The organism is Gammaproteobacteria bacterium (assembly GCA_016195665.1).
Classification (GTDB): domain Bacteria; phylum Pseudomonadota; class Gammaproteobacteria; order SURF-13; family SURF-13; genus JACPZD01.
Window position 1 is genome coordinate 1 of the sequence record JACPZD010000040.1, and the last position, 90665, is coordinate 90665.

Consider the following 90665-nt stretch of genomic DNA (forward strand, 5'->3'; position numbering starts at 1 on the left):
GACAAAATAGGAGGCAACCGGCACGGCGTAGAGTCACTGTGGGCGCCATGTCGCGCAACGAAGTGTAGCGACGTGGCGGACGCAGGACGAACGCGGGCCGCCGGAGGCAATACACGCCGCCCATTTTTCGCTCCCGAAATCGGATGGATCCATTTCGGGTTTCGCGAAAAATGGCGACGCAATCGAAATAAAAACCCGCCTGTTGGCGGGTTTTTTATCCGTGCCGAGTGATGTCAGGCCGGTTGCAAGGAATAACCGCGTAGCCGTTGAGCAAAGTCCTGCAAGGCTTGGATGCCGGTCGCCTCGGCCTGTTTGCACCACTCCTGCAGGGCTTGCAGCAGATGCTCCTGCGTCGCGGTGGAGCGCTGCCAGATTTCCTGCAGACGCTGCTTGTATTGATACACGATCTCCAACCGCTGGCTGACGCTCAACACGCTCTGCAACCGGTGTTTGGCCTCTTCACTCATGAGCGATTCCTCGCGCACCAGTAGGGCCTTGGCGCGTTTTAACATCGCGCGATACGTTCCATTGGCGAGGCGTACTTCTTCCTTGTGGACACGCCCCAGCACGTCTTCAGCGTAGTGCGCCATTACCCGGAAGCGGTGGGTGATGACTGCCCTCACGGTGTCCATGTCTATCATGGGTTTGGCGGTCACTATGACCGGTTCGGGTGCGACCTTCTTCACGCGCGCCAGGCCCAGTATTTCCAGGATGCGGATGTACAGCCAGCCGATGTCGAACTCCCACCACTTGGAGGAGAGCTTGGCGGAACTGCCGAAGGAGTGATGGTTGTTGTGCAGTTCTTCGCCGCCGATGAGGATGCCCCACGGCACGATGTTCCTCGAGGCGTCCGCGCACTCATAGTTGCGGTAGCCCCACCAGTGGCCGATGCCGTTGATCACGCCTGCGGCGGTGACCGGTATCCAGGCCATTTGCACCGCCCAGATGGTGATGCCGGCCGCGCCAAACAGCACCACGTCGATCACAAACATAATGGCTATACCCAAGGCGGAGTGCTTGGTGTAGACATTGCGTTCCAGCCAGTCATCAGGCGTATTGTGGCCGTAATTGTCCAGGGTTTCCTGGTTTTTGGATTCAGCGCGGTACAGCTCGGCGCCCTGCCAGAACACCTTACGGATGCCATAGATCTGCGGGCTGTGAGGATCGTCTTTGGTTTCCACCTTGGCGTGGTGCTTGCGGTGTATCGCCACCCATTCCTTGGTTACCATGCCGGTGCTCAGCCACAGCCAGAAGCGGAAGAAGTGGCTGGGGATAGGGTGCAGGTCCAGTCCGCGATGCGTCTGATGGCGGTGCAGGTAGATAGTGACGCCCGCGATGGTGATGTGGGTCATGATCAGCGCCGCCGCGACATAGCCCCAAAGGGAAAGGTTTAATACACCGTCTATCATGTAGTGCTCCAATAGCCTATAAAGTTGAACATACTATAGTGCAATGCGCCGGGTGCGTCTAGCCGAATTACGTCCCGTATTGTTTTCGATAGGCATGAATCTTGCCTAAGGCCTCTTGGCAATCCGGTTGATGAGTTAGATAGTCGATGATAACATCAAGATTGACGATATTCACTACTTTTAGCCGATAAAGAGCCTCTGTCTCTTGTATTGCCGACAGTTCGCCCTTGCCGCGCTCCTGACGATCCAGGGCAATCGCGAGCCCCACAGTCTTTGCCCCGGTTGCTGCGATGATCTCCACGGACTCCCGCACCGAGGTGCCTGCGGTAATCACGTCATCCACAATCAGCACCCGGCCGGCGAGCGGTGCGCCGACGGTGATGCCCCCCTCGCCGTGAGTTTTGGCCTCCTTGCGGTTAAAGGCATAGGGCACATCGCGCCCGTGCTGCTCCGCCAAGGCGATGCTGACCGCCGCAACCAAAGGGATGCCCTTGTAGGCGGGGCCGAACAGCATGTCGTAGGCGATCCCTTCGTTCGTGATGGCGGCTGCATAGTACCGGCCGAGGCGGGCCAGGCTCGCGCCGGTGTTGAACAGGCCGCTGTTGAAAAAGTACGGGCTCACGCGTCCGGACTTGAGGGTGAATTCGCCAAAGCGCAGTGCGCCGATCTCCAGGGCGAAGTCGAGAAATTCACGTTGATAGTCTTGCATGCGTTGAATGAGGCTCCGTTTATACTGATAGTAGAGAATGCACTAGGCCGAGTGTGCCGCAGGCGATAATCACCGGGACTACGCCGGCGCGATAATGAACGAGCGCAATAAAGGCCAGCGCGCTCAATAACGCAGAAAACCACGCAAAACTCGCGCCAAACCCCTGCGGCCAGAACACATGATACGCAAAAAACAGCGCGAGATTGAGTATCACCCCCACCACGGCGGCAGTGATGGCGGTGAGCGGCGCGGTAAATTTAAATGACTTTTTTAGCAGCGCCCGGATGTCCGCTCCGCCACGACCCGTTTTTAAACCCAACTAATTTTTAGTTCATGTTCGACTTGCTTAAATTCCTTGTCACCCGTCACCAGTTCTGCTTTGTGCTCCTTGGACAGCGCCGCCGCGAAGCAATCCGCAAAGGACATGCGGTGCTTGGCTTTGAATGTTCCGGCAATACGCGCCAGCTTCCAGTCAGCATCCGCAAATTCGATTCCAAGCAGCCTTAGCCCATCTATTGCCTTGTCCGCCTCGGTTTCGGATATTTCCCTCGCGAGGATGTACCAGACCTCTCCGGCGTTCACGACCGGCATGAGCAGCGGTATTCCATGCTCATGGGCGTCGCTGATCAGCTCCGCCACCTTCTGACCCGAGCTTTCGTCCTCCAGGTAGGCCAGCACCGCCCACGAATCGAGGACGAGCGCCTTGGGTTTACGTGACATTTAGAGTTCCTTTTCGCGCTTCTTTTCAGCCGCCAGCGCCTTGAGCAGCCCCTTGCCCTTGTATTTCCCCCGCATGCTCTGGATATACTCATGGGTAATCGGGGTGAGGACAATCTTGTGCGTCTGTTCGTCCACGTCAATCTGGATTCTTGTCCCCTCCTTCATCCCAAGCCTCCTCCGCACCTTTGACGGGATCACGATCTGTCCTTTAACGGTCAGGTAAGTTTCTATGGCGATACCCTCTATTTCTGATGTTGTTTGAATTTATACCATTATTGAAAATGTAAGTCAAATAGTAAATTTCACACATTCTGTATAAGGTGGACCAAGCTGAATGCTCGCGCGGGCAACCGACACAGCTCGCATCTGCGCCCAAAGGGGTGCGCCACAGTGCAATTTCAGGTAGGCTTCGAGCATGCGCATCATCACCCTCAACGTCAACGGCGTCCGCTCGGCTTGCATCAAGGGGTTTTTCCCTTGGATGCTGAAACAAAAACCCGACGTCGTTTGCTTGCAAGAGACCAAGGCGCAGGAGCATCAGCTACCGGAAGAGGCCCTGCACCCGCATGGCTGCCACTCCTATTTTCACGACGCCGTAAAAAAAGGCTACAGCGGCGTCGCGCTGTACTGCAAACGCAAACCGGACAAGGTCATCATGGGCCTGGGCTGGCCGGATTTCGACGCCGAAGGACGTTATATCGAGGCGCGTTTCGGAAACCTGAGTGTGGTGTCGTTGTATCTGCCATCCGGCTCGTCCGGACCGGAGCGGCAAGCGGTGAAATTTGATTGCCTGAAGCGCTTTGTCCCGGTGCTCAAAAAAATGCGCAAAAGCAAACGCGAATACATCATCTGCGGCGACTGGAACATCGCGCACAAAAACATTGACCTCAAAAACTGGCGCGGAAATCAAAAAAACTCCGGCTTCCTGCCCGAAGAGCGCGCCTGGATGGATCAGTTGTTCGGCAAGCTCGGCTTTGTGGATGCGTTTCGCGTGGTGAATCAGGAACCGGAACAGTATACGTGGTGGTCCAACCGTGGCCAGGCGTGGGCTAAAAATGTGGGTTGGCGCATTGATTATCACGTTATCACGCCGGGACTCGTGGATAAGATCAAAGCCGCTGCGATTTATAAAGCACAACGCTTCTCCGATCATGCGCCGCTGACGATAGATTATGATTATACTTTGTGATGGCAAGTTGCTTGAGAAGGTGATGGGTTGCGCTTATGCTCCACCCATCCTAAGAGCAAAATAAATTTGAGTAGGAGGAACATATGAAACTGAAGCAAATCGAAGACGAGGCTCTGCATCTATCAGAGAATGAGAGAGCCGAATTGGCACAGAAATTATTGCTTAGTCTTGATGCGCCGTCTGAAAACGAAATCGCCGAAGATTGGTTGGTGGAAGCCAAACGGCGGGCACGCGAATTAGACGAAGGAACTGTACAACCTGTTCCTGCAGAGGAGGTTAGACGTAAGGCGCAGGCGTTATTGCGGTGAGTTATGTGTTTCATCCAGCCGCAGAGGCTGAGCACCTTGAGTCCGTTGCCTACTTCGAGTTGAAGAGACCGGGGCTTGGTGCTTCCTACCTTTCGGAGTTCGAAGAAATTATGGCGCAAGTATGTGAGGCGCCGCACCGGTATCCAATCGAAATGGCGTCTGATATCAGGCGTATCGGAATGAAACGTTTTCCCTACACAGTACATTTTCGTGAGGTTTCTGGCTCCGTTCAAGTATTGGCAGTTGCGCATCATCGCCGCCAGCCTGGTTATTGGCTGGGCAGGCTCTAATTAAACCCATTTTAAGTGATACTTAAAGACTACCTCTCCATCTTTACTAACCGCCGCGTGGGCGTGGTGCTGCTGCTTGGATTTTCCTCCGGCCTGCCGCTGGCGCTTTCCGGCGGCACGTTGCAGGCGTGGATGACGACGGCGGGGGTGGATTTGAAAACCATCGGCATCTTTACGCTGGTGGGGTTGCCTTACACGCTCAAGTTTCTCTGGGCGCCGTTCATGGATCGCTTTGTGCCGCCATGGCTGGGGCGGCGGCGTGGCTGGATGGTCGCCACGCAGCTTGCGCTCATGCTGGGTATTGCGGCGATGGGAGTGGGTTCGCCGCAACATGCGTTGTGGGCCTTGGCGGCGCTCGCCCTGTTTGTCGCCTTCACCTCCGCTTCGCAGGACATTGCATTCGACGCCTACCGTGCCGACGTGTTGCGCCCGGTTGAGCGCGGTGCGGGCGCGGCGGTCTCGGTGTTCGGTTACCGCATCGCCATGCTGGTGTCGGGTGCGGGCGCGTTGATTATGGCCGATTTTCTTGACTGGCGGACGACCTATCTCATTTTGGCGGCGCTGATGACGGTGGGTGTCCTGGCTACGCTGTGGGGTCCGGAACCCGAGCAACAAGTCGTCCCGCCACGCACGCTGCAAGAGGCGGTATGGGGGCCTCTGCAAGAATTCTTCACCCGTGACAGCGTCTCCGCAGGGCTGGGGATTTTGATGCTGATCGTCCTGTACAAATTGGGGGATGCCTTCGCCGGCGCCTTGAGCACCGCCTTTTTGTTGCGCGGCGTGGGTTTTTCATTGAGTGAGGTGGGTGCGGTCAACAAGGCGCTGGGGCTGGCTGCGTTGTTGCTGGGCGCGTTGTTCGGTGGCGTACTGATGCCCAAGCTGGGACTGTACCGCTCCTTGATGATCTTTGGCATATTGCAGGCGGTCTCGAATCTCAGCTTCATGGTGCTCGCCTGGGTGGGCAAGAGCTATGTGATGCTGGTGACGGCCGTGGTGTTTGAGCAGGTCACCGGCGGTATGGGCACGGCGGCCTTTGTCGCGCTGCTCATGGCGTTATGCAATCACCGCTACACCGCCACGCAATTCGCGCTGTTTTCCGCGCTGGCCGCGTTCGGCAGACAGTATCTCGGTCCGCCGGCGGGTCTGCTTGCGGATTCCCTGGGCTGGGTGACTTTCTTCTTTATTACCACGCTCGCCGCGCTCCCCGGCCTGTGGCTGTTGCGGAAGATGCGGATTCGTATCAACAGCCTTGATAACAACACGAAGCACGAACAGGTTTCTCCTCCCTAACAGACTGTTGAAAAAGCCCATCCATGGACTTTTTCAACACGGCCGCTCCTGCGCATCCCTGCGCTCGCGGCATTGGGGCGTCCTGCCCGGCACAAAGCAAAAAGTGCGATTTTTGCTTTGCTCCATTGTTCAAGCACCTACACCGTGCTTGAACAATGGCGGTTCATCCCTGCACCGCACGCAGGCTGTTTTTCAACAGCCTGCTAAACGCTGTCCCCCGCAGTAATTATTACCCCAACCTAATCGTAAAGTCCGCTGCGCATTACATCGGCGGCAACATTGATTTACATCAATGCCCTGCGACCGCGGGCTTCTTAGCATAAAGTGACCTTCCTGGCGCACCGGCATGCCGTTGGTTCGCCAGGTTCAAGGCAAACCCTTCATCCAATAAACCTTCAGGAGGATCATCTCATGTCTCAACAATTCATCTATTGGCTGCAAAAATGGCGTTTTCCAGGGGCGTTGGTCCTGTTACTCCAGGTTGGCGTTATGCTGTTTCCGCAATCAGCGCAGGCTATACCGGCGTTCGCGCGACAATATAATCTTACCTGCGTCACGTGTCATGCCGCCTTTCCCCGGCTCAACAGCTTTGGCAAGGACTTCATCTCCCAAAATTACCGGCTGCCGAACTGGAAGGAGACTACCGCGGACATCGGTGACGACATGCTCGCGCTGCCTAAGTTTCCGCCGTTCGCCATACGCGCGCAGGCCTACGTGACGGGGCGGCAGGGCAAGGAGATAGACCCGGTGACCGGCCCGACGGGCAACAGCGCCAACTTCGATTTCCAGTCGCCGTATCTTATCAAGCTGATCTCCAGCGCACCATTGTCGGATCACATCACCTATTATTTTTACGGCATCTTCGCGGAGAAGGGGAACAATGGCAGTACGGTGATTGAAGACGCCTGGTTCCGGCATGACGATTTAGGCGGCACCGGCGTCGGCGGGATGCTCGGCCAGTTTCAGCTCTCCGACCTGATGTACCAGCGTGAGACGCGCTTGACCGTGCAGGACTTCATGGTCTACCGCATGGCGGGCATCACCTATGATCGCGGCGTGCTGTTCGACCGTGGACTGGGGCCGCTGACACTGGCGTTGGGGGTGGTCAACGGCAGCGGGATAGATCAAAACTTCAACGTGAACAGTCCGGGGTTCAACCGCCCTGACAGGATGTTCGACAACGACCGCGGCAAGAGCGTGTTCGGGCGCCTCGGCGGCAAGCTCGGCCCTGTTTCGGTCGGGTTGTTCGGACTCACCGGTAAGCAGAAGAGTATCGCCATAGGCAACGCCGGCACGCAGACCGGCGGCCGCAAGACCGATAAGCGCGTGTTCGGCCTGGACATCTCCGGCGATAACGGCCAGTGGTACTGGTTCGGTCAGGCGTTGTGGAACAAGTGGGACAAGTTCCTGGATCAAGACCCCGACAAAAACTACAGTTGGTTCGGCGGTTTTGCCGGCGTGGACTATGTGTACAACGACCGTTGGACGTTTTCGCTGCTCTATAACTACGCGAACAACGACGGTTTCAAGAATACCGGCACTGTGTTTGAGGGGATCAAGATGAACGCCCTGACCGCTACCGCCTCGTATTACTTCATGCGCAACGTCAAAGGCGTGATGGAGGCGACGGTGGATTTTCAGAAGAAGGATAATGATCCCGACTTCGTGGGCCATGAGACGAAGGAGGGTTACGTTCTATTCGGTATTGACGCGGCCTTCTGAGCCGGCTTGAAATATTGTTCAGCCTACCCGGCAGCGCAGGCTGCCGGGTTTTTTATTCCAGTTTCATGGGAATAATAAACATCTGCATACCGCGCAGATGCAACCGCCGCTGCAATGCAAGTGCAGTCTGGTTGTGCAGCAGGCGCGTCAACCAGTTATCGTGCACGAACACCAGCTTGCTCGCGAAAAACATGCTGTTGGGAAATTCCTTGCCCACCTGTTCCGCGAGTTGCGTCAGCTGCTCGACTGGATCGGTGCCGTAGCTTTCGTAGGATACAGCCGCCCAGCCGCGACTGTGGCAGTAGTTGACGTGATGATTCAGCGCCGCCCGCACGACGTACTGAAGTGTTTCGAGTGTGTTCTGCCCCCTGTAGCTTTGCGAATCGACCTCACCCGCGCCGAGAAAAATAAAATTTTTGAAATGTCCCGGAAACAGGCGCTGCACCCACAGCAGTGTGTGCATCGCGGCGCCGCGGCTATGACCTGACAGAAACACGGCCGTCGGTTGCTGCGGATCGAGCGGCGGAGGTTTTTCCACCGGCTCGATGGGCGCCGTCGCAAACAGTTTATCGATCGCACGTAACTGTGTCCGCGTCTCTTCATAATGGCGCTTGATCACGAGGCAGATTCCAATCACCATGCTGGTGATCAACACCGTCGCCCAGCCGCCTTCGGTGAATTTTTCCACCACCATAACAAGCAACATGCCGCCCGTGACGGTAAGACCGAGCAGAGACAACGGCAGACGCCAGCGCCATTTTCTTTCATCGAAGCGGTGCTGCCACCAATAAACGCTCAGGCCCAGCAGCGACAAGGAAAAGGTCAGGAACACATTGATGCTGTAAAGCACTACCAGTGTCCCGACGCTGCCCCCGCTCCATATCAATACCGCCAGCGCCGTGAGCCCCATGAGCAACACGCCGTTTTGCGTGACCAGACGGCCGGAGAGATGGAGGAATTGCCGCGGCACCCAGGAGTCCGCCGCCATATTGGCAAGCACCGCGGGGCCGCCGAGGAAGCCGGTGTTGGCGGCGACAAACAGCAGACCCGCCTCCAACGCCATCACAATCAAAAGCAGCGCGTGGCTCACGTCCCAACCCTGCCATTGCAGGCCACTCAGGATGGAACCGAACGTCACGGCGTTGAGTGTCTGGCCGGCGACGGGTTTCGCGTCCCACAACAAATACAGCAGAATGATTCCTCCCGCGGTAAAGGCAAGTGATGTTGCCAGATAAAACATCGTCCAGCGCCCGGTGCGTACGCGCGGCTCGGCCAGCGTGTTGACGTTGTTTGACACTGCCTCGAGGCCGGTGTACGTACCGCCGCCCAGCGAGTAGGCGCGCAAAAACAATGCGACAACGAATATCCAACCCGCCTGCTGGTTCAAATTCATTGTTTCCTGAATCGTGTCGGGGATGAGGCTGGGCAGGCGCTCGGCGTGAGCTAAAATCCCGTACACGATGAGCGCGGCATGCGTGAGCACAAAACCCAGAAAGATGGGCATCAACACCTTGATGGACTCCTTCATACCGCGGAGGTTAAGCACGATCAACAGCAGCGTAAGCGCGATGGCGGTTTCCAGTTTCCATGCCTGTGCCGAGAGCGGCAACAGACTGAACAGGGCGTCCACGCCGCTCGCAATCGAGATTGCAATGGTGAGTACATAGTCCACGATGAGCGCGGCGCCGGAGACCAGGCCGGTGTGTGGGCTGATGAGTTGCGTTGCCACCTTGTAACCGCCGCCGCCCGACGGAAACAGCTCGATCACCTGGTTGTAGGCGAGCGATATGATGAACACCGTGAGTGCGGTAACGACGGCGAGATAAAGTCCGAGATGCGTATGCTCACCGAGGGCGAGGAAGCCGAGTTCCGGCCCGTAGGCGGAGGAGGAAAGTCCATCCGCGCCAAGCCCGACCCAGGCCAGGAAAGCCACCAGCAATATGTGCCGGCGCGTTCCGGGCTCGAGCGGATTACGCGGCGCCCCTACAAGCAGTTGGCGTATGCGGGAGAAACTCAACATGATTTGGTGAGAAATATCTTACGCCGGCATGACTGGCCAGCGCTCAAGCGTTCCCGCTCGACTCGGGCGGCCGGCGTTGAAAGCGGTACAGCGCAATCTCGCCCAGCAGATTGGGCAACAGCCGCATCCACCAATTGGTCCGGTGCGCCTGATCCACCACGGTGCGCTGCAATATGATGATGCCCTTTTTTGCGCACAGGCGCTCGAAATCCTTCAGTGTGCAGAGGTGGATATTCGGCGTGCTGTACCAGTCGTTGGGAAGATTGCGCGACACGGGCATGTGGCCGCCGAACAGGATCTGCAGGCGGTTCGGCCAGTAGCCGAAGTTGGGAAAGCTCACGATGCCCTCGCGACCGACGCGCAGCATTTCGTCCAGCAAGCGCTCAGGGTAGAACACCGCCTGCAAGGTCTGCGACAGCACCACATAGTCGAACGAATCGGCGTCGAAATCGGACAGCCCGGCGTCGAGGTCGGTCTGGATCACGTTGACCCCGGACTCGATGCACTTCAGGATTTTGTCCTCGTCTATCTCCAGGCCGTAGCCGTTTACCCTGCGGCTGGCATGCAAATAGGCGAGCAGTGAGCCGTCGCCGCAGCCCAGGTCGAGCACGCGGCTGTCAGGCGCGATCCACTCGCTGATGATCTCGAGATCGGGACGTAAGACCATCAGGCGCCGACCTCTTTGGCGATCCGGCCGAGATAGGCGTGCAGGATCGCCAGATAGCGCGGGTTAGGGATGAGAAAGGCATCGTGTCCCTCTTGCGAGGCGATCTCGGCATAGCTCACGTCGAGATCATTATCCTGCAAGGCGTGCACGATCTCGTGCGAGCGCGCGGGCGGGAAGCGCCAGTCGCTGGTGAACGCAAGCACCAGAAAACGCGCCGTCGCCCGCTTAAGCGCCGCCGAGAGGCTATGATCGAATTCCGCGGCGGGATCGAAGTAATCGAGCGCCTTGGTCATCAGCAGATAGGTGTTGGCGTCGAAGCGCTCGACAAACGACTGCCCCTGGTAGCGCAGATAGCTCTCGACCTGGAACTCCACGTCGAAGCCGAAACTGAGTTTGCCCTCGCGCAGCTCGCGTCCGAATTTGGCGCGCATCGCATCATCGGAGAGATAGGTGATATGACCCAACATGCGGGCGAGCATCAGTCCGCGGCGCGGCACTACACCCTGTTCATAGTAATGCCCCGCGTGAAAGTCTGGATCGGACATGATGGCTTGGCGCGCGATCTCGTTGAAGGCGATATTTTGGGCGGACAATTTGGGCGCCGCGGCAATCACAATCGCATGGCGCAGGCCGTCGGGATAATCCATCGCCCACTGCAGGGCCTGCATCCCGCCGAGGCTGCCGCCGATGATCGCCGCCCACTGTTTGATTCCCAATGCTGCGCCGAGGCGCGCCTGACTGTTCACCCAGTCGCGCACCGTGATGATGGGGAAGTCCGGGCCGTAAGGCTTGCCGGTGGCCGGATTAACGGTGGTCGGGCCGGTGGAGCCCTTGCAGCCACCGAGATTATTGGGAGAGACCACAAAGAAGCGGCGCGTGTCGAAGGGTTTCCCCGGGCCGATGCAACTGTCCCACCAGCCCGGTTTTTTGTCCGCCATGCTGTGGAAGCCTGCCGCATGGTGATCGCCGGAGAGCGCGTGGCAGATGAGAATCGCGTTGCTGCGTGAGGCGTTCAGCTCGCCGTAGGTCTCATAGATCAGTTCGTAGTTGTCGAGCGTGCGCCCGCAGTCGAGCGCCAGCGGTTCATCAAAGCGCAGCGTTTTCGGCGTGACCAGTCCGGCCGAATCGGCCGGAATCGTAATGGGCATCTCAGCGTAACGGTCTATTGTCCAAGTGGCCGCTCAGTCTAATGACTACTGCATAACAGCGCAACAGGCGTGGAAATACGCCTTGACCTGATGCGCGTAACATAAGACATTACGCCTGAGCATTGCTATGAATCAAACTGAAAACATTTATGATGTAGCCATCGCCGGCGGCGGCATCGTCGGGGCGACGCTGGCCTGCGCGCTGAGTGGCGGCGGCATGCGTGTGGCGGTGATCGAGGCCAAACAGCCCGAGGCCTCTACTGAACGGATAGACCCTCGCGTCAGCGCCATCAGCCGCGGCTCGGTGCGGATTCTTGAGTCGCTGGGCGTGTGGCGGGCCATGACCGCGCAGCGCGTGAGCCCGTTTCGCGAGATGCAGGTGTGGGATGCCAGCGGCTCTGGCAACATCCACTTCGACAGCGCCGATACCGGCATGGATACGCTGGGTTATATCGTCGGAAACAGTGTGATTCTGGTGGCGCTATGGGAGAAGCTGCACAATTCCACGGCAATAGATATGTACTGTCCCGCGCGGATCGCCACCGCAACCTGGCGGGGGGAGCGCGTCACGCTGACGCTCGATGACGGGCGGCTACTTGACGCCAGGCTGCTCATCGGCGCCGACGGGACGGATTCGACGGGACGGCGTCTTGCGGACATCACGACGCGCGGCTGGGATTACCATCAAACCGCCCTGGTGGCGACGGTGCGCACGTCGCACCCCCATCACGAGACCGCCTGGCAGCGCTTTTTGCCGGGCGGCCCGCTGGCCTTTCTGCCGCTTGCCGATGGCTCATCGTCCATTGTCTGGACGCTTCCCACCGAGCAGGCCGCACGCTTGCTCACTCTGAGCGACGACGCCTTTGTAAACGAATTGCAGAAGGCTCTGGGTGTTCCGCCCGTGCACGGTTATCAGGGCTTGGGGCTGGGCAAGATACTCGAGGCCGGGCCTCGGCTCAGTTTTCCGCTCCGGCTCATCCATGCCGACCAGTATGTCAAGGAGCGCCTCGCGCTCATCGGCGACGCCGCCCACACCATTCATCCGCTCGCGGGCCAAGGCGTCAATCTGGGTATCAGCGACGCGGCGGCGCTGGCCGAGGTGTTGGGCGAGGCCCGCTCTCAAGGCAAAGACATCGGCGCGCTCAGGGTGTTGCGCCGCTATGAGCGCTGGCGTAAGGGTGATAATCTCATCATGATCGCGGCGCTGGAGGGGATTAAACGACTGTTTGCGGCCAACCTGCCCCCGCTGCGCTGGGCGCGCAGCCAGGGGCTTGCCCTCACGGACCGCGCCTGGCCTGTGAAGAATATGATCATGCGCCTCGCCATGGGCATGGCGGGGGATTTACCCAAGCGGGCGCGGAGCGGTCTGAATGAGACGATGTGCTAATGGCCTGCTTTGTGCAGACTAAGAGCTTATCCACAAATAATTTACCGCAGAGGACGCAGAGGAATACCTTCAAGAAGGGTTTGTTTCTCCTCCGCGCCCTCCGTGGTGAAGCCTTTTCATCGCAAGGGAGACACAGGGGAGCTATTTATGGATATGCTCTAAGGCTATCGCGGTATACTAGAACAATGCGAAAGTGGCGAAATCGGTAGACGCGCTGGTTTTAGGTGCCAGTGGGGCAACCCGTGAGAGTTCGAGTCTCTCCTTTCGCACACTGACACCTTAAAAAAACCTGTCCGCCACCCAATATTGATGACAATGAGGTAGTAAGCGATGCACGTTTCAGTTGAAGCCACAAAAGGTCTTGAGCGTTCTATCACGGTCGAGGTGCCCGAAGAACATATTGCGCAAGAGGTCCAGAAGCGCCTCAAGTCGCTGGCCGGCCGGGTCAAGCTGGACGGTTTTCGCCCCGGCAAGGTGCCGCTGCAGGTGGTGGAGCAGCGTTTCAAGGGTCAGGTGCGCGAGGAGGTGGTGCGGGATACCCTCCGCAGCAGCTTCGAGGAGGCCGTTGCCAAGGAAAACCTGCGTCCGGCGGGCGGTACCGACATCAAGAGCGTTGAAGGGCAACCCGGCCGGGGTCTGAGCTATAAGGCCACCTTCGAGGTCTACCCTGAGATCAATCTCGCCTCCTTCGAAGGGTTCAAGGTCACCAAGCCCGAGGCGGCGATTACCGAGCAGGACGTGGACAAGATGCTCGAGACCCTGCGCAAGCAGCGCCAGGGCTGGCAACCCGCCGATCGGGAGGCGCGTGACGGAGACCAGCTACAGGTCAGCTTCACGCTGCTGAACGAGGAGGGCGAGCAGGTCGGCCCCGACAGCCAGACCAGCGTGGTGCTCGGCGCCAGCATACTGGGCAAGGACATCGAAGCAAAGCTGCTGGGCCTGAAAGCAGGGTCTGATGTGGTTATCGAGAAAACCGCTCCCGCTAATCATCCCGACCCGGCGCGCGCCAGCAAAACGGAGCGCTATCGCATCAAGCTGATCTCGCTGTTTGAGCCGATCCTGCCGGAATTAGATGAGGCCTTTATCCGCGACTTCGGCATAGAGTCCGGTTCGCTCGACGAATTGCGTGTCGAGGTGCGAGCCAACATGCAGCGCGAACTGATTCAGGCCGTCAAAGATAAAATAAAACAGCAGGTGATAGACTGGCTCTATGAGGCCCACCCGATTGAGATCCCCAGGGCCCTGATTGAGAACGAGGCGGCCACTCTGCTCAATAGCGAACGCAATAAACGCGGTCTGCCGCCCGCTGCGGCAGAAGATATTGCCGCACAACGTGCGGCCTACGAATCCCAGGCCAGGCACAGGGTGGCCCTGGGTCTGCTGCTCGCCGAGATCATCAGGAACAACGGTATCAAGGTGGACCCCGCCCAGGTGCGCGCCAGTATCGAGGCCGTCGCGGCGACCTACGAGGATCCCCAGGAGGTCATACAATGGTATTATGGTACACCTCAGCGCTTGAATCAGATCGAGTCGCTGGTGCTGGAGGATCAGGTTGTGGAATGGCTGCTCAAGCACGCCGAGGTGGCCACGGTCGCCTCCAGCTTTGATGCGATAATTCACCCTGAACTGCCGGGCACAAGCAGGCTCTAACGCTAAAGGACGTAAAACGATGACCGATACCAGGAATATGGGAGGCGCCGTCAACACCACCAGTCTCAATCTGGTGCCCATGGTGGTGGAGCAATCCGCCCGTGGCGAACGCGCCTACGACATCTACTCCCGCCTGCTCAAGGAGCGGGTGATCTTCATCGTGGGCCAGGTTGAAGACCACATGGCCAATCTGATCGTCGCCCAGCTCCTGTTTCTCGAGTCGGAGAACCCGGACAAGGACATTCACCTTTATATCAATTCACCGGGAGGCTCGGTGAGCGCCGGCATGGCGATCTACGACACCATGCAATTCATCAAGCCCGATGTCAGCACCATGTGCATCGGGCAGGCCGCCAGCATGGGTGCGCTGCTGCTTACGGGCGGCACGGCGGGCAAGCGCTATTGCCTGCCGCACTCCCGGATCATGATTCATCAACCGCTGGGAGGCTTTCAGGGCCAGGCCACGGATATTGACATCCATGCCCGTGAGATATTATTAGTAAGAGAACGCCTCAACAGGATTCTGGCGAAGCACACCGGTCAGACGATAGAACGGATACGCGTAGACACCGACCGCGATAATTTCATGACCGCAGAGGGCGCCAAGGAGTATGGCCTGATTGATGCCGTATTGACTGAACGGCAGGTCAAAAGCGCATAGCAGGATTGTGCGCCAAGTAGCAATTTTATAGTTACTAAGCAGTTCATTTAAGGCGATACTCTCCTATACGTTCCCTCCCCCTGTTCAGGGGGAGGGACAGGGTGGGGGTAAGTAAAACAGGGTTATAGGCGAAGACGAAACAGCTATGATAGACGACAAGCACAGCGGCGGTGAAGGCAGCGATAAGCTGCTGTATTGCTCATTCTGCGGCAAGAGCCAGCATGAAGTCCGTAAGCTCATCGCCGGTCCGTCGGTGTTTGTCTGCGACGAGTGCGTCGAGCTTTGCAACGACATCATCCGTGAAGAGGTGCAGGAAAAGTTTGCCGCCAATCGCGGCAACAAGCTGCCCACGCCTCATGAGATCAAACAGATACTGGATGAGTACGTCATCGGCCAGACCCGAGCCAAGAAGATCCTCGCGGTGGCGGTGTACAACCACTACAAACGCCTGGAATCCGCGCAAAAGAAAGACGACATCGAGATTTCCAAGAGCAATATCCTGCTGATCGGTCCCACCGGTTCGGGCAAGACCCTGCTCGCCGAGACCCTCGCGCGCCTGCTCAACGTGCCCTTCACCATCGCCGACGCCACCACGTTGACCGAGGCGGGCTATGTCGGCGAAGACGTGGAGAACATCATCCAGAAGCTGTTGCAGAAGGCCGAATACGACGTCGAGAAGGCGCAGACCGGCATTGTCTACATAGACGAGATAGACAAGATCTCGCGCAAATCGGACAACCCCTCGATTACCCGCGACGTATCGGGCGAAGGCGTGCAGCAGGCCCTGCTCAAGCTGATCGAGGGCACCATCGCCTCGGTGCCTCCGCAGGGCGGCCGCAAGCATCCCCAGCAGGAGTTCCTGCAGGTCAACACGCGCAACATCCTGTTCATCTGCGGCGGCGCGTTTTCCGGTCTCGATAAGGTGATCCGCGACCGTTCGGAGAAGGGCGGCATCGGCTTTTCCGCCGAACTCAAGACCAAAAGCGATAAGCGCGGCGCCAACAAGATCCTGCACAGCGTGGAGCCGGAAGATCTCATCAAATACGGCCTCATCCCCGAATTCGTCGGCCGCCTGCCGGTGGTGGCGGTGCTCGATGAACTCGATGAGGATGCGCTGATGCGCATCCTCATCGAGCCACGCAACGCCATCACCAAGCAGTTCCGCAAACTGTTTGAAATGGAAGGCACCGACATCGAGTTCCGCGATGACGCCTTGCGCGCCGTGGCTACCAAGGCCATGGAGCGTAAAACCGGTGCCCGCGGGCTGCGATCCATCCTGGAGAAGGTGCTGCTCGACACCATGTTCGATCTGCCTTCGCTCGGCAAGGTCAGCAAGGTGGTGGTGGACGCGGGCGTCATCAACGGCCAGTCCGAGCCCTTGATGATTATTGATGGCGCGGGCGGCGATCAGCAGCGGACGGCGACACATCAAAACAAACCCGCTTGATTTAGGCATCAATAGGCCCCATCTCGGTCTAAAGAGTTGTTGTTAACTGCCGTTAATGGCTAGAGAGCTTCCGAATTTGGAAGCCTCTGCGAGCAGTCCGACCTAACCCAAAGGGCCCCTACATGGAAAAAGACATACCCGCTACTGTAACCGATGACCAGATCATCGTGGTGCCGGTATTGCCGCTGCGCGACGTGGTGGTCTACCCGCACATGGTTATTCCCCTCTTTGTAGGCCGGGAAAAGTCCATCAAGGCCCTGGAAGCGGCCATGGAGGGCAACAAGCAGATCTTGCTGGTGGCCCAGAAGAACGCCGCGGTGGACGACCCGCAGATAGACGAGCTCTACAAGGTCGGCACGCTGTCCAGCGTATTGCAGCTCCTGAAACTGCCTGACGGCACCATCAAGGTACTGGTCGAGGGCGCCGAACGGGCCAGTATCGTCAACGTGGTGCGCGCCCACGATTATCTGAGCGCCCAGGTCGGCAAGATGGTCTCGCTCGCCATGGACGAGCGTGAGGTCGAGGTGATGTCGCGTTCCGTGCTCACCCAATTCGACCAGTACGTCAAGCTCAACAAAAAGATCCCGCCGGAGATCCTCTCCGCGCTCGCCAGCATAGACGACCCCGGCCGGCTGGCCGATACCGTGGCCGCCCACATGACCCTCAAGCTCGAAGAGAAGCAGGCCATCCTGGAGATGGATAACGTGCGCGCGCGCTTCGAGCACCTGATGGGCATCATGGAGTCGGAGATTGATCTGCTGCAGGTCGAGAAGCGCATCCGCGGCCGCGTCAAGCGCCAGATGGAGAAGAACCAGCGCGAGTACTATCTCAACGAACAAATGAAGGCCATCCAGAAGGAACTGGGTGAGATGGATGAGGCGCCCAACGAGCTCGAAGAGCTTGCCCAGAAGATCGAAAAGGCGGGCATGAGCAAGGAGGCCAAGACCAAGGCGACCACCGAGCTCAACAAGCTCAAGATGATGTCGCCGATGTCGGCCGAGGCGACCGTGGTGCGTAACTACGTGGACTGGCTGGTCAACGTCCCGTGGAAGAAGCGCAGCAAGATCTCGCGCGACCTGGCCAAGGCCGAGGCGATCCTGGAGGCTGATCACTACGGGCTCGACAAGGTCAAGGAACGCATCCTCGAATATCTCGCGGTGCAGTTGCGCGTTGACGAGCCGAAGGGCCCGGTGCTGTGCCTGGTGGGCCCGCCCGGCGTAGGCAAGACCTCGCTGGGGCAGTCCATCGCGCGCGCCACCAACCGCAAATTCATACGCATGTCGCTGGGCGGCGTGCGCGACGAGGCCGAGATCCGCGGTCATCGCCGCACCTATATCGGCTCCATGCCGGGCAAGCTTATCCAGAACATGGCCAAGGTGGGTACGCGCAATCCGCTGTTCCTGCTGGATGAAGTGGACAAGATGGCGATGGATTTCCGCGGCGATCCCTCCTCCGCGTTGCTGGAGGTGCTTGATCCCGAACAGAACCATACCTTCAGCGATCACTATCTGGAGGTGGATTACGACCTCTCCGGCGTCATGTTCGTGTGCACGGCGAACACCCTGAACATACCGGGCCCGCTGCTCGATCGTATGGAGGTCATCCGCATCCCCGGCTATACCGAGGATGAGAAGATCGCCATCGCCATGCGCTATTTATTGACCAAGCAGATCAAGAACAACGGTCTCAAGGCCACCGAAATCGCCATCCAGGAAGCGGCGATCCGCGATGTGATCCGTTTTTACACCCGCGAGGCCGGCGTGCGTAACCTCGAGCGCGAGATCTCCAAGATCTGCCGCAAGGTGGTGAAAGAGATCCTGCTCAAGCCAAATGATAAAAAGATCACGATCACACCCCGTAATCTGGAAAAATATCTCGGCGTGCAGCGCTTCCGTTACGGGCGCGCCGAGGAACGCGACCAGGTCGGCCAGGTCACCGGTCTCGCCTGGACCGAGGTCGGCGGCGAGTTGCTGACCATCGAAGCGGCGGTCATGCCCGGCAAAGGCACCCTCACCAATACGGGGCAGCTCGGCGATGTGATGAAGGAATCCATCCAGGCGGCCATGAGTGTGGTGCGCGCGCGCACGGCGGCGCTGGGCATCAACCCCGATTTTTACCAGAAGAACGATATCCACATCCACGTGCCGGAGGGCGCTACGCCGAAAGACGGTCCGAGCGCGGGCGTAGGGATGTGCACGGCCCTGGTGTCCGCCCTCACCGGCATTACGGTGCGCGCCGATGTGGCGATGACCGGCGAGATCACCCTGCGCGGAGAAGTCCTACCGATCGGCGGGCTCAAGGAAAAATTGCTGGCCGCCCACCGTGGCGGGATCGGTGTGGTCATCATCCCCGAGGAAAATCGCCGCGACCTTGCCGAGATTCCGAAGAATATCAAACAAAGTCTCGATATACGCACTGCAAAATGGATAGACGAGGTCCTGCAGATTGCCCTGCAGCGCGTGCCGGGCGCCGTTGGCGAGGATAAGACAGCAGAAGTCCCCGCAGTCGTTGAACACGAAGCGGCGGTGGAGCCTGCCCCTGTTAATGCGCTTACTACGCATTAAGATCTAACACACTCATCTGCAAAGGAAATTCTTTTTTTGTCCAACGCTGCGCGAGGCGTCTCGCGCAGCGTTGGCGTAACATTACCGTTGCGAATATTCTCAGCCAAGCTTATCGAAGTTCATAACATCTTCTCTCATTGGCTTGACACGGCTTTCGCGCAGTTGGTATAAAGTCCATTAGTAATGCGCAGTACACTACCCAACGTTTATCCTGACCTACTAAAGAGGGGAGTTATAAAAGTGAATAAAGCCGAACTCATAGATGCAGTAGCCGCCTCAGCCGATATCTCCAAAGCAGACTCCAGCCGCGCCTTGGACGCCGTCATTGCAGCGATCGGTAAGGCCCTCAAGAAGGGCGACCAAGTCACGCTGGTGGGCTTTGGGACCTTCCTGGTGCGCAAGCGCGCAGCGCGTACCGGACGCAATCCCCGCACCGGGGACGCAATCAAGATCAAGGCCTCCAAAGTACCCGCCTTCAAGGCTGGTAAAGCACTCAAGGATACCGTAAACTGATCGGCTTCCTTGGGTGCTTAGCTCAGCTGGTAGAGCGTCGCCTTTACACGGCGAATGTCGGGGGTTCGATCCCCTCAGCACCCACCAGCATGAGGAGTGGTAGTTCAGCTGGTTAGAATACCTGCCTGTCACGCAGGGGGTCGCGGGTTCGAGTCCCGTCCACTCCGCCACTATGGTTGTCATGAGGGCGCTCCGTCAGGTGCGCCCTTTTTATTAAGGGCTTAGAGCATATCCATAAATAGTTCCCCTGCGTCCCCCGAGATAAAAAGGCTTCACCGCGGAGGGCGCGGAGAAGAAACAAACCTTTCTTGAGGGCATTCCTCTGCGTCCTCCGCGGTAAATTATTTATGGATACGTTCTTGGTCAAAATACTCTGCTGCACAGGGAAGAGCGCAGCGAAGGGTTCTGCGAATGTCGCGGACGCATGGATGCGTATGAGCGACCCGAAGCTTGGAGACTAGCTGATGTTACAAAGCATTCGAGACCGTGCCCAGGGTTGGCTGGCATGGATAATCGTTGGGCTCATTATCATCCCCTTTGCGCTGTGGGGCGTTCAAGAATATGAGGGCGCCGGCGCCGGCGTGAATGTCGCCACGGTCAACGGCGTAGACATCACCCAGCAACGCTTTCAGCGTGTTTATGACCAGCAGCGCCAGCGGTTGCGTGCGCAGCTCGGCGGCGATTTCAACTCCCAGGATGAGACCAGGATCAAGCAGACCGTGCTCGATAATCTTATCCGCGACGAGGTGATACGCCAAACCGCTGAGGCCCTGAAGCTGCGCGTCAGCAACGCCCAGCTTGCCCAGGAGGTCGGCGCTATTCCTCAATTCCAGGAGAACGGCCAGTTTTCTCCGCAGCTTTTCCAGCAGGCGTTGCGCGCCCAAGGGCTGTCCCCGGAGGGCCTGGAATCGCAACTGCGCCAGGGTTTGATCATGGAGCAATTAAATACCGGTGTGACCGTCACCTCGATCATCACGCCAGCCGAGCTGGATCAGGCGATACGCATCAAGAATCAGCAGCGTGACATCGGCTACCTGGTGTTGCCCTGGGCCAGTTTCAAGGAGGGCGTAAATCCCGATGAGGGGGCCGTCCAAAAATATTATGAACAAAACCGGGAGCAACTGGCGAGCCCCGAGCAGGTCAGCATTGAATATATAGAGTTGTCCGCGCAGGCGCTGGCCTCACAGATCATCCTTGACGAACAGGAGCTGCATAAACTCTACGAAGAGCATGCGGCCACTTACGCCACCCCCGAGCAACGCCGCGCCAGCCATATCCTGATTACCGTGGACAAGGCGGCCGATGAGGCCGCTGTGACTGCCGCCAAAGCCAAGGCGGAGGAAATCCGTCAGCGGCTGATAAAGGGGGAGGACTTCGCCAAGGTCGCCAAAGAGGTTTCACAGGATCCCGGCTCGGCCCCGCGGGGCGGCGACCTGGGCTTTTTCGGCAAGGGCGCGATGGACAAGGCCTTCGAGGATCGCGTGTTCAGCCTCAAGGCCGGCGAATTGAGCGAACCGGTCAGGAGTACGTTCGGTTTTCACATTATAAAGCTCGCAGAGATCAAACCGGCGGTGACCAAGGGATTTGCCGAGGTGCGCCCTGATCTGGTCAAGGAACTGCAACAGCGCAAGACGCAACAAATGTTCTTTGAAAAAACCGAACCGCTCACCAACCTCAGCTTTGAAAACCCGGATACCCTGGCCGTCGCCTCCAAAGAACTGGGACTGCCCATACAGAGCAGCGACTTATTTGACCGCAAGGGCGGGGAAGGAATTACCTCCAACCCCAAGGTTGTGACGGCGGCGTTCAGCGAGGACATCCTGAAGCGTGGTTTTAATAGCGAGCCCATCGAGACAGGCGATAACCGGCTGGTAGTGCTGCGTGTCAAGGAGCACAAACCGGCCGCGCAACGCTCCCTGGAAGAGGTGCGCCAGACCATCGTCGAGCAGTTGCGCACCGAGATGGCGCAGGCCAAGGCGCGCGCAGCCGGAGAGGTCTTCATGGAGCGGCTCAAGAAAGGTGAAGACCCTGCCGCTATAGCTAAGGAGTACCGGGTTGAATGGGTCAAATCCGGCCTGATCGGGCGCGATGAGACCAAAATCAACCCGCAGATCGTGCGTGCCGCCTTCAGATTGAACAAGCCGGCCAAGGATGCCCTCCCCGCTGTGGGTGGGGAGTCTCTGGAAAGCGGCGATTACGCGGTGCCGGCGGTATACGCGGTGCGTGAGGGTGACCCTGCCGGCATGGAGTCCGCCGCCCGTACCGCGCTCAAGCGCGAATTGCAGCGCAATCTGGCGCAAAGCGAATATGATCTGCTCGTCGCGGAGGCTAAAAACGAGGCAAAGATCGTCATTCACCCCGATAAGCTTTGAGTGAAAAAGGGAAAAGCCTCGACCTGAACCAAGTTATTTATACTATGTCTAATTTTCTGTAAAATGCGCTACCCAGAGGTAGATCATGGAAGCACTGAAGTTGAAGGAAGGTATGCTGAAGCAAGAATGTAAGTTAGTAATTGAAAGTGTCAATGAGGACGGTAAAAAGTTCAGACCCAGCGATTGGATAGAACGGATCTCGACCTCTTTAGCTACCTTCGGGCCGGATCATCGTTTGCATTATTCCAAGACGGCTCAACCCAAGGTTGTCAACGGCGAGAAGTGTCTGGTGGTGGATACGGCGCTGCACGAAAAAGATCCGGCCGCCTTCGAGTACATTCTTAATTTCGCCAAGTCGAACCGGCTGCGTGTCCATGAGGAATGCGTGGATCTGGAAACTAAAAACTAGGGAAATTCTGATCAATCCATATTGAACCGCCAAGACGCCAAGTACGCCAAGATTTTTTCTCTATAATTCAAGAGTTTTTTCCTTGGTGACCTTGGCGGTTGACGATATATTTTTCAGCCTGTCGGATAGCATCAAGCCATCTGTTTTTCGCGGATCTCGTCCAAAATCTTGCAGTCTATGCATTGCGTCGCAGTAGGACGCGCCTCCAGGCGCCGGATGCCGATCTCAACACCGCAGGCATCGCAAAAGCCGTAATCGTTCATGTCGAGTTTGACCAGCGACTCGTCAATCTTTTTGATGAGCTTGCGTTCGCGGTCACGCGCGCGCAGTTCCATCGTGATCTCCGATTCCTGGCTGGCCCGGTCATTCGGGTCCGGGTAGTTGATGGCCTCATCCTGCATGTGATGAACGGTGCGGTCCACCTCTTCCATGAGCTCCCGTTTCCAGGCCAGGAGTATCTCCCGGAAATGCTGTACCTGTTTCTCATTCATGTACTCCTCACCCTTCTTTTCCTTGTAGGGTGCGAAGCCTAGCGCGGCGCTCTTGGAGCCGCTCATCCTGGTTACCGCCATCTACTTGTCTCCTGATACCGCCTCTGATGCTAACGGGCGAAACTCCCGCCTGAAGAACGCTTATTATAGCGTATATATCGTCAATCCGAAACCAAGCTAAAGCCCTTGGGAAGCCGGCCCGGTAGTTTGTTAGAATACTCCCTTTTTGAATTTAGTCATGGCTATGCTCGAGGCACTCATTTTTGATGTAGACGGCACCCTCGCGGATACCGAGCGCGATGGTCATCGGGTCTCCTTCAACGCCGCCTTTGCCGAGGCGGGGCTGGATTGGGAATGGTCCGTCCCGCTGTACGGGGAGCTGCTCGCCATTACCGGGGGCAAGGAGCGTATTCGCCACTATCTGGATCACTACAATACGGCCTTCGAGCGACCGACCGGCCTGGACAGTTTGATCGCCGGTCTGCACGCCTCCAAGACCCGCCACTATACCGGGATGTTGGCGGCCGGCAGTATTCCGCTGCGGCCCGGTGTGCGGCGCCTGCTGGGGGAGGCGCGCGCCGAGGGGGTGCGCCTGGCGATTGCGACCACCACTACGCCGGCCAATGTAATGGCCCTGCTGGAGCATGCGAGCCCGGAGATTCCCGCTTCCTGGTTTGAGACGATTGCCGCCGGGGATGTGGTCGCGGCCAAAAAGCCCGCCCCGGACATTTTTAACTATGCTCTGGAGCAGATGGGTTTAGACCCCTCCCGGTGTATCGCGCTGGAAGACTCTGAAAACGGCCTCAGGGCGGCGCGCGGGGCGGGGTTGAGGACAGTGATTACAACCAATGACTACACCCGCGACCAGGATTTTACGGACGCGGAGTTGGTGCTGAATCATCTCGGTGAGCCCGGCCGGCCCTTTACCGTGTTAAAAGGCGCTGTGAACGGCAAGTCCTATCTGGATTTGGATACTTTGCGGCAGCTCACGCAGGACGCGCGAGACGCTCCAGATACAGTGCGGTAGCACCGGCGACCGCCACCGGCATCACGATCAGATTGACGCCGGGAATAAGCGTCGCGAGCAGCACTGCGCCTCCGAAGCCCAGGCTCACACGCCACTGCCGGGCAAGCGTGCGCCGCTGCTCACGAAAGGACAGGCGATGATTGCCCATCACATAATCGGTGTATTGCAGGCACAGCATCCAGGCGCCGAAGACCATCCACAGCAGCGGCGCGGCCAGATTCAGCGGAGGGATGAACGAGACCAGCAACAACGGCAAGGCCCACAGCAGAAAATACCCGATCTTGCGTAGCTCGCCTAACAGGGCGGGGACAATGTCCAGCAACAGCCTGCCCCATGATTGATCCGACGCAGCGTGTCCCGTGAGATGCGTTTCGACCGCCTCGGCAAGCAGGCCGTTAAAAGGCGCGCCGATCAGATTTAACAACAGGCTGAAACCAAAATAGATTACCACCAGGGCAACTAATACCAATAGCGGCCATAACAACCATTGCAGCCAATCGAGCCAGCCGGGCAGAACAGACGTCAGTTGGGCCGTCAAGGTCTGGAGCCAGTGAGCGGCGTAGGCGGTCAATACGGCAAAGATCAGGGTGTTCAACAGGAGCGGTATCGCCACGTAGCGGCGCACGCCCGGCTGCCGAATCAACCGGAAGCCGCGGAGTAAGTAGCTTGCGCCGGTGATGATGCCGTTGCTCATGGAGTGCGTGGTCGCTCCCGGCATCCTGCCTCCCGCGACATTAGTACATCCCTGCACGTCACTTGTTGTACGCCGCGCAGGGCCAACAGCGCCGCGCCATAGGCCGCTTCGCTCTGTGCAGGTATGGTCATAGCCGTATTTAATAACCGTTTACGGATTTCTGTCCATGCCTCGTTGACCGCGCCGCCGCCGACGCTGAGTATGGAGGTGGGGTAGGGCGCGCCGAGACTGGCAAGCAATTGATAACCGCGCTGTTCAATGCGCGCGATGCCTTCCAGCAGGCCCTGAAAAAACAGTATGTCATCGGCGGGCCGCGGTGTAACACGGGGGGGCAGGGTCGCGTCGTTTATGGGGAACCGTTCGCCGGGCGCGGGCAGCGGATAGTAATCCAAACCGGTGGGTTGATCGGGTTTTAACAAGGGCGTCATGGCGGCCATCTGCTCAGGTGTGAAATAGTGTAGCAGCACGGCGCCGCCGCTGTTCGAGCCCCCTCCCGCCAGCCAGAGATCGCCCAGGCGGTGGCTGTAGACGCCGTATTCGGGGGCGAAGACGGGTTTTTCAGAGAGCACCTTGACGACCAGCGTGGAGCCGAGCGAGGTGACGGCCTCGCCGGGGGCGCAGGCCCCTGTGGCGATAAAGGCGGCGGTGGCGTCGGTCGTGCCGGCGACGAGCAGGGTGTCCGCGGCAAGATTGAATTCACGGGCGGCGGCGGCGCTGACCGCGCCGAGCGGCGTGCCGGCGGGGACGGCTTCAGGGAGCCAATCCCGGCGCACGCCGAGGCGATCAAGCCATGCAGGCCAGCGGCGTTCGAGCACGTCATAGCCCAGCTTTAGACAATTGTGCTCGTCGCTTACGCCATACTGGCCGCGCAGTTTCCCGGTGATCCAGTCGGCCGGGCTCAGCGCATGGCGGGTAGCGGCGGGAGCTAGTGTTTGCAGCGTGAGGAGCTTGGCCAGGCCGCTGCTGGCCCCATGCGCGGCGGTGGTGGGCGGCGCTACCTCGGCGATAGTGGCCGCTGCGCATTGACTGCGGGCGTCGTTATACATGAGCGCCGGGCCGAGCGGTTCGCCTCGATCATCGGTGAGCAGCAGGGTGCTGGAGGTGCCGTCCACGGCGATGGCGCGAATATGCTTGGAGGGAACCTTGACCAACACGGCGCGCAAGGCGCTCTCCACCGCTCGCCACCAGAGCTGAGGGTCTTGCTCGACTTCCGCTCCGCGGCGGAGCGGGGCTGGGAGCGGGATGGCCGCCTGGGCTTGCAGCGTACCCGCGGCATCTATAACCATCGCCCGGCAACCGCTGGTGCCGAGGTCTATGCCTAGATAAAGTGGCAAGTGACAAGTAGCAAGCGGCAAGTATTCACGGGAGATTCACCGCTACGGGCGGAGTCCAACCGGATACGCGATGTTCGGCAATCACCGTCGTATAGATGCCACCCCTTACGTAGAACTCGGCCGTGAGCCGCATGAATCTCGGCTGGCAGGCCTTGGCGAGGTCATCGAGGATGAGGTTGGTGACCGCCTCGTGGAAGGCGCCTTCGTTGCGGTAAGACCACATGTAGAGCTTTAGGGATTTAAGCTCAATACAAAGCTTATCAGGCACATACTCGATGTGCAGGGTCGCAAAGTCGGGCTGGCCCGTCTTGGGGCATAGACAGGTAAACTCCGGGACCTCCATGCGGATGGTATAATCGCGCTCGGGTGTCGGGTTGGAAAACGTCTCGAGTTGTTTAGTGGGTTGGGTAGGCATGTCGTTCACTCTATGTTAGCTTTGCACATCACATCATAACTTAACCTCTTCCAGATTTATAACCATGCGCCTCAGCAAGATCAAACTCGCCGGTTTCAAGTCCTTTGTGGACCCCACCACCATCCACCTGCCCAGCAATCTGGTGGGCATCGTGGGGCCGAACGGCTGCGGCAAGTCCAACGTCATTGACGCGGTGCGCTGGGTGATGGGCGAAAGCTCCGCCAAGAGCCTGCGCGGCGACTCCATGGCGGATGTGATCTTCAACGGCTCGACCTCGCGCAAACCGGTCAGCCAGGCCTCCATCGAGCTTATCTTCGACAACAGCGATGGCGCGCTGGGCGGGGCCTATGCGGAATACGGCGAGATTTCCATCAAGCGACAGGTCGGGCGCGACGGTCATTCCGATTATTTCCTGAACGGCGTGCGCTGCCGGCGGCGCGATATCACTGACCTGTTTTTGGGCACCGGCCTCGGCCCGCACAGCTATGCCATCATCGAGCAGAACATGATCTCGCGCCTGATCGAGGCCAAGCCCGATGATCTCAGAATCATGCTGGAAGAGGCGGCGGGGATTTCCAGATACAAGGAGCGGCGCCGCGAAACAGAGACGCGCATGCGCCACACGCGCGAGAACATTGACCGGCTCAATGACGTGCGCGAGGAACTGGGCAAGCAGCTCGAACGCTTGCAACGCCAGGCGAACAGTGCGGAAAAATACAAGCTCCTGAAGGAACAGGAACGTCAGGTCAAGGCGCAACTGCTGGCCTTGCGCTGGCGGGCGCTACACGACGAAGTCGAGGCGCAGGGCCGCATGGTCAGTGAACAGGAGACGGAGCTGGAGGCGCATATCGCGCAACAGCGCGCGGCCGAGACGGCGATTGAGAAGCAGCGCGAACAACAGGGCGAGGCCGCCGAGGTGTTTAATGCGGTGCAGGGCAGATTTTACGGGGCGGGCGCCGAGATCGCCCGTCTGGAGCAATCCTTGTTGCACGCCAGGGAAAGGCGGCGTCAGCTCCAGCAGGATCTTGAACAGTTAGAGCAGGCCTGGCGCGACATCGAACAGCATCTCGAAGCGGACCGGCAACAGCTCGCCGGCCTGACCCGCGAACTCGAGCAGGCCGAACCCGGTTGGCGCGAGGCGCAAACGGGCGCGGAGGCGGCCCGCCAGGCGCTCGCCGAGGCGGAGCAGGCCGTGCATGCAGGTCAAATAGAATGGGACAGCTTCAATCAGCGCGCGGCGCAGAGTATGCAGACTGTCCAGGTGGAAGGCGCCCGCGTGCAACATCTCGAACAGCAACTGCAGCAGCTTCAACAGCGGCGCTCGCGCCTCGAAGAGGAGCGGCGCACGCTCGCCGACGCGAACCTGCAACAGCAGAACACGCAACTGCTGGAACAGCGCGACGGCTGTGAGCGAGAGGCCGCGCAACGGCAGCAGAGTCTGCAAGAGACACTTAACAGGATCACGGTGCTGCGCGAACAGAGCCACCAGCACAGTACTCAACTTGATTCCGTACGCAGCCGCCTGGAAGAACGGCGCGGACGCCTGGCCTCGCTGGAGGCCTTGCAGCAAGCGGCGCTCGGCAAGGCCTCGACGCAACTCAGCGCCTGGCTCAAGGATCATGGGCTGGGTGATGCGCCGCGTCTCGCTCAAGGCCTGACGGTGGAGGAGGGCTGGGAGCATGCGGTGGAGTGCGTGCTGGGCGCGCATTTGGAGGCGGTCTGCGTTGCAGATCTGGCGGACGTGATGAAGCTGCTCGATGCGCCTCCGGAAGGAGCCTTGAGCCTGTTTGACACCTCGTCAGCCGCGGCGGCCGCCGCGAACAAACATCGCGCGCCGCCGTTGCAGGACAAGGTGCGCGCCCCGTGGCCTCTCGGCGGTGTGCTCGCGGATGTCTATGCGGCGGATTCCCTGGCGCAGGCCGGGACCCTTTATCCCCAATTGCAAGCACATGAGTCCGTCATCACCCGTGGCGGCGTTTGGCTGGGCAAGGGATGGCTGCGGGTTGCGAATCAGAAGGACATCCATGCCGGCGTCCTGCACCGCGAGCAGGAGATCAAGTCGCTGCATGAAACGGTGACGCAGGATCAGGCTGCGCTCGAACATCTGCAAGAAGAATTAGCGGCGCAGCGCGCCCAGTTGCAGGAGTTGGAACAGCAGCGCGAAACCTCCCAAGCTGCGCTCAGTCAGGCCCAACATCAGCTTGCGGAGGTGCACGGGCAACTCAGCGGCCACCGGATACGCCTGGAGCAAACGACGGCGCGCGCCGCTCAAGTGCAGGCCGAGTTGCAGGAGATAGAAAAACAGGTTGCGGCGTTGAGCGGTGAATTGGATACCGCCCGTGCCCGTTTGCAGGAGGCCACCGCGCACAGCGAGACCCTGACTCAGGAAAGGACGGTTTTACAACAGCGGCGTGAAGCGCAGCGCATTACGCTCGATGAACTGCGTCTCAAGGCCCGCGCCGACGGCGACCGCGTCCACCAGCTTGCGTTGCGTATCGAGGCGCTGCGCAGCACGCTCGCTTCCACCGGACAAAATCTGCAACGCATGCAAGATCAACTCGGTCAAATGGCCGCGAGGCGTGAGGACTTGCGCAGCCAGCTTGCCGGCGGCGTGGCTCCCTTGGAGGCTGCCCAGGCCGAACTCGAACAGCAACTCGCCAAGCGCTCGGAGATCGAGACCGAACTCAATCATGCGCGCCGTGTGGTCGAGGAGTTTGACCACGTCCTGCGTCAATTGAATGAACAGCGCCACCAAAAAGAACAAAAGGTGCAGGATCTGCGCACGGTCCTGGAGCAGACCCGTCTGACCTACCAGGAGGGCAGGGTGCGCTCCCAATCGCTGGAGGAGCAGATCGTAGAGTCGGGGTTTGAGTTGCAGCCGGTGCTGGAGGCCCTCTCTGCGGAGGCGAATGAACAGGATAGTCATGCGCAAGTAGAGCAGATCACGCAAAAGATTCAGCGTCTCGGCCCGATCAATCTCGCCGCGATAGACGAATACGCCGAACTGTCGCAGCGCAAGAACTATCTCGACGCGCAAAATGCCGATTTGACCGAAGCCCTCACCACCCTCGAGAACGCCATCCGCAAGATAGACCGCGAGACCCGCACCCGCTTCCAGGAGACCTTCGACAAGGTCAACACCAGCCTGCAGGCCACCTTCCCGCGTCTGTTCGGCGGCGGTCACGCCTATCTGGAGCTGACCGGAGAAGACCTGCTCGATACCGGCGTGACCGTCATGGCGCGTCCGCCCGGCAAGCGCAACAGCACCATTCATTTATTGTCCGGCGGCGAAAAGGCGCTCACCGCGGTCGCTTTGGTGTTTTCGATCTTCGAACTCAACCCCGCGCCTTTCTGCATGCTGGACGAGGTGGACGCCTCGCTGGACGAGGCCAACGTCGGGCGCTTTTGCCGGTTGCTCCATGAGATGTCCGAGCGCATTCAGTTTATTTACATCACCCACAACAAGGCCAGCATGGAGATCGCCCGGCACCTGACCGGCGTCACCATGCACGAGCCCGGCGTGTCGCGCCTGGTGGCCGTGGATGTGGACGAGGCGGTGCAGTTGGCGGCGGTGTAACCGATTGACGGCCTGACGTGATCTCGAAGGCTACCAGAGAGCGTGTCACGCAACTCCGCGAGGAGATCAATCGTCACAATTACCTCTACTATGTGCTCGACCGGCCGGAGATCCCGGACGCCGAATACGACCGGCTGGTGCGCGAATTAGAAACGCTCGAAGAGCGCTATCCGGAACTCATCACACCCGATTCACCGACTCAGCGCGTCGGCGCAAAGCCCCTCAAAAAATTCGGCGAAGTTAAACATGATATCCCGATGCTGTCGCTCGCCAACGCCTTCAGCGAACAAGAGGTGCTGGACTTTGACCGGCGCGTGCGCGAGCGGTTGCACAGCGATGACATCGAATATAGCGCGGAGCCCAAGCTCGATGGCCTGGCGGTAAGTCTGCTTTATGAGAACGGCCTGTTCACCCAAGGCGCAACCCGCGGCGACGGGGTGAAGGGCGAAGATGTTACGCAAAATATCCGCACCATCAGCGCCGTGCCGCTCAAGCTGTATGGCAAGGGTTATCCAAAGCTGCTGGAGGTGCGCGGCGAGGTGTATCTCTCCAAGCGGGCCTTTGCCGAAATCAACGCCAAGGCCCTCGCGCAGGGTGAAAAGATCTTCGTCAATCCACGCAACGCCGCCGCCGGGAGCCTGCGCCAGCTCGACCCCAACATTACCGCGAGCCGTCCGCTGGCGTTTTTCTGTTATGGCGTAGGTAAAGTGGAAGGCGGCGCACTGCCCGAACAACACAGCGGGATTCTCGCGCGCCTGCGCGAGTGGGGTTTGCCGGCGCCGCATGAACAGCGCGTGGTGCAGGGCGTGCAAGGCTGTCTGGATTACTACCGCGATCTCGCCGCGCGCCGCCACCGGTTGCCGTTCGAAATAGACGGCGTGGTCTACAAGGTCAACAGCCTTGCGCAGCAAGAGAGTCTCGGCTTCGTCTCACGCGCCCCCCGCTGGGCGGTCGCCCACAAATTCCCGGCTCAAGAAGAACTCACAGAGGTGTTGGGCATAGACGCTCAAGTCGGACGCACCGGGGCGCTCACCCCGGTGGCGCGTCTGAAACCCGTGTTCGTCGGCGGCGTCACGGTGACCAACGCCACCCTGCACAATCAGGACGAAATAGATCGCAAAGATATCAGGGTGGGCGACACCGTGATCGTCCGCCGCGCCGGTGATGTCATCCCGGAAGTGGTGAGCGTGATCAAAGAGCGCCGCCCGCCCGGTACGCGGCCCTATCACCTGCCGAAACACTGCCCGGTGTGCGGCGCGGACGTGGTTCGCGCCGAGGGCGAGGCCATCGCCCGTTGCAGCGGAGGGCTGTTTTGTCCAGCGCAGCGCAAGGAGGCGATCCTGCACTTCGCCTCACGCCGCGCCATGGACATCGAGGGCCTGGGTGACAAACTGGTGGATCAACTGGTCGAGCGCAAACTGGTCGAAAACCCCGCCGACCTTTATACCCTCACACCACAGCAACTGGCGGGACTCGAACGCATGGGTGAAAAATCCGCTGCCAACGTGTACACCGCACTGCAAAACAGCAAACAAACCACTTTGCCGCGTTTCCTCTACGCGCTCGGCATCCGCGAGGTGGGCGAGGCCACCGCACTCGCGTTGGCCAGTCATTTCGGCGATCTCGACGCCATCATGCACGCTGACGCAGAGACATTACAATACGTGCCCGATGTCGGGCCGGTGGTGGCCGCACACATCGAGGCCTTTTTCCGCCAGCGCCACAACCGCGAAGTCATCGCCAAACTGCGCGCGGCGGGGATCAACTGGCCGGCAATCAAACCGGACCATCGCACCCGTAAACCCTTGCAGGGCAAGACCTTCGTACTCACCGGCACACTGGAGACCCTAACGCGCGAAGAGGCCAAGGAAAAACTCCAGGCGCTGGGCGCCAAGGTCAGCGGCAGCGTCTCATCCAAGACCGGCTACGTGGTCGCCGGCGCCGAGCCGGGCTCTAAACTTGATAAGGCGAATCAGCTCGGTATTACAGTGCTCGATGAGCAAGGGCTGCTCAACCTTCTCAATACGTGATCTGCGTTTATTAAATTCTGTAGGGCCAGCAGGTTGTTGAAAATCTCATTTTCAACAACCTGCGTGCGGTACATGGATGTGCCGCCATTTTTCAAGCACGGTGTAGGTGCTTGAAAAATGGAGCAAAGCAAAAATCGCACTTTTTGCTTTGTGCCGGGTAGGAAGCCCCAATGCCGCGGGCGCACGGATGCGCAGGAGCGGCCGAGTTGAAGAAGCCCACGGATGGGCTTCTTCAACAACCTGCTGGTGGCGTAAGCTGCTGGGCGGCTATACTTGAGGAACCGTGCGCTTTCCGACCACATTCGCCGCAAGATCAAGTTAGCCGCCCAGACAGAATGAAGCACTACACTAGGTTTCCACCCAATAAAGCTTGAACGGCAAGTAGCGGCTGAACTGCGCGAAATCGCGGTCCGCGGAGACCAGTTCCAGGTTATGACGATGAGCCACGGCGCAGAGCAGAAAATCAGTATTGGAGCCCTGCATGCCCTTGCTGCGGCAGATGTTAAAAAACTCGGCTGCCGTCTCATAATCTTCATACTGTAAAGGATGGTCAGGGAAGGCGCGCAATTTATCCCTGAGACGTTTAAACTGCTTTTTATCCCTGATTCCGGACAACAACTCTTGGCGGATCGGGCCTATCATCGTCACCCGAAATTCCCGAATAAGCCGGGTGAGCATCTTTACTGCGGGTGAATCAGGATTGAATTTTCTGCGCCGCAGCGCCAACGACCATATCGAGGTATCAACCAACGCCTTCATGGGCGTTTACGCTGCCGTTTGTAATGATATAAAGGGTCGTAATCAACCGCGCCATATTCGGCCAATATTGCCTGCTGTTGCAGGTGCTGGACGTATTCATCCAAAGCCTGTGTCACAGCCTCGCGTTTGGTGTGATGCTTGCCAAGCCGCTTGGCTTTATCGATCAGCTTATCGTCCAGGGCTAAATTAGTCGCCATCGGTATTTCCTCCAGACAGAGTGAAGCTTTCATATTACACATTTTAATGTGTAAGTCAACCGGGCGCTTGCATGGGCGAGGGATTGGATGGGGATGAACAAACTGATAGGGCGAATGGTGCTGGGATACGCTGCGCCTCATCCCAGCCTACGGGCTTAACGCGAAATACCTTCTATTGTACCTATCCAGCCTATGGTATTACGCCGCGACACGGCGGGCGTGAGCGATTTCCTTGTGATCAATGGGGCGAACCTGCGAGGCAAGCAGGGTAGTAACCGCTAGGGTCTCCATCCAGCGTGGCAAACTCGACTTCGTAGCCAGCACCCTTTGCATGCACCATCACGACCGTACCGATATCACCGCTCGCGAGCCCATATTCGGGAATGTCCGAGGTCAGAACAACACTATCAAGTTCTTTAATCATCGCACCATGTTCATTCGCATGTCGGATCAGGGCTCGACTTATAGCGGCTTTCCCACAATGTGCCGGTGCGTCCTTCCAGCCGATTGTGGCATCTCGTCTGCCGGCCGGCTAAGCGTTTCATCAACTGCCCGAGTCCCGTAATCTGTTCTGGCGCGACGAGCAAATGGACGTGGTTCGTCATCAGGCAATAAGCATAAACCCTGACGCCGAAGACATCCTTGAACGTGGCCAGTGTTTCGAGATACCTCTCGAAATCACGCACCTCGGCAAAAACAACCTGCCGATTATGCCCGCGCTGAATGATGTGATGCGGATAGTATGGCAAGATAGTTCTACCCACCCGTGGCATGGCAGTCCTCCCGGGATCTTATTTTTTCTGACGGGAAAGTCTACCACGTTGACTTTAAATAAATCTGTCCCCCTTTTTCTCTTGAGAGTCTGGCGGCAAAAGTTGCCAGGCATGTATACTTAAGGAACCGTGCGCCTTTCCGAACACATTCGCCGCGAGATCAAGTTAGCCGCCCAGCGCTACTTCAAGGATGCGCCGGTCTACTTGTTCGGCTCACGCCTGGATGATGCCCGGCGCGGCGGAGATATTGATCTGTATATTGAGACCGCAATGCCAGACAGTGAAGTAGCGCAGGCCAAGATCAAAATGACAGCGCAGCTTTACCGGCGCATTGGCGAACGCAAGATAGACATCGTGGTCAATAACGGCGGCGCAATGCTGCCTATTTTTCAGCGTGCGCGCCTGGAGGGGGTTCCCCTATGAGCAAACGACTACCCGCCCAGCTACTCGAATGCCGAAGGCATATTCACTTTATCGAACATGCCAGACGTCACATCCCTGCACCCACCGCAGTGCTGCTGCAAAACCCGCCGGATGAACTCGTCGCGGCACTGGATCAGTTTGTCTACCGCTTCAGCAAGTTGCAAGATACACTGGGACGGAAAGTATTACGCGCCGTTCTGGTCGAGCATTTTCGTGAGCCATATGAAGATGCGCCGTTTCGTGACGTGCTCGACCGCCTCGAAGCGTTGCGTATTGTTGACTCCGCAGATCGCTGGGACGAGTACCGCGCGGTCCGAAATGCGCTTGTCCATGACTATCCGGAATCCGCGGCGGAAAAGGCGCGAGTGCTCAGCGAAGGATTCGCCATGTCCATGGAGCTGGCGAGCTTAGTAGACCGTCTCACCGAATTGTTGAAATAGTCCCATCAGGAACCTCTGATTAAGCTTGCAGAAAATCCAAGCCCCGTTAAATATCGAGCCCATCATTTTTGCCCATTGACAATAGGACACAAATGTCCTAGTTTACTCATGTGAAGGCCAAACAATTCATACAAAAACTGCAAAGGCTCGGCGCGGAGATCATCAAGTGGCGCGGCAAAGGCGGCCACTATCTCGTGAAATACAAAGGCCGTCAAACCACTGTCCCAGTCCATGGCGATGCCGATATGAGCCCGGTCTTCATCGGAAAAATTTGTAAACAACTGGACATTGACCCCAACGAGATTTGACTATGTTACAAGCCTATCCTGTCATACTGACGCACGATGACGACGCGGTGATTGCTGAATTTCCCGACGTACCGGAAGCGATTACCCATGGCGCCGATGAAAAAAGCGCATTGGAGTGGGCGCAAGACGCCCTTGTGGTCGCGCTCTCCGGTTATCTGGAGGACCACCGAGACATCCCGCAACCCTCAAAACCTAAGCGCGGGCAGTCTGTCGTGGCGCTGCCGCCGATGGTCGGCACGAAGCTGGCCATTTACCAGGCTCTGCGTGACCAGGGCGTTACGCAGTTGGAACTTGCCGAACGGTTGAATTGTGACGCGCGCCAAATACGTCGCATCTTGGACTTGGATCACAGCTCGCGGCTGGATCAACTTGAAGCATCCTTGAGGGCGCTGGGTAAAAAACTGTCCGTGGACATCCAGGACGCGGCTTAGACACGCCCTTACGCTGCGCCTCGACCATGGCCTTTTTACCGATACGCCATTTTAGGCATTATAGTAAACCATGCCGCAATTGAGGCGGATCTCCATAGAGTATTGGCGACCAACAGATATTTACCCTATGCAAAGAACGGCAAACAGACACATTTAATTATATCGCTTAATGAAGTATTCTCAGATAAAATTTTGTCGATTGCCCCTAAATAAACACGACATGCTTCGTGAATATCGGCAAGATCAACAAATAGCTGACTTTCAAGAAGCGATACCGGTAGCGACTTTTCAAACTTTTTTCGAAGCGCCTTTACTAGATCGACGGTAATTTTTGTTTTCATTTCCATTATTGACACTGGTCACCCTTTGGTAGGCGTTTTTTTAACCGGTCAATTCGATCTTTCCAGGTTTTTATTTCCTTTTGCCAACCGGGAACATCTCTACTGTCCGGGTCATTACGTATTTTTTCCTCATGTTCTTTTACTCTATCATCCAGTAGTAGGGTGGGCACGGTTTTTGTGCCCGCGCGGTAAAGGCCCGAAGAATCCGACACTATAAAATTCACCGTCCCTCATGCATCACGTTCATTCGATACGCGTGGGCAAACAAAAAGATGTGCCCACCCTACCCGGCTTTCACCTATTCTTTCACGTGGGCACAAACAACGTGCCCACCCTACCCGGCTTTAAATAAATCTGTCCCCCTTTTTCCAGGTATGCTATTTTGAAAAAATTAGAACTAGCAAGAGGATTCATACTATGACGACTCTGACACTCGAATATTGGCAGGATGAGGGGTGGTTTGTTGGCCACTTGCGAGAAATTCCTGGATGTTTCAGCCAAGGAGAGACCTTGGAAGATCTGGAGCGCAACATTGCTGAGGTGTATAAACTGCTACACGAAGAAACCGATCTGCCCATACCACCTAATGTAACCACCAAGCCCATCCTGCTGCCTGCATGAAGATGCGTGATCTGATTCGACTACTTGTCGCTCATCAGTGTCATCTTCACCGTCATGGAAGTAACCATGATGTTTACATCAATGTGCGAAATAGTCGTAAAGCGCCTATTCCCCGGCATAGTGAAATCAGAGAAAGCCTTGTCAAACTTATCCTCAAGCAATTGGATGTTGGAATTAAATAGCCAAGTAGGGTGGGCACGCCGTTTGTGCCCACGCGCAATGAGAAGGTGAACAACAAGGCCGTATAACCATGCCACGATACCGGCGCGCAAACGCAGAGGGGGCCACCTATTTCTTCACTGTGGTCAGTTACCGCCGCCAAGCAATATTATGCGACGAACCCATCCGGACGGCACTGCGTCAAGCGATCAAGCAGGTGCAGGGTTTGCACCCATTTACCATTGACGCCTGGGTATTGTTACCTGATCATTTACATTGTATCTGGACATTGCCTGATGGTGACAGCGACTTTGCCACTCGTTGGAGCATGATTAAACGCAAGGTCAGTCTGGCCTGCGCAAATCAATACAAACGTGAAGACTGGATAACGCCCTCGAAGCGTAAACACCGGGAATCCACGATTTGGCAGCGGCGCTATTGGGAGCATCAAATCCGGGATGACGGCGATTTTATGCGCCATGTTGGTTACATTCATTACAACCCGGTGAAGCATGGACACTGCGAGCGTGCCGCTCTATGGCCTTACTCGACATTTTACCGCTATGTCAAACAGGGCATTTACCCGGTGGATTGGGGAGCTGCCGATACAAGATTGGAGGAAGGGACGTTTGGTGAATAAACACGTGGGCACAAACGGCGTGCCCACCCTACTTGGCTCGACATTTTCCCGCTACGTCAAACAGGGCATTTACCCGGTGGATTGGGGAGCTGCCGATACAAGATTGGAGGAAGGGACGTTTGGTGAATAAACACGTGGGCACAAACGGCGTGCCCACCCTACTTGGCTTGGCTTGACGAGCGAGACGGTATCTACTTGGCTCCCGCTACCTACAAGAGCCGGGTACGTATTGTGCTGGGGTACCGGCACAGACCCATGTAAGAGTTTGATTGGGTGCAGTTCCCGCTATCGCGGGGGTTAAGGTAATAGTCACAGCTGCACCTACGCTAGAGGTAGCTGCGCTGCCGCTGACAGTTATGAGACCGGTACTGGTACCCACTGAAGCAGCAGTCACCTTCCCCAGAACCGGAATAGTTATTCCGTTCCCGCAGTTTGTGAGAGTCCCCGTGCTTTGGAAGCATTCGGTAATCGATGTTCTTGCGGAGCTGGCAGCAAGTACCAACTCGGATACCTTAGCTCTTATTGTATAATCTTGGTAACTTGGAATCGCAATCGCCGCCAATATCCCGATGATGGCGACCACAATCATCAACTCAATAAGGGTAAAACCTTGTTGTAGCTTTTTCATGATAAATCTCCTTTGTTTATTAACTTTCAAAATGACCAGAAGCCCATTCCCCGCGCTCCCGTTCATCATCTCCCCGCAGGCCGGTTGCCCTGACCGCAAGTAAGCGTTGTGCTTGGCAAATGCGATGCAGGATGTGTGCCAGAATGCCTGGGGACTGGGTTATGGGCCTGAAACCCGTATCGTAGCGTTTCTGTGCGAACGTTGAGGGCCGTTTTAAATGGGCGCGCGCAGCGCACCCTACGGTAGCCGGGTCAAAAAGTGACCAAAAAGGTCAGTCGGTTTCATTTCACCCTCCCCCTCCCCCCCCCGTCAAGGGAGGGGGAAAGATCGGAATTACCCTTGTATGTCCACCCCCCCCATCCCAACCTTCCCCCGTCAGGGGAGGGGTATTGAGGGCATCAGCCTACGGAGGCAATTGTTTATAATGCCCCATTGAAATATAATATGACATTATTTCTTATATTGGCATTTTAATAAAATATGGCAAATCATAAGGCAAAGCTCACCCAAGGTGGACGTATGGTGATCCCCGCTGAGTATCGCAGGGCGGTCGGGCTTGATGTGGGCGATGAGGTGGTAATGCGCATCGAGGGCGGGGAAATCAGATTGACACCGCTGCATCAGTCCATAAAGCGGGCGCAGGAGATGGTGCGCCGCTATGTTCCGAAAGGTCGCTCGCTAGCGAAGGAGTTGATCGCCGAGCGTAAAGAGGAAAAGAAGCGTGAGTGACTACGTCCTGGACGCCTCGGCGGTGCTGGTATTGCTTAACCAGGAACCCGGAAGCGAGGTGGTTGAGGAAGCGCTCTCCGGGGAGGCGACTGTGATGAACGCCGTTAATTATACCGAGGTGGTTTCTAAATTGGCGTCGGTGGGTATGCCTCCCAAGACGATAGCCGGCGCGCTAGAACCTCTTGGTCTCACTGTTCAACATCACGACCGTGCGGTTGCGGAACAAGCCGGTTTGCTCTATCCCGCCACGCATAGGCAAGGTCTGTCACTCGGCGACCGCAGTTGCCTTGCGCTGGCTAAAAGTCTGAAGCTGCCCGCGCTGACTGCGGACAAGGCATGGGTGGGATTGGATATCGGAGTGAAGGTCAAATTGGTTCGCTAAGAAGCACGGACAGTATTTGGATTAATGACCAATGGCGCATATGCTTCGTTTGGAAAGCCGGTGACGCCCATGAGGTCGAAATAGTGGACTACCACGATCTGGAGCGCCAAAAACATTTAATGGCTGATCGGCTGGTGCGTGAGGTGCTGGTGCGTGCAGCTTAAGGAATGTCAGGCGGCTCGCAGTCTGGCCCACTGAGAGTTGTGGGTTGCCATATGTAACCCTACAAGTTACAATTTAGCCGGTGATAAAAACATTCAAGCATAAGGGGCTGGAACGGTTCTTTCTCGTCGGAGAGCGTCGCTTGCTAGATGCGAAGTGGCTCGGGCGACTGGAAATTTTCCTGGATGTCTTGGATAAAGCCAGAACTGCCGAGGATTTAGCCGTCCCCGGCGCGGGGCTACACCGGCTGAGCGGCGATAGAAAAAGCACATGGAGTATGAAGGTATCAGGGAATTGGAGATTGACCTTTCGTTTTGAAGGCGGGCACGCCTATGAAGTGAATTTGGAGGATTATCACTGATGGAAACATTGGCATTTAAGGGTAGACGTCCGACGCATCCTGGAGCAGTGTTGCGGGAGATGGTTATACCGGAACTGAAACTCACTCAGGTAGAATTGGCCAAAGCGCTGGGCGTTTCGCGGCGCACTATTTCCGAAATCATTCACGAACACAGACCGGTGACTCCGGATATGGCCATGCGCTTGGGTCGGTTTTGCGGCAATGGCCCCCGGCTGTGGCTGAACATGCAGCAGGCTTTGGACTTGTGGGAGTTGGAGCACCGCAAGGCCAAGGAGTACGGCAAGATTAAGAAGTGTGCGTGAAGATGCAGACAAAAAAATTCAGTCTCATTAAGCCACTGATTAAGGAGTCATTTCTGTGAGCGATAAAGAGTTGTCCCGCAGCCGTTTCCCCCAGGTGCGTATGCGGCGTATGCGGCGCGATGAATTCAGCCGCCGCTTGATGCGCGAGACGCGGCTTACCACCGGTGATTTGATCTGTCCGGTGTTTGTGCTGGAGGGGAAGGGCAAGCGCGAACAGGTCGCCTCGATGCCGGGCGTCGAACGGGTGAGCGTAGACGAGCTGCTGAAAGAGGCGGCTGAACTGGTGGATCTCGGCATCCCCGCGGTGGCGCTGTTTCCGGTTACGCCTGCGGAGAAAAAATCGCCGGGTGCGAAAGAGGCCTGGAACCCGGAAGGTCTTGCCCAGCGTGCGGTGCGGGCGCTCAAGAAGGAATTTCCGCAGCTCGGTGTCATCACCGATGTTGCGTTGGATCCGTTTACGACCCACGGCCAGGATGGGCTGATTGACGATACGGGCTACGTGCTGAACGACGAGACGGTCGCCGTGCTGGTGAAGCAGGCGCTGTCTCATGCCGAGGCGGGGGCGGACATTGTAGCGCCTTCGGACATGATGGACGGCCGGATCGGCGCGATTCGTAATGCCCTGGAATCAGCGGGGCATATCCACACCCGCATCCTCGCCTACAGCGCCAAGTACGCCTCCAGTTTTTACGGCCCGTTCCGCGATGCGGTGGGTTCGGCGGCGAATCTGGGCGCGGGCAATAAATACAGCTATCAAATGGACCCGGCCAACAGCGACGAGGCGCTGTGGGAAGTGGCGCTCGATCTCGAAGAGGGCGCGGACATGGTGATGATAAAACCGGGCATGCCTTATCTGGACATCGTGCGCCGGGTCAAAGATCAATTCGGCGCGCCGACCTTCGTCTATCAGGTGAGCGGCGAGTATGCGATGCTGATGGCTGCCGCGCAGAATGGCTGGCTGGATGAGAAAGCGGTAGTGATGGAGTCGCTGCTGTCCATCAAGCGTGCCGGGGCGGATGGCATCTTGACGTATTTCGCCAAGCGGGCGGCGGGGTGGTTGAAGTAGCCACATTAGGGTTCGTCGGTCATGCACCGCACGCTTGGACCGGTCTGCGGGGCGCATGGATGTGGCATCGTGCGAATGAATTCGCACCTACCTGAGAGATGAACGTTGTTGATGGGCTATATGAAAATGACCTTCATAACCGAAACAAAAAGACAGCTGAGCAGGTTGTTGGATGCGGTACGTCACGGCGAAACCGTGCTGATTGTGCATCGGGGCAAGCCTGTGGCGCGGCTTGTGCCTGTAGTTACAAACAACTCTGGTGATACTGATGGTCGTCTCTCCCGGCTGGAGAGCGATGGCATAATCCGTCGTGCGACCGCCAGCCCATCCAAAAAATTACTGAAACAACGCCCACCACCCGCAAATTGGAGCATTGTGCAGGCCCTGTTACAGGATCGTAACGAGGAGTGGTGAAGTTCTGGGCTAGTCTAGCCCGCGAGACCCTCGTGTCGCTTGTCATGCAACTGTCATAAATCCTTCATACCATAGCAGGATGACTGACGGGCGCCTCTAAAAATAGTGGATTTTGGCTTTAGGCAAGGCGAAATTCTGCGAGGAAGCGGTCGCTCCTGCGCATCCCTGCGCCCGCGACATTCGGGCTTCCTGCCCAGCACAGTGTACACGATAGTACATGAGCATTCCGACGTACAGGGATGTACTAGTGTCGCGGGAGGCAGGACGCCGGAAGCGACCGAGTAGAATTTCAACGCCGCATAAAGACAAAAGACGCATTTTTAGAGGCGCCCTGACGTGGATCTCAAACAACCCGAACTGTACATCAACCGCGAACTCAGCCTGCTGGAATTCAACAAGCGCGTCCTGGAGCAGTCCATTGATGTGAGCATCCCGCTGCTGGAGCGGCTGCGGTTTCTGTGCATTTGCAGCACCAATCTCGACGAGTTTTTCGAGATCCGCGTCGCGGGTCTGAAGCAGCAAGTGACGTACGGGGCGGTGCAGGCCGGGCCGGACAACATCGGTCCGGCGGAGGCGCTCAAACGCATCAGCGAAGCGGCGCACCGCTTGGTCGCCGAGCAGTACCGCTTGCTCAACGAGACTATCATCCCCGAATTGGCGAAGGAGAATATCCGCTTCGTGCGGCGCACGCAGTGGAAACCCCGTCAGGCGGCCTGGGTGAAGCGTTACTTCACCAATGAACTGCTGCCGGTGTTGAGCCCTCTCGGGCTGGACCCCTCGCACCCCTTTCCGCGCGTACTCAATAAAAGCCTTAATTTTATCGTTTCCCTGGAAGGCAAGGATGCCTTCGGGCGCAGCAGCGGCGTCGCGGTGGTGCAGGCGCCGCGGTCTCTGCCGCGGCTGATTCATCTCCCCAAGGAATATTCCAAGGGGCCATACGATTTTGTCTTTCTTTCCTCCATCATTCACGCGCATGTGGGCGAGCTGTTCCCCGGCATGAAGGCCACGGGCTGTTTTCAGTTTCGCCTGACGCGCAACAGCGATTTGTTTGTGGAGGAAGAGGAGATCAAGGACCTGCGTCTCGCGCTGGAGGGCGAGCTGTCCACCCGTCAGTACGGCGATGCGGTGCGTCTGGAGGTGTCCGACAACTGTCCGGTCGAGATGGCCAATTTTCTGGTACAGCAATTTGGTTTGGGCCAGGAGGATCTTTATCAAGTGACCGGGCCGGTGAATCTGAATCGTTTGCTTGCGATCTATGATTTGGTGGAGCGGCCCGATCTGAAATATCCGGCCTTTGCGCCGAGTGTGCCGCGCCGCATTGAACAAGCGGCCGACATCTTCAGTGTCGTCCGGCGCGGCGATGTGCTGCTCAATCACCCTTACGAATCGTTTGCGCCGGTGGTGGATTTTGCGCGCCAGGCGGCGACTGATCCCGATGTGCTGGCGATCAAACAGACGCTTTACCGTACCGGTTCCGATTCCGTGCTGGCGGACGTGCTGGTGGACGCCGCCCGTGCAGGCAAAGAGGTGACGGTGGTCGTGGAACTGCGCGCGCGCTTTGACGAGGCGGACAATATTAACGTCGCGACCCGTTTGCAGGATGCCGGTGCGCATGTGGTGTACGGCGTGGTGGGCTATAAGACGCATGCCAAGATGATTCTGGTGTTGCGGCGCGAGGGCAAGCGGTTGCGGCGTTACGTGCACCTCGGCACCGGGAACTATCACGCCCGCACCGCGCGCGTGTACACGGATTATGGTTTGCTCACGTGCGACAAGGCGATCGGCGATGATGTGCATAAGCTCTTTCAACAGCTCACCGGTTTGGGCCGTGCGACTAAATTAAAGAAGATTTTGCAGTCGCCCTTCACCCTGCACAAGGCGATGCTGGGGCTGATCGCGCGCGAGGCCGAACACGCGAAGCAGGGTAAGCAAGCGCATATCATTGCCAAGATGAATGCGATTGATAATCCGCAAATCATGCAGGCGTTGTACGAAGCCTCGCAGGCGGGCGTGAAGATTGATCTCATCATACGCGGAATGTGTTGCCTGCGGCCGGGTGTTGCTGGGGTGTCGGAGAATATTCAGGTGCGTTCCATCGTGGGCCGGTTTCTGGAGCACAGCCGGGTGTTTTATTTCCTGAATGACGGCAATCCGGATTTTTATTGTTCGAGCGCCGATTGGATGAGCCGCAATTTCTACAGGCGCGTGGAGACCTGCTTTCCGGTCGAGGACAGCCGCCTGCAGGCGCGGTTGCTGAACGAAGGGCTGCTGCCGTATCTCGCCGACAATACCCAGACCTGGCTGATGCAGAGTGATGGAACGTATAAGCGTCTCAAGCCGGGCAATCAAAAACCTCGTTCGGCTCAGCAGTTTCTCTTGCAGGAGTTGGCAGAGTAAAAGTTAAATATGCGACTAATAGCTCACCGCAGAGGACGCAGAGGTGTTGTGGGTTTGAAATAACGCATATTCTCTGCGACCTCTGCGGTTATATTTTGTCGTACTTACACAATTCTTAATCTGATCTTCGCAGCTTTCAAATATTTTATTTCCTGAGCCAGATCGGCTTGGGTAAGCGGGTGTTTGTTGAGCCAGCCGGCGGGGAAACTGATCTGCAAGACATCCGCCTTTGCGGTAATGGAAAATTTCGGCAGGGCTTGGCGGCTGCGGCTGCGGTTTAATAACACCGCGAGCCTCAGTAAGACGCATAAACGTTTCGCCGCTCTCGCCCGCTCCGCCTGAAGATCCGTAAATACGGCAAGCGGGAATTTGCTGCGCTGGCCGAGGATAAGCGTGGCCAGAAGTTGCTGTTCCTGGCGCGAAAAACCGGGCATATCGGAGTGCTCGACCAGGTAGGCGCCGTGTTTGCGATACTGACTGTGCGAGATGGCGAGCCCGATCTCGTGCAGCCGCGCGCTCCAGCCGAGCATGGGTTGGTATGAGTCGAGCTTCCATTGTGGGAGCTGCTTCAGGCAGCGCAAGGCCGTCTGCTCGGCGCGCTTGGCCTGATCGGTGTCTACGTGATACTGGATGCTGAGCCGCGCGACGCTGCGGTCGCGGATGTCCTTGTGACGTATGCGGCCGAGCAGATCATAGAGCAGTCCTTCGCGCAGGGCCCCGCCTGTGGCGTGCATCCGCTCTATGCCGAGACTCTCAAACACGGCGAGCAGGATAGCGACGCCGCCCGGCAAGACGGGCGCGCGGTCGCTGCGTAGTCCGGGGAGCTGGAGACGATTTACATGCCCGGCGGCGAGCAGGCGCTTGCGTAGTTTTTTCAGGCTGGAGCGGGTGATGCCGTCCCGGCTCCAGCGATTGGCAGCAATGATTTCCTGAATGGCGTTGATGGTGCCCGAGGAACCGATACAGTTCGTCCAGCCGATGCTGCGATAGTGTCTGGTGAGGTTCTGTAATTCTTGTTGCGCGGCGATTTCGGCGCGCCGCATCGAGGCCGCGGTGATAACGCCGCCGGGAAAGTGGCTGAGACTGCTCGTCACGCAGCCCATTTGCAGGCTTTCCATCTGCAGGGGCTCGAAACGCTCTCCGATGATGAGTTCGGTACTGCCTCCGCCGATGTCCACCACCAAACGTTTCCCGGCATCGTCGGCGAGACTGTGCGCGACGCCGAGATAGATGAGTCGCGCCTCTTCCCGTCCGCCGATGATCTCGATAGGATGACCTAATGCTTGTTGGGCGCGCTGCAAAAAAAACTCGGCGTTTTGGGCGTGCCGCAGGGTGTTGGTGCCCACCGCCCGCACGCTCCCCGGCGCGATAGCGGCGATGCGTTGACCGAAACGTTTCAGGCAGTCGAGCGCGCGTCTTTGCACCTTCGCCGTGAGGCGGTTGTTTTTATCGAGGCCCGCCGCGATCCGTGTGGTTTCACGCAGCCGATCGAGGATGTACAGTTTGCCGCGGGTGATGCGAGCGATAACCAAGTGAAAGCTGTTGGAGCCGAGATCCACCGCGGCGATGATCTCCGGCGGCGGGGGCGGGGGGGTGATTTTTTTGGCCAAAGCGTTCACTTAGTTGCTATGATCGTAGGGGTACTATACATTGAAAACGTTACAAAATACCCATGTCATCCTTATTCGATTTTGACCGGCAAGAAGAGCGTTATGCGGTGATGGGTAATCCGGTGGCGCACAGTAAGTCGCCGCTGATCCACGCCGCCTTTGCGCGCCAGTTTGGGTTAAAGATCATCTATACCGCCATCCAGGTGGATGCCGGCGGTTTTCTCCAGGCGGTGGGCAATTTTCAGGCCGCCGGCGGCAAGGGTTTGAATATCACTGTGCCCTTTAAGCGCGAGGCGTGGCTGATGTCGGACGTGCGTACGCCGCGGGCTGAATTAGCCGGCGCGGTGAATACCCTGACTCTCAAGCCCGACGGCAGCCGCCACGGAGATAATACCGACGGCATCGGTCTGGTGCGGGATATTATGCGGAATCACGCCGGCCGTATCAGCGGGCAACGTGTCCTGCTGTTGGGGGCCGGCGGCGCGGTGCGGGGAGTATTAGGACCGTTGCTGGGAGAAAAACCTGCGCAGTTGATTATTGTTAACCGCGATGTGGAAAAGGCGCGGGAGCTGGCGACGGTGTTTGCCGGGATGGCCAAGATAGAAGTCTGCGCCTATCCGGCACTGACGGGACGAGAGTTTGATCTCATCATTAACGGTACCTCGGCAAGTTTGAGTGGCGAACTGCCCCCTATCCCTAACGGGATCTTGGCGAAGGACGGTTGGTGTTACGACATGATGTATGCGGTCACGCCCACGGTCTTTGTGCGCTGGAGCGAGGAGCAGGGCGCAATGAAGTCACTCGATGGGCTGGGCATGCTGGTGGAACAAGCGGCCGAGTCGTTTTTTGTCTGGCATGGAGTGCATCCAGAGACTCTGCCAGTAATTCAAGAGTTGCGACAGAAACTTAAGCAATAAGGTGCGAGCCATGATTATCGGCGTGCCGAAAGAGATCAAGGACGGTGAGTACCGTGTCGGCCTGGTGCCCGCCGGGGTCAAGGCCTTGCGTGATGCGGGCGGCACGGTGTTGATCGAGCGTGCGGCAGGGGCGGGAAGCGGCATCAAGGATCAGGAGTACGCCGCCGCGGGCGCCGAGATGGCGGCGGAGGCGTCCGAAATCTGGGAACGCGCGCAACTGATCGTCAAGGTCAAGGAGCCGATCGAGCCGGAGTACGATCTGCTGCGGGAGGGACAGGTTTTGTTCACCTATTTGCATCTGGCGCCAGCCGCTGAATTGACGCGCCTATTACTGCAAAAAAAGGTGACGGGGATCGCCTATGAAACAATCACCAACGCCCTGGGTGAACTGCCCTTACTTATACCCATGAGCGAGATCGCCGGCCGCATGTCCATACAGGTCGGCGCCACCTACCTCGAACGGACCTACGGCGGACGCGGTGTATTGCTGAGCGGCGTGCCGGGTGTGCTGCCGGCCAAGGTCGTCATCATCGGCGGCGGCGCGGTGGGCAAGAACGCGGCCAGGATGGCCGTGGGGCTCGGTGCGCAGGTGACGATCATCGATATCAGGCTGGAGCATCTGCGTCACCTGGACGATCTCTTTCAGGGTGGCGTCCGTACCCTTGTTTCCAACAGCTACAACATTTGGAACGCCATTGAGAACGCCGATGTGGTGATTGGCGCGGTGTTGATCCCGGGCGCCTCTGCGCCCAAACTCATCACGCGCGAGATGCTCTCCTTCATGCACAAAGGCGCGGTGATCGTGGATGTCTCGGTGGACCAGGGCGGTTGCGTGGAGACTTCGCACCCGACGACGCACAGTCACCCCACTTTCGTGGTGGATGATGTGGTGCACTATGGTGTCGCCAATATGCCCGGCGCCGTGCCGCGTACCGCGACCTTCGCATTGACCAACGCCACCTTGCCCTATGTGCTCAGGTTGGCCACGCAAGGTTTTAAAAACGCGATAAACGCCGATGCCGGTCTCAAGGCAGGCGTGAATACCTATCAAGGTCATGTTACTTACCAGGCCGTTGCAACGGCGCAGGGTCTCACGTATACGCCGCTTGAAAAAGTGATTTAATCCCACTCCAATGGCGGCTCATCCAGCAGCGCGGCCTGTTCGCGCAATGCGAGGATCTGTTCCTGCCAGTAACGCTGCGTGTTGAACCACGGGAAATTGAGCGGGAAGCTCGGATCTTGCCAGCGCCGCGCGAGCCAGGCGGAGTAGTGAATCATGCGCAGGATGCGCAGCGGTTCGATGATCTGTAGCTCGCGCGGGTCGAAGTTGTGAAAATCGCAATAACCCTCGAGAATGTCTGTGAGTTGGATCGTCTGTTCGGCGCGCTCTCCGGAGAGCAACATCCAGATATCCTGCACCGCCGGACCCATCCGGCAGTCGTCAAAGTCCACAAAATGCGGACCGCGGTCGGTCCATAAGATATTGCCGGGATGACAATCGCCGTGCAGGCGTATGTGTTGTATGCTTCCCGCGCGCGCGAATAGATCCGCCACCTGCTTTAACAAACCTTCTACCAGAGTGCGATAGGCAATCTCCAAATCCGCGGGAATGAAGCCGTGTTCCAGTAAAAATCGTGCGGCGTCGTGGCCGAACTCCTGTACGGTGAGCGTGGGCCGATGACGAAAGATCTGTGTCGCTCCAATAGCATGGATGCGTCCTATAAAACGACCCACCCACTCGCGTTGCCCGGGATCTTCTAGGTCAGGGCAACGCCCGCCCTGACGCGGGAACAGGGCAAAGCGGAAACCTTTATAATGAAAAAGAGTGTTTCCGTCCATTCCCGGCAATGGAGGCACTACCGGAATTTCATGCTCGGCCAGTTGCAGCGTGTAGGCGTGCTCCTCCAGGATGGCTTCATCGGACCAGCGCCCCGGCCGGTAAAACTTCGCCACCAATGGGGCGCCGTCTTCGATACCGACCTGATAGACGCGATTCTCATAGCTGTTGAGCGTGAGGAACGCCCCCGTGCAGCGGACTCCATAACTTTCTACGGCGTCGAGAATGACATCGGGGCTTAGGGCGTAGTAGGGTGTTTCGCTGCTCGCAACAGTCTGTTCGGACTTGTCAAGATGTTCGGTCATGATCGCTCGTGGTAGATTATTAAGGACTTAACGAATAAAGGTAACATAATTCATGACCAATCCCTTGTTGGAATTCAGCGGCCTGCCACGGTTTTCCGTCATTCTGCCTGAGCATGTCGAGCCGGCAGTTGACGCCCTGCTGGCCGGTAATCGCACCCGCATTGCGGCGTTGCTGGATGCCACGGCGCACTACACCTGGGATAATCTGATACAACCCATTGAAGATCTGGAGGAGCGCCTGGAGCATGCATGGTCCACCGTCAGTCATCTCAACGCCGTGGTCAATTCGGAGGCGCTGCGCGCGGCCTACAACGCCTGTCTTCCCAAGCTCAGCGACTACGCGGCCGAGATGGGACAAAACGCACGCCTCTATCAGGCCTACAAAGCCATCGCCGCAGGGCCTGAATACACTGCACTGAGCGTGGCGCAGAAAAAGATCATTGACAATGCCTTGCGTGATTTTCACCTTTCCGGCATTGACCTCAATCCCGCCGCCCAGGCGCGCTACAAGGCCATCACGCAAGAGCTTTCCAAACTCGCCAGTCAATTCGAGGAGCATCTGCTGGACGCGACTCACGGCTGGACTCGCCACGTGACAGACGCGGCCGGGCTTGCCGGGCTGCCGCCCACCGCGGTCGCGCTGGCCCGGCAACGCGCGGAGGTCGCTCCCGGCTTCCTGCCTCCCGCGACATTAGTACCTCCGTGTACGTCACAGGACAAACTGGACGGCTGGCTGTTCACCCTGGAACTGCCTTCTTATCTGCCGGTGATGAAATACGCTGATCACCGCACGCTGCGCCATGAGATGTACGAGGCCTATGTCACGCGCGCCAGCGAACTCGGGCCCAATGCAGGCAAGTGGGATAATGGCCCGATTATTGAAAAATTATTGCCGCTGCGTCACGAGTTGGCGCAACTGTTGGGTTTTAATAATTACGCTGAGCTGTCACTCGCAAAAAAAATGGCCAAGAGCAGCTCCCAGGTTATGGGTTTTCTCAATGACCTGGCGCGCCGCTCGAAACCGATGGCTGAGCATGAGTTCACCGAACTCAGGGAATTCGCGCACGCCCAGGGAATCGAGACGCTGGAGGCATGGGACATTCCCTACTACACCGAAAAACTCAGCCAGCACAAATACGCCATCTCACAAGAGGACCTGCGCCCCTACTTTCCCGAGCCGCGGGTGCTGGAGGGTTTGTTTGCAATCATGAACCGTCTCTACAATCTCAGCGTCAGGGAGGTCAAGGGCGTGGAAGTCTGGCGTCCCGATGTGCGTTTCTATGAAGTCCGCGATGCCGCTACCCAAGAAGTGCGCGGCCAATTTTATCTTGACCTGTACGCGCGTCCGCACAAGCGCGGAGGCGCATGGATGGCCGAGTGCATCACCCGCAAGCGCACTGCGGCCGGGGTGCAGACCCCGGTCGCCTATCTGACCTGTAATTTCAGCGCACCGATCGGCGACGATCCTGACGTACAGGGACGTACTAATGTCGCGGGAGGCAGGATGCCGGGAGCGACCGCGCTGTTCACCCACGACGAGGTGCTCACCCTGTTTCACGAGTTCGGCCACGGCCTGCATCACCTGCTCACGCGCGTGGATTATGCCGGTGTGGCCGGCATCAACGGCGTCGCGTGGGATGCAGTGGAACTGCCCAGCCAATTCATGGAGAACTGGTGTTGGGAGCGTGAGGCGCTGGATCTGATCGCCGGACACTATCAGACCGGCGCACCGCTGCCGCAGTCCATGTTGGACAAGATGCTCGCTGCAAAAAACTTCCAGTCAGGCCTGCACATGCTCCGGCAACTGGAATTTTCGCTGTTCGATTTTCGCCTGCACCTGGAGTTTGACCCGCAAAAAGGCCCGCAGGTGCGCGAGTTGCTCGATGAGGTGCGTGCGGAGGTCGCCGTCATTCGACCGCCCGCCTTCAATCGTTTTGCCAACAGCTTCTCGCATATCTTCGCCGGCGACTACGGTGCGGGTTATTACAGCTACAAATGGGCTGAAGTCTTGTCCTCCGACGCATACGCCAAGTTCGAGGAGCGCGGCATCTTTGATCGCGCCACCGGCCTGCATTTCCTGCACACCGTCCTTGAGCAGGGCGGCAGCCGCGAGCCGATGGAGCTGTTCGTAGAGTTTCGCGGCCGGGAACCGACCATAGATGCGTTATTGCAACATAGTGGCATTGCGACATGACAGATTTCACGCAAAGGGGCAAAAATATTTATAGAACTACATTCACCGCAGAGGATGCAGAGAAACGCAAAGAAAAATACACAAACCGCCAAAGGCGCAGAGAAATAAGATCAAAAAAACTTGGCTTCTACTCCGCGTCCTCTGCGGTGAATAGTTTTTAATTTGGCGCCTTTGCGTCTTGGCGTGACATAAGCAATGCTGAAAATCGCCACCTGGAACGTGAACTCCTTGCGCGTGCGTCTGCCGCATCTGTTGGACTGTCTGGTGGCCACTCAGCCCGACATCGTCGCTCTACAGGAGACCAAACTGCCCGACAGCGATTTTCCGCTCGCTGAAATTCAGCAGGCGGGTTATCAAGCCGTCTTCTCCGGTCAAAGGACTTACAACGGTGTCGCCATCCTCAGCCGCACGCCCGCCGGCGACATGCTCACGGATATCCCCGGGCTGGACGATGAGCAGCGCCGCATCCTGGCGGTGTCATTTAATGGACTACGCGTCGTCAATGTGTATATTCCAAACGGGGCATGTGTCGGCTCGGATAAATACCATTATAAATTGGCGTGGCTGGAGAAGCTGACGGCCTACCTGCATCACGAACTGGAGCGCCACCCCCGGCTGGTTCTGCTCGGTGACTTCAACATAGCGCCCGAAGACCGCGATGTACATGATCCCAAGGCGTGGGAAGGACAGGTGCTGGTGAGCGAGCCGGAACGGGCCTATTTCAGGAAACTGTTGGACCTGGGGTTCGCCGACAGCTTCAGGTTATTCGAACAGGCCCCGGAAACCTATAGCTGGTGGGATTACCGCATGGGCGCCTTTCGACGCAATATGGGTTTGCGCATAGACCACATCATGGTGAGCCCGGAGCTGCGCGCCCTCTGCCGCGCGGCGTGGATAGACAAGTCTATGCGTAAATTGGAGCGGCCTTCGGACCATGCTCCGGTGTTTGCCGAGCTTGAATTGTAGGGCCGAATTTATTCGGCCTTTATGTTCTGCGCGGCGGATAGGCGATGAAGGTCACCACGACTAACAGCCCAAAGCCGCTATAGATAGAGGCAAATATCCACTCGGGAGCAGAATAAAACAGGATGCGGTTGAGCCAGTATCCGATAAAGCTCAACTCGTAACCTGCCTGTCCCGCCATCTCACGCAAACGGTTTTCCAAAACGGTGAGCGGGCAGTTTACCCCCAGCCAGGCCTCGAGGATGACAAACAGAATTGCGGCTAGATGACTTATGCGGAAGGGGGGGTTGCGGGCCCAACGCCAATTTCTGAGCCAGCCGATCAGGATCCCTATCTCGCCACCCATCACAAATAGGACAAATGACGCATGTAAGGTTACCGTGGCATCGGCAAGCCACGCATAGGCTTGGGCGCTCACCTGTCCGCAAAGATTCCCAGCGCCTGCCAGATTTCGTCCACGCGCTGTTTCACCTCCGCGCTCATGGTGATGGGTTCGCCCCACTCACGGGTGGTTTCACCCGGCCACTTGTTAGTGGCGTCGAAGCCGATCTTGGAGCCGAGGCCGGACACCGGCGAGGCGAAGTCGAGATAGTCAATCGGCGTGTTTTCGATGATAGTCGTATCACGCGCCGGGTCCATGCGAGTGGTCATGGCCCAGATGACATCCTTCCAGTCACGGATGTTTACATCATCATCGGTGACGATGACAAACTTGGTGTACATGAATTGACGCAGGAACGACCACACGCCGAACATCACCCGCTTGGCGTGGCCGGGATATTGTTTTTTCATGCTCACCACGGCAAGCCGATACGAACAGCCCTCCGGCGGCAAATAGAAATCGCTGATCTCGGGAAACTGACGCTGTAGCAGGGGCACGAAAACCTCGTTCAGCGCGACGCCCAATACCGCGGGCTCGTCAGGCGGGCGGCCGGTGTAGGTGCTGTGATAAATAGGGTTGTTGCGGTGCGTGATGCGCTCGATCGTAAACACCGGAAATTTTTCCACCTCGTTGTAATAACCGGTGTGGTCGCCGAAGGGGCCTTCGAGCGCCTCTTCACCCGGTTCGATGTAGCCCTCCAACACGAACTCGGCGCTGGCCGGTACCTGTAGATCATTGCCCAGACATTTCACCAGCTCGGTCTTGGCGCGACGCAGGAGTCCCGCGAAGGCATATTCGGAAAGGGTGTCCGGCGCCGGCGTCACCGCGCCCAGTATCGTGGCGGGATCGGCGCCCAGCGCGACCGCGACCGGAAAGCGTTCGCCGGGACGCGCAATCTGCCAGTCGCGAAAATCCAGCGCACCGCCGCGATGCGCCAGCCAACGCATGATAAGTTTGTTGCGCGCAAGCACTTGCTGGCGGTAAATCCCCAAATTATGCCGGTCCTTGAACGGCCCCTTGGTGACCACCAGGGCCCAGGTAATGAGCGGCCCTGCGTCGCCTGGCCAACACGTTTGGATGGGGAGTTTGGATAAGTCTACTGCGTCGGCCTCGATGATATTCTCCTGACAGGGTGCTTTACTGACCACCTTCGGCGCCATGCTCAACACCTGTTTGAGCACCGGCAGCTTGTCCCAGGCATCACGCCAGCCCTTGGGCGGTTCAGGTTCCTTCAGATAGGCAAGGAGCTTACCCACCTCGCGCAGCGCCTCTACCGAATCCTGTCCCATGCCCAACGCCACGCGCCGCGCTGTGCCAAACAGATTGGCCAAAACTGGAATGCTGCTGCCCTTGGGGTTTTCAAACAGCAAGGCCGGCCCGCCCGCACGCAAGGTGCGGTCGCAGATCTCCGTCATTTCCAAATAGGGATCAACGGAAAGCGTGATGCGCTTAAGCTCACCCTGCCGCTCAAGTTGGGCGATGAAATCACGCAGGTCGTTGTATTTCATGTGGGAGCTCGATGTACCGTCAGCCAGCGCGGCAAGACTATCCCTTCCCGATAAAGAACCATCATATAGAACATCAACATGGGGACAATATGCAACAGGGCGCGATTCAGAGTCGAGAAATCGGCGACCCAAATGTGCGCCTTACTGAAGAAGAACACAATCGCAAGAAAATAAAAATCGGTGAGGACTAAGATAGTCATGACCCGCAGCGGCGCCGAAAATAGGCGTGTCAAAGCAAACAGCCATAATGCGATGAACAAATACCAAAACAGGTGCCAGTTATCCATGACGAACATATTCTTTAAGATCGGTTCTCCTACAGGGCTGAATTCAGTATGCAGGGTGTAGCCCAAAATGACCAGTTGTGTCCGGCCAAGTAGGAACAGCGCAGCACCGCCGACGAGTGCTACACCGATCATTCCGGTGCGCGGCATTAAGGCCACCCACAAGGCCGGCAGAAAGGTCAGCATCCATATTTGGCCGGGTATCTTGATGAGCGGGCAGCTTAGCACGAGCAACAAGGCCAATAGCCCCTGCCGATGATCGCGGGTTCGGGCCCAGTGGAAAAAGGCCATGGCCGCCAGCCCGTAAACCGTGGCCATGAACAGATCCGCATAACCGGCCAGGGCGATATGCGTGTCGAGCAGCGGCAGCGACAGCAAAAAATAGGTAAAAATCATGGCGGCCAAAGGCGAAACACCCCACAGTCTGGCCTGACCGTAAAAGGCCAAACCGAGCGCAATGCCGCATTGTAACCAGGGCAGGTTCATCAAGGAGTCATCCCACCGTCCCAAACTGTAACTCATCCATACTTGCAACAGAGGTATGGTCGCGGGATAGTGCGGCGCAGAGTCGGTGTACGCCTGTGTGGCGCCTGAAGAGAGCCAGATGTCCGCAGGGACGAATGGAACTAATCGCCCCAATTCATACCAGACACGGGCCTTGGTGGCCCATTGGCTCCAGGCATCCCATGCAAACAAGGGCCGCCAGATAATTTCCAGCCCTAACCCGGCAAAGCGCAGAATGATTATCGCGAATAAAAAAATGAACAGGGTGTGTTGCCAGCGTATTGGATTACGCCAGCTATCGGCCACCAGGTCACTGGTACTGTTGCGTAAAGGTATTTTCCAGTGTAACGGCGCGCCCAGCGTCGTTATGGCGACCAAAGGCAGACTGATACTCACGAAGCTAAAGGGGATGCCGAGTAAGTCCAGCAGACGCATGACCAGTGTTGTGACCAGCGCACCTAGCACATAACCATAGCCGAGCCAGACAGGCCAGGCCTTGGCACCCCTGTCGCGCCACAAAACCCTCAGCCAGACCACGCCCAGCAGCCAGGGCAGCAGCATGCCCGCGGTCAATCCTAAAAATCCCATTTAACGTACCTTCAGCAATCCGTAACCGTTGCCCCAGAGAATGAGATCAACGGGAATTTCCTGATTATTACCCAACAAGAGTTTTTGGGCAGTGGGGTTGTATTGCAACTCTGCTTTTTGGTAGAAGGCGATGTACTCACCTGATCGAAAATTTTGAATAGAGGGAAACCCCGCACTTTTATAAACATTATGCGGATAAAGATAGTAAGCCCCGCGGCCTCGCAAGTAATCCAGGTCGGAAAAAAACAAAATCCTTACTGGTGCGGTTGGCAGATTTTCCTTTACCTTCATTACAAAAACAAATAAATCATCGTCCTCGGCCGATTTGTGCCGTTCTGCCCAGGTCTTCCCTGCATAGTTATGGGAAGTCGCTGACAGCTCATTCAAAAGATTAAACTGCCAGCGCAAATCAAGTAATAGCCAAGCACTGAAAAATAACGTGGGGACTACCAGCGGGTTAAATGCCATAACTCGCAGCCAAACCAGAACAAAATAAAGTCCGCAGGCAATGACTACAATAGCCACTGCTGTGACTAAAAGTGGAAGGGTGGGATATGGTGTTCCTCCATAGAGAAAATTAATGGACGCAGCACTCCAGGGTTCATGGGTCAGCCACTCGGCCACGAGATCGGACAGGGTTGGCTGAGCGTTGACGGGGATGAGTGTGAGACGATGAATCACCAAAGGCCCGGTGAGCGGCGCGGTGATGGCCAGCCCAATCTCGCTGAGCTTGCCGCGCCAGGCGGCGTCATCACTGACGCGCAAAGATAGCGTCTGCTGGTCATCCTTATTGAGGGGTAGAGTAAAAATCTCGCCGGGATTATCAGCCCGGCGCCAAAGAACAAACAAACCTGAGCTTGGGGGTGTGCCGCCGATTTCCAGCCGCACCGTTGAATAATCGGTGGCTTCGATCTGGATAGAGGACGCCGATGCGATGGCCACACCCTTATCAGACAAGGCCTCTACTGCAAGCGTATCCTGGCCTTTGTGCCCTTTGCCTTCTACCAGATTCAACTCAACGCCTGTCCACTGCTGCAGAGCGGGAGGGTGTGGCGGCGCCCGCCAGGCGATAAGCTGCAAAACGGCAGTAAGAAGAAAGACTGCGCTAATCGCCAATAACAGCGGGGCACTGATCCACCACTCTCGCCAAACAGATCTAAGCAACGTCATTGCGCGTTCTGGCTCTTAAAAATCTGGAAAATGCTTAGGAAGATGATTCGCAAGTCAAACCATACTGACCAGTTATTGATGTAATACAAATCATACTTCACGCGCATTTCCATTTTTTCCAGGTCGCCGGTTTCACCGCGTAGTCCATTAATCTGGGCCCAGCCTGTTATACCCGGTTTAACACGTTGACGGAGCAGATAGGGGTCAATACGTTTTTTGTAAAACTCGTTGTGTTCAAGCGCGTGCGGGCGTGGACCGACGATAGACATCTCTCCCCGCAGCACATTAAAGAACTGCGGCAATTCGTCGAGACTGGTGCGTCGCAAAAAAGCGCCAAACGGCGTGATACGCGGATCATTGGGTTTGGCCTGAGTCACCGTTCCCTCGGGCTCGGCGTGTACCTTCATGCTGCGAAACTTCCAGATCCGGATTTCGTCTTTTTCCAACCCGCCGCGTTTCTGTTTAAATAGTACCGGGCCGGGTGAGCTGAGTTTCACGCCCATCGCAATCAAGATCATAAGGGGACTGGTCAGGACTAGAATCAGCGCCGCCAGGATCTTGTCCTCAAGCATCTTGACTATAGCATTGATACCGCTCAGAGGGCTGTCCATCAGGTTAATGACCGGGAAGCCCGCCACCTCGGTGATGGAGTGGTGCAAAAGTTGGAAGCCGTAAATGTTGGGCACCAGGCGGACCTGCACATTGGCATGACGCAGTTCATACAAGAGTGTCTTCATGCGTTCCTCGGCACGCAAGGGGAGTGCAATCCACACCTGATCTATTGCGTCACGTTCCAGATCGCCGGCCAGGCGATTTGTCGTTCCTCTCACCTCGATCCCTTCCAGATGACGGCCGCACAATTGAGGGTCATCGTCATAAAATGCGGTGATGTGGAGGCCCATCCAGGGGGAGTTCTTGATACGCTGGGCGACTTCCCGTCCCAGCGAACCGGCGCCTACAATCACAATATAACGGAGGTTAAAGCCCTTGCGGCGTATATGACGCAACCCCAGCCGCAACAGGATTCTGAAAAGGGTCAACGCCGCAAAGCCGAGTCCTGCCCACAGACCCATCCACTGGCGCGAAAAATCCGTGCCTGTTTTGGTGGCGAACATGACCACCACCAGGCCGGCAATGACAACAAGCCAGGCGCTGAACAGTGTCTGGATTTCAGCCCATAGGCTCGCGCCGCGCTGGGCTTGATACACTCTAAAAAACGGGAAGATGAGAAAACAGAGCAGAAAGGCAGCGATGAAAGCCACCAAATAATGTAACGGGAACTGCAAATTCTCAAATCGAAGGAAGTAAGCTACCACACCGGCCAAGCCTACCAGCAGTGGGTCTAACAGCCGCAGGGCATATTCTAATAGCCCGGAATTTTCCTTCAATAAGCTGCGGGGTGTCACGGTGTGGCTGCCCTTGGCATTGCCTGATATTTATGCGGTATTCGCATCCAGCACCGGAAGTCCTTCCGCAGTGGCTGCCTGGTTGAGCCGCACGTCGAAGGATGAAAAGGCGATCCGGACGCTGGGAGAAATTTGCCGTAAGTCTAAAGCGGCGGCGAGATGAATGGCATCGAGGCCACGCAGTGCGTGCTTGACTGCCAGGTCCCCTGCTTCTGTTTCAGCAAGGTCGAGAACGGCAAAGTCCCGCCATTGCTGCTTCAGCATCAGCAACACGCGCTTAAAAGCATCCGGGTCTAGATCGCCCTCCCGGCTCCGGCGCGCCAAAGCCGCCACCGCCTCCGGATAGGCGACCCGCGACGTGGCAAGCACTTCTGCGTCAAGCGCCCAGCGGCGCACTGAATCTGCGCGGGCCTCGTCAAGGTAGAGTTTGATCAGACTGCTGGTGTCCAGGTAAAGGATCACCGCCGATCTTTAAGCACGGTCTCGCTCAGTGGTTTGCCGCGTACTGCAATCCCGCCCAGTCCCGCAGGTTTGCCTCCAGACCATTTGAGTTTGCCCTGTGAGGCGAGCAACAAGGCGGCCTCACGCTCAGAACTCAGCGGCACGAGTTCCGCTACCTCCTCGCCCCGATCGGTAATGATGACCCGTTCACCTCGTTGCGCTTGTTGCACATAGCGGCTCAGATGCGCCTTGAGTTCCTTGATGCCCACTGTTTTCATATTAATTAACCCTGAGGTGACTGTGAGGTAGTCACATCAACAGTATATTTGTGATCCCCACAAAATGCAATGGAAACCGGCAAGGCTATTGTGCGTTCCCCCCCTTTGTAAAAGGGGAGAGATGGCAAGCCGTCGAACGCCAAGCCACGGATGGCTTGGCTGGACTTTCGCGCGTAGCAGGATGCGTAGCGTAGAAAGAGGGGGATTTGCGTAGTGGTCATCCCCATTTTTCAATGAGTGGCCTGTTTCTTAAATTTACTGTTTTGGAAATTCTTCCAGGCTGCATCTACAAATGCCTTAAACTCTTGCCGAAAACGCTCTTGTCGAAAGTGCATGGCATTCTCTCTGCACCTTTCGGCGGAAATCCGGTCGCGCGCCTGTTCGAACTCTTCGATTGCATTGACTATCGCTGCGGCATTCTGCTCTTTAAAAAATACGCCGGTGGGATGTTCATCATTCAGTCCACGTATCGTTTCGAGCACACCCCCCTTAGCATAGGCGATTACAGGTGTGCCACAGGCTTGCGCCTCCAGTGGGGAGATTCCAAAGTCCTCCTCGGCGGCAAATACAAAAGCCTTAGCGCGCTGCATAAAAGTTTTTAGACGATCTTGTTCTTGGTAACCCAGCAGCGTTATATTCTGGTTCGCTTTTGCTTGGATCTTTTTGAAATCCGGCCCGTCGCCTATCACGACCAGCCTTTTGTCAGGCATTCCATTAAAAGCCTCAACAATAAGATCAATTTTCTTATAAGGCACCAGGCGTGACGCGGTAAGATAGAAATCTTCTTTTTGCTCGTGAAGTGCAAAGCTTGTGGTGTCTACCGGGGGATAAATTACACTCGCCTCACGCCGATATACTTTCCAAATGCGTTTGGCGATAAAATGCGAGATGGCGATGAAACTATCCACACCGTTAGCCGTGCGCGCATCCCAGAGCCTCATTTTATGAAGCACCCATTTAGCCAGCCACCCTTTAATCCCCTTATCCAGACCCGTTTCTCGCAAATACTGATGCTGCAAGTCCCATGCATAACGCATAGGAGAATAAACATAACTGATATGCAGTTGATCGGGGCCGGTTATAACGCCTTTTGCCACGGCATAGCTGCTGGAAATCACCAGATCGTAACCCGACAAGTCAAACTGCTCGATTGCGTAAGGCATCAAGCATAAATAGTGGCGATACTTGGTGCGGGCAAACGGTAATTTCTGGAGAAAAGAAGTATGTACTGGCTTGTTATAGATAAACCCACGTTGTGTCTCAGGAAGAAAATCAACCAGGCTAAATAGATCGGCGTCCGGGTAAAGGTGCAAAATCTGCTCAAGTACTCGTTCAGCCCCCGCGTAAACGGTTAACCAGTCATGGACGATAGCGATCTTCATATACCTTTCCTGTGGACACTCTGAAACCCAGGGGTTCGTTGTATCATAACGAACGGGTTTGCAAAGAGCTAAGCGGTGCTGTAACTGAACAGGCCAACCAAGAAACCCTTACCCCGAGGCCCAAGCGTAGCAGGTAGCGCAACGCAGGGGCATAGCCCAGGAAGAGTTTTTTAGCCTTTCTCTAAGTATAGCAAACCACCACATGGGTATAGGAGACACCCCCTCTGGGTGCTAGAATGGCCCAGATGCAACAGTCAGCTCTGGAGGTCAGTCAGCGCCACCTGGGCGGGACGATTTCTACCCGAGAGGTAGATCTGTGGCGCCGACACTGGAGGCTAAGGTTCTCTCATGAAAGTCAGACTGCATCCACATGCTCAGGATCGATTGCAAGAGCGTGGGGCGACGGAAGAAGAGGTTATTGCAACAATCGAGCGCGGAGAACGTTTCGCCGCCAAGCATGGCAGGACAGGGTTCCGCTGTAACTTTCCATTCGACGGCGAGTGGAATAACAGACGATACTCAACAAAACAGGTTGAGGCGTACGCCGTTGAGGAAGATGGTTGGCTGGTGATCACAATAATCGTAAAATTCTTTTGATGAGCGGAGGCTGTTATGAAACTCAGTTATGATTCGAAGTATAACGTTGCATATATACGGTTCCATGAGAAGACAGGCCAGGTGACGACTATCAAGATCAGCGACGACATGAACATTGACATTGCCCCGGACGGTACCGTCTACGGTATTGAGTTGCTGAACGCAAATGAACAACTGACCAAGGACCACGGCACATTGATTGTTGAGTCAGGTGGCCAGCGCCAGGAAATAACCCTTGTGGCATGAAATTCCGGACACCCTTCGCCCAGCGGAATTCTTCACGCCGCCGCCTGACCCGTGCATGCCGCCGATCACACCACTCAAGCAAGGTCTCTTGCGCTTGGAGGGATTGGAGAGTTTTGCGAAGGCTCATCAACCAATTACTTTACGATACACGGCCAACGTCTTTTCCGCCGTTTGCCGCCACGTCATCTGCTGAGCCTTAATCAAGCCTTTTTCTATCAACCTGTCTCTGATGGCCCCATTGCTCACCACATAAAGCATGGCCTCGGTAATTTCGTCCACCGATTCCGGGTTGACCAGAATTGCCGCATCTCCGGCCACTTCGGGAAACGAGGTGGTATTCGACGTAATTACGGGAAGGCGGGATGCGAACGCTTCCAGCACAGGCAGCCCAAATCCTTCATAGAGAGACGGAAATACCAATGTACCCGCAGACTGAAGCAGTGCGCGTTTATCCTCCTCCGGGACATATTTTAGCCAACGCCCAACGCCAGCCAAATCCAGTTCGGCCAGTTTGGGAAGTAGGTCATCCACTCCCCAGCCCGCGCGTCCTGCAATGACCAAGGGGAGATCATATCTAATTTCCTCCGGCAGACGCAGAAACGCCTCAATTACGCGTCCCAAGTTCTTTCTGGGTTGCAGCGTCCCGATAAACAGGAAATAGCCGGGCTTCAAGTTGTACTTGCCCAAGACCCGCCTCTTTTCATCTTCGTCCACGGGATCAAAGTAGACGTTATCCACGGCAAGCGGAATAACGGTGATCCTTTCCGGAGAGATTTGGAAGTACCGTACTAAGTCGTCCACAACGAACTCGGAGATGGCGACATAATGATCCGCTGTCCTTACCATACGCTGGAACAACCAATTCTTTGCGCGCCTCAATCCCCGGCTGGCCCATTCAGGGCGCATCAGGGGAATAGGGTCCATAAGGGTAGCGACCACCGGTATACCACGCAGTTTGGGGATAAAATGGTCCGGGGCGTGAAAAAGATCAACACAGCCCTTGATTGACGCACTGCCCGGGAAGGGTACGCCTGATATCGCGGTGAGCGCGGCGTTGACCGCATAGCGGCCGTGCAGAAGCTGTACGCCAGCCACCCTGGGATCGAAAGCCCCCTTGGCAAATGCATAGGTCTGTAGCGAACAACCCGGCGCCACAGACAAGTGCCCCAAGAGATGCCGGGTGTAAGTCCCGATTCCGTCCAACTGGCCAGAAACCAGTCCGGCATTAAGGACGGTGACGCCCAAGCCAACGCGCATCAGGCCGCTCCCTCGTACATCCAGCGCAATGTCCCTTTGATGGGCGGATAGCTCTCTCCGCCAAGGGCCTGGTGAAGCCGCTTATTGCACCCGGCCAGATGATTTATTTCATTCTCACGCACGAAAGCGGAGTTTACATCTACCTGAATCTAGTAGCCAGCGATCTTGGCCATGGCGTCCAACCAGGTGGCCACCATGTATGATCCATCATCAGCTTGCTGGCGGCGTAATGGTTCACCGGTTGCGGGTACACAGTTTCGTCGATGCCTTCGACCCCCGAATTTCCGCACAGACAACCGGGGACAGACCACGGTTTTTTGAACAACTTTTTGAGTATTTCCCTGGGATCGTTGGCCGAACTCGAAGCCCAGCTTCTTAGCGCCTCTCGCCTCGGGTACGCGAACGTCGAAGCGGTTCTGGACAGAATCTATCGCGTCCGCGCTCTGATACTTGGCCTGAGAAATCACGTCAGGCGAAAATCATGATCCGGAAGTTGCCGCTTCACGTACCGCGCACGTTGAGAGTCTCCTCTCTGAAGGAGCACATGGAAGCGAGGGAGCGATAGCGGACGAGCGGTGTGCGACGACCCCCGCGTAGCCGTAGGGCCGGATGTTTTGTCGGACGCGAAGCGGGAGACAAAACATAAGGCAATGGGATGGACTCCTCCTCCCCTAAACGGCATCTAGGCGCCAGACTGGAGGTCTCCCAAACCAGTTCCCAGGAAGAAGGAGTCCACGATGAAGATTATCCGCGTTGGTGTAGATTTGGCAAAGAACGTTTTTCAGGTTCACGGGGTTGATCGGCATGAGAAGCCGGTATGGCGCCGGAGACTGAGCCGCGCCGAATGGGTGAAGGTGTTGCTGAACATGATCGAGCCAGGCTGCGAGATTGGGATGGAAGCCTGCGGTGGCGCCCACCACTGGGCCCGTCAACTGCAGCGGCACGGGATTACCTTCTCACCCACAACATATTTTAACTGTGAGCCAGACTTGAGCAATTTTCCAATTAGACAATTTCTATCTCGGGGAAGGGAAAAATCATATTCCCGCCACTGGAAAGAAATTCCTTCTCTCTGCGAATGATGCCGTCCTTGAAATGCCAAGGTAGTACAAGGAAGTAATCTGGCCGCATAGCCTTGGCGTCAGCCTCAGACACAATAGGAATATGGCTGCCAGGCGTTACACAACCGAACTTATCCGGATTGACTTCGGCGATTGCCGGGATGTCTTTTTCGGTAAAACCACAGAATTGCAGTAGCACGTTGCCCTTGGTCGAGGCGCCATAACCAAGAATCTTTTTCCCATCCGCATTAAGCGAGCGAATCAGGCGCGTCAGATCGTCGCGATGGCGGAACACACGCTCCTCGAAGTCGCGGTACGGTTTGGGCGTCTTTAACCCCATACGGTCTTCCTGTTCGAGCAGCCAGTCGATCACCGCCTGGTTGACTTTAATCGACTTGTTAGACACCTTGGCCGCAGTTACCGCAAAGCTACCTCCATTAACTGCATTCATCACCACGTCCACCAGCCTCAAGCCGGCTCGCTCCAAAATCGTTTTAACAACCCCCAGCGAGTAATATTCGAGATGTTCATGGCAGATGGTGTCATAAGAATTCGTCCGTAACATTGACGGCATATAACTCTGCTCGAAATGCCAAATACCACCTTCGGCCAGAATAGACTCGATCTGCCGCGCAAACTCCACCGGGGCGTCAAGGTCATAAAACATCGCTATTGATGTCACGATCCGTGCAGGCCGCTGCTCAACCGAGTGGTACGCATCGGCAGAAAAGAAATCCGGAACCAGCGCAATGTCTGTTTGGTAGTATTGGGAAAATTTCTTGCCGGTAGGATCGATACCTATGCGCCGAATACCCGCACTACGATATGCCTTCAGGGTGGTGGCATCGTTGCTGCCGATGTCCACCACAACATCGCCTGGATTGAGCGAAATCAATCGCTCGAGGTAGGCCACTTTGTCAGTGAGATGGTTAACCATCGATTGATTGAGCCCCGAGCGATAGCCATAGTTGTCCCCGTACATTTCCGATGGCTCATAAGTGTGCTTGAGCTGTAGAAGCCCGCTGTCCGGACACAACACCAACTCCAGCGGTCCTTCTGTTACCTTCTGGTCAGCACTTTTTGGGAATACGCCGGTCAGTGCTTGCACCCCAAGATTGAGCACAGAGATGAGGTGATCAGAGTCTCCTACTCTGCAGCGTTTTATTTCTTTGTATAAGTTCACTTGCTACTCCGTCATCCAATTGTCATCGAAAACAACACTTAAAAGTGCACCTGCGCTTTGCTCCCAAGTCATTCGCGCCATTTTTCGGGTGTCAGGCAATTGCTGAACCAGCTTCCTATCCCACCACACCGTCAACTCACGCGCCAATAAGTCCGCGTCTTCGAAATTCACGTAGGTAGCGAAATCTCCTGCGATTTCGTGAAATACGCGAATGTCCGAGCAAATTATCGGCGTGCCATGAGTGGCTGCTTCAACCAGAGGCAAGCCAAATCCTTCACCCTTTGAGAGAAAAAGCAGGCCTGCCGCTTGGGCATAAAGAAAAGCGATATCGGCATCCGTAGAATGCTCAATCAAGAACAACTTGCTACCTGCTAGCGGGTGACTGTGCAATCTCTCCATTAGCTCGTTGACCATCCACCCTTCCTTGCCGGCGATGCACAGACACAATTCGTGTCCTTGTGCCCAAAGCCGTTCCATAGCGTCCAGCGCAAGCGCATGGGACTTGCGCGGCTCAATCGTGCCAACCATGAGCAGGTAAGGCCGATCTGCCAGTGCTGATACTTTCGGGTTTAGATCACTAGGCATTATTTTATGTGTGAAATCCGATCCCAAATGCCAAAAACCGATCTTCGGCCACTTCGTCAGAATAGTTTCCTTATCCAAAAAGCCTGCCACATCTTCCGCGATGGTTCGAGAGATACAGACTAAGCCGTCACTCGCTGAAACCGCATCGCGGAACCAGCCTTCAAACCATTCGGGTCCGCCATCAACAAAATTTTCAGGGGGGAGCGTCAAGGGAAGCAGATCATAAATCGCCGTGTATACAGGAACATTTGCCTGGCGCGTCTGTGCGAATACTGGGAAAAACTCGCGGTAGCGAGCCCAAGATGAGTCTAGCATCAGCAGCACGTCCCCGGCACGGAATTCAACGCAAGAGGCTGGTGCTTGTGAGTCCGTCTCATGCGATACCAACAAGCCTTGTCCGCGCAACCAAGCGTTCGCAACCCGGAGCACCCCATCGATGAGTTCGACAGCCAGTGGCTCGACATCGGTTCGCTCCGAGCAGTATAGCCCCTGCACAATTTGTTTGACCACCCGCGGGATGCCGGTCTGGTGGTCACTCTGCGCAATATGACTCACGTCGATGATCAGGCGACGCCGTCTAAACTGATAAGTTTGGATGTGTTCAATCCAGTCTGCGGCTACTCGGGCAGCGCCTTGCGGGTCTGGACAATCCGCCAAGTGTGGCGCGAAACTTGAAACCCAGTTGTTAGGCCGAAGCTGCTGGTCGCGTTCTATGAATTCATGTATCGCAGCCGCATATTCGGCAGCACAATGGGCGGGGTCATGACGCTCGCGTACATATCCCAGCCCCTCCTGGGCAAAAGCCATTCGTAGATCCCGCCCAGAACATGCATCAACAAGCCCTTGGGCAATCTCTTCCATCGAAGGTTCTGCGTCAAGCTTGATTACTACGTTATCAGGGTAGTCGGTGTAACTTGCGTCATTGTTAACGATTACCGGCACACCAAAAGCCAAACAATCCAGTACGCCTTTCGGAGTCCCGCCCCGACTCTTTGTGCGTAGCTGGACAGCCATATCCGTAATACGCAAATATTGCTCATAGTCTCGTTCGGAGAGAAAGCCGGTAATGCGTATCCGCTTTCCGAGTTTGGCTTTTTTGATAGCATCCTTCAGTCGCAGGCCGAAATCGTCTTTTGCCAGTTCACCGGCATAGACAAGGTATACCCTAGGGTTATCGCGCAGAGGAGAGTTCAAAAAAGCTTCTAGCAGGCGATCTCCCCATTTTGTCCAAGCAATGTGGCCGAAAGTGGCGATAATCATATCACCCTCAGCAAAATCGAACTGCTTGCGAGCTTCATCACGCTCAGTCTTTGACCAAGCTCGCGGTACAGGAACCATCTGTGGAATGATCCGGTAAGAAGGCTGCCAACCTTCGGGGTAATGCCGGCGTGCAACTTCGAGATTAAAAGGCGAGTGTGAAATGATGCCAATGGCTTGATCAATAACCCGCTTGGTACAAGGCAAATTCACCATAGCGTCCCCATTTGCGTCCGGATGACACTGTACGGGAGCAAATAAACGACGTGCTACTGGCCCATGGGCAGTCAGCATTTCCCGAGCATAGCGCCCCGTTTCACCCAAATGAAAGTCGAGATAACCGAAAAGCCCGCTCAGATACGCATCGTGTAGTACTACGATTCCTGGGTGCCTTTCGAGCAAAGGCAGCATGTGCGCGTGGAACTCGGAGTTTCCAACCTCATAGAGGATCGCATTGTAGGCATGCGCGACAGCATGAAAATCGCTTGCATTAAAAATGCGAAACGCCGATGTCAACGTCTCGTCAGTGACCTGATAGTTGTCGACATAGAGATCAATGTCAAAATGGCGTGCGAGGTATGGTAGAAACTTGGCGTTATAGTCTGCAATGCCGGAACGACAGGGTGGAAGAGGGCTGAACACAGCTATACGCTTGCGCGGTAACCATCCTTGAACGGCGCACTGTACACCTGAACCTCTTGCGCGTGACAAAGCGTCATCAAACGCATCAATGGCGCGCCCTGCCGTATTTTTCCAAGAAAATTCTTTGGATCTTTTCAGGCCATAATGCCGTAAGTCTTCGGTGAATGCTTTGTTGGTTAATGCGTTGCCAATCATGTCTCCGATCGAATGGGGTGAGCTGGCATCGAACAAGGCATCAGGTCGAATGATGAGTTCACGGACGCTTGAGTTATTGCCGCCGACCACAGGCGCCCCACAGGCCATTGCTTCCAAAACAGGGAGGCCAAGCCCCTCATAGATGGATGGGAATACGAACACATCGCACGTATTGTAAAAGGCTACGAGATCTTCCTCAGAAATAAAGCCTGTAATCAAAACGTCCTTAGACTTGAGACCAGCCTGCCGGGCCGCATCAAGATACATTTTTCTGCGGTGATCGTCCATGGAACAGACAATTACCAATTGACAGTTTTTTCTTACCTCCGGGGGAACAGCCGCATAGCCCGCGATCGCGCCGCGAATGTTCTTGCGGTGATCATCTCCACCTGTATAGAGAACGAAGCGTTCGCGTAAGCCATAACGCTGTACCAGATCGCGGCGCAACCCCTCAAGATCAGCCTCCGGTCGGAAATGCGGCGAAATCCCACCGTGGATCGTTACTATGCGCCAAGGCTCAATGCCCAGAAGATTGATTGCATCCTGCCGAGAAGATTCCGAAATCGCTAATAGCAAGTCCGCTTGACGCAACCAGCTCAAGCGAGAGAAATACCATTTACGGAAGCTATCGTCCTGAAAATAGTGATCTTGATACAGCAGGGGAATAAGGTCATACAGCGTCGCTGAAATCAACTGGCCGGCCAGCCGTTGCTTATAACTGGGCAAAGCGACACGTTCACCGAAACCCTCAAATACATGCGCGACATGAAGGATGTCTGGCTTCAATGGTGCTACAAATGCAGAAAGCGCCAACCCATCAAGGGTGTCTTCCTCACCTCCCAGATAATCACGGGTGCTACCCCAGGCTGGTGGTGGAGTAAACCGGAGCACGCGCGAGTTATCCACAGCACCCGGATCGACCGGAACGGGAAGATGAGATGCAACGAGAGCGAATAAATCGCGCTGGCCGCGTTCCTTAGCGATGTTGGAGAAGAGTGCTTTGGCGTACCGCCCAACGCCTCTAGATCCTGAGCATGAGGTTTGGCACGCTTGAAGGTCCATGAGTATGCGTATAGAGCGGCGCCGCACTTCATCGGCCATCGATACGCCTCCCCAACGGCCATGCCTGCATGGCGCGCACCAAGGATGCGTACAGGCTATTCTCATCAGCCGGTGCCATTGCTGTCATGTTTGCATTTGTAATTGGACTCAGGGGTACTGAAGTGGTAGGGCTGCTTTGCGTAACCGGCGACATAACGTTGACTGTGAAGTGAGCAACAGTATTTTGTGGGCCGGAGCCCGTCTCAGACGGGTGATTGGTTGGCGATGTCATCCTATCGCCGGCCATCAAGCCCGATCGCATGGCGAACTGGCGCAGGTGTTGCTTGAGCTGGGGTCGCTTGGTCAGTACACTCAGCGCACGCGCCTTCAGGCCAGAGTTGGCGAGGGTCTGGCGCATGACCCATACCACCAGCGGCTTGGCCATGCGCTTGGGCAGGCGAAGCGCCCATCGCACTGTGCGTGTGGGGAGCGCCAACGCCCGCTTGGCGGTTAGCATGGTTTTGCGCAGCGGCGCAGTGATTCGCCAGGATTTGCTGGCGTAGACACCTTGTAGTTCCCGGTTGAACTGGTCAGCCACGGTCCACCAGTGGTGTGATGAGTGGTTGATCTCATCAATTTTGATCTTCGCCGCATCCCATTCGTTTTGCAGCCATTCGGCATGGGCTTGCAGACGGCTTTCATGCTCCCGGGCGGCCTGTAACTCGGCTCCAAGCTGCACCGTGCGCTGGCGCTCCGAGTCAAGTTCGCCTTCAAGGCTGCGAGTACGCTGGCTTAGCTCTTCAACGCGCTGCTTGGCGGCATCCCCTTCGTTTTGCAGCCATTCGGCGTGGGCTTGCAGGCGGCTTTCATGCTCCTGGGCGGCCCCATCGGTCGCGCGCGACTCGGCGGCGGCCACCATCGCCATCGACGCCGCCGCTTCCTGCTGTGCCTGCCCGACGGCAGCGGTAAGTTCCGCTTCCCGCGCCTGCACGAAGCGATCAAGCACGTTGGGAGGGCAGGAAAACCACGGCGCGAGATCGCTAGCCTCGGCCGCGAGATAAAAGGCGTTGAGGCCGTCGAAATAAACCTCAGCGTAGCCTTTGCTTGCGAGAAAGGCGCCAATCTCCACAGCGTCGGGTCGCCGCATCGTGCTCCAAGGCAGCGTGACCTCGATCACGACCACGGTCGGCCGGAACGCGTCCCAGTCGCCGCTCATGACGACGTCCCGCTCGAGTCCCTCGACGTCAATTTTGAGGAAATCGATCGGGCACGTCACGTACTTCCGACACAGATCCGCGAGCGTGAGACACGGCACGGCAATCGGCCGGGCGGCATCGTGGGGCCGCAGAGCACTCGATTCGCCGACGCTCGGCCCCTCGAACATCGCGATGTCTCCCGTACAGGCGGCAATCGCGATGTTTAGATTCACATCGCGGGGGCGCTCCGCGGCAAGCCGCTCATAGGGCTCGGCCATCGGCTCGATGTTGATGCCGCTCCATCCGCAATCATAGAAATGCTTGGTGACCGACGCGACGTCGGGAAAACACGCGCCGATGTCGACATAGAACCCCTCCTTGTGGTCGCCGAAGACCCGCGCCAGCATCACATCCTCGAAATTCTGCGCGTAGGAAATCATCGCAATGTCATATCGCGGTCTGCTGCATAGCCGGGGTCACGACGACGTCGATCTCGCAGGCCACCTCGAGACTCGCGACGCCGATGAAAAAGGGCTGGGTGGCACGGATCACGCGGAACATAGCGACGTTCTCGATCCAGTCGAAGCTCTGCCAGAGGACGGTGTCGCTGTTCACCGAGGCAACCGAGACCGAGTAGACGCCCTCGGCCAGGTCGACATCAAAATCGAAACCGATTCGATAGCGTACCCCGACCTCCGGGCCGACGATAACCTTATCGAGATGGAACGTGTTGGTGCCGTAAACGTCATTGCCACGCCGATCCCGAAGCAGGAAGCCCTGCACAAGTTTCGGGATCGGCTGCATGATCTCGACGCAGACCTCGACCCGCGCCCGCCCCCCGCAGAAGAAGGCCTCCTTGGCCTCGCCCGCCGCGTCGACAACCCGGACAGAAATCACCTCGACCTCGCGGGTTCCCGAGCGGGTCACCGGAAACCCGGACGCAGTGTCTTGGACAATGTGCTCGGCGACAAGCCGGCTGGTGATGAGCGCCGAGTAGTAATCCGACACCGCGACGGCATTGCCATCGCGCTCGACCCGGCCCTCGGAGAGCAAGATCGCGCGGTCGCACAACGTCTTGATCGAGCCCACGTCGTGCGAGACGAACAGGATCGTGGTCCCTAGCCGCTTGAATTCGTTGATCCGCGCAAAGCTCTTGACCTGGAAGAATGCGTCGCCGACGGCAAGCGCCTCATCGACGATTAGAACATCTGGCCGGAAGGCTGTGGCCACGGCAAACGCCACACGCATTTGCATGCCGCTGGAGTAGGTTCTGATCGGCTGGTCGAAATGCTCGCCCACTTCAGCAAAGGCCTCGATTTCAGGCATGGCGCGTTCGATGTCGGCTTGGCTGTGGCCCATGAGGCCAGCGGAGTGGTAAGCGTTTTGCCGGCCCGTAAGGTCGGGGTTGAAGCCCATGCCCAGCTCCAGAATAGCCGCCACGCGGCCACGTAACAGCACTTGCCCTTGGGTGGGGCGGGTGGTGCCGGTGATGAGCTTGAGCAGGGTGCTTTTGCCAGCGCCGTTTTGACCGACAATACCGACCGCTTCGCCGGGGCCTATGGAAAAGGTGACATCTTTGAGCACCCAGTGTTCCTCACGCGGTCGGATGGCCGGCGCAAACCAGGAGGCCACACGCCGCCATTCGCTGCCCCATTGGCGGTAGGATTTGCCCAGGTTTTGTACGTGCAGTTCGCCGCTCATAATTGGTCCACCATTTCAGGGCTGGCTTTGCGAAACAGCAGCAGGGAAAAAGCGAGCAGCGCTAGAGCAATAAGGGCAATCACGCCCAGACCGGACCAATCGGGCGCGCGGTTGTACAGCAGCACGTTTTGGTAACCCGTGACGATGGGAATCATTGGATTGAACACCAGCCAGGTCCGGTATTGCTCTGGAATGATGGTGGCCATGTAAACGATGGGGGTGAACCAGAACAGGAATTGCAAGATCACAGGAACGATCTGTCCGATGTCCCGCATAAAAACGTTGAGCACGCCCAAGGCCAAGCCCAGCCCAAGCGCCAAGGCAATGTTGACCACCATGAGTGCGGGCAGCCAAATGAGTGCGGTGCCGGGCAAGTGCCCCAGTACGCCAAAAATAGCCAGAATGGCCACAAAGAGGAGTGCGTTGTTAACCAAAGCGCTGCCGGTGACGATGAGCGGCAAGGCAATTCTGGGGAACACCAATTTCTTTAGGATGTTGCCGTTGTCGATGAACAGGGTCAGGCAGCGGTTGACGATTTCAGCAAACAGCGACCAGCCCAAAATGCCAGCCATCAGGTAGATGGCGTAGGCGTATTGATTGTCGATGCCCGGCAACTTGGCGGACAGCACCGCTGAGAGCACAAAGGCAAAGATGAGCGCCTGCGACAGCGGGTGCAGAATCATCCATAGCCCACCCAAACGGCTGCGTATAAATTTGGTGCGAAGCTCGGTTTTGATGGACGAGAGGATGAAATAGCGGTAGCGCCAGGCGCTGAGAAGCATGTCGTTCATGTCAGCCTCCGACCAGCGTGGCGAGCCGGGAAACCAGCCACAGCCCTGCGCCGTCGGGGAGAATGACGGGCACAAGCATGGTCATTCTCTTTCTACCCGCCGCATATCGGCGTCCACCATCATGGCAATGAGATCTTCGAGACTGGTTTTTGCTTCCCACCCCAGCTTTTCTTTGGCCTTTGCAGGATTCCCGAGTAGGATATCTACTTCAGCGGGACGGAAGAATTCGGGGTCTATTACAAGATGATCCTCATAATTGAGGCCCACATGGGAGAAGGCGATTCTGCACATATCCCGAACCGTAGTCGTGCGCCCTGTCGCTACCACGTAATCATCCGGCTTTTCCTGCTGCAGCATGAGCCACATCGCTTCGACGTAATCCCCCGCGAAACCCCAATCGCGTTTGGCGTCGATATTGCCCAAACGCAATTCTTTTTGTTTGCCTTGTTTGATCCGGGCAACGGCGTCGGTCACTTTGCGAGTTACGAATTCAATGCCGCGCAACGGCGATTCGTGATTAAAAAGGATGCCGCTGCTGGCATGGATATTAAAGCTCTCGCGGTAGTTTATGGTCATCCAATGCCCGTAAAGTTTGGCGACCCCGTAAGGACTGCGGGGATAGAAGGGCGTTTTCTCGTCTTGCTTCTCCGTCTGAATGAGGCCAAACATTTCGCTGGTGGAAGCCTGATAAAAACGCGCTTCAGGGTTGGTCTGGCGGATTGCCTCCAGCATGTTGACGACCGATACGCCGGTCACCTGAGCGGTGAGAATCGGTTGCTCCCAGGAAGTGCTAACAAAGCTTTGTGCGCCGAGGTTGTATACCTCTTGTGGCTCGGCCCGCTCCATGGCGCGGATCAGGGATGACAGGTCAATCAAATCGGCATTGAGCAAGCGCACCTGCTGCTCAACCTTCAGTTCACGCAGCCGCCATAGCGTGTCGCTGCCGCGCCGCGCGATCACGCCGTAAACTTCATACCCCTTGTCCAACAGCAACTTTGTCAAATAGGCGCCATCTTGCCCGGTGACGCCGGTGACGAGTGCGTGCTTAGCCATTTTTTAGTTTTTGCTCCCAATCCATTAAAGCGTCTTTCAATGACTGTTCGATCTTGATTTGCGGCTGCCAGCCGGTTTCCTTAAACAGCTTGGCGGGCGAGGCGTACACCCGCCGCTGCTCGGCGCGGCGCAATCGGACGGCATTTTGCGTGATCGTGGCGGTGACACCAGCGATGTCAAGCAAAGCCTCCAACAGCGCCCGGACCGTGTGTTCCTGGCCCGAGCCGACATTATACACCTCGCCGGAACACCCTTGCCGGAGCAGCAGCAGATAAGCCCTGACTACATCGCGCACATCGGTAAAATCGCGCGTCACATCGATGTCGCCTACTTCAAGGACAGGTGCACGCAGCCCCAGCTTGATTTGCGTCACTTGCTTGGCGAAATCTGATACGACGAAGTGTTCGCTTTGTCCGGCGCCAACGTGGTTAAATGGCCGCACCATGACGACATCCATGCCCTCGGTCTGGCTCCACTGGTAACACAATGCCTCGGCTGCAACCTTGCTCACTGCATAGGGATTGCGCGGTTTGAGCGGGTAGGTTTCTAGAATCGGCAAAGCCTCGGTATCCACCAAGCCGTAGACATCACCGGAACCGACATAAATCATGCGTCCTCTGAAATCCGCCTGCTTTAACGTCTGCAGCAAATTCAAAGTACCGAAAAAATTAATCTCGAAAGTTTCGCGCGGATTCTTAATCGCCGCGGGCACGAAACTCTGCGCCGCGAGGTGGATGAGATAGTCGGGTTGAGTATCGGCCAGCATGGCATAAAGACCGGGCTGGTCGGAAAGATCGGGCTCGTGCGTGGGAATAACTAGCTCTAAATCATATTGCGCGCCGTGCTTCGCGACGATGTTTTGAATGGTTTGGCCGACGAAACCGTTGCGGCCCGTCAGCAACAATTTTTTCATAATGCGAAGAGCAACATTTTTATCATCAGGATGGCAAACACAGCCGCAAACAGATCATCCAGCATCACCAAAACCGCTCTTTACTCAGGAGTCAGAAAATAAGGCTACAACGTTATAATGTGACTCCTGAGTAAAAACCCTGTTTACTCTACCCCCACCCTGTCCCGCCCCCTCAATAGGGGGCGGAGACGTAGCATGAAGTGTAGTCTTAATTACTGATTTATGAGTAACTTCAAATCTCCCGCCTTCCTGTGAAGGCATGAGATATAGGCATCCTGCCTGTGTAGTTAAAACATCATAAGGCAGGCTCGAATCCGCCAAATCTAATACCGGATCGAACACAGTTTTTCTTTACTATTTTCGCGACGATCTGCCGCGATGAGAGATTCCTTTCGTTACGCTGCTTCCAGTCCGATTACCAAACGCTTGCCTAACAAGGCGACTGCTTGTGCTATGCGCGGCAACTTCGATGCGTAGTGAGGGTCGAACAGGCGTCTAACCTCCTTCTCATCGACACCAAGCCGCTTGGCAAGCTGTACGTTGGTAATCCGTGCCTCTTTCATCGCAACGTATAAAGCGGCTTTTGCCATTGTTTCCGCAGGCGGCGCCACGATGTATTCGCCGCGTCGCGCTTTGCTCGGAGCAGGAAAATCCAGCTTTCCTTGCATATAGGCTGCAAACACCTCATCCAGCGCATCGGCAGCTTCAGTAAGTGCATCCGCCACATCTTCCCCTTGCGTAATAGCTGGGGAAGATCGCGGCAGGTCACCACAAGACCACCTTCATCGGCAGGCGTCAAAGTAACAGCGTATTCAAATCGTTCCATCACACGGATGCCACTGCGGTAACACCTCCGATGCCGGCAGTTTGTGCCGTTATCCCTAACGAACTCAGATACCAACTGGAGCCCCATCCTGCTGTAACCCACGCTACGGCTACCGCCAGAACGATCCTGCCGAAGCTCTTCCACAAATCCGACCACCAGTTGTATCCGCTCGGGTCGGTGAGGCTGAGCGGGTTGTTGATGACATAACTGTAGCGGTTGTAGCTTTGCAGGTTACCCGGGGCCTGAATATAGGGGTCGGCCTGCAACCTTATGGTTCAGGCCAATGTAATTAGTTCAGCTTACCAAGCTGGAGTAAAGCGTATGCTATACCAGGAACGTCAGAAAAAGCCAGTCGGTTCATGGCGCTTTACATGTTTGTAAAGTCCAGCAACGGAACCTATTTTGTTCAATATGAAACGACGAACTGTCAGATTCTCAGTTTCGGGATGGACGGTTGAGCGCTTTTTAGAAAGGCATGCACAAGGGAGTCGCAATTAACCGGAGAGACAAAAATGAACAAATTATTGCTCAACTTTGTAATGGCGGGTGTGTGTGTTTTTTTATATAAGCGGCGTAAAAGCGGGTGAGCAACTTGCCGTGCCAGTGGATATCCGCGTTAACTCAATAAGTTTAAGTTGAGGAATTTTTTCGCATTTTAGGTTGGCTGATTCTCAGTATTTTAATAACCCAACCTGTGCCATCAGCGGATGGTGGGCGATCAACACGGACACCGCAGTAGGGAAAAACTGGCTAGCGCTGCTCATGATGGCCAACGCTACGGGCAAGAAAGTCTACGTACACGAGCTGGGAACCTGCACTATGAATGGCGGTATGGAAGATGTAAAACAGATTGGCATTGTTCCTTAAACGCTGCTGCTATGGAGCTTGGTGGTGGGTAGTCTACCCACATTGTTTGAATCCGAGTGGGCACAAAAACGTGCCCTCTCTACCACGGCTATAGTATATAGATAACTACCGGAGAATAGTAATGAAGAAAATAATCCTAATTGCCTTATTGGCAACACAGCTATTGATATTGAATGCGAATGCCGAAATTGTGTCTAGCCCTGATGCTAAGATTACGTTAGTACAGTCAGTTACATCATTACTCCCCTCAGCGAAGGAGCACAGGAAGCGAGGGAGCGATAGCGGACGAGCGGTGTGCGACGACCCCCGCGTAGCCGGAGGGCCGGATGTTTTGTCGGACGCGAAGCGGGAGACAAAACATAAGGCAATGTGAATAAAAACAAGCTCGAATTCACTTTACCTGAAAGCGCGTCGTTCCTGGGGAAGTTCACTGGAAGAATTGAGAGAAACCTCATCACCGGGGCCTTCGAAAAGGGACACTTAAGTCCGACACGTCCTGGAAGTAGATTCGTCCTCCATAAGAAAAACAGCTACTGGCAACAAGAGGAGGGGTCAGCCAAGTAGATACAAGTTTAACACCCCGGGGTTTCGGTTCTTCTCGTATCTTGAAACTTGTATCTTGTATCTGTTTTTACCCCCCCTCACCCGAAAAATCATAATCCAGCGAATCACTTGGCTTTTGCAGATAGTAACCCTGCACATAGTCCACACCCAACTGCCACAACACGGCGAGGCTTCCGGCATCCTGCACGCGCTCGGCGATGGTCATGATATGGGCTGCATGAGCGGCTTCGTTGATGGCCTTTACCGCAGTCTGATTTTGCGGGTTAGCGGCCATATTGGTGAGCAGCGAGCTGTCAATTTTTAGATAGGCGATTCCGGCAGGGTAACGCTTGAGATTATTAATCGAATTTGCATCACAGCCGAAACGGCTCAGCGCGAAGTGGCAATGCAATTCTTTCAGCCCCTTCATCAGGATTTGAGTGTTCTTTAGATAATGGAACGCGGCGCTTTCGCTGACCTCGAAGAGGAGGCTGTCTCCCTCCAGCCTTGCCGTCTTGATACGTTCGCTGAGCCAGGGAAGCAGGTTTTCGTCCTTGATGGTTTCCCCGCAGAGCTTGATAAAAAAGCGGGTCTTGCCGCCGCCGCGCCGTTTGGCGGCCAGCGCCTCGATGGCGTGTTCGATGACCCACCGGTCTATGGCGGGGTTGAGTCCCGTCTCCTCGGCGGCCGGGATGAACTCATCGGGAGGGATCTCGTTGCGGTTTTCATCCTGCATGCGCAGCAGCACCTGATAAAACTCCTGGGGCGCGCCGTGTAGATTGACGACGGGTTGATAGACCAGGCGCAGACGCTGATGCGTGACGGCATCCTGCAAACGGTTCACCCATTGTTGCAATCTCGCCTTGGCGCTTTGGTCTTCCAGTACCGGGTTGTAAAGGTGCACCTTGTTGCCGCCGCCGGATTGGGTCGCCATGCAGGCCTTGCTGACACGGTTCAAAATCTCTCGGCTATCGGGTGTATTTTCGCCGATCTGGATGACGCCGATGCTGCACGTCGTTGTGACCGATTGCCCGCCCGCATCGGAGACGTTTTCTTCCACGGCCTTGCGCAGTTCTTCCGCCAGTTTCAAGGCATGGCCCACATCCTTATTGCGGACTAAAATAGTGAAGACGTCGTCGCCGAATCTGGCCGCTAAGTCGGCCTCGCCCACCTTACCGCGCAATAGCGCCGCGATATCGCCCAGCACGAGATCGCTTGCTGCAATGCCGACATTTTCCTGAATCTTTGAAAAGTTATCGAGCCCGACATAGAGCAAGGTGCAGGCCTCGCCGCCGTTAGCCGCCTTGGCGGCCGCCGTGTCCAGTTCTTCCATGAAATGTTGACGGTTATAAAGACCGGTGAGGAGATCCTCTTTGCTCAGGGATTTGAGCCGGCTCTCCAATTCGCTGCTGAGTGAAAGATCCCGGATAATAATCTGGGTACAGATTTCGCCGTCTATGCTGGCCGGTGTGAATTCCATGCCCACGTTGAATTGGGCGCCATCGGAGCGTACCCCTTGGATCTCGATTTGCTGCATGGCCTCCGACTGCTTTGCGTATTGACGCAGAAAGTCTTTGAATTGCGCATGCCCCTCGGCCGCGACCATGTCCATGATCGGGGTGCCTTCGATATCCTCAAGACTTTGGTAGCCGAACATGGTCAGGTAAACCCCGTTGGCGTAGATGTGCATGCCTTCGTGTACATAGGCGATCGCATCGCGGGAACTGTCGAGCAATGAGCGGCAGCGCTTCTCGCTCTCGCGGAACATTTTGTCAATGCGCCGATGGGCGCGCCGCTCTTCGAGGTCGTTAAACTCACGGCCTACCACAAACTGCAGGCGTTCAGGCTGATCTTTGGGCGCCAGATCGCGCGCGCCGGCCTGCATGAGTTCCAAAATGGTTTTATCGTTGATCTTGTCGTAGACCACAATAAAAGGTATATCCTTGCCTGACGCCTTCAGTACGGGAAGCGCATCGAGCGGGCTGAATTCACTCAACTGTGAGGCGCACAGGATCAGATCCGCAGATTGGTCAATAGCCGTTTGCAAGTCCTCGGCGCCGGTGACGCGCGTGGCGCGCACACCGTAACCGGCGCGGCGCAGCACGTTGGTAATCATTTCCGCGTCGTTGGAGGAGTCATCAATGATGACCAGCCGGAGGACGTTTTCTTTCTTCATGGCGGTCTTTTATGCTGCACTAATTATGCCAATTTATACTGCCGCTAGGGTCAACGATTAAGGATGTGGTGTCAAGCATCTGCGCTAGTTTTAGGTGGGCTGTGCGGGGGTGTGGGAACCGGGAGCTTATTTGGCGCGCCTTCCCGCTCGCGCACCAGGCGCGGCACTAGGTATCCCGGCAAGATTCGACGCAGCTCGTCCAGCAAGCGGCAGACCGTGACCTCATCCACCTCGAAGTGAGCCGCGCCCTGCACCCGGTCCAGCATGTGAAGATAGTAAGGCGTTACGCCGGCGTTAAACAGGGCGTGGCTGAGACCGGCTAGGGCTGTGACCGAGGCATTCACCCCATGCAGCAATACCGACTGGTTGAATAACGGGACATGCGCGGCGGTGAAACGCCCGAGCGCCGCGCGCACCGCGTCGTCAATTTCATTGGCGTGATTGACGTGTACGACCATGACCGGCTTGAGGCGGCCGCCGGTCAGCCAGGCGAGCAGGGCGTCGTTCACCCGCGCAGGCAGCACGATAGGCAGCCGCGTATGGACTCGCAGGGTATGCATGTGCGGAATCTCCGCCAACCGGTTCACGAGTACCGCCAGGCGTTGGTCTGTCAAGCTCAGCGGATCGCCGCCGCTCAAAATGACTTCCCGGATGGAAGTGTCCGCGCGGATGTAATCCAGCGCGGCTTCCCACTGTCCTGTAGCGGCATTGGCATCAGCGTAGGGGAAATGACGGCGGAAGCAGTAGCGGCAGTGGACGGCGCAGGCCCCGGTGGTGATCAGCAGTACGCGCCCGTGATACTTATGCAGCAGACCCGGGATCGTCATGGCTTTGATGTCGCCGACGGCATCGTAACTGAATCCTGATGCAACGGCTTGCTCTTCAACAATGGGCAACACCTGACGCAACAAGGGGTCGTGGGGGTCGCCCTTGCGCATCCGGGCGATATAGCTCTGCGGCACCCTTAAAGAGAAATCACGGCCAGAGGCCATACAGCCTAGCGACGGTTCCAGCTCCAAGGCCCTCAACAGTTGCGCAGGATCATTCACGGCCTGCGCCAGCTCCATTTGCCAGGGGGCGGGCTGCCCAGCGGGGATTGCTCCCGGCGCCCTGCCTGCCGCGACATTAGTAGAGCCCTTCGCTATCGCTTTTCCCTGTACGTCAAAGGTTCGGGGTATCATAGGCACTTTATAAAATTTCAATGGGACGTTATCGTCCCCGTAAGAGGATAACATGGCTACATTCAGCACCAACGAATTCAGAGGCGGGCTTAAGGTGATGATGGACGGGGATCCCTGCGCCATTGTTGAAAACGAATTTGTAAAACCCGGCAAGGGTCAGGCTTTTAACCGCGTCAAGATACGAAATCTCAAAAACGGCCGGGTCATCGAGCGCACCTTCAAATCAGGCGACACCCTCGAAGCGGCGGATGTCGTGGACATCGAGATGCAATATCTCTATAACGACGGCGAATTCTGGCACTTCATGGTGCCGGACACCTTTGAACAACATGTTGCAGATAGTAACGCAGTGGGCGAGGCAAGAAAATGGCTCAAGGAGCAAGATGTCTGTACGGTGACCTTGTGGAACGGCACACCGCTGCAAATTACGCCGCCCAACTTCGTGGTGCTGCGTGTGGTAGACACTGATCCGGGGCTGCGTGGAGACACCTCCGGCGGTGGAGGGAAGCCCGCCACACTGGAGACTGGCGCCGTTGTCAGGGTGCCGTTATTTATCGAGATCGGCGATCTGCTCAAGATAGATACGCGGATTGGGGAATACGTGTCGCGGGCGAAAGAGTAGGCCGAATGAATTCGGCCCTACATATGTAGGTGCGAGTTTGTTCGCAAATCCGATTGCAAACCCTTGATTGGCGCCCCACCGCGGCGCGAGAAACTCTAGAGGCACGCGCCAAACTGCTCGCGGCTATCCGCGCGTTCTTCGCCGCGCGCGGTGTGCTGGAGGTCGAAACGCCGCTGTTGTCGTCCGCCGCAGCCACAGCGCCCCATCTCGATAGCTTCAGGACGCACTACACAGTACCGGGTGCTCATGGCCTGGAGTTGTATCTGCACACCTCGCCGGAGTTCGCCATGAAACGCCTGCTCGCGGCGGGTAGTGGGCCGATCTATCAGATCTGCAAGGTGTTCCGCAACGGCGAGCGCGGCCGGATACACAATCCCGAATTCACGATGCTGGAGTGGTATCGCCCGGGGTTCGATCATCAGGTCCTGATGGATGAGACGGAGGAATTGGTCACGGATTTGCTCGGCGAGGCCGCCCTTCGTGAGCCCAGTGAGCGTCTCACCTATGCCGAGGCCTTTGCGCTCTACGCTGAGGTAAACCCACTCGCGGCTCCCATGAAAGAATTGCGCGACTGCGCCCGTGACCACGGCATCGGGTTGGTTCGAGGACTGGGTATGGATGACCGTGATGGCTGGCTCGACCTGTTGCTTACCCACGTGGTGGGGCCGAAGCTCGGCCAACAGCGGTTGTGTTTTTTATACGACTACCCGGCCTCACAGGCTGTCTTGGCGCGCATCCGGCCCGGCTCGCCGGCGCAGCCCTATCCGGTAGCGGAGCGCTTCGAGTTATATGTGAACGGCATCGAACTGGCGAGCGGCTATCACGAGCTGGGGGACGGCATCGAGCAACGCCGCCGTTTCGAGGCCGATATCAAAAAGCGTGCGAAGTTGTGCACCCTGCTGGTGCCGATGGATGAACGTCTGCTTGCCGCGTTGGAATCGGGCCTACCGGATTGCGCCGGCGTGGCGGTGGGTGTGGATCGGCTGGTCATGTTGGCCATAGGCGTCGCCGGTATTGACGAAGTGGTAAGCTTCCCGCTTGAGCGCGCCTAATAAAATTACTTATAAGTCAGTAAGTAAGACTACACTTCTGCGTTATCCTTACGAAGCGCAAAAGGGGACAGGGTGGAGGCAGGTAAAATAGGGTGTTTATATTTATGAATAGCTTGTGTTTACACTCGACTTTCTATACCATTTGTCCCACGTCTGACAGAGACGCGAGTGATTGGAGTCCCCGTTGGTTGATGTAACCTGCTTTTTTAGGATGCACTTCTCCGTGCTTCAACACCGCGTTAATCAGATTTTTTAAACTAGTAATGAGGATTTTATGCAAAGTGGTAATGTAAAGTGGTTCAATGATGCAAAAGGTTTTGGTTTTATCACCCCGACTGATGGCAGTGACGACGTGTTCGTTCATTTCTCTACGGTCCAGTCTGAAGGATTCAAGTCTCTGGTCGAGGGACAGCAGGTGGAGTTTGAAGCCACCCGCGGCCCCAAGGGCATGCAGGCGACCAAAGTAATCCCCGCGAAGGGCTAAGCAGTACTTCCGTAAGCACCGCGTCCGTCCGTAGGGCGGGCGCGTGTATCACAGTCAACGCGGGAGCAGTGTCGGCCAGCCTTGCACATCCCCCCTGTAGTGCAAGGCAGCGGCTGCTCCTTCGTTCCTTCAATATAAGATGCTGAGTGCGTCAGCGCTGGCAGCGCGTACAGTAATACGTCACACGTTGTCCTTGTCTTGCCGACACAATAGCTTGTCCGCATCCCGTACAGGGTAACCCCTCCCGTCCATAAACCCTCAGTTGTTGCTTGAAATAACCGGGTGTGCCGTCGCTCGCGTAAAAATCCCGCAATGTTGTGCCGCCGTTTTCTATAGCCTTGTGCAGTACCCGCTTGACGGTGTTCGCCAAATCTTCATAACGCATCCTGCTGATGCGCCCCGCGGAGCGCAGTGGATGAATCCCGGCGAGAAACAGCGCCTCACTGGCGTAGATATTTCCCACACCCGCCACGATGCGGCTGTCCATGATGAACTGCTTGATGGCGACATGCCGGCCGCGTGCGTGCTGGAAGAGGTAATCGCCGTCGAACTCGGCCTCCAAAGGTTCCGGCCCTAGACCAGCCAGCAATGAATGCCGTTGCGGATCGGCGCCGGTCCAGATCGCCGCACCGAAGCGCCGCGGGTCGCGCAGGCGCAGACAAATGCGATTGGAGAATACCACGTCGAGGTGATCGTGCTTCTCGGCGGGTGTTTCGCTCGGGACGATGCGCAGGTTGCCCGACATGCCGAGATGCAGCAACAGGCAGTTCCGCGCAGTGCGCAGCAGCAGGTATTTCGCGCGCCGTTCCACACTGACGATGACTTGCCCGGGAAGCTGACGAGCCAGGGCGGGTGAAACAGGCCAGCGCAGGCGCGCGTCGCGCACGCGCACCTCAGCGACCTTGTTGCCGATGATGTGCGGCGCGATACCACGCCGGGTGGTCTCGACTTCGGGAAGTTCAGGCATGGGTTGGAACGATAGATGCTGCTAGGGTGATGATTTATCGGCGGGTTCGGCAGCGGGCAGCATCAGCAGACGTTGGGCCGCATCTTGAGGGAGATGATACTGCACCCCAAGTTCCGGGCGCGCGAGGATCAGCTCCGGCGCGCGGCTCACGATGATGAAGCGCAGAGGCGGTTGAGCACCTTGTTGCCGCAATGTGATGGTTTCGACGGGTTTAATCTGAGAGACGGGAGCGGTATAAAGGCTGACCTGCAAGGCCTGCGCGGCCGTCCATTCCTGCGCCAGGGTATTGACGGCGTCAGGGGTCGCTTCCGGCATCCTGCCTCCCGCGACATTAGCAGAACCCTTCGCTGTCGCTCTTCCCTGTGCGTCAGAAGCGCCCGGCTGCGCCGACCAGCCTTGCGCGTCGTGCCTTAATGTGAGCCCCGGCAGTTCGATTTCCTTTAACGGTTCCGGGCCGGGCAACAGTGCGAGGCTTACAAAGGACGCAGGCGGAGCGATCAGCTTGGGATAATAGCCGTCGGTAATAAGGTGCACGGTGTTTCCAGCCAGTACATAGCGCCGTCCTTCCACTGGCTCGGTGTCGCCGAAGCCGAGTTCCACATCGTTCAGACGCACGCGGATGCGCGGTGACTTAAGTTTGAATTTTTCCAGATCCAAGCCTGCGGCCACCCACTGCGCGTGACTCGCCGCCTGTGTAAGGCCAAGCAAACTTTCCACTACTCCCGTGTTGGCCGGTAACTGCAACGGTTCGGTCAAGCGCCAGCCGGACGCTTCTTTTTTCAGGGCGATGGCAGGCTGTGCCTTGCGCTCGATGCGGATTGAGGTGATCGCCGCGGGGGTGAGCGAAGTCAGTGCGGGCAACGGTGCGGTTTTTTTTACGCCGGGCAGATACACCGCCACGATGGCCAACGCGCCGGCCAGAATCAGCAATCCCAGGTTGAGCCAGGTGCGCGAATCCATCGCTAACGCTTGCGCCGCTTAAGCCAGACGCTGAGGCCGAAGCCGAGCAGCAGCAGGGGCAGAAAAAACAGGAACCCAAGACCAATCACTGCGGTGGCCGTGCGCGACAGGTTGAGCGTGGTGTCGGGCGCGGTGCGCGACCCCACGGCGATGAGGGTATCGTCGTGATTCAGCCAATTCACGAGGTTCAATCCCAAGTCCAGATTGCCGCCGTTGCCGAGAAAGGCGTTAGACAAAAAATCCCCGTCCCCCATGACGATGATGCGCTGTTCCATTTTATCCGCACCGGCGTTACCGGTCGCCCTCGGCATCCTGCCTCCCGCGACATTAGCGCTTCCCTGTGCGTCAAAAGTTTGCGGCGCCTCACGGGTCAGGCTCACTCCGATGGCGAGAGGCCCGGCTACATCCTTGCCGCGATCCATTGCAATCTCGCCATTCAAGTCACCGGTCTCCGACCAGCTGCGCGCGCCGCTCTCCAGAAACACTTGGCCCTGCCAGCCTTCGGGCGTCTTGAGATCCATCCCGCTCGCCTGCGGAAAAACGGTCAGTGTGTGCAGATCCTGAGTAACAGGGTGGGGCGGATAGTCCGCGACCAGCGCCACGTCGGGACGCTTGATGCCTAGCAATTGGGCGGCCGGCTCGACGATGACGCCGGGTTGAAACTCGATGCCAAGCTGCTCGGCGACCGGCTCCAGTCCGTGCAGCGGGCCGGGATCACTGAGCCAAAGCAGATTGCCTCCTGCGCGGATGTAATCCTGAATGAGATTGACCTCACCCGGCAGCAGGTCCACCTGCGGGCCGGCGATGACCAGCACCGTGGTGTTGACGGGAATCTGCGGCTTATCGGTCAGGGCGAGGATCTGCACGTTGACGCCCTTATCCAGCAAATGACGTCCGAAATCGCCGAGATCATGGTTGGCGGCGCCGTGCGGATTGCGCTCACCGTGCCCCGACAAAAATACCACCCAGTGCTGCCCGGAGCGGGCCACCCGTTGCAGGGCGTTGCTCAGGGTTTGTTCGCTGAGCGACTGAACCTTGGTGTTGCGTCCCGCGTATGCGATGTGCAGTTCCCCGTCCACGGTGACACCCAACTGACGCACCCGCTCGGGATCGGTATCAGGATTCACGAAGCGCAGCTCGATATCGGGCTTGTAGCGCCTGTAATGATTCACCAGTTCCGTGATCTGTCTGCGCAGCGTTCCCGTCTCGCGGGCATAGGCGGTGAAGGTGACAGGCCCGGCAAGTTTTTTTAACAGTGTTTGACTGGCGTGGGAGAGGGTGTTGCGGCCGCTAGCGGTCCAATCGGCCTCATAGCTATAGCGGGTGCTAAGCCATCCCAGAAGGCCCATCACACCAAGAAACAGTATCACAAACAGCGCATTTTGCAGCCGCAGTTGGAGACGGGATTTAGGCGTAACGTCCATAATTCTAAAAACGACTGTTCAACCGCCAAGGCGCCAAGCTCGCGAAGAAAATCAAAATAGTTATCCTCTCAGTCCAATTTCTTTCTATACATGGGGACGCAAATATTGCCGCATCTTTCACCCCTTCCCCCTCCACGGGGGAAGGTTGGGATGGGGGTGAAAAGCCCTATGCATCAAGGTATTTCAACCACCCCCACCTTAGATGCCTTTGGCGTCTTGGCGGTCCTAATTATTTTTAGTGTGGCAAGCGGTCGGCGTCGAGCCTCCGCACGGCCAACACCAGAAAGGTGATGATGAAGAGCAGGTAGTACAGGATGTCGCTACTATTAAAGACGCCGCGCAACAGGGCCTCGTAATGCCGCACCAGCGACAGATAGGCAAACAGACCGCCGCCGTCGGAGCCCGCCCAGTCGAGCAGCCACAGCAGTAGCAGCAGGCCGAAGCTCGCGATGGCCGCAATAGTGGGTTGTGCGGTGAGAGTGGAGATAAACAGGCCGGCGGCGGCAAAGCTCGCCGTCAGCAGGGTGAGCCCCAGCAGGCCGGCTGCGAACTGCCCGAAATCCAGACGGCCGCCCAGCAACAGTGACAGCGGCATCAGTGCGAGCAGGCTTATCACAATGAGGAGAAAACCGAGCACGCCCAGATATTTTCCCACAATAATCTGTGTCATCGAGATGGGCGCGGTGAATAACAGGGACAGGGTTTGACTGCGCCGCTCCTCACTGACAAGCCGCATGGTGAGCAGCGGGACCACCAGCAATAACACGACAGCGGCGCTGCCGAACAGGTTCGCGACGACCACGTCGCCCAGGCTTATCGCGTCGGGTCTGCCGGCCAGGCTGGGCTGCACCTGCAAAAATAAATCAACGCGGATCAGAAACAGATAGCCGAGGATGATCTGTATCACGGCCAGTACCGTCCACCCCAGCGGAGACAGAAAAAGACTGCGCAGTTCCTTCGCGGCCAAGGCAAATATCATCAGGCCGCCGCCTCCTGTTGAGTTATATCCACAAAGATCTGTTCCAGCGAGAGCCGCTCCGGGGTCAGTTCATAAAGACCCCAGTCGTGTTGCACCGACATGGTGACCAGCGTCTCGGCGGGATTTTGTTGCGGCGGATGGTGCACGCGCAGCCGCCCGTCGTCCAGGCTTTCCACGGCGATGACGCCCGGCACCGCACGCAGTTTCTCCAACAGGGGAGGGTTGCGCAATCCGAGATAGAGACTGGAGGCGTCCATCCGGCGCATCAGCCCCTCGATGCCGTCGCTCAGCACCAATCGCCCCTGATGAATGATTTGCACCCGGTCACAGGTGGCTTGCACCTCCGGCAGGATGTGGGTGGAGAGGATGATGCTGTGCTCGTTGCGCAGATCGCGGATCAGGCTGCGAATCTCTCGGATTTGAATGGGGTCGAGTCCCACCGTCGGCTCGTCGAGAATCACCACGGCGGGGGAGTGAATAATGGCCTGGGCGATGCCGGTCCGCTGCTGATAACCCTTGGACAGATTGCCAATCAAGCGCCGCCCCACCCCGGTGAGACCGCAACGCTCCTTGACAGTGCTGATCGCGTCACGCCGGCGGCCGCGCGGGATACGATGGAGCTGTGCGCAGAAGCTTAAGTATTCATCCACGCTCAACTCGCGGTACAGCGGCGGCTGTTCGGGAAGGAAGCCGAGCGCGGCCTTGGCCAGTCTGGGCTGATCGAGGATGTCGTAGCCGGCGATCCACACCCGCCCTGCGCTGGGGGCGAGATTGCCGCTAATGATCTGCATGGTGCTGGATTTACCCGCGCCATTCGGCCCGAGGAACCCCAGCACCTCGCCGCGCCGCACCTCGAAACTGACATCGCGCACGGCGCACAGCGCGCCGTAATAACGCCACAGGTGTTCGACTCGGATCAGGGTTTCACTGTTCATATCAATATTGTCTAGGCGACTCTTTTATTAATAATATTAATAGGTTATAGGCTTATAGGGTCCATATGGAAGAATGGTCTTGACTGCCTTTAGTGCGCCAAGATAACCCTAATCTTCATATCACTGCAACAATTAGGCTGTTATCATCAGCCTCAGTAAACAGAAGAACCGATATTCTAACTACGGACGAAGAGGAGAGCAGTCATGAATCTTTCAGCACGAGCAGGTTTAACATTTCTGTTATCACTGGTTTCGGCCAGTCTGTTTGCTGCCCCCCCCCCCCGCAGGATGTAAAGCCCGAAGTCACTGAGCTTATTGTCTTGTATAATGCCGAAGCCCAAAGCGCTCCGGCTACCGCCGAACAGATCGTAGACGCCACAGATCACCCCAATACGACCCCCACCAATGCCGCCCTGTATTCACGGTTAGGCTCACCCAAGGCAGGGAGGCTGTTGATTCCGGAACGCATTCCCCCTCTCCGCCGCGTCACCTTGAACAAAACCGATCCGGAAGAAATGTTGCAGCGGTATGTAGTACTCACCTATCCCAACAGCGTTGTCGCTACTGTGATGAAGGAAAAGCTGTCACGTGACTCGAACGTGATCTGGGTGGGTGAAAATAGTTATGGGGAATATTCCGTGACTCCATCTGATCCACTCTTTCCTTGGTACTCTTGGTATTTCACTGTGTATAACAGTCAGTGGGGCATGAATAGTCTGAGTTTAGGTACTGCCTGGGACAAAGTAAGAGGTCATGCGTATCTAGGGCACATCGATAACGGGATACAACTGGGCCATCCGGATTTGGCAAACTTGAGTCAACCCTGGCTAACCAACTTTCGCGTACAGTTTTCTGCCAATTACGCCACGACCAATACGAGCGTGGATGAAGATCCTGCAGGCTCTGGAAATGGTGCAGCAGGTCGCGGCAGCCATACCGCTGGCATCATGGCGGCAGCAACCAATAATTCATTGGGGGTGGCGGGCGCATGTTGGAATTGTAGCCTGATGGTAATTAAGGCAGGGGCGCCAAGCATTATAAAGTCAGCAGCTATTTCAGGCATAAATCGTACAGTGTCTACCGGTGCTCAAGTTCTTAATCTAAGTTTCGGTTTGCAATTCGACAACTGCACTTGGACTAACTCTAGTTGTAATTGCACAAGTTATCCGAATGATCCTCTCTGCCCAGCTTTGGCTTATGCGGCTGCGCAAGATGTTGTAGTAATTGCAGCATCGGGCAATCATGGTTTCTTGAATACAACCCCGACTATCACGAACACAATCCAATTTCCTGCTGCTGATCCGCGCGTCATTGCGGTAGGAGGTACCGACGCTTATGGCAATATCTGGCAGGAATCGAACCCACAACCCAACTTTGTTGGTTCAAATGGAGGTCAGAATCTGGCACTTGTCGCACCCGCTAAGGATGTGTTGTCAACCGTCTATACCAATTACAATTGGAATGCACCTTTACGTTGCGGAGACAACGCCGGCGACTCAGTCGGCGCAGGCTACGGCATTTGTACCGGCACCTCAATGTCGGCGCCGCATGTCGCAGGCATCGCCGGCTTGCTGAGGTCTGTCAATCCTCTATTAACCCGTGATCAAATCAAGAGCTATCTCGTTAGTTACGCTAGCCGCTATCCCAACTGGGATCGGGCATGGGGCTATGGTATTCCAAATGCCAATGCCTCAGTCATGGCGGTACAGAGCACGAATGATCGGCTTACCCCTTTATTTAGCTTCTATAGCTCAGGCCTCGAAAACTATTTCTATACCACTGTCCCCCAAATGGGTAAGGCCGCCGTTACGGGCAATGTGCTTCCTGGGCCTGGCTTTCCCTTTAATCTTTACTATCCCTACGCCAGTGTGGGCACTGCCTTGTGGAGCTATACCGGTTTCCCAGGAGGCGCTTCGCAAGTACCTCGTGCTCAGGTCTGGGTATACACCACCCATGTGAACCCTTTCTCTCCCTATTATGAGCTTGTCCCCTTGTATCGCATGAGTTACAAATGCGGTGACCCTGCGCCTTACAATCCCATATGCAGCCGCAACTATAGCCACGTTGACCACACTTACACCACCGAGTTAACAGGGGTACAACAGTACGTAAGCTCGGGTTACAAATTAGACGGGATAGAGGGCTATATCTATCCCAAGTCGCTCTCTCCCCAACCTGGGATGGTGCGGTTGATGCGCAAGTACAATTCCTATCGGGATGATCATGCCATTTTTCCTGAGAGCGAGCTGAGTTACATGACCGGCCAGGGCTATACCCAAAACTCGGGGAACACCGACTGGATTGGTTATGTCTATCCAAACTATGGCTATCGTCCGTATTGACACTCGATGCTCCTCCGCATCAAGTCTGAGGAACACACAAGAGCGGCCCGCCCTCAGGGCGGGCTGTGTTTTAATCTGATCAAACCGGAATGTTTAACTATGATGAACGATCCCTCACTGCGTTGGCGTATGGCGCTATCCATACTGCTTATAGTATTCATCATCCCGAGCCTGGTTTATGCCCGAGCCGGTGATCTGGATTCAAGTTTCGGCAATAACGGGGTTGTGTTCTACAGCCCCTTTGAACCCGGCTTCGCTGGAGGCAGCGTAGTGGTCCTACCTGACGGCAAAATAATGGGGGCTAATTCACAATACTCCAGCGCAACTGGATATGATTTTAGCTTGACCAGACTTAATGCTAATGGAACTCTCGACACTGGTTTTGGAAATGGGGGGAGTGTGAGAACCGATCTGGGCTATAGTGAATCCCCGAGCGCCATACTAAGGCAGCCGGATGGCAAACTGGTGGTAGCTGGAACTGCGATCCAACTTAATGTACTCGGTGAGATAGATTTTGCCCTGGTCCGTTACAACACCGACGGGAGTTTGGATACCGGCTTTGGGAACGGTGGAAAAGTCATCACTGACTTCGCGGCTAGCCAGGATTATGCGCATAAGATTGCCTTGTTAGAAGATGGAAGGCTAGTGGTAGCAGGTGTATCGTTTTCCCCGGTGTCATCAGACAGTTATACTACCCTTGCTCGCTATCAGGCTGACGGGAAGCTTGATACCAGTTTTGGTGTCGGAGGGAAGGTAACTACTTTGTCCAGCGGCGGTAACGAAATAGGGACCCTAGCTGTCCAGCCGGATGACAAGCTTATCGTGGCGCGCAGCACACAGCTCGTTCGCTATCACCCAGACGGCCGTTTGGATGAAAGCTTTGGCGTGGCCGGCAAAGTGGACGTGCAGGAAGGCAATGCAGTCACTATACAACCGGACGGCAAAATCCTTATAGCGGGGGCTGCTTCGATAGGCTCGGGGAATTCCGCCTTTGTCTTAGCCCACTATACCGCTAATGGCATCCTGGATAGCGGTTTTGGTAACGCTGGCCAAGTCATTACGGATTTTACGGCAGGAAGTGATTCTGCTACAGCCGTTGCTTTACAGCCGGATGGCAAAATTATAGTTGCCGGGATAATAGCTATATCCCTCCAAGACGGAATATTCGGTGTCCCCCCTCCTTGTGCATATGGTGGGGCGTTGGGTCTCGCGCGTTACGACGCTAATGGCGGCTTGGACACTACTTTTGGTGATGGCGGGAAGATAATCACCGCATCAGTGCTTGCTACGGGTGTTACCATATCTGTAGCGGCCGACAATAAAATAATCCTTGCAGGAGGTCTCTGTAGCGACATACAAAAATATAATTTCACTCTCACCCGCTACCTCAACGACTCCGGCCTCCCCCAACCCGGTTGGTGGTGGAATCCCAACGAAAGCGGGCGCGGCTTCAGCGTCGAGGTGAGTCAGAATACCCTGTTCATGGCGGGGTATTTGTATGACACCTCGGGCCGGGCGACCTGGTACACCTCTGCGGGACCAATAACTAATAACACCCTTTATCAAGGCATCCTCCAGTCGTTTGGCAACGGGCAGACTTTGTCAGGACCGTATAAATCCTATGCGCTCACCAACCCCAATGCCGGCAACGTCACGGTACAGTTAAGCGACGCCACCCATGGCACCCTCACCTGGCCGGGCGGGACGATACCCATAGAGCGCTATACATTCGGTGCAGGAACCCCGAGCTTTCAGCCTGAAGCCGGCTGGTGGTGGAGTGACAGTGAAAGCGGCAGAGGCTTTACCCTGGAAGTGCAGGGTAACAAATTGTTTATCGGCGGCTATATGTATGATGACCAAGGCAATCCGGTCTGGTACATCTCCGCCGGTAATATGACGTCTGCTACGCTCTATCAGGGCCAGTGGGAGCAATACGCTAATGGACAGACCTTGACAGGCCTCTATCAGAAACCCACTCAGGTGAATGCCAATGTAGGAAATATCACCATTGAATTCACAAGTAGAACCACCGCGACGCTCACGCTGCCGGATGGCAGGCAGATCCCGTTGACACGGTATCGGTTTTAGCTCTCCCTCACCCCCGCCCTTGTATGTTTCGTTTTGCTGGACATGAATGAGTTGGTTGATGGTTAATTCAGCCCGGCCCGGCAGCTCGATCAGCCCTAGGGACACCAAGCCCGTGGGAGAGCAAGGAGCGTCGTGCCGGTTTTTCAGTGCTAACCC

General features: G+C 56.6%; 86 protein-coding genes, 3 tRNA genes and 3 pseudogenes. 47 read left to right on the plus strand and 45 right to left on the minus strand.

Annotated features, from left to right (window positions below; genetic code table 11):
* Positions 1 to 233: 233 nt before the first annotated feature.
* The 5 genes from HY028_11565 to HY028_11585 form a co-directional block, all read right to left on the minus strand.
* Complete coding sequence (locus tag HY028_11565) at positions 234 to 1409, minus strand: transposase (GenBank protein ID MBI3345470.1); 1176 nt, start codon at positions 1407 to 1409, stop codon at positions 234 to 236.
* Between the two features lie 67 nt (positions 1410 to 1476).
* Entirely contained in the window at positions 1477 to 2118 is a 642-nt protein-coding gene (gene pyrE / locus HY028_11570; GenBank protein MBI3345471.1) for an orotate phosphoribosyltransferase, read from the minus strand.
* A gap of 19 nt (positions 2119 to 2137) precedes the next feature.
* Entirely contained in the window at positions 2138 to 2437 is a 300-nt protein-coding gene (locus tag HY028_11575; GenBank protein MBI3345472.1) for a hypothetical protein, read from the minus strand.
* Positions 2428 to 2838 (minus strand): type II toxin-antitoxin system VapC family toxin, encoded by a 411-nt coding sequence (locus HY028_11580; protein MBI3345473.1) that lies wholly within the window; start codon positions 2836 to 2838, stop codon positions 2428 to 2430. Before HY028_11580 ends, HY028_11575 begins: the two co-directional genes overlap by 10 nt.
* Positions 2839 to 3036, minus strand: a complete 198-nt coding sequence (locus HY028_11585) for an AbrB/MazE/SpoVT family DNA-binding domain-containing protein (GenBank protein ID MBI3345474.1) — start codon at positions 3034 to 3036, stop codon at positions 2839 to 2841.
* Between the two features lie 217 nt (positions 3037 to 3253).
* Here HY028_11585 and xth (HY028_11590) point away from each other — a divergent pair, with 217 nt between their 5' ends.
* The 5 genes from xth (HY028_11590) (at position 3254) to HY028_11610 (ending at position 7637) form a co-directional block, all read left to right on the plus strand.
* A complete protein-coding gene (gene xth / locus HY028_11590; GenBank protein MBI3345475.1) occupies positions 3254 to 4027 on the plus strand; it encodes an exodeoxyribonuclease III in 774 nt (257 codons plus the stop codon).
* An 83-nt stretch (positions 4028 to 4110) separates the two neighbouring features.
* On the plus strand, positions 4111 to 4335 hold the full coding sequence (locus tag HY028_11595) for an addiction module protein (GenBank protein MBI3345476.1): 225 nt from the start codon (positions 4111 to 4113) through the stop codon (positions 4333 to 4335).
* Positions 4332 to 4625, plus strand: a complete 294-nt coding sequence (locus HY028_11600; protein MBI3345477.1) for a type II toxin-antitoxin system RelE/ParE family toxin — start codon at positions 4332 to 4334, stop codon at positions 4623 to 4625. The genes HY028_11595 and HY028_11600 overlap by 4 nt, the downstream gene beginning before the upstream one ends.
* Before the next feature lie 15 nt (positions 4626 to 4640).
* Complete coding sequence (locus HY028_11605; GenBank protein MBI3345478.1) at positions 4641 to 5915, plus strand: MFS transporter; 1275 nt, start codon at positions 4641 to 4643, stop codon at positions 5913 to 5915.
* A gap of 411 nt (positions 5916 to 6326) precedes the next feature.
* Positions 6327 to 7637, plus strand: a complete 1311-nt coding sequence (locus HY028_11610) for a hypothetical protein (GenBank protein MBI3345479.1) — start codon at positions 6327 to 6329, stop codon at positions 7635 to 7637.
* A 52-nt stretch (positions 7638 to 7689) separates the two neighbouring features.
* Here HY028_11610 and HY028_11615 read toward each other — a convergent pair whose 3' ends face one another.
* The 3 genes from HY028_11615 to HY028_11625 are packed head-to-tail and all read right to left on the minus strand — an operon-like array spanning position 7690 to position 11472.
* On the minus strand, positions 7690 to 9657 hold the full coding sequence (locus HY028_11615) for an amino acid permease (protein ID MBI3345480.1): 1968 nt from the start codon (positions 9655 to 9657) through the stop codon (positions 7690 to 7692).
* Between the two features lie 43 nt (positions 9658 to 9700).
* Positions 9701 to 10324, minus strand: coding sequence for a methionine biosynthesis protein MetW (gene metW, locus HY028_11620; GenBank protein ID MBI3345481.1), 624 nt, complete (start codon positions 10322 to 10324; stop codon positions 9701 to 9703).
* Positions 10324 to 11472, minus strand: a complete 1149-nt coding sequence (locus HY028_11625) for a homoserine O-acetyltransferase (protein MBI3345482.1) — start codon at positions 11470 to 11472, stop codon at positions 10324 to 10326. Before HY028_11625 ends, metW begins: the two co-directional genes overlap by 1 nt.
* A 127-nt stretch (positions 11473 to 11599) precedes the next feature.
* Here HY028_11625 and HY028_11630 point away from each other — a divergent pair, with 127 nt between their 5' ends.
* From HY028_11630 to HY028_11680, 11 genes are all read left to right on the plus strand, one after another.
* Positions 11600 to 12859 (plus strand): UbiH/UbiF/VisC/COQ6 family ubiquinone biosynthesis hydroxylase, encoded by a 1260-nt coding sequence (locus HY028_11630; GenBank protein MBI3345483.1) that lies wholly within the window; start codon positions 11600 to 11602, stop codon positions 12857 to 12859.
* 187 nt (positions 12860 to 13046) lie between these two features.
* A tRNA-Leu gene (locus HY028_11635) sits at positions 13047 to 13128 on the plus strand.
* A 61-nt stretch (positions 13129 to 13189) separates the two neighbouring features.
* Positions 13190 to 14509: a trigger factor gene (locus HY028_11640; GenBank protein ID MBI3345484.1), complete on the plus strand. Its 1320-nt coding sequence runs from the start codon at positions 13190 to 13192 to the stop codon at positions 14507 to 14509.
* Positions 14510 to 14546: 37 nt separating this feature from the next.
* Entirely contained in the window at positions 14547 to 15170 is a 624-nt protein-coding gene (gene clpP / locus HY028_11645) for an ATP-dependent Clp endopeptidase proteolytic subunit ClpP (protein MBI3345485.1), read from the plus strand.
* A 145-nt stretch (positions 15171 to 15315) separates the two neighbouring features.
* Positions 15316 to 16617: an ATP-dependent Clp protease ATP-binding subunit ClpX gene (gene clpX, locus HY028_11650; protein ID MBI3345486.1), complete on the plus strand. Its 1302-nt coding sequence runs from the start codon at positions 15316 to 15318 to the stop codon at positions 16615 to 16617.
* Positions 16618 to 16739: 122 nt separating this feature from the next.
* Positions 16740 to 19181, plus strand: a complete 2442-nt coding sequence (gene lon / locus HY028_11655) for an endopeptidase La (protein MBI3345487.1) — start codon at positions 16740 to 16742, stop codon at positions 19179 to 19181.
* Positions 19182 to 19421: 240 nt separating this feature from the next.
* Positions 19422 to 19694, plus strand: a complete 273-nt coding sequence (locus HY028_11660) for an HU family DNA-binding protein (GenBank protein ID MBI3345488.1) — start codon at positions 19422 to 19424, stop codon at positions 19692 to 19694.
* 11 nt (positions 19695 to 19705) lie between these two features.
* Positions 19706 to 19781, plus strand: a tRNA-Val gene (locus tag HY028_11665).
* Positions 19782 to 19787: 6 nt separating this feature from the next.
* A tRNA-Asp gene (locus tag HY028_11670) sits at positions 19788 to 19864 on the plus strand.
* A gap of 294 nt (positions 19865 to 20158) precedes the next feature.
* A complete protein-coding gene (locus HY028_11675) occupies positions 20159 to 22066 on the plus strand; it encodes a SurA N-terminal domain-containing protein (protein MBI3345489.1) in 1908 nt (635 codons plus the stop codon).
* 112 nt (positions 22067 to 22178) lie between these two features.
* Complete coding sequence (locus HY028_11680) at positions 22179 to 22475, plus strand: DUF3579 domain-containing protein (protein ID MBI3345490.1); 297 nt, start codon at positions 22179 to 22181, stop codon at positions 22473 to 22475.
* Between the two features lie 131 nt (positions 22476 to 22606).
* On the opposite strand, the gene dksA is transcribed toward HY028_11680, so the two are convergent.
* A complete protein-coding gene (dksA, locus tag HY028_11685; protein ID MBI3345491.1) occupies positions 22607 to 23047 on the minus strand; it encodes an RNA polymerase-binding protein DksA in 441 nt (146 codons plus the stop codon).
* Between the two features lie 157 nt (positions 23048 to 23204).
* Between dksA and HY028_11690 the strand changes: the two genes are divergently transcribed.
* On the plus strand, positions 23205 to 23993 hold the full coding sequence (locus HY028_11690) for an HAD family hydrolase (protein MBI3345492.1): 789 nt from the start codon (positions 23205 to 23207) through the stop codon (positions 23991 to 23993).
* Here the strand turns inward: HY028_11690 and cysZ are convergent.
* From cysZ to queF, 3 genes are all read right to left on the minus strand, one after another.
* Complete coding sequence (gene cysZ / locus HY028_11695; protein ID MBI3345493.1) at positions 23953 to 24687, minus strand: sulfate transporter CysZ; 735 nt, start codon at positions 24685 to 24687, stop codon at positions 23953 to 23955. The genes HY028_11690 and cysZ overlap by 41 nt on opposite strands.
* On the minus strand, positions 24684 to 25973 hold the full coding sequence (locus HY028_11700; GenBank protein MBI3345494.1) for an FGGY-family carbohydrate kinase: 1290 nt from the start codon (positions 25971 to 25973) through the stop codon (positions 24684 to 24686). Before HY028_11700 ends, cysZ begins: the two co-directional genes overlap by 4 nt.
* 73 nt (positions 25974 to 26046) lie before the next feature.
* The gene (queF, locus tag HY028_11705) at positions 26047 to 26436 is read right to left on the minus strand and encodes an NADPH-dependent 7-cyano-7-deazaguanine reductase QueF (GenBank protein ID MBI3345495.1); all 390 of its coding nucleotides are present in this window, start codon (positions 26434 to 26436) and stop codon (positions 26047 to 26049) included.
* A gap of 64 nt (positions 26437 to 26500) precedes the next feature.
* Between queF and smc the strand changes: the two genes are divergently transcribed.
* Both smc and ligA read left to right on the plus strand, forming a co-directional pair.
* Positions 26501 to 30013, plus strand: coding sequence for a chromosome segregation protein SMC (gene smc, locus HY028_11710; GenBank protein MBI3345496.1), 3513 nt, complete (start codon positions 26501 to 26503; stop codon positions 30011 to 30013).
* 17 nt (positions 30014 to 30030) lie between these two features.
* Positions 30031 to 32043, plus strand: coding sequence for an NAD-dependent DNA ligase LigA (ligA, locus tag HY028_11715; protein ID MBI3345497.1), 2013 nt, complete (start codon positions 30031 to 30033; stop codon positions 32041 to 32043).
* A gap of 348 nt (positions 32044 to 32391) precedes the next feature.
* Here the strand turns inward: ligA and HY028_11720 are convergent, their stop codons facing one another.
* From HY028_11720 to HY028_11735, 4 genes and pseudogenes are all read right to left on the minus strand, one after another.
* Positions 32392 to 32802 carry a PIN domain-containing protein gene (locus tag HY028_11720; GenBank protein MBI3345498.1) on the minus strand — a complete coding sequence of 137 codons (411 nt, stop codon included), beginning with the start codon at positions 32800 to 32802 and terminating at the stop codon, positions 32392 to 32394.
* On the minus strand, positions 32799 to 32999 hold the full coding sequence (locus tag HY028_11725; GenBank protein ID MBI3345499.1) for a type II toxin-antitoxin system VapB family antitoxin: 201 nt from the start codon (positions 32997 to 32999) through the stop codon (positions 32799 to 32801). Before HY028_11725 ends, HY028_11720 begins: the two co-directional genes overlap by 4 nt.
* 198 nt (positions 33000 to 33197) lie before the next feature.
* A pseudogene (locus HY028_11730) lies at positions 33198 to 33423 on the minus strand (DUF4926 domain-containing protein).
* 31 nt (positions 33424 to 33454) lie between these two features.
* A pseudogene (locus HY028_11735) lies at positions 33455 to 33772 on the minus strand (transposase).
* A 129-nt stretch (positions 33773 to 33901) separates the two neighbouring features.
* Between HY028_11735 and HY028_11740 the strand changes: the two are divergent.
* From HY028_11740 to HY028_11755, 4 genes are all read left to right on the plus strand, one after another.
* On the plus strand, positions 33902 to 34195 hold the full coding sequence (locus tag HY028_11740; protein ID MBI3345500.1) for a nucleotidyltransferase domain-containing protein: 294 nt from the start codon (positions 33902 to 33904) through the stop codon (positions 34193 to 34195).
* Positions 34192 to 34635, plus strand: coding sequence for a hypothetical protein (locus HY028_11745; GenBank protein MBI3345501.1), 444 nt, complete (start codon positions 34192 to 34194; stop codon positions 34633 to 34635). The genes HY028_11740 and HY028_11745 overlap by 4 nt, the downstream gene beginning before the upstream one ends.
* A gap of 110 nt (positions 34636 to 34745) precedes the next feature.
* Complete coding sequence (locus tag HY028_11750; GenBank protein MBI3345502.1) at positions 34746 to 34943, plus strand: type II toxin-antitoxin system HicA family toxin; 198 nt, start codon at positions 34746 to 34748, stop codon at positions 34941 to 34943.
* Between the two features lie 2 nt (positions 34944 to 34945).
* Positions 34946 to 35374 (plus strand): type II toxin-antitoxin system HicB family antitoxin, encoded by a 429-nt coding sequence (locus HY028_11755; GenBank protein ID MBI3345503.1) that lies wholly within the window; start codon positions 34946 to 34948, stop codon positions 35372 to 35374.
* 125 nt (positions 35375 to 35499) lie between these two features.
* Here the strand turns inward: HY028_11755 and HY028_11760 are convergent, their stop codons facing one another.
* Entirely contained in the window at positions 35500 to 35721 is a 222-nt protein-coding gene (locus HY028_11760; protein MBI3345504.1) for a hypothetical protein, read from the minus strand.
* Between the two features lie 411 nt (positions 35722 to 36132).
* Here HY028_11760 and HY028_11765 point away from each other — a divergent pair, with 411 nt between their 5' ends.
* The 4 genes from HY028_11765 to HY028_11780 all read left to right on the plus strand — a co-directional run bounded on the left by HY028_11765 (position 36133) and on the right by HY028_11780 (position 37265).
* Complete coding sequence (locus tag HY028_11765; protein ID MBI3345505.1) at positions 36133 to 36336, plus strand: type II toxin-antitoxin system HicB family antitoxin; 204 nt, start codon at positions 36133 to 36135, stop codon at positions 36334 to 36336.
* On the plus strand, positions 36333 to 36518 hold the full coding sequence (locus tag HY028_11770; protein ID MBI3345506.1) for a type II toxin-antitoxin system HicA family toxin: 186 nt from the start codon (positions 36333 to 36335) through the stop codon (positions 36516 to 36518). The genes HY028_11765 and HY028_11770 overlap by 4 nt, the downstream gene beginning before the upstream one ends.
* Before the next feature lie 68 nt (positions 36519 to 36586).
* Entirely contained in the window at positions 36587 to 37135 is a 549-nt protein-coding gene (locus tag HY028_11775; GenBank protein ID MBI3345507.1) for a transposase, read from the plus strand.
* Positions 37128 to 37265: a hypothetical protein gene (locus HY028_11780; protein MBI3345508.1), complete on the plus strand. Its 138-nt coding sequence runs from the start codon at positions 37128 to 37130 to the stop codon at positions 37263 to 37265. Before HY028_11775 ends, HY028_11780 begins: the two co-directional genes overlap by 8 nt.
* Before the next feature lie 75 nt (positions 37266 to 37340).
* Here HY028_11780 and HY028_11785 read toward each other — a convergent pair whose 3' ends face one another.
* Positions 37341 to 37763, minus strand: a complete 423-nt coding sequence (locus HY028_11785) for a pilin (GenBank protein ID MBI3345509.1) — start codon at positions 37761 to 37763, stop codon at positions 37341 to 37343.
* Between the two features lie 480 nt (positions 37764 to 38243).
* Between HY028_11785 and HY028_11790 the strand changes: the two genes are divergently transcribed.
* From HY028_11790 to ppk1, 8 genes and pseudogenes are all read left to right on the plus strand, one after another.
* A complete protein-coding gene (locus HY028_11790) occupies positions 38244 to 38492 on the plus strand; it encodes an AbrB/MazE/SpoVT family DNA-binding domain-containing protein (GenBank protein ID MBI3345510.1) in 249 nt (82 codons plus the stop codon).
* Positions 38485 to 38874, plus strand: coding sequence for a type II toxin-antitoxin system VapC family toxin (locus tag HY028_11795; protein MBI3345511.1), 390 nt, complete (start codon positions 38485 to 38487; stop codon positions 38872 to 38874). The genes HY028_11790 and HY028_11795 overlap by 8 nt, the downstream gene beginning before the upstream one ends.
* A gap of 11 nt (positions 38875 to 38885) precedes the next feature.
* Positions 38886 to 39038, plus strand: a pseudogene (locus tag HY028_11800) (type II toxin-antitoxin system RelE/ParE family toxin).
* 80 nt (positions 39039 to 39118) lie between these two features.
* A complete protein-coding gene (locus HY028_11805) occupies positions 39119 to 39397 on the plus strand; it encodes a type II toxin-antitoxin system RelE/ParE family toxin (GenBank protein MBI3345512.1) in 279 nt (92 codons plus the stop codon).
* On the plus strand, positions 39397 to 39699 hold the full coding sequence (locus HY028_11810; GenBank protein MBI3345513.1) for a HigA family addiction module antidote protein: 303 nt from the start codon (positions 39397 to 39399) through the stop codon (positions 39697 to 39699). Before HY028_11805 ends, HY028_11810 begins: the two co-directional genes overlap by 1 nt.
* Before the next feature lie 100 nt (positions 39700 to 39799).
* Positions 39800 to 40765: a porphobilinogen synthase gene (gene hemB, locus HY028_11815; protein MBI3345514.1), complete on the plus strand. Its 966-nt coding sequence runs from the start codon at positions 39800 to 39802 to the stop codon at positions 40763 to 40765.
* Positions 40766 to 40870: 105 nt separating this feature from the next.
* Positions 40871 to 41179 carry a type II toxin-antitoxin system prevent-host-death family antitoxin gene (locus HY028_11820; protein MBI3345515.1) on the plus strand — a complete coding sequence of 103 codons (309 nt, stop codon included), beginning with the start codon at positions 40871 to 40873 and terminating at the stop codon, positions 41177 to 41179.
* A gap of 336 nt (positions 41180 to 41515) precedes the next feature.
* On the plus strand, positions 41516 to 43576 hold the full coding sequence (gene ppk1 / locus HY028_11825; protein ID MBI3345516.1) for a polyphosphate kinase 1: 2061 nt from the start codon (positions 41516 to 41518) through the stop codon (positions 43574 to 43576).
* A gap of 104 nt (positions 43577 to 43680) precedes the next feature.
* On the opposite strand, the gene ppx is transcribed toward ppk1, so the two are convergent.
* Positions 43681 to 45174, minus strand: coding sequence for an exopolyphosphatase (gene ppx / locus HY028_11830; GenBank protein ID MBI3345517.1), 1494 nt, complete (start codon positions 45172 to 45174; stop codon positions 43681 to 43683).
* A 122-nt stretch (positions 45175 to 45296) separates the two neighbouring features.
* Between ppx and aroE the strand changes: the two genes are divergently transcribed.
* A complete protein-coding gene (gene aroE / locus HY028_11835; protein MBI3345518.1) occupies positions 45297 to 46103 on the plus strand; it encodes a shikimate dehydrogenase in 807 nt (268 codons plus the stop codon).
* A gap of 10 nt (positions 46104 to 46113) precedes the next feature.
* On the plus strand, positions 46114 to 47226 hold the full coding sequence (gene ald / locus HY028_11840; GenBank protein ID MBI3345519.1) for an alanine dehydrogenase: 1113 nt from the start codon (positions 46114 to 46116) through the stop codon (positions 47224 to 47226).
* Here ald and HY028_11845 read toward each other — a convergent pair.
* Positions 47223 to 48245: a serine/threonine protein kinase gene (locus HY028_11845; protein ID MBI3345520.1), complete on the minus strand. Its 1023-nt coding sequence runs from the start codon at positions 48243 to 48245 to the stop codon at positions 47223 to 47225. The genes ald and HY028_11845 overlap by 4 nt on opposite strands.
* Positions 48246 to 48297: 52 nt before the next feature.
* Between HY028_11845 and prlC the strand changes: the two genes are divergently transcribed.
* The gene (gene prlC / locus HY028_11850) at positions 48298 to 50439 is read left to right on the plus strand and encodes an oligopeptidase A (GenBank protein ID MBI3345521.1); all 2142 of its coding nucleotides are present in this window, start codon (positions 48298 to 48300) and stop codon (positions 50437 to 50439) included.
* Between the two features lie 198 nt (positions 50440 to 50637).
* Positions 50638 to 51405, plus strand: coding sequence for an exodeoxyribonuclease III (xth, locus tag HY028_11855; protein ID MBI3345522.1), 768 nt, complete (start codon positions 50638 to 50640; stop codon positions 51403 to 51405).
* A gap of 19 nt (positions 51406 to 51424) precedes the next feature.
* On the opposite strand, the gene HY028_11860 is transcribed toward xth (HY028_11855), so the two are convergent.
* From HY028_11860 to HY028_11895, 8 genes are all read right to left on the minus strand, one after another.
* Positions 51425 to 51820: a DUF2784 domain-containing protein gene (locus HY028_11860; protein ID MBI3345523.1), complete on the minus strand. Its 396-nt coding sequence runs from the start codon at positions 51818 to 51820 to the stop codon at positions 51425 to 51427.
* The gene (ubiD, locus tag HY028_11865) at positions 51817 to 53292 is read right to left on the minus strand and encodes a 4-hydroxy-3-polyprenylbenzoate decarboxylase (protein MBI3345524.1); all 1476 of its coding nucleotides are present in this window, start codon (positions 53290 to 53292) and stop codon (positions 51817 to 51819) included. The genes HY028_11860 and ubiD overlap by 4 nt, the downstream gene beginning before the upstream one ends.
* Positions 53289 to 54668, minus strand: coding sequence for a hypothetical protein (locus tag HY028_11870; GenBank protein ID MBI3345525.1), 1380 nt, complete (start codon positions 54666 to 54668; stop codon positions 53289 to 53291). The genes ubiD and HY028_11870 overlap by 4 nt, the downstream gene beginning before the upstream one ends.
* On the minus strand, positions 54669 to 55838 hold the full coding sequence (locus HY028_11875) for a hypothetical protein (GenBank protein ID MBI3345526.1): 1170 nt from the start codon (positions 55836 to 55838) through the stop codon (positions 54669 to 54671).
* Positions 55835 to 57244: an undecaprenyl-phosphate glucose phosphotransferase gene (locus HY028_11880; protein ID MBI3345527.1), complete on the minus strand. Its 1410-nt coding sequence runs from the start codon at positions 57242 to 57244 to the stop codon at positions 55835 to 55837. Before HY028_11880 ends, HY028_11875 begins: the two co-directional genes overlap by 4 nt.
* A gap of 30 nt (positions 57245 to 57274) precedes the next feature.
* The gene (locus HY028_11885; protein ID MBI3345528.1) at positions 57275 to 57706 is read right to left on the minus strand and encodes a type II toxin-antitoxin system VapC family toxin; all 432 of its coding nucleotides are present in this window, start codon (positions 57704 to 57706) and stop codon (positions 57275 to 57277) included.
* Positions 57703 to 57963, minus strand: coding sequence for a type II toxin-antitoxin system Phd/YefM family antitoxin (locus HY028_11890; protein ID MBI3345529.1), 261 nt, complete (start codon positions 57961 to 57963; stop codon positions 57703 to 57705). The genes HY028_11885 and HY028_11890 overlap by 4 nt, the downstream gene beginning before the upstream one ends.
* A 230-nt stretch (positions 57964 to 58193) precedes the next feature.
* Complete coding sequence (locus HY028_11895; GenBank protein ID MBI3345530.1) at positions 58194 to 59345, minus strand: glycosyltransferase family 4 protein; 1152 nt, start codon at positions 59343 to 59345, stop codon at positions 58194 to 58196.
* A 348-nt stretch (positions 59346 to 59693) separates the two neighbouring features.
* Between HY028_11895 and HY028_11900 the strand changes: the two genes are divergently transcribed.
* Positions 59694 to 59942 (plus strand): DUF4258 domain-containing protein, encoded by a 249-nt coding sequence (locus tag HY028_11900; protein ID MBI3345531.1) that lies wholly within the window; start codon positions 59694 to 59696, stop codon positions 59940 to 59942.
* A gap of 15 nt (positions 59943 to 59957) precedes the next feature.
* Positions 59958 to 60188 (plus strand): DUF2283 domain-containing protein, encoded by a 231-nt coding sequence (locus HY028_11905; protein MBI3345532.1) that lies wholly within the window; start codon positions 59958 to 59960, stop codon positions 60186 to 60188.
* 126 nt (positions 60189 to 60314) lie between these two features.
* Here the strand turns inward: HY028_11905 and HY028_11910 are convergent, their stop codons facing one another.
* Entirely contained in the window at positions 60315 to 61445 is a 1131-nt protein-coding gene (locus tag HY028_11910; GenBank protein ID MBI3345533.1) for a glycosyltransferase family 4 protein, read from the minus strand.
* Between the two features lie 317 nt (positions 61446 to 61762).
* Between HY028_11910 and HY028_11915 the strand changes: the two genes are divergently transcribed.
* Positions 61763 to 61930, plus strand: coding sequence for a four helix bundle protein (locus HY028_11915; GenBank protein ID MBI3345534.1), 168 nt, complete (start codon positions 61763 to 61765; stop codon positions 61928 to 61930).
* Between the two features lie 520 nt (positions 61931 to 62450).
* Here HY028_11915 and HY028_11920 read toward each other — a convergent pair.
* The 11 genes from HY028_11920 to epmB form a co-directional block, all read right to left on the minus strand.
* On the minus strand, positions 62451 to 63689 hold the full coding sequence (locus HY028_11920; protein MBI3345535.1) for a methyltransferase domain-containing protein: 1239 nt from the start codon (positions 63687 to 63689) through the stop codon (positions 62451 to 62453).
* 3 nt (positions 63690 to 63692) lie between these two features.
* Complete coding sequence (locus HY028_11925) at positions 63693 to 67469, minus strand: glycosyltransferase (protein MBI3345536.1); 3777 nt, start codon at positions 67467 to 67469, stop codon at positions 63693 to 63695.
* Positions 67459 to 69045: an FkbM family methyltransferase gene (locus tag HY028_11930; GenBank protein ID MBI3345537.1), complete on the minus strand. Its 1587-nt coding sequence runs from the start codon at positions 69043 to 69045 to the stop codon at positions 67459 to 67461. The genes HY028_11925 and HY028_11930 overlap by 11 nt, the downstream gene beginning before the upstream one ends.
* Positions 69046 to 69052: 7 nt before the next feature.
* Positions 69053 to 70306 carry an ABC transporter ATP-binding protein gene (locus HY028_11935; GenBank protein ID MBI3345538.1) on the minus strand — a complete coding sequence of 418 codons (1254 nt, stop codon included), beginning with the start codon at positions 70304 to 70306 and terminating at the stop codon, positions 69053 to 69055.
* The gene (locus tag HY028_11940; protein ID MBI3345539.1) at positions 70303 to 71097 is read right to left on the minus strand and encodes an ABC transporter permease; all 795 of its coding nucleotides are present in this window, start codon (positions 71095 to 71097) and stop codon (positions 70303 to 70305) included. Before HY028_11940 ends, HY028_11935 begins: the two co-directional genes overlap by 4 nt.
* A gap of 81 nt (positions 71098 to 71178) precedes the next feature.
* Positions 71179 to 72150, minus strand: a complete 972-nt coding sequence (gene gmd / locus HY028_11945; GenBank protein MBI3345540.1) for a GDP-mannose 4,6-dehydratase — start codon at positions 72148 to 72150, stop codon at positions 71179 to 71181.
* Positions 72143 to 73063, minus strand: a complete 921-nt coding sequence (locus tag HY028_11950; GenBank protein MBI3345541.1) for a GDP-mannose 4,6-dehydratase — start codon at positions 73061 to 73063, stop codon at positions 72143 to 72145. Before HY028_11950 ends, gmd begins: the two co-directional genes overlap by 8 nt.
* Positions 73064 to 73458: 395 nt before the next feature.
* Positions 73459 to 73788, minus strand: coding sequence for a type II toxin-antitoxin system HicB family antitoxin (locus HY028_11955; GenBank protein ID MBI3345542.1), 330 nt, complete (start codon positions 73786 to 73788; stop codon positions 73459 to 73461).
* A 100-nt stretch (positions 73789 to 73888) separates the two neighbouring features.
* Entirely contained in the window at positions 73889 to 74155 is a 267-nt protein-coding gene (locus tag HY028_11960; GenBank protein MBI3345543.1) for a hypothetical protein, read from the minus strand.
* Between the two features lie 1232 nt (positions 74156 to 75387).
* Entirely contained in the window at positions 75388 to 77475 is a 2088-nt protein-coding gene (locus tag HY028_11965) for an EAL domain-containing protein (GenBank protein MBI3345544.1), read from the minus strand.
* A gap of 71 nt (positions 77476 to 77546) precedes the next feature.
* Complete coding sequence (gene epmB, locus HY028_11970; protein MBI3345545.1) at positions 77547 to 78656, minus strand: EF-P beta-lysylation protein EpmB; 1110 nt, start codon at positions 78654 to 78656, stop codon at positions 77547 to 77549.
* 52 nt (positions 78657 to 78708) lie between these two features.
* Between epmB and efp the strand changes: the two genes are divergently transcribed.
* The 3 genes from efp to HY028_11985 all read left to right on the plus strand — a co-directional run bounded on the left by efp (position 78709) and on the right by HY028_11985 (position 80814).
* Positions 78709 to 79278 (plus strand): elongation factor P, encoded by a 570-nt coding sequence (efp, locus tag HY028_11975; GenBank protein ID MBI3345546.1) that lies wholly within the window; start codon positions 78709 to 78711, stop codon positions 79276 to 79278.
* 47 nt (positions 79279 to 79325) lie between these two features.
* Entirely contained in the window at positions 79326 to 80330 is a 1005-nt protein-coding gene (gene genX / locus HY028_11980) for an EF-P lysine aminoacylase GenX (protein ID MBI3345547.1), read from the plus strand.
* A gap of 274 nt (positions 80331 to 80604) precedes the next feature.
* Positions 80605 to 80814, plus strand: a complete 210-nt coding sequence (locus HY028_11985) for a cold-shock protein (GenBank protein ID MBI3345548.1) — start codon at positions 80605 to 80607, stop codon at positions 80812 to 80814.
* 151 nt (positions 80815 to 80965) lie between these two features.
* Here HY028_11985 and mutM read toward each other — a convergent pair whose 3' ends face one another.
* The 5 genes from mutM to HY028_12010 form a co-directional block, all read right to left on the minus strand.
* Complete coding sequence (gene mutM / locus HY028_11990; GenBank protein MBI3345549.1) at positions 80966 to 81781, minus strand: bifunctional DNA-formamidopyrimidine glycosylase/DNA-(apurinic or apyrimidinic site) lyase; 816 nt, start codon at positions 81779 to 81781, stop codon at positions 80966 to 80968.
* A gap of 21 nt (positions 81782 to 81802) precedes the next feature.
* Positions 81803 to 82741 (minus strand): DUF4340 domain-containing protein, encoded by a 939-nt coding sequence (locus HY028_11995; protein ID MBI3345550.1) that lies wholly within the window; start codon positions 82739 to 82741, stop codon positions 81803 to 81805.
* Between the two features lie 2 nt (positions 82742 to 82743).
* Positions 82744 to 84165 carry a GldG family protein gene (locus HY028_12000; protein ID MBI3345551.1) on the minus strand — a complete coding sequence of 474 codons (1422 nt, stop codon included), beginning with the start codon at positions 84163 to 84165 and terminating at the stop codon, positions 82744 to 82746.
* 235 nt (positions 84166 to 84400) lie between these two features.
* Positions 84401 to 85147: an ABC transporter permease subunit gene (locus tag HY028_12005; GenBank protein ID MBI3345552.1), complete on the minus strand. Its 747-nt coding sequence runs from the start codon at positions 85145 to 85147 to the stop codon at positions 84401 to 84403.
* Positions 85144 to 86079 (minus strand): ATP-binding cassette domain-containing protein, encoded by a 936-nt coding sequence (locus HY028_12010; protein MBI3345553.1) that lies wholly within the window; start codon positions 86077 to 86079, stop codon positions 85144 to 85146. The genes HY028_12005 and HY028_12010 overlap by 4 nt, the downstream gene beginning before the upstream one ends.
* Positions 86080 to 86531: 452 nt before the next feature.
* Between HY028_12010 and HY028_12015 the strand changes: the two genes are divergently transcribed.
* Positions 86532 to 88421 carry a S8 family serine peptidase gene (locus tag HY028_12015; GenBank protein MBI3345554.1) on the plus strand — a complete coding sequence of 630 codons (1890 nt, stop codon included), beginning with the start codon at positions 86532 to 86534 and terminating at the stop codon, positions 88419 to 88421.
* Between the two features lie 99 nt (positions 88422 to 88520).
* Positions 88521 to 90509: a hypothetical protein gene (locus HY028_12020; protein ID MBI3345555.1), complete on the plus strand. Its 1989-nt coding sequence runs from the start codon at positions 88521 to 88523 to the stop codon at positions 90507 to 90509.
* Positions 90510 to 90665: the final 156 nt, after the last annotated feature.

Coding starts and splice junctions, on each gene's coding strand:
- HY028_11565 (MBI3345470.1), bottom strand. CDS start 1,409: ATGATAGACGGTGTATTAAACCTTTCCCTTTGGGGCTATGTCGCGGCG.
- HY028_11890 (MBI3345529.1), bottom strand. CDS start 57,963: ATGAAAACAGTGGGCATCAAGGAACTCAAGGCGCATCTGAGCCGCTAT.
- HY028_11615 (MBI3345480.1), bottom strand. CDS start 9,657: ATGTTGAGTTTCTCCCGCATACGCCAACTGCTTGTAGGGGCGCCGCGT.
- HY028_11755 (MBI3345503.1), top strand. CDS start 34,946: ATGTTACAAGCCTATCCTGTCATACTGACGCACGATGACGACGCGGTG.
- HY028_12000 (MBI3345551.1), bottom strand. CDS start 84,165: ATGGACGTTACGCCTAAATCCCGTCTCCAACTGCGGCTGCAAAATGCG.
- ubiD (MBI3345524.1), bottom strand. CDS start 53,292: ATGAAATACAACGACCTGCGTGATTTCATCGCCCAACTTGAGCGGCAG.
- HY028_12010 (MBI3345553.1), bottom strand. CDS start 86,079: ATGAACAGTGAAACCCTGATCCGAGTCGAACACCTGTGGCGTTATTAC.
- HY028_11595 (MBI3345476.1), top strand. CDS start 4,111: ATGAAACTGAAGCAAATCGAAGACGAGGCTCTGCATCTATCAGAGAAT.
- clpX (MBI3345486.1), top strand. CDS start 15,316: ATGATAGACGACAAGCACAGCGGCGGTGAAGGCAGCGATAAGCTGCTG.
- HY028_11930 (MBI3345537.1), bottom strand. CDS start 69,045: ATGATTTCCTACGCGCAGAATTTCGAGGATGTGATGCTGGCGCGGGTC.
- xth (MBI3345475.1), top strand. CDS start 3,254: ATGCGCATCATCACCCTCAACGTCAACGGCGTCCGCTCGGCTTGCATC.
- HY028_12020 (MBI3345555.1), top strand. CDS start 88,521: ATGATGAACGATCCCTCACTGCGTTGGCGTATGGCGCTATCCATACTG.
- aroE (MBI3345518.1), top strand. CDS start 45,297: ATGGGTAATCCGGTGGCGCACAGTAAGTCGCCGCTGATCCACGCCGCC.
- HY028_11770 (MBI3345506.1), top strand. CDS start 36,333: ATGAAGATGCGTGATCTGATTCGACTACTTGTCGCTCATCAGTGTCAT.
- hemB (MBI3345514.1), top strand. CDS start 39,800: ATGCGGCGTATGCGGCGCGATGAATTCAGCCGCCGCTTGATGCGCGAG.
- HY028_11745 (MBI3345501.1), top strand. CDS start 34,192: ATGAGCAAACGACTACCCGCCCAGCTACTCGAATGCCGAAGGCATATT.
- HY028_11965 (MBI3345544.1), bottom strand. CDS start 77,475: ATGAAGAAAGAAAACGTCCTCCGGCTGGTCATCATTGATGACTCCTCC.
- HY028_11810 (MBI3345513.1), top strand. CDS start 39,397: ATGGAAACATTGGCATTTAAGGGTAGACGTCCGACGCATCCTGGAGCA.
- HY028_11875 (MBI3345526.1), bottom strand. CDS start 55,838: ATGACGTTGCTTAGATCTGTTTGGCGAGAGTGGTGGATCAGTGCCCCG.
- HY028_11995 (MBI3345550.1), bottom strand. CDS start 82,741: ATGGATTCGCGCACCTGGCTCAACCTGGGATTGCTGATTCTGGCCGGC.
- HY028_11700 (MBI3345494.1), bottom strand. CDS start 25,973: ATGGTTATAGATGCCGCGGGTACGCTGCAAGCCCAGGCGGCCATCCCG.
- HY028_11935 (MBI3345538.1), bottom strand. CDS start 70,306: ATGAGCGGCGAACTGCACGTACAAAACCTGGGCAAATCCTACCGCCAA.
- metW (MBI3345481.1), bottom strand. CDS start 10,324: ATGGTCTTACGTCCCGATCTCGAGATCATCAGCGAGTGGATCGCGCCT.
- HY028_11790 (MBI3345510.1), top strand. CDS start 38,244: ATGGCAAATCATAAGGCAAAGCTCACCCAAGGTGGACGTATGGTGATC.
- gmd (MBI3345540.1), bottom strand. CDS start 72,150: ATGGCTAAGCACGCACTCGTCACCGGCGTCACCGGGCAAGATGGCGCC.
- HY028_11675 (MBI3345489.1), top strand. CDS start 20,159: ATGTTACAAAGCATTCGAGACCGTGCCCAGGGTTGGCTGGCATGGATA.
- HY028_11895 (MBI3345530.1), bottom strand. CDS start 59,345: ATGAAGATCGCTATCGTCCATGACTGGTTAACCGTTTACGCGGGGGCT.
- HY028_11950 (MBI3345541.1), bottom strand. CDS start 73,063: ATGAAAAAATTGTTGCTGACGGGCCGCAACGGTTTCGTCGGCCAAACC.
- queF (MBI3345495.1), bottom strand. CDS start 26,436: ATGCCTACCCAACCCACTAAACAACTCGAGACGTTTTCCAACCCGACA.
- HY028_11900 (MBI3345531.1), top strand. CDS start 59,694: ATGAAAGTCAGACTGCATCCACATGCTCAGGATCGATTGCAAGAGCGT.
- HY028_11760 (MBI3345504.1), bottom strand. CDS start 35,721: ATGGAAATGAAAACAAAAATTACCGTCGATCTAGTAAAGGCGCTTCGA.
- cysZ (MBI3345493.1), bottom strand. CDS start 24,687: ATGAGCAACGGCATCATCACCGGCGCAAGCTACTTACTCCGCGGCTTC.
- HY028_11630 (MBI3345483.1), top strand. CDS start 11,600: ATGAATCAAACTGAAAACATTTATGATGTAGCCATCGCCGGCGGCGGC.
- HY028_11580 (MBI3345473.1), bottom strand. CDS start 2,838: ATGTCACGTAAACCCAAGGCGCTCGTCCTCGATTCGTGGGCGGTGCTG.
- ald (MBI3345519.1), top strand. CDS start 46,114: ATGATTATCGGCGTGCCGAAAGAGATCAAGGACGGTGAGTACCGTGTC.
- HY028_11870 (MBI3345525.1), bottom strand. CDS start 54,668: ATGGGATTTTTAGGATTGACCGCGGGCATGCTGCTGCCCTGGCTGCTG.
- HY028_11680 (MBI3345490.1), top strand. CDS start 22,179: ATGCTGAAGCAAGAATGTAAGTTAGTAATTGAAAGTGTCAATGAGGAC.
- HY028_11845 (MBI3345520.1), bottom strand. CDS start 48,245: ATGACCGAACATCTTGACAAGTCCGAACAGACTGTTGCGAGCAGCGAA.
- HY028_11940 (MBI3345539.1), bottom strand. CDS start 71,097: ATGAACGACATGCTTCTCAGCGCCTGGCGCTACCGCTATTTCATCCTC.
- HY028_11765 (MBI3345505.1), top strand. CDS start 36,133: ATGACGACTCTGACACTCGAATATTGGCAGGATGAGGGGTGGTTTGTT.
- mutM (MBI3345549.1), bottom strand. CDS start 81,781: ATGCCTGAACTTCCCGAAGTCGAGACCACCCGGCGTGGTATCGCGCCG.
- dksA (MBI3345491.1), bottom strand. CDS start 23,047: ATGGCGGTAACCAGGATGAGCGGCTCCAAGAGCGCCGCGCTAGGCTTC.
- smc (MBI3345496.1), top strand. CDS start 26,501: ATGCGCCTCAGCAAGATCAAACTCGCCGGTTTCAAGTCCTTTGTGGAC.
- HY028_11775 (MBI3345507.1), top strand. CDS start 36,587: ATGCCACGATACCGGCGCGCAAACGCAGAGGGGGCCACCTATTTCTTC.
- HY028_11785 (MBI3345509.1), bottom strand. CDS start 37,763: ATGAAAAAGCTACAACAAGGTTTTACCCTTATTGAGTTGATGATTGTG.
- lon (MBI3345487.1), top strand. CDS start 16,740: ATGGAAAAAGACATACCCGCTACTGTAACCGATGACCAGATCATCGTG.
- HY028_11690 (MBI3345492.1), top strand. CDS start 23,205: ATGGCTATGCTCGAGGCACTCATTTTTGATGTAGACGGCACCCTCGCG.
- prlC (MBI3345521.1), top strand. CDS start 48,298: ATGACCAATCCCTTGTTGGAATTCAGCGGCCTGCCACGGTTTTCCGTC.
- HY028_11610 (MBI3345479.1), top strand. CDS start 6,327: ATGTCTCAACAATTCATCTATTGGCTGCAAAAATGGCGTTTTCCAGGG.
- HY028_11725 (MBI3345499.1), bottom strand. CDS start 32,999: ATGGCGACTAATTTAGCCCTGGACGATAAGCTGATCGATAAAGCCAAG.
- HY028_11720 (MBI3345498.1), bottom strand. CDS start 32,802: ATGAAGGCGTTGGTTGATACCTCGATATGGTCGTTGGCGCTGCGGCGC.
- HY028_11925 (MBI3345536.1), bottom strand. CDS start 67,469: ATGGCCGATGAAGTGCGGCGCCGCTCTATACGCATACTCATGGACCTT.
- HY028_11905 (MBI3345532.1), top strand. CDS start 59,958: ATGAAACTCAGTTATGATTCGAAGTATAACGTTGCATATATACGGTTC.
- clpP (MBI3345485.1), top strand. CDS start 14,547: ATGGGAGGCGCCGTCAACACCACCAGTCTCAATCTGGTGCCCATGGTG.
- HY028_11625 (MBI3345482.1), bottom strand. CDS start 11,472: ATGCCCATTACGATTCCGGCCGATTCGGCCGGACTGGTCACGCCGAAA.
- efp (MBI3345546.1), top strand. CDS start 78,709: ATGGCTACATTCAGCACCAACGAATTCAGAGGCGGGCTTAAGGTGATG.
- pyrE (MBI3345471.1), bottom strand. CDS start 2,118: ATGCAAGACTATCAACGTGAATTTCTCGACTTCGCCCTGGAGATCGGC.
- HY028_11910 (MBI3345533.1), bottom strand. CDS start 61,445: ATGCGCGTTGGCTTGGGCGTCACCGTCCTTAATGCCGGACTGGTTTCT.
- epmB (MBI3345545.1), bottom strand. CDS start 78,656: ATGATACCCCGAACCTTTGACGTACAGGGAAAAGCGATAGCGAAGGGC.
- HY028_11640 (MBI3345484.1), top strand. CDS start 13,190: ATGCACGTTTCAGTTGAAGCCACAAAAGGTCTTGAGCGTTCTATCACG.
- HY028_11985 (MBI3345548.1), top strand. CDS start 80,605: ATGCAAAGTGGTAATGTAAAGTGGTTCAATGATGCAAAAGGTTTTGGT.